Origin of the sequence: Oceanisphaera submarina (genome assembly GCF_046521305.1) — a bacterium.
GTDB lineage: Bacteria > Pseudomonadota > Gammaproteobacteria > Enterobacterales > Aeromonadaceae > Oceanimonas > Oceanimonas submarina.
Window position 1 is genome coordinate 1 of sequence record NZ_JBKGFN010000006.1, and the last position, 115,343, is coordinate 115,343.

General features: G+C 56.9%; 99 protein-coding genes, 1 tRNA gene and 1 pseudogene (1 of these 101 running past the window's edge). 44 read left to right on the forward strand and 57 right to left on the reverse strand.

The features are described from left to right. Positions 1-56: 56 nt before the first annotated feature. Positions 57-254, forward strand: a pseudogene (locus ACLEIV_RS07555) (IS5/IS1182 family transposase); the annotation flags it as partial. Positions 255-427: 173 nt separating this feature from the next. Here ACLEIV_RS07555 and ACLEIV_RS07560 read toward each other — a convergent pair. After that, positions 428-607, reverse strand: coding sequence for a hypothetical protein (locus tag ACLEIV_RS07560; protein ID WP_071473505.1), 180 nt, complete (start codon positions 605-607; stop codon positions 428-430). Positions 608-1,232: 625 nt separating this feature from the next. Between ACLEIV_RS07560 and ACLEIV_RS07565 the strand changes: the two genes are divergently transcribed. Both ACLEIV_RS07565 and ACLEIV_RS07570 read left to right on the forward strand, forming a co-directional pair. After that, positions 1,233-2,360 carry an AAA family ATPase gene (locus tag ACLEIV_RS07565; RefSeq protein WP_071472932.1) on the forward strand — a complete coding sequence of 376 codons (1,128 nt, stop codon included), beginning with the start codon at positions 1,233-1,235 and terminating at the stop codon, positions 2,358-2,360. Further along, positions 2,357-4,546 carry a S8 family peptidase gene (locus ACLEIV_RS07570; RefSeq protein ID WP_410456040.1) on the forward strand — a complete coding sequence of 730 codons (2,190 nt, stop codon included), beginning with the start codon at positions 2,357-2,359 and terminating at the stop codon, positions 4,544-4,546. The genes ACLEIV_RS07565 and ACLEIV_RS07570 overlap by 4 nt, the downstream gene beginning before the upstream one ends. Before the next feature lie 404 nt (positions 4,547-4,950). Here ACLEIV_RS07570 and ACLEIV_RS07575 read toward each other — a convergent pair whose 3' ends face one another. The 3 genes from ACLEIV_RS07575 to guaB all read right to left on the reverse strand — a co-directional run bounded on the left by ACLEIV_RS07575 (position 4,951) and on the right by guaB (position 9,579). Then, positions 4,951-6,138, reverse strand: a complete 1,188-nt coding sequence (locus tag ACLEIV_RS07575) for a tyrosine-type recombinase/integrase (protein WP_071472930.1) — start codon at positions 6,136-6,138, stop codon at positions 4,951-4,953. 307 nt (positions 6,139-6,445) lie between these two features. Then, complete coding sequence (guaA, locus tag ACLEIV_RS07580) at positions 6,446-8,023, reverse strand: glutamine-hydrolyzing GMP synthase (RefSeq protein ID WP_410456041.1); 1,578 nt, start codon at positions 8,021-8,023, stop codon at positions 6,446-6,448. Positions 8,024-8,115: 92 nt separating this feature from the next. Further along, positions 8,116-9,579: an IMP dehydrogenase gene (gene guaB, locus ACLEIV_RS07585; protein ID WP_410456042.1), complete on the reverse strand. Its 1,464-nt coding sequence runs from the start codon at positions 9,577-9,579 to the stop codon at positions 8,116-8,118. Between the two features lie 228 nt (positions 9,580-9,807). Here guaB and xseA point away from each other — a divergent pair, with 228 nt between their 5' ends. Both xseA and ACLEIV_RS07595 read left to right on the forward strand, forming a co-directional pair. Continuing rightward, entirely contained in the window at positions 9,808-11,106 is a 1,299-nt protein-coding gene (gene xseA / locus ACLEIV_RS07590) for an exodeoxyribonuclease VII large subunit (protein WP_410456198.1), read from the forward strand. A 91-nt stretch (positions 11,107-11,197) separates the two neighbouring features. Next, entirely contained in the window at positions 11,198-11,698 is a 501-nt protein-coding gene (locus ACLEIV_RS07595; RefSeq protein WP_410456043.1) for an aminoacyl-tRNA deacylase, read from the forward strand. A gap of 201 nt (positions 11,699-11,899) precedes the next feature. Here ACLEIV_RS07595 and sucD read toward each other — a convergent pair whose 3' ends face one another. The 8 genes from sucD to sdhC all read right to left on the reverse strand — a co-directional run bounded on the left by sucD (position 11,900) and on the right by sdhC (position 21,435). Beyond that, positions 11,900-12,772, reverse strand: coding sequence for a succinate--CoA ligase subunit alpha (gene sucD / locus ACLEIV_RS07600; protein WP_410456044.1), 873 nt, complete (start codon positions 12,770-12,772; stop codon positions 11,900-11,902). Positions 12,773-12,776: 4 nt separating this feature from the next. Beyond that, a complete protein-coding gene (sucC, locus tag ACLEIV_RS07605) occupies positions 12,777-13,943 on the reverse strand; it encodes an ADP-forming succinate--CoA ligase subunit beta (protein ID WP_410456045.1) in 1,167 nt (388 codons plus the stop codon). A 118-nt stretch (positions 13,944-14,061) separates the two neighbouring features. Continuing rightward, the gene (gene odhB, locus ACLEIV_RS07610; protein WP_410456046.1) at positions 14,062-15,279 is read right to left on the reverse strand and encodes a 2-oxoglutarate dehydrogenase complex dihydrolipoyllysine-residue succinyltransferase; all 1,218 of its coding nucleotides are present in this window, start codon (positions 15,277-15,279) and stop codon (positions 14,062-14,064) included. Between the two features lie 18 nt (positions 15,280-15,297). Then, positions 15,298-18,111, reverse strand: coding sequence for a 2-oxoglutarate dehydrogenase E1 component (sucA, locus tag ACLEIV_RS07615; protein WP_410456047.1), 2,814 nt, complete (start codon positions 18,109-18,111; stop codon positions 15,298-15,300). Positions 18,112-18,207: 96 nt separating this feature from the next. After that, positions 18,208-18,924, reverse strand: coding sequence for a succinate dehydrogenase iron-sulfur subunit (locus tag ACLEIV_RS07620; protein ID WP_410456048.1), 717 nt, complete (start codon positions 18,922-18,924; stop codon positions 18,208-18,210). A 15-nt stretch (positions 18,925-18,939) separates the two neighbouring features. Continuing rightward, the gene (sdhA, locus tag ACLEIV_RS07625; protein ID WP_410456049.1) at positions 18,940-20,706 is read right to left on the reverse strand and encodes a succinate dehydrogenase flavoprotein subunit; all 1,767 of its coding nucleotides are present in this window, start codon (positions 20,704-20,706) and stop codon (positions 18,940-18,942) included. A 1-nt stretch (position 20,707) separates the two neighbouring features. Next, positions 20,708-21,052, reverse strand: a complete 345-nt coding sequence (sdhD, locus tag ACLEIV_RS07630; protein ID WP_410456050.1) for a succinate dehydrogenase, hydrophobic membrane anchor protein — start codon at positions 21,050-21,052, stop codon at positions 20,708-20,710. Next, positions 21,046-21,435 carry a succinate dehydrogenase cytochrome b556 subunit gene (gene sdhC / locus ACLEIV_RS07635; protein ID WP_410456051.1) on the reverse strand — a complete coding sequence of 130 codons (390 nt, stop codon included), beginning with the start codon at positions 21,433-21,435 and terminating at the stop codon, positions 21,046-21,048. The genes sdhD and sdhC overlap by 7 nt, the downstream gene beginning before the upstream one ends. Positions 21,436-21,841: 406 nt before the next feature. Here sdhC and ACLEIV_RS07640 point away from each other — a divergent pair, with 406 nt between their 5' ends. Beyond that, a complete protein-coding gene (locus tag ACLEIV_RS07640) occupies positions 21,842-23,128 on the forward strand; it encodes a citrate synthase (RefSeq protein ID WP_410456052.1) in 1,287 nt (428 codons plus the stop codon). A gap of 431 nt (positions 23,129-23,559) precedes the next feature. On the opposite strand, the gene fbp is transcribed toward ACLEIV_RS07640, so the two are convergent. The 6 genes from fbp to ACLEIV_RS07670 all read right to left on the reverse strand — a co-directional run bounded on the left by fbp (position 23,560) and on the right by ACLEIV_RS07670 (position 30,557). Then, positions 23,560-24,579: a class 1 fructose-bisphosphatase gene (gene fbp, locus ACLEIV_RS07645; protein WP_410456053.1), complete on the reverse strand. Its 1,020-nt coding sequence runs from the start codon at positions 24,577-24,579 to the stop codon at positions 23,560-23,562. Between the two features lie 111 nt (positions 24,580-24,690). Next, positions 24,691-25,440: a 3-deoxy-manno-octulosonate cytidylyltransferase gene (gene kdsB / locus ACLEIV_RS07650; protein WP_410456054.1), complete on the reverse strand. Its 750-nt coding sequence runs from the start codon at positions 25,438-25,440 to the stop codon at positions 24,691-24,693. Then, complete coding sequence (locus ACLEIV_RS07655) at positions 25,437-25,625, reverse strand: Trm112 family protein (protein ID WP_410456055.1); 189 nt, start codon at positions 25,623-25,625, stop codon at positions 25,437-25,439. Before ACLEIV_RS07655 ends, kdsB begins: the two co-directional genes overlap by 4 nt. After that, positions 25,615-26,577 (reverse strand): tetraacyldisaccharide 4'-kinase, encoded by a 963-nt coding sequence (lpxK, locus tag ACLEIV_RS07660; protein ID WP_410456056.1) that lies wholly within the window; start codon positions 26,575-26,577, stop codon positions 25,615-25,617. The genes ACLEIV_RS07655 and lpxK overlap by 11 nt, the downstream gene beginning before the upstream one ends. Then, positions 26,577-28,328 (reverse strand): lipid A ABC transporter ATP-binding protein/permease MsbA, encoded by a 1,752-nt coding sequence (gene msbA, locus ACLEIV_RS07665; RefSeq protein WP_410456057.1) that lies wholly within the window; start codon positions 28,326-28,328, stop codon positions 26,577-26,579. The genes lpxK and msbA overlap by 1 nt, the downstream gene beginning before the upstream one ends. A 27-nt stretch (positions 28,329-28,355) precedes the next feature. Beyond that, positions 28,356-30,557 carry a DNA internalization-related competence protein ComEC/Rec2 gene (locus tag ACLEIV_RS07670; RefSeq protein ID WP_410456058.1) on the reverse strand — a complete coding sequence of 734 codons (2,202 nt, stop codon included), beginning with the start codon at positions 30,555-30,557 and terminating at the stop codon, positions 28,356-28,358. 60 nt (positions 30,558-30,617) lie between these two features. On the opposite strand from ACLEIV_RS07670, the gene ACLEIV_RS07675 reads away from it, so the two are divergent. After that, a complete protein-coding gene (locus ACLEIV_RS07675; RefSeq protein ID WP_410456059.1) occupies positions 30,618-31,130 on the forward strand; it encodes a DUF2062 domain-containing protein in 513 nt (170 codons plus the stop codon). 26 nt (positions 31,131-31,156) lie between these two features. Continuing rightward, positions 31,157-31,636, forward strand: coding sequence for a DUF2062 domain-containing protein (locus ACLEIV_RS07680; RefSeq protein ID WP_410456060.1), 480 nt, complete (start codon positions 31,157-31,159; stop codon positions 31,634-31,636). A 182-nt stretch (positions 31,637-31,818) separates the two neighbouring features. Here ACLEIV_RS07680 and lolE read toward each other — a convergent pair whose 3' ends face one another. The 3 genes from lolE to ACLEIV_RS07695 are packed head-to-tail and all read right to left on the reverse strand — an operon-like array spanning position 31,819 to position 34,947. Then, entirely contained in the window at positions 31,819-33,060 is a 1,242-nt protein-coding gene (lolE, locus tag ACLEIV_RS07685) for a lipoprotein-releasing ABC transporter permease subunit LolE (protein ID WP_410456061.1), read from the reverse strand. Further along, positions 33,060-33,743 carry a lipoprotein-releasing ABC transporter ATP-binding protein LolD gene (gene lolD, locus ACLEIV_RS07690; protein WP_410456062.1) on the reverse strand — a complete coding sequence of 228 codons (684 nt, stop codon included), beginning with the start codon at positions 33,741-33,743 and terminating at the stop codon, positions 33,060-33,062. The genes lolE and lolD overlap by 1 nt, the downstream gene beginning before the upstream one ends. After that, positions 33,736-34,947: a lipoprotein-releasing ABC transporter permease subunit gene (locus ACLEIV_RS07695; protein ID WP_410456063.1), complete on the reverse strand. Its 1,212-nt coding sequence runs from the start codon at positions 34,945-34,947 to the stop codon at positions 33,736-33,738. The genes lolD and ACLEIV_RS07695 overlap by 8 nt, the downstream gene beginning before the upstream one ends. Before the next feature lie 68 nt (positions 34,948-35,015). On the opposite strand from ACLEIV_RS07695, the gene ACLEIV_RS07700 reads away from it, so the two are divergent. The 17 genes from ACLEIV_RS07700 (at position 35,016) to ACLEIV_RS07780 (ending at position 53,367) form a co-directional block, all read left to right on the forward strand. Beyond that, positions 35,016-35,612 carry a PilZ domain-containing protein gene (locus ACLEIV_RS07700; RefSeq protein ID WP_410456064.1) on the forward strand — a complete coding sequence of 199 codons (597 nt, stop codon included), beginning with the start codon at positions 35,016-35,018 and terminating at the stop codon, positions 35,610-35,612. Continuing rightward, positions 35,609-39,046, forward strand: a complete 3,438-nt coding sequence (gene mfd, locus ACLEIV_RS07705) for a transcription-repair coupling factor (protein ID WP_410456065.1) — start codon at positions 35,609-35,611, stop codon at positions 39,044-39,046. Before ACLEIV_RS07700 ends, mfd begins: the two co-directional genes overlap by 4 nt. Before the next feature lie 120 nt (positions 39,047-39,166). Continuing rightward, on the forward strand, positions 39,167-40,618 hold the full coding sequence (locus tag ACLEIV_RS07710; protein ID WP_410456066.1) for an FAD-dependent oxidoreductase: 1,452 nt from the start codon (positions 39,167-39,169) through the stop codon (positions 40,616-40,618). A 274-nt stretch (positions 40,619-40,892) separates the two neighbouring features. Further along, positions 40,893-41,354 carry a hypothetical protein gene (locus ACLEIV_RS07715; protein ID WP_410456067.1) on the forward strand — a complete coding sequence of 154 codons (462 nt, stop codon included), beginning with the start codon at positions 40,893-40,895 and terminating at the stop codon, positions 41,352-41,354. Between the two features lie 275 nt (positions 41,355-41,629). After that, positions 41,630-42,874: a DUF3422 family protein gene (locus ACLEIV_RS07720; protein ID WP_410456068.1), complete on the forward strand. Its 1,245-nt coding sequence runs from the start codon at positions 41,630-41,632 to the stop codon at positions 42,872-42,874. Positions 42,875-43,549: 675 nt separating this feature from the next. Continuing rightward, positions 43,550-44,554: a hypothetical protein gene (locus tag ACLEIV_RS07725; protein ID WP_410456069.1), complete on the forward strand. Its 1,005-nt coding sequence runs from the start codon at positions 43,550-43,552 to the stop codon at positions 44,552-44,554. 151 nt (positions 44,555-44,705) lie between these two features. Next, on the forward strand, positions 44,706-45,599 hold the full coding sequence (locus ACLEIV_RS07730; protein ID WP_410456070.1) for a dihydrodipicolinate synthase family protein: 894 nt from the start codon (positions 44,706-44,708) through the stop codon (positions 45,597-45,599). A 231-nt stretch (positions 45,600-45,830) separates the two neighbouring features. Further along, positions 45,831-47,600 (forward strand): P-loop NTPase fold protein, encoded by a 1,770-nt coding sequence (locus tag ACLEIV_RS07735; RefSeq protein WP_410456071.1) that lies wholly within the window; start codon positions 45,831-45,833, stop codon positions 47,598-47,600. Positions 47,601-47,713: 113 nt separating this feature from the next. Beyond that, positions 47,714-48,307 carry a hypothetical protein gene (locus ACLEIV_RS07740; RefSeq protein WP_410456072.1) on the forward strand — a complete coding sequence of 198 codons (594 nt, stop codon included), beginning with the start codon at positions 47,714-47,716 and terminating at the stop codon, positions 48,305-48,307. 173 nt (positions 48,308-48,480) lie between these two features. Beyond that, positions 48,481-49,122 (forward strand): LysE family translocator, encoded by a 642-nt coding sequence (locus ACLEIV_RS07745; protein ID WP_410456073.1) that lies wholly within the window; start codon positions 48,481-48,483, stop codon positions 49,120-49,122. A gap of 319 nt (positions 49,123-49,441) precedes the next feature. Next, positions 49,442-50,113, forward strand: coding sequence for a YoaK family protein (locus ACLEIV_RS07750; protein WP_410456074.1), 672 nt, complete (start codon positions 49,442-49,444; stop codon positions 50,111-50,113). Between the two features lie 67 nt (positions 50,114-50,180). Further along, on the forward strand, positions 50,181-50,669 hold the full coding sequence (locus ACLEIV_RS07755; protein WP_410456075.1) for a 2-thiouracil desulfurase family protein: 489 nt from the start codon (positions 50,181-50,183) through the stop codon (positions 50,667-50,669). Positions 50,670-50,806: 137 nt separating this feature from the next. Next, positions 50,807-51,193 carry a tautomerase family protein gene (locus ACLEIV_RS07760; RefSeq protein WP_410456076.1) on the forward strand — a complete coding sequence of 129 codons (387 nt, stop codon included), beginning with the start codon at positions 50,807-50,809 and terminating at the stop codon, positions 51,191-51,193. 77 nt (positions 51,194-51,270) lie between these two features. After that, entirely contained in the window at positions 51,271-51,603 is a 333-nt protein-coding gene (locus ACLEIV_RS07765; protein ID WP_410456077.1) for a YnfA family protein, read from the forward strand. Positions 51,604-51,723: 120 nt separating this feature from the next. Beyond that, positions 51,724-52,086, forward strand: a complete 363-nt coding sequence (locus ACLEIV_RS07770; RefSeq protein WP_410456078.1) for an MliC family protein — start codon at positions 51,724-51,726, stop codon at positions 52,084-52,086. 343 nt (positions 52,087-52,429) lie between these two features. Then, positions 52,430-52,894 (forward strand): GNAT family N-acetyltransferase, encoded by a 465-nt coding sequence (locus ACLEIV_RS07775; protein WP_410456079.1) that lies wholly within the window; start codon positions 52,430-52,432, stop codon positions 52,892-52,894. A gap of 65 nt (positions 52,895-52,959) precedes the next feature. Further along, positions 52,960-53,367: an OsmC family protein gene (locus ACLEIV_RS07780; RefSeq protein WP_410456080.1), complete on the forward strand. Its 408-nt coding sequence runs from the start codon at positions 52,960-52,962 to the stop codon at positions 53,365-53,367. A gap of 176 nt (positions 53,368-53,543) precedes the next feature. Here ACLEIV_RS07780 and ACLEIV_RS07785 read toward each other — a convergent pair whose 3' ends face one another. Both ACLEIV_RS07785 and ACLEIV_RS07790 read right to left on the reverse strand, forming a co-directional pair. Further along, entirely contained in the window at positions 53,544-53,768 is a 225-nt protein-coding gene (locus tag ACLEIV_RS07785; RefSeq protein ID WP_410456081.1) for a DUF2798 domain-containing protein, read from the reverse strand. Between the two features lie 33 nt (positions 53,769-53,801). After that, positions 53,802-54,293, reverse strand: coding sequence for a DUF2938 domain-containing protein (locus ACLEIV_RS07790; protein ID WP_410456082.1), 492 nt, complete (start codon positions 54,291-54,293; stop codon positions 53,802-53,804). A gap of 79 nt (positions 54,294-54,372) precedes the next feature. Here ACLEIV_RS07790 and ACLEIV_RS07795 point away from each other — a divergent pair, with 79 nt between their 5' ends. Genes ACLEIV_RS07795 through ACLEIV_RS07805 form a run of 3 tightly spaced genes read left to right on the forward strand, consistent with a single transcriptional unit; the run spans position 54,373 to position 55,787 of the window. Then, positions 54,373-54,831 carry a helix-turn-helix domain-containing protein gene (locus ACLEIV_RS07795; RefSeq protein WP_410456083.1) on the forward strand — a complete coding sequence of 153 codons (459 nt, stop codon included), beginning with the start codon at positions 54,373-54,375 and terminating at the stop codon, positions 54,829-54,831. A 10-nt stretch (positions 54,832-54,841) separates the two neighbouring features. After that, positions 54,842-55,123, forward strand: a complete 282-nt coding sequence (locus ACLEIV_RS07800) for a DUF503 domain-containing protein (RefSeq protein ID WP_410456084.1) — start codon at positions 54,842-54,844, stop codon at positions 55,121-55,123. A 16-nt stretch (positions 55,124-55,139) separates the two neighbouring features. Continuing rightward, a complete protein-coding gene (locus ACLEIV_RS07805; protein WP_410456085.1) occupies positions 55,140-55,787 on the forward strand; it encodes a DsbA family oxidoreductase in 648 nt (215 codons plus the stop codon). Between the two features lie 22 nt (positions 55,788-55,809). Here the strand turns inward: ACLEIV_RS07805 and yegD are convergent, their stop codons facing one another. Continuing rightward, complete coding sequence (gene yegD, locus ACLEIV_RS07810; protein WP_410456199.1) at positions 55,810-57,183, reverse strand: molecular chaperone; 1,374 nt, start codon at positions 57,181-57,183, stop codon at positions 55,810-55,812. 205 nt (positions 57,184-57,388) lie between these two features. Here yegD and ACLEIV_RS07815 point away from each other — a divergent pair, with 205 nt between their 5' ends. After that, positions 57,389-57,811, forward strand: coding sequence for a hypothetical protein (locus ACLEIV_RS07815; protein WP_410456086.1), 423 nt, complete (start codon positions 57,389-57,391; stop codon positions 57,809-57,811). A gap of 105 nt (positions 57,812-57,916) precedes the next feature. Here ACLEIV_RS07815 and ACLEIV_RS07820 read toward each other — a convergent pair whose 3' ends face one another. From ACLEIV_RS07820 to alr, 8 genes are all read right to left on the reverse strand, one after another. After that, on the reverse strand, positions 57,917-58,276 hold the full coding sequence (locus ACLEIV_RS07820) for a hypothetical protein (RefSeq protein ID WP_410456087.1): 360 nt from the start codon (positions 58,274-58,276) through the stop codon (positions 57,917-57,919). A 187-nt stretch (positions 58,277-58,463) separates the two neighbouring features. Further along, a complete protein-coding gene (locus ACLEIV_RS07825; RefSeq protein WP_410456088.1) occupies positions 58,464-58,601 on the reverse strand; it encodes a TIGR02808 family protein in 138 nt (45 codons plus the stop codon). A gap of 32 nt (positions 58,602-58,633) precedes the next feature. Then, complete coding sequence (locus ACLEIV_RS07830; RefSeq protein ID WP_410456089.1) at positions 58,634-59,209, reverse strand: NapC/NirT family cytochrome c; 576 nt, start codon at positions 59,207-59,209, stop codon at positions 58,634-58,636. A 26-nt stretch (positions 59,210-59,235) separates the two neighbouring features. Beyond that, a complete protein-coding gene (locus tag ACLEIV_RS07835; RefSeq protein ID WP_410456090.1) occupies positions 59,236-59,718 on the reverse strand; it encodes a nitrate reductase cytochrome c-type subunit in 483 nt (160 codons plus the stop codon). 96 nt (positions 59,719-59,814) lie between these two features. Then, positions 59,815-62,307: a periplasmic nitrate reductase subunit alpha gene (napA, locus tag ACLEIV_RS07840; protein WP_410456091.1), complete on the reverse strand. Its 2,493-nt coding sequence runs from the start codon at positions 62,305-62,307 to the stop codon at positions 59,815-59,817. Further along, on the reverse strand, positions 62,304-62,615 hold the full coding sequence (locus ACLEIV_RS07845) for a chaperone NapD (RefSeq protein ID WP_410456092.1): 312 nt from the start codon (positions 62,613-62,615) through the stop codon (positions 62,304-62,306). Before ACLEIV_RS07845 ends, napA begins: the two co-directional genes overlap by 4 nt. Continuing rightward, a complete protein-coding gene (gene napF / locus ACLEIV_RS07850) occupies positions 62,602-63,114 on the reverse strand; it encodes a ferredoxin-type protein NapF (protein ID WP_410456093.1) in 513 nt (170 codons plus the stop codon). Before napF ends, ACLEIV_RS07845 begins: the two co-directional genes overlap by 14 nt. 268 nt (positions 63,115-63,382) lie before the next feature. Beyond that, on the reverse strand, positions 63,383-64,615 hold the full coding sequence (gene alr / locus ACLEIV_RS07855; RefSeq protein WP_410456094.1) for an alanine racemase: 1,233 nt from the start codon (positions 64,613-64,615) through the stop codon (positions 63,383-63,385). A 574-nt stretch (positions 64,616-65,189) separates the two neighbouring features. Between alr and ACLEIV_RS07860 the strand changes: the two genes are divergently transcribed. Further along, a complete protein-coding gene (locus ACLEIV_RS07860; RefSeq protein ID WP_410456095.1) occupies positions 65,190-66,911 on the forward strand; it encodes a GGDEF domain-containing protein in 1,722 nt (573 codons plus the stop codon). A gap of 127 nt (positions 66,912-67,038) precedes the next feature. Here the strand turns inward: ACLEIV_RS07860 and ACLEIV_RS07865 are convergent, their stop codons facing one another. From ACLEIV_RS07865 to hinT, 5 genes are all read right to left on the reverse strand, one after another. Next, on the reverse strand, positions 67,039-68,331 hold the full coding sequence (locus tag ACLEIV_RS07865) for an NAD(P)/FAD-dependent oxidoreductase (RefSeq protein WP_410456096.1): 1,293 nt from the start codon (positions 68,329-68,331) through the stop codon (positions 67,039-67,041). A 171-nt stretch (positions 68,332-68,502) separates the two neighbouring features. Continuing rightward, on the reverse strand, positions 68,503-69,519 hold the full coding sequence (nagZ, locus tag ACLEIV_RS07870; protein ID WP_410456097.1) for a beta-N-acetylhexosaminidase: 1,017 nt from the start codon (positions 69,517-69,519) through the stop codon (positions 68,503-68,505). Between the two features lie 27 nt (positions 69,520-69,546). Further along, positions 69,547-70,371 carry a choline kinase family protein gene (locus tag ACLEIV_RS07875; protein ID WP_410456098.1) on the reverse strand — a complete coding sequence of 275 codons (825 nt, stop codon included), beginning with the start codon at positions 70,369-70,371 and terminating at the stop codon, positions 69,547-69,549. After that, positions 70,361-70,969, reverse strand: a complete 609-nt coding sequence (locus ACLEIV_RS07880) for a penicillin-binding protein activator LpoB (RefSeq protein WP_410456099.1) — start codon at positions 70,967-70,969, stop codon at positions 70,361-70,363. Before ACLEIV_RS07880 ends, ACLEIV_RS07875 begins: the two co-directional genes overlap by 11 nt. An 11-nt stretch (positions 70,970-70,980) precedes the next feature. After that, positions 70,981-71,328: a purine nucleoside phosphoramidase gene (gene hinT, locus ACLEIV_RS07885; protein WP_410456100.1), complete on the reverse strand. Its 348-nt coding sequence runs from the start codon at positions 71,326-71,328 to the stop codon at positions 70,981-70,983. A 362-nt stretch (positions 71,329-71,690) separates the two neighbouring features. On the opposite strand from hinT, the gene ACLEIV_RS07890 reads away from it, so the two are divergent. Both ACLEIV_RS07890 and ACLEIV_RS07895 read left to right on the forward strand, forming a co-directional pair. Beyond that, positions 71,691-71,767: transfer RNA gene (locus tag ACLEIV_RS07890), tRNA-Pro, on the forward strand. 173 nt (positions 71,768-71,940) lie between these two features. Next, positions 71,941-72,351: a hypothetical protein gene (locus ACLEIV_RS07895; protein WP_410456101.1), complete on the forward strand. Its 411-nt coding sequence runs from the start codon at positions 71,941-71,943 to the stop codon at positions 72,349-72,351. A gap of 70 nt (positions 72,352-72,421) precedes the next feature. Here the strand turns inward: ACLEIV_RS07895 and putA are convergent, their stop codons facing one another. Further along, positions 72,422-76,042, reverse strand: a complete 3,621-nt coding sequence (gene putA / locus ACLEIV_RS07900; protein WP_410456102.1) for a bifunctional proline dehydrogenase/L-glutamate gamma-semialdehyde dehydrogenase PutA — start codon at positions 76,040-76,042, stop codon at positions 72,422-72,424. 359 nt (positions 76,043-76,401) lie between these two features. On the opposite strand from putA, the gene ACLEIV_RS07905 reads away from it, so the two are divergent. Then, positions 76,402-76,854: an Lrp/AsnC ligand binding domain-containing protein gene (locus ACLEIV_RS07905; RefSeq protein WP_410456103.1), complete on the forward strand. Its 453-nt coding sequence runs from the start codon at positions 76,402-76,404 to the stop codon at positions 76,852-76,854. Between the two features lie 77 nt (positions 76,855-76,931). On the opposite strand, the gene ACLEIV_RS07910 is transcribed toward ACLEIV_RS07905, so the two are convergent. The 3 genes from ACLEIV_RS07910 to tamA all read right to left on the reverse strand — a co-directional run bounded on the left by ACLEIV_RS07910 (position 76,932) and on the right by tamA (position 84,446). Then, positions 76,932-78,749, reverse strand: a complete 1,818-nt coding sequence (locus tag ACLEIV_RS07910) for a PglL family O-oligosaccharyltransferase (RefSeq protein WP_410456104.1) — start codon at positions 78,747-78,749, stop codon at positions 76,932-76,934. Between the two features lie 301 nt (positions 78,750-79,050). Next, the gene (gene tamB, locus ACLEIV_RS07915) at positions 79,051-82,734 is read right to left on the reverse strand and encodes an autotransporter assembly complex protein TamB (RefSeq protein ID WP_410456105.1); all 3,684 of its coding nucleotides are present in this window, start codon (positions 82,732-82,734) and stop codon (positions 79,051-79,053) included. After that, complete coding sequence (gene tamA / locus ACLEIV_RS07920) at positions 82,731-84,446, reverse strand: autotransporter assembly complex protein TamA (protein ID WP_410456106.1); 1,716 nt, start codon at positions 84,444-84,446, stop codon at positions 82,731-82,733. The genes tamB and tamA overlap by 4 nt, the downstream gene beginning before the upstream one ends. Before the next feature lie 86 nt (positions 84,447-84,532). Here tamA and mobB point away from each other — a divergent pair, with 86 nt between their 5' ends. After that, the gene (gene mobB / locus ACLEIV_RS07925) at positions 84,533-85,078 is read left to right on the forward strand and encodes a molybdopterin-guanine dinucleotide biosynthesis protein B (protein WP_410456107.1); all 546 of its coding nucleotides are present in this window, start codon (positions 84,533-84,535) and stop codon (positions 85,076-85,078) included. Here mobB and ACLEIV_RS07930 read toward each other — a convergent pair. Then, the gene (locus ACLEIV_RS07930) at positions 85,029-85,595 is read right to left on the reverse strand and encodes a peptide-methionine (S)-S-oxide reductase (RefSeq protein ID WP_410456108.1); all 567 of its coding nucleotides are present in this window, start codon (positions 85,593-85,595) and stop codon (positions 85,029-85,031) included. The two genes, mobB and ACLEIV_RS07930, sit on opposite strands and share 50 nt — an antisense overlap. 73 nt (positions 85,596-85,668) lie before the next feature. Here ACLEIV_RS07930 and ACLEIV_RS07935 point away from each other — a divergent pair, with 73 nt between their 5' ends. From ACLEIV_RS07935 to ACLEIV_RS07965, 7 genes are all read left to right on the forward strand, one after another. After that, on the forward strand, positions 85,669-86,379 hold the full coding sequence (locus tag ACLEIV_RS07935) for a DUF1499 domain-containing protein (RefSeq protein WP_410456109.1): 711 nt from the start codon (positions 85,669-85,671) through the stop codon (positions 86,377-86,379). Positions 86,380-86,621: 242 nt separating this feature from the next. After that, a complete protein-coding gene (locus ACLEIV_RS07940) occupies positions 86,622-88,355 on the forward strand; it encodes an ABC transporter transmembrane domain-containing protein (RefSeq protein WP_410456110.1) in 1,734 nt (577 codons plus the stop codon). Continuing rightward, a complete protein-coding gene (locus ACLEIV_RS07945; protein ID WP_410456111.1) occupies positions 88,345-90,159 on the forward strand; it encodes an ABC transporter transmembrane domain-containing protein in 1,815 nt (604 codons plus the stop codon). The genes ACLEIV_RS07940 and ACLEIV_RS07945 overlap by 11 nt, the downstream gene beginning before the upstream one ends. 127 nt (positions 90,160-90,286) lie before the next feature. Then, positions 90,287-93,370 carry a transglycosylase domain-containing protein gene (locus tag ACLEIV_RS07950; RefSeq protein ID WP_410456112.1) on the forward strand — a complete coding sequence of 1,028 codons (3,084 nt, stop codon included), beginning with the start codon at positions 90,287-90,289 and terminating at the stop codon, positions 93,368-93,370. 164 nt (positions 93,371-93,534) lie between these two features. Beyond that, complete coding sequence (gene cobT, locus ACLEIV_RS07955; protein WP_410456113.1) at positions 93,535-94,593, forward strand: nicotinate-nucleotide--dimethylbenzimidazole phosphoribosyltransferase; 1,059 nt, start codon at positions 93,535-93,537, stop codon at positions 94,591-94,593. After that, on the forward strand, positions 94,580-95,422 hold the full coding sequence (gene cobS / locus ACLEIV_RS07960) for an adenosylcobinamide-GDP ribazoletransferase (RefSeq protein ID WP_410456114.1): 843 nt from the start codon (positions 94,580-94,582) through the stop codon (positions 95,420-95,422). Before cobT ends, cobS begins: the two co-directional genes overlap by 14 nt. A 9-nt stretch (positions 95,423-95,431) precedes the next feature. Next, positions 95,432-96,016 (forward strand): histidine phosphatase family protein, encoded by a 585-nt coding sequence (locus tag ACLEIV_RS07965; RefSeq protein WP_410456115.1) that lies wholly within the window; start codon positions 95,432-95,434, stop codon positions 96,014-96,016. On the opposite strand, the gene ACLEIV_RS07970 is transcribed toward ACLEIV_RS07965, so the two are convergent. The 5 genes from ACLEIV_RS07970 to ACLEIV_RS07990 all read right to left on the reverse strand — a co-directional run bounded on the left by ACLEIV_RS07970 (position 95,964) and on the right by ACLEIV_RS07990 (position 100,818). Next, positions 95,964-96,365: a septal ring lytic transglycosylase RlpA family protein gene (locus ACLEIV_RS07970; RefSeq protein ID WP_410456116.1), complete on the reverse strand. Its 402-nt coding sequence runs from the start codon at positions 96,363-96,365 to the stop codon at positions 95,964-95,966. The two genes, ACLEIV_RS07965 and ACLEIV_RS07970, sit on opposite strands and share 53 nt — an antisense overlap. A gap of 21 nt (positions 96,366-96,386) precedes the next feature. Further along, positions 96,387-96,704 (reverse strand): DUF4144 family protein, encoded by a 318-nt coding sequence (locus ACLEIV_RS07975; protein WP_410456117.1) that lies wholly within the window; start codon positions 96,702-96,704, stop codon positions 96,387-96,389. 557 nt (positions 96,705-97,261) lie between these two features. After that, the gene (gene ccoG / locus ACLEIV_RS07980) at positions 97,262-98,650 is read right to left on the reverse strand and encodes a cytochrome c oxidase accessory protein CcoG (protein WP_410456118.1); all 1,389 of its coding nucleotides are present in this window, start codon (positions 98,648-98,650) and stop codon (positions 97,262-97,264) included. 170 nt (positions 98,651-98,820) lie between these two features. Then, positions 98,821-100,245: an aminotransferase-like domain-containing protein gene (locus ACLEIV_RS07985; RefSeq protein WP_410456119.1), complete on the reverse strand. Its 1,425-nt coding sequence runs from the start codon at positions 100,243-100,245 to the stop codon at positions 98,821-98,823. Between the two features lie 12 nt (positions 100,246-100,257). Continuing rightward, complete coding sequence (locus ACLEIV_RS07990; protein WP_410456120.1) at positions 100,258-100,818, reverse strand: acyl-CoA thioesterase; 561 nt, start codon at positions 100,816-100,818, stop codon at positions 100,258-100,260. A 229-nt stretch (positions 100,819-101,047) separates the two neighbouring features. On the opposite strand from ACLEIV_RS07990, the gene tyrR reads away from it, so the two are divergent. After that, a complete protein-coding gene (gene tyrR / locus ACLEIV_RS07995; RefSeq protein WP_410456121.1) occupies positions 101,048-102,598 on the forward strand; it encodes a transcriptional regulator TyrR in 1,551 nt (516 codons plus the stop codon). 7 nt (positions 102,599-102,605) lie between these two features. Here tyrR and ACLEIV_RS08000 read toward each other — a convergent pair whose 3' ends face one another. Then, positions 102,606-103,097, reverse strand: coding sequence for an SRPBCC family protein (locus ACLEIV_RS08000; RefSeq protein WP_410456122.1), 492 nt, complete (start codon positions 103,095-103,097; stop codon positions 102,606-102,608). Between the two features lie 4 nt (positions 103,098-103,101). Continuing rightward, complete coding sequence (locus tag ACLEIV_RS08005) at positions 103,102-103,731, reverse strand: LolA family protein (protein WP_410456123.1); 630 nt, start codon at positions 103,729-103,731, stop codon at positions 103,102-103,104. Between the two features lie 249 nt (positions 103,732-103,980). Here ACLEIV_RS08005 and ACLEIV_RS08010 point away from each other — a divergent pair, with 249 nt between their 5' ends. After that, complete coding sequence (locus ACLEIV_RS08010) at positions 103,981-105,915, forward strand: methyl-accepting chemotaxis protein (RefSeq protein WP_410456124.1); 1,935 nt, start codon at positions 103,981-103,983, stop codon at positions 105,913-105,915. Positions 105,916-106,407: 492 nt separating this feature from the next. Further along, entirely contained in the window at positions 106,408-106,689 is a 282-nt protein-coding gene (locus tag ACLEIV_RS08015) for a hypothetical protein (protein ID WP_410456125.1), read from the forward strand. Between the two features lie 36 nt (positions 106,690-106,725). Here ACLEIV_RS08015 and ACLEIV_RS08020 read toward each other — a convergent pair whose 3' ends face one another. The 8 genes from ACLEIV_RS08020 to glyA form a co-directional block, all read right to left on the reverse strand. Then, positions 106,726-107,124 carry a cupredoxin domain-containing protein gene (locus ACLEIV_RS08020; protein ID WP_410456126.1) on the reverse strand — a complete coding sequence of 133 codons (399 nt, stop codon included), beginning with the start codon at positions 107,122-107,124 and terminating at the stop codon, positions 106,726-106,728. 403 nt (positions 107,125-107,527) lie between these two features. Then, entirely contained in the window at positions 107,528-107,872 is a 345-nt protein-coding gene (locus tag ACLEIV_RS08025; RefSeq protein WP_104488556.1) for a cupin domain-containing protein, read from the reverse strand. Positions 107,873-107,992: 120 nt separating this feature from the next. Beyond that, positions 107,993-108,859 (reverse strand): formyltetrahydrofolate deformylase, encoded by an 867-nt coding sequence (purU, locus tag ACLEIV_RS08030; protein ID WP_410456127.1) that lies wholly within the window; start codon positions 108,857-108,859, stop codon positions 107,993-107,995. Positions 108,860-108,997: 138 nt separating this feature from the next. Continuing rightward, the gene (locus ACLEIV_RS08035) at positions 108,998-109,627 is read right to left on the reverse strand and encodes a sarcosine oxidase subunit gamma (RefSeq protein WP_410456128.1); all 630 of its coding nucleotides are present in this window, start codon (positions 109,625-109,627) and stop codon (positions 108,998-109,000) included. Beyond that, the gene (locus ACLEIV_RS08040; protein ID WP_410456129.1) at positions 109,620-112,649 is read right to left on the reverse strand and encodes a sarcosine oxidase subunit alpha family protein; all 3,030 of its coding nucleotides are present in this window, start codon (positions 112,647-112,649) and stop codon (positions 109,620-109,622) included. Before ACLEIV_RS08040 ends, ACLEIV_RS08035 begins: the two co-directional genes overlap by 8 nt. Continuing rightward, the gene (locus tag ACLEIV_RS08045; protein ID WP_410456130.1) at positions 112,646-112,933 is read right to left on the reverse strand and encodes a sarcosine oxidase subunit delta; all 288 of its coding nucleotides are present in this window, start codon (positions 112,931-112,933) and stop codon (positions 112,646-112,648) included. The genes ACLEIV_RS08040 and ACLEIV_RS08045 overlap by 4 nt, the downstream gene beginning before the upstream one ends. Before the next feature lie 10 nt (positions 112,934-112,943). Further along, positions 112,944-114,197, reverse strand: a complete 1,254-nt coding sequence (locus ACLEIV_RS08050; protein WP_410456131.1) for a sarcosine oxidase subunit beta family protein — start codon at positions 114,195-114,197, stop codon at positions 112,944-112,946. Between the two features lie 266 nt (positions 114,198-114,463). Then, positions 114,464-115,343, reverse strand: partial view of a serine hydroxymethyltransferase gene (gene glyA / locus ACLEIV_RS08055; RefSeq protein WP_410456132.1) — the 3' portion only. It continues 374 nt past the right edge of the window; the window shows 880 of its 1,254 coding nt (coding positions 375-1,254); its start codon lies beyond the right edge, outside the window; the stop codon is at positions 114,464-114,466.

Genomic DNA, 115,343 nt, shown 5'->3' on the forward strand with positions numbered 1-115,343 from the left:
TTACGGTGGTGACTGTACCACCTTAAATGGTGTCCGGGATCATTGAACCACTACACCTGTCCGAGTGGAAAACCTCGTCTGGCTATCATCAGCGGTCGCTGGCGGAAACGGCGATGTCCCGATACAAACAATTGGTGAGTCCCAAGTTGAGCTTGCGTAACTACAACGGCCAGGTCGGTGAAATCTTGGCCGGCGTGAAGGTCATGAACAAAGTCATAGGACTTGGTATGCCTGTTCGTCAGCCGGTCAGTTAAGGGCGGAAAGCCCTGTAGGGACAGGCTGTCTCGGCTCTGATTTGATCAACAACGCCGCTAAAATTTCTTAAAAAAAACAAAAATTAACATAGTAAAAATAAACAGAAATCGTACTAACTGGCACAACAAAGCAAGGTTCGGCACGCCAAGCTGCATGATTTACCGGCAGGATCTTACTCAAAAACAGCTGACATAATTTTAGCGGCTAAAATGAAGCCTTTCTTAACGAACGGACTCTGAAGCATATTGATAGGAAAAATGCGGTCCAACAACAGCAACAGGCGGCAGTTGATCCGGCTTTGTTCAATAGTGGTTTTCTGAGCTTCGAGGCTGTTCAAAAATTCATCGTTCAATGGTGTTTCCATAAGCATCAGCGTCGAGGCCGCCGCGGCGTAGATTCAACTACTGAGATAGCACTATCGAAACGGCGCTCATCTTCGGATTGCTCTTACAGGAGCTGGAATGGTTCATCAACTCCATTTTTCAGTTGATGGGGCTGCTGACCTCGCCAAGCTACAGCAGCATTAGCTTGCGAAAGGATCACTTGGCAGTTGATGCATGCCCACATTTGAGATATCAGCCTGGCGCTCGTCTGTTAACGAGCTTTTACCTACACGGATCAACCCTCTTCGATGTCAGTTGCATCAGGTCTTGGGCTATGAGGCACACACTACGAGGGAACACTGGTAGTTACTACTTAGATAAGATAGCAATGCAAAGGTGCCATTCGGTAAGAATGTCAGTATTGGGATGCAGGGCATTCGAGGAGTAGAACAATTGCTGAGCTAAAATCAGGTCACTAGGGCGATTGGAGAACCACATTAAGCAACGATCAATGGTCGCTGATAGAAATGTTGACGCATAATAGTTCAAAAAACCACCAAAAAGCAACTGGAATCGACATGTAGTAAATTAGTTGAGCAAATTGGTTCACTATATGTCAAAATGAGTTCATCAGCTTCCTTGTTGGCTCGAAAGATGAAGTACTATACTGAAATATCTAACATTGTGCGCGGTGCTCTAGCAAGTGACCGTAAGCACGTTTCTATTTATATCCAACAACTCATTGAAAAGTTGAAGGCCGATGGTGAAAACCTTGCGGTTAAAGGGCTTATTGAGCAGCTAGAAGGAAATGTACATCCGGTTACAGCGAAAGGAGCGTCAGCAAACTCTGCTTTTCAGAGGCCTATACCGGTCGAGAAAGACAACCGTTTTTCTCTAGCGGATATGTCCCATCCATCGATTATGGATTCTCAGGTTTTTCTACCAGAAGGTTCAAAAAAGATAGTTGAGTCATTCTTAGGCTATATAGATAAAAAAGAGAAGCTGATTGAGCTAAATATACCTATTAATCCAACGTTACTTTTACATGGAGCCCCAGGCACAGGTAAAAGTAAATTAGCTAACTATATTGCTGCAAAGCTAGAGCTTCCTTTAGTTACTGCACGTGCTGATGCTCTAATATCATCCTATTTGGGCTCTACATCGAAAAACATAAGAGCTCTGATTGACTATGCGCAGTCTCAGCCGTGCGTCCTTTTTCTTGACGAGTTCGACGCTATAGCCAAAGCCAGAGATGACAAGAACGAGATCGGGGAATTAAAGAGAGTTGTAGTTAGCTTGCTTCAGAACATAGATACTCTAACAGATACGATCGTTGTAGCTGCAACTAACCATGTCCACCTTTTAGACCCGGCAATTGGTAGAAGATTTCACTACAAGTTAGAACTTAGTCCACCATTAGAAAAAGAAAGATATGCAATTTTCAATTCTTTGCTTTCGAAACATGAGTTTACTGAAGAAGATTTGAAGTTATGTGTTCAAGTGTCGGATGGAATGACTGGTGCAGAGATCGAAATGGCAACATATGAGTATTTAAGATACTCCGTTATTAACGAGCTGCCAGCCTCAAAAATTAGTCTTGTGAGAACTATTTTGCTCTCATTATACCCTTGGCTAAATTTCGAAGATGATGAAGCACGCAGTATAAACATGCAAAAACTAAAAGAGTTAAATGGGGACCTTTTCACAGGGAAACTATTCTCTTTATTATGGGATATATCACCGAGCTATGTTAGTCGGCTACTCAAGGATAATAAAAAATGAGCACCCCTAAGAATCCTATAAAACATGTCCAATTTTCTACTACTGATTATTTTCAGCCGCCAGTGAACACAGGGGGGTCTTCTACTCCATTGAAGCCTGTGACAGCAGAGTTTAGATCTGAACTACTTTCATCTATTGATGCTGTATCCCACTCCTTAGAAGTTGGAACAGAAATTGGTGGTGTTAATACATGTGCAGCTGTTGTTGAGTTGGAAAAAAATGCCATAGCAAAAACACATAGACCTACGGCACTTTTCAATGATAAAACATGTCCTTTTTTTGGCGATCAAGGGTATGGTAAGTTTTTAGTGCAAGTAAATGCAGAAGGTCTTGCTGTATTACGTGACAAGATTCAGAAGGCCGCAACCAAGAGTGCAATTAAGGCACTGTCAACTATTAAAGGCATTAGCAAATACACTCCTAACCTCGATTGTATCGGAACAGATTTAGAACCAATAATTATTCGCTTGTTTCGTTATCGAGATGATAAACTCAACCTAGTTGTTGACCAAAAGTTCGAAGCGTTGCTAAATAACTATGAGGCTAAATGGGTAAAGCACCCTTCAGAATCGGTACGTCTTTATAAAGTTTTTTCTTATCCTAAATCTTTGTTAGAACTTTTACCGTTTATAAGCTCAGTACAAAGCGCTATTCGTTCGCAGAGCATAACCGTAAAGCCAATGTCTGATTCAACTGTTCAGCCAGAGCAAGCAGAACTATCAGAACCTCTGGATGATAGATTGTATCCGATAATTGGTGTGGTCGATAGTGGAGTCAGTAGTGATTGTCCTGCTATCCAGAATTGGGTTGTTGGTTCGAAATGCTATGTTCCAGAGCCTTTGAGAAACTTTTCTCACGGTACATTTGTGAGTGGCTTAGTATCGAATTCATTCCTCTTTAATCAAGATGTGCGCTTTCCACTGAGTCAATCAAAAATATTCAGTGTTGAAGTGCTTGGTGATGGTGTGGGTGATGTGTTTGAAATTATTAATGCAATGCATGAAGTGGCCCAAGAGCAGCCGCATATTAAAATTTGGAACTTGTCTCTAGGCTCATCTTCGCCTGTATCTCTTGATGAAATTTCCACAATGGCTTTAATGCTTGATGAGTTTCAAGATAAATATGATTGCTTATGTATCGTAGCAGCAGGTAATTATACTGATTCGCTCAGGAGTTGGCCTCCAATTTCAAAACTTAATGATGGTGTATCTAGTCCTGCTGATTCTGTCCGCGCGATTACAGTTGGCGCTTTAGCTCATATTGATGGACATGTACTTAATGAAGAGCCGTCACCATTTAGCCGTAAAGGACCAGTTTCGAACTACATACAGAAACCAGACTTAGTACACTTTGGCGGGAACTTACTTTCAGTAGGGGGAATGCCAATCCCATTGGGCGTAAACTCAGTTTGTCCCCTAGGCAACAAGAGAAACGATATTGGCACTAGTTTTTCAACGCCGATTATTGCCACTGTCGCTGCTAATATCTATCAGCAACTAGGTGAAAGAGCCTCCCCAAACCTTGTAAAGGCTTTATTAATTCATAATGCGAATATGAATCATGGTTATAAGCTTGATAAAGAACACAAGTTATATTATGGCTGGGGCTTACCTCAAGATATTAACAGCATTGCTGAAGTGAATGATTTTGAAACAACCCTCGCGTTTCAGGGGCACGCCCAAAAGAGTTTTGAAGTGGAAAAGTTACCGTTTCCTATTCCTGAGTGTCTCCGCACAGAAGAAGGGAAAGTGAGAGCTGAATTCTTCATAACTTTAGTATATCAACCCAAACTAGATCCAAATAGAGCATTTGAATACTGTCAGTTTGATGTGAATGTAGGTTTTGGTGAATATAAAGATGGTAGCTTCTCATCAAAGATTCCACGCCAGCAAGAAGCACATAGCTTTGAGTCGGAACTTATTAAGAATGGTGATAAATGGTCTCCAATTAAAGTCTATTATAAGAGATTTTCCAACGGCACAAACATTGAAAACTGGAGGTTAAGAGTATCCGTTCTAGACCGTGAAGGTGTCGAAGCTCAAGGGGTTCAAATCCCATTCACAATACTAATTACAATTCGTGACATTGACAAAGAAAAGCCCGTTTACAATGAAATGGCGAAGTTAATCGATGCATATAACTGGGAGGTTTCTGACCTAGTTGTCGAGCAAAGAATAAAAATTTAATACCTGTCTCATAGAGGCTAGAGATTGCATTACTAGCCTTAACTTCCCCGGTAGTTTAATGTCGAAAAGATCAGTTAGACGACTAAATTGAACGAGATTATAAACAATAATTTAGGGTGAATAATAAAAAGTATACATCTCAACACCCCGAACTTTAGAATTATTTTCCGGTGGTGTCGATTAAACTTCCTTTTTGTTCAACAAGGAAATCTGAGGGCAATAATTTACTGTGACCCATTCGTTGAATCCGATAAGATAGTTGATATTTACGAGCAAATCGATAAGCACCTAACCATCAAATCATTTCTGCTTAATCACTTGTTACAAGCAAACTCTGGATCAGAGAAAATGAGTATATTGTGACAGAAGGAAGAGAATTATCGTTCTCTTCGCTTATTAACGAGTTAAACCATCCACTCATCAAGCATATCAGCCCAGTCCTGTAGCATGGCGGTACGCTGCTCGCGATACTCTGCTTTGTTGTAAACCGCCCTTACGCCCTTCTGCTCGTGAGCCAGGCATTTCTCTATCCAGTCGGTATTGTAGCCAGCTTCGTGCAGCAGAGTGCTAGCGGTGCGGCGCAGATCGTGAGGGCCAAACTTGGCAAGGGGCTGCCCTTCTTTCTGAGCCAGCTTATAAGTCAGGTCCAGCACGCGGTTCAGGGTGGCGCTGCTCATGGGCAAGTCGGAGTCGTAGCGGGACGGCAGTATATAGTCTGAGCCACCCGAGAAGGTCTTCAGGGCAATCAGGATATCCAGGGCCTGCCTGGATAGAAACACCAAATGGGGATTTCGCCGTTTCATCCGCTCCTTAGGGATAGTCCACAGCGCTTCGCTGAAGTTAATTTCACTCCAGGTGGCATTGGTCAGCTCGCTTTTGCGTACCATGGTCAGCAGCAGCAGCTTTACCGCTGCCCGAATGGACGGTGATGTACCAATCCGCTCAATGTACTGATACATGAGTTTGATTTCTTCCGGCGACAGGGTGCGATCGCGGGGTTCAAACCTGGCAATGCTGGATGGCCTTACCGAATCGGCCGGGTTCTCTACCTTTTGCCCTCGTTCAATGGCCCAGCGGTATACCTGGAGCACAATATCACGGGTATGAACGGCAGTAGCAGGAGCTCCACGGTCTACAATGGCATCGGTCAGCGCTCGTAAGTCTTCATGGGTTATTTCGGAAAGCTTCTGATTGCCGAATTTTTTCTCCAGCTCTCTGGCATACACAGAGCGGCGCATATCCCGGGTGGAGTCCGCCATCTGGTAGCCCCGCAGCCACTTCTCTGCCCAGACACCAAAGGTTTCCGCATCTTTTACCCGTGCCTTGTTCCGAGCTTTCTCCTTGGCCGGTGATTTGCCATCGGCCACCATGCGCTTGGCCTCATTCAGGCGCTCCCGGGCTTCGGCCAGGGTAATGCCCCCTACGCCATAGCGGCCAAAGGTGATCGTCTCCTGGCGTCCATGAATGGAGTAGTTGTAGCGGAACGAGACGGTGCCGGCCGGCGTAACGGCCACATAGAGGCCATCCCGATCGTTCACCTTGTAGAGCTTCTCTCTGGGCTTGAGGTGGCGCAGCTTGGTATCGGTCAGCATGAGTCTGGTCCTTAGTCGATTTTGATACCATGCTGAAAAAGCCTTATGAATCGGCTCTTTATTTCTTTAAAAACAGTGCTTTATGTAAATTTGATACCATGTAGTCATAAGGTAAGGCAGCATGGTATTGGCTCTCACTTATGGTATCGCTCACCGATAATACCAAGTTAAATACCACGCTCAAGTCGTGCTTCCCGCTGCTAATTGTTGCCAGACAGTGCAGGCTGTAAAAACAAAAAAGCCCATGTAAACATGGGCTTAAGTGTCATTTCATGCCGGTTACTGCCAGCTGTTACCTAACGAGTGATTATTCCCACTCGATGGTGGCAGGTGGTTTACCTGAAATGTCATAAACCACACGGGAAATACCGTCGACTTCGTTGATGATGCGGTTAGACACATGACCCAGGAAATCATAAGGCAGGTGCGCCCAATGTGCGGTCATGAAGTCGACCGTTTCTACCGCACGCAACGAGACAACCCAGTCGTACTTGCGGGCATCACCCATCACGCCTACGGAACGTACCGGCAGGAAGACGGTGAAGGCCTGGCTGACCTTGTTGTACAAGTCGTGATTGTGCAGCTCTTCGATGAAGATGGCATCGGCCCGGCGCAGCAGGTCGCAATATTCCTTCTTCACTTCGCCCAGTACACGCACCCCCAGACCCGGCCCCGGGAACGGATGACGATAGAGCATGTCGTAAGGCAGACCCAGCTCCAGACCCACCCGGCGCACTTCGTCCTTGAACAGCTCTTTCAGCGGCTCGACCAGTCCCATTTCCATATCGTCCGGCAGGCCACCCACGTTGTGGTGTGACTTGATCACATGGGCCTTGCCGGTAGCGGAGCCGGCTGACTCGATAACATCCGGATAAATGGTGCCCTGAGCCAGCCATTTAACGTCCTTGATCTTGCCTGCTTCTTCGTCGAATACTTCGATGAAGACACGGCCGATGATCTTGCGTTTGGCTTCCGGGTCATTTTCGCCGGCCATGGCGGCCAGAAAACGGTGCTCGGCATTGACGTGCACTATGTTCAGGCCGAAGTGGTCACCAAACATGTCCATTACCTGCTCGGCTTCGTTCAGACGCAACAGGCCATTGTCCACAAACACACAGGTCAGCTGGGAGCCAATGGCACGGTGCAGCAGCATGGCGGTCACGGAAGAGTCAACACCACCAGACAGGCCCAACAGCACCTTGTCGCTGCCTACCTGCTCGCGGATACGGGCTACTGCATCGTCGATGATGGTCGCCGGCGTCCACAGCGCATCACAACCGCAGATAGCGCGAATGAAGTGCTCCAGCATACGCGCGCCCTGACGAGTGTGGGTCACTTCCGGGTGAAACTGCACACCGTAGAAATGACGGGTTTCGTCCGCCATGGCGGCAAAGGGACAGCTACCGGTCTGGGCAACCTTGTGGAAACCCTCGGGCAGCGCCACGACCTTGTCACCGTGACTCATCCACACGTCCAGCAAGGAATAACCATCGGCGTCTATGGCGTCTTCGATGTTGGCAAACAGCGCGCAGTCGGCAACCCGCTGTACCTGGGCGTAACCGAATTCACGCTCGTTGGAGCCGGATACGGCGCCGCCCAGCTGCTCGGCCATGGTCTGCATGCCGTAACAGATGCCAAACACCGGCACGCCGGCGTTAAACACGTATTCCGGTGCCCGTGGGCTGCCGGCTTCGGTGACCGACTCAGGTCCCCCGGACAAGATAATGCCATTCGGATTGAAGTCACGGATCTGGGCTTCGGTGACGTCCCAGGCCCACAGCTCGCAATACACGCCCAGCTCCCGAACCCGGCGGGCAATCAGCTGAGTGTACTGAGAGCCGAAATCCAGGATCAGGATCCGGTTATCATGAATATTTTTGGTCATCGTCTTCCTACTCGTTACAAAGACCGCCTGTGGGGGGCCAGACGGCAATAGAAAAACGGGGGAACCAGCCCCCCGTCTACTGCGTTTCGGGATCAACCCAACCGGTAGTTGGGTGCTTCCTTGGTAATAGTCACGTCGTGCACGTGTGATTCCTGGATGCCCGCGCCGGATATCTTAACAAATTCTGCCTTGGTGCGCAGGTCATCAATGGTTGCACTGCCGGTCAAACCCATAGCGCTGCGCAGACCGCCCATCTGCTGATGGATAATCGCCTTGAGCATGCCCTTGTAGGGTACCCGGCCTTCGATGCCTTCCGGTACCAGCTTGTCGGCGGCGTTGTCGGTCTGGAAGTAACGGTCACTTGAACCCTTGCTCATGGCGCCCAGAGAGCCCATGCCGCGGTAAGACTTGAACGAGCGGCCCTGGAACAGCTCGATTTCACCGGGAGATTCTTCGGTACCGGCAAACATGGAGCCCATCATCACGCAGTTGGCCCCGGCGGCCAGCGCCTTGGCGATATCACCGGAGAAGCGGATACCGCCATCGGCGATCACTGGAATATCCAGCGCCTTGAGCGCTTCAACCGCGTTGGCCACGGCGGTGATCTGGGGCACACCGCAACCGGTCACGATGCGAGTGGTACAGATGGAGCCAGGACCGATACCGACCTTGACCGCGCTCACTCCGGCTTCGGCCAGGGCCAGGGCGCCGGCGGCAGTGGCCACGTTACCGCCGATAATCGGCAGGTTCGGAAAGGCAGCACGGGTTTCACGAATACGCTGCAACACGCCTTCGGAATGACCGTGAGAGGAATCGATCAGCAGTACGTCGAGGCCTGCATCAACCAGTGCCTGAATTCGTTCTTCGTTGCCCGGAGCAGCACCAACGGCCGCGCCCACACGCAGACGACCACGCTCGTCTTTACAGGCGTTGGGCTTGCTTTCGGCTTTCTGGAAATCCTTGGCACTGATCATGCCGGTGAGCTGGCCCTTGGCACCGACCACCAGCACTTTTTCGATACGGTGTTGCTGCATCAGGGCTTCAACCTGGTCGCGAGACGCGCCGGCCTTGACGGTCACCAGGCGGGACTTTTCGGTCATCACCTCGTTAACCAGCTTGCTCATATCCTGTACGAAGCGCACATCACGACCGGTGATAATACCCACCAGCTCCCCTTCTGCACTCACCACGGGATAACCGGCAAAACCATTCAATTGAGTCTGTTCACGCACTTCGGCAATGGTCATGTCGGGGCGTACCGTGACCGGGTCGGACACCACACCGCTTTCGAATTTTTTGACCTTGCGCACCTGGGCTGCCTGGGCTTCAATCGACATGTTTTTGTGAATAAAGCCGATTCCCCCTTCCTGAGCGAGCGCGATCGCGAGATCGGCTTCGGTCACGGTGTCCATGGCGGCAGAAACAATGGGAATGTTAAGATGGATGTCTTTCGTCAGGCGGGTACGAAGATCCGCAGTGTTGGGCAATACGGTGGAATGAGCTGGGACCAGCAGTACATCATCAAAGGTCAGGGCGTCTTGGGCAATCCTAAGCATCGCAATATTCACCATCAGTTGGGGGGATAAATCGGTAAAAATATTGCCGATGAATTTTAGGCATCCGACCCCCTTCGGTAAAGCGATTTTTGTGATTTTGGCAAATTAGGCGCAGAATAGCCGCAAAAACGGCTTATTTTAATATAAAGATACTCATCAGGGGCCATTTTGCATCAGGATAAATTTACAGAGGTTTATACGGTCACCCGCCTTAATCGCCATGCACGAATGCTGCTGGAAGGCGAAATGGGGGCGGTTACCCTGAGTGGCGAAATATCCAACCTCGCCACCCCGGGCTCGGGGCACTGGTATTTTTCGCTGAAGGACAAGCAGTCCCAACTGCGCTGTGCCATGTTTCTCGGCAACAACCGCAGCGTCGGCTTTCGACCTAAAAACGGCGATCAGGTGCTTATCTTCGGCAAAATCACGCTCTATGAGCCGAGAGGCGATTACCAGCTGGTGGCACAAACCATGGCCCCCGCCGGTGAAGGCTTGCTCAAGCAGCAATTCGAGGCGCTCAAGCTCAGCCTGGGCGAAGAAGGCCTGTTCGACAGTGCACGCAAACGCCCACTGCCCGAGCATCCGGCCCGCATCGGCATTATCAGTTCTCCTACCGGTGCGGCATTACACGACATTCTAACCGTGCTGGCCCGCCGGGCGCCCCATTTGCAGATTATTCTCTACCCCAGCCAGGTCCAGGGCGAGCCCGCCGCCGGGCAGCTGATTTCCGCCCTGGCCACCGCCAATCGCCGCGCCGAAACCGACGTCTTGCTCCTGGCCCGTGGTGGCGGCTCGCTGGAAGACTTGTGGTGCTTCAACGACGAACGACTGGTACGCGCCATCGCCGCGTCGAAGCTACCGGTGGTCAGCGCCGTCGGTCACGAGGTGGATATCACCCTGAGCGATCTGGTGGCCGATCTGCGCGCCCCTACTCCTTCCGCCGCCGCCGAGCTGATCAGCCGGGACGGCGGGGCCCAGCAGCAACAATACCAACAGTGGCAGCAACGGCTGCGGCTGGCCCAGCAACGTTATCTGTCAAACAGCCGACGTCAGCTGGAGCGACTGGAGGCACGCCTTGGCCGCCAGCACCCCCGGCAACAGCTGCAACAACAGGCCCAACGGCTGGATCAACTGCAGGCCCGGCTGCAACGCGCCCTGCGGCAACGGCTGGAGCAGGCACTGCAGCGCCTGAGCAATGGCCGACTGCGTTTACAACACCAACACCCGGCCCAACGACTGCAGAGCCGTCAGGTACAGCTAAGCGGCCTTCAGCTACGGCTGAACAGCCAGATAAAAGCCCGCCTCGACCTCAGCGCCCATCGTCTGGCCCTGGCCGGCTCCCGGCTCAACACCATCAGCCCGCTGGCAACGCTCGCTCGTGGCTACAGCATTACCCAGCAGGGCGCACGGGTGATCACCGATGCCGGCCAGCTGCAACCGGGCGACACCATACGCACCCGTCTGGCCAGGGGGGAAGTCATCAGTCAGGTGCTGAACAGCAACTGCGAGAGTGATGGCGATGTTTGAAGCATTTAAAAATCAGGTTTTAGTGGGCGAGCTATACTATAAAGGCAGCTAAAGAAGGCGGCCGAGATGGCCTTGCCTTCGGGAGGTAGCTATGGCTATGTCAATAAAACTGAAACAGTATCTGGATCAACATAATATCCCCTTTGATACGGTACACCACAGCTATGCGGAAGGTGCGACTCAAAGCGCCATCGCCAGTCATGTTCCACTTGCACAGATGGCCAAGGCGGTCATTCTGGAGCGTGACGATGGCAAATCGGTCATGGCCGTGCTCCCCGCCGCCGACACCGTGGACTTTCAGCGTCTGAATTATCTGATTCACAGCCAGGTACAGCTGGCCAAGGAGGGCGTCCTGGCCCGGTGGTTCGATGACTGCGATCCCGGTGCCATTCCTGCCCTGGGTGAAGCCTATGCGCTGGACACCCTGGTGGACGATGACGTGCTCGGTATGGCCGACATCTACATGGAGAGCGGTGACCACAGGGATTTGATCCATATGAAAGGCGACGACTTCCGCCGTCTGGCCAGCCGCTGGCAACACGGCCAGTTCAGCGTTAAGCCCGATCCCTGGAGCCGCGTCGAACGGATGTGAAGATGGGTAAGGCGTGAGGCGATGCGGTCAAGGTCATTCCGGCCCCGAGCCGGAATCCATTCCGCAGGCGGCGGTGCATTCTCGTACTGATTGTGCACCATGCCATGGACTCCCACCTTCACGGGAGTGACGAGATACCCTGCATTAAAAAGGAGCCTTCCGGCTCCTTTTTCTTTCAACTTAAAGCTGACAGCTTTACTGTTACCAGCCGGTCACTTCGCGCAGTGCCTGACCGATATCGGCCAGAGACCGTACGGTTTTGACACCGGCGTCCTGCAGGGCGGCAAACTTCTCGTCCGCAGTGCCCTTGCCACCGGATATGATGGCGCCCGCATGGCCCATGCGTTTGCCCGGAGGCGCGGTGACACCGGCGATGTAGGACACCACCGGCTTGGTGACGTGCTCCTTGATGTAGGCGGCGGCTTCTTCTTCGGCGGTACCGCCGATTTCACCTATCATCACGATGGCTTCGGTTTCCGGATCTTTTTCGAACAAGGCAAGAATGTCGATAAAGCTGGAGCCCGGAATAGGGTCGCCACCGATGCCCACACAGCTGGACTGACCGAAACCTTCGTCTGTGGTCTGCTTGACCGCCTCGTAGGTCAGGGTGCCGGAGCGGGACACGATACCCACCTTGCCCTTCTTGTGGATGTGACCAGGCATGATGCCAATCTTGCACTCGTCGGGGGTGATCACACCGGGACAGTTGGGGCCGATCATCCGCACACCGGTTTGTTCCAGCTTTACTTTCACGTCCAGCATGTCCAGGGTCGGAACGCCTTCGGTAATGGTGACAATCAGCTCTATGCCCGCGTCGATGGCTTCCAGAATGGCATCTTTACAGAAAGCCGCCGGTACATAAATGACGGTCGCGGTAGCGCCAGTCACTTCCACCGCTTCGCGTACCGTATTGAATACCGGCAGGCCCAGGTGAGTGGTGCCCCCCTTGCCGGGCGACACGCCGCCGACCATTCTGGTGCCGTATTCGATGGCCTGTTCGGAATGAAAAGTACCCTGGCCACCGGTGAAACCCTGACAAATCACCTTGGTGTTTTTGTTGATCAGAATGCTCATGCTGTTATTTCCCCTGTGCGGCGTTGACGACCCGAACGGCGGCGTCGGTCAGGCTGGTGGCGGCGATGATGTTTAGCCCGGACTCGGCCAGTTTGGCGGTTCCGGCATCGGCATTGTTGCCTTCCAGACGCACCACCACAGGAACTTTCACGCCCACCTCCTTCACCGCACCGATAATGCCGTCGGCAATCATGTCACAACGCACTATGCCGCCGAAGATATTCACCAGCACCGCTTTTACATTGCTGTCGGAGAGAATAATCTTGAACGCTTCGGTTACCCGCTCCTTGGTGGCGCCGCCGCCTACGTCCAGGAAGTTGGCGGGTGAACCACCATGCAGATTGACAATATCCATGGTCCCCATGGCCAGGCCGGCGCCGTTGACCATGCAGCCGATATTGCCATCCAGCGCCACGTAGTTCAGCTCCCACTTGGCGGCGTGAGCTTCGCGGGCATCGTCCTGGGACGCGTCGTGCATGTCACGCAGCTTGGGCTGACGGTAGAGGGCATTGGAGTCGATGTTGATCTTGCCGTCCAGGCACAGCAAATCGCCGGCCTTGGTGATCACCAACGGGTTCACTTCCAGCAGAGCAAAATCCAGGTCCAGGAACATCTGTCCCAGCCCCAGGTAAATTTGGGTGAACTGTTTGATCTGGTTGCCCTTGAGGCCCAGTTTAAATGCCAGTTCACGGCCCTGGTATGCCTGCGGGCCTACCAGGGGATCGATGGCGGCCTTGTGGATCAGTTCGGGGGTCTCTTCGGCCACCTTCTCGATTTCCACACCACCTTCGGTGGAAGCCATAAACACCACCCGACGGGTACCCCGGTCGACCACGGCACCCAGATACAGCTCTTTGTCGATATCGGTGCAGGACTCAACCAGTATCCGGGCAACCGGCTGACCTTTGGCATCGGTCTGATAGGTCACCAGGTTCTTACCCAGCCAGTGTTCTGCGAATTCTCGTATCTCTTCTTTGGTGTTAGCCAACTTGACGCCACCGGCCTTACCTCGGCCTCCGGCGTGAACCTGACATTTCACCACCCACATACTACCGCCGATCCTGCTGGCGGCTTCCACTGCTTCCTGTGGATTGTCACATGCATAGCCTTCTGAAACGGGCAGACCGTATTCAGCAAACAATTTCTTTGCCTGATATTCATGCAAATTCATGTTGTATTTCCGTTGTTGTGTAGGGATTCAGAGTATATTTTTTTCCGTTATCTAATTGAACTTCAGGTATAAAAAAAGGCCGGGCCGAAGCCCGACCTCATTATCGGTGTATATGGGTTTAAACGTCCAGCAATAAGCGGGTCGGATCTTCCAGCAGTTCCTTGATGGACACCAGGAAACTGACCGATTCGCGTCCGTCGATGAGACGGTGATCGTAAGACAGCGCCAGATACATCATCGGCAGGATTTCGACTTTACCGTCAACGGCCATGGGGCGATCCTGGATCTTGTGCATACCCAAAATGGCGCTCTGCGGCGGGTTGATGATCGGGGTCGACATCAGAGAGCCGAATACACCACCGTTGGTAATGGTGAAGTTACCGCCGGTCATGTCGTCCACGGTCAGCTTGCCGTCACGACCCTTGATGGCCAGTTCCTTGATGCTCTTTTCGATGTCGGCCAGGCTCAGGCGATCACAGTCACGCAGCACAGGAGTTACCAGACCACGGGGGGTGGAAACGGCGATACTGACGTCGAAGTAGTTGTGATACACGATATCATCACCATCGATGGACGCGTTCACTTCCGGGAAGCGCTTGAGCGACTCTACTACGGCTTTCACGTAGAAAGACATAAAGCCCAGACGAATACCGTGACGCTTCTCGAACACTTCCTGATACTGCTTGCGCAGGCTCATGATCGGACCCATGTTGACCTCATTGAAGGTGGTCAGCATGGCAGTGGTGTTCTTGGCTTCCAGCAGGCGTTCGGCAACGCGCTTACGCAGACGGGTCATGGGCACGCGCTTCTCGGTGCGCTCACCCAGCGGTGCCACAGGAGCTTCGGCCTTGGCTGCAGCAGGCGCTGCCGCCGGCTTGTTGCCTCCTTTGATGAAAGCTTCAACATCTTCCTTGGTGATACGACCGCCCTTGCCGGAGCCGGACAGCTTGGCCACGTCGATGCCGTGTTCAGCCACCAGACGGCGAACCGCCGGGCTCAGGCTGTCATCGTCGGACTTGGCGTCGGCTTTGCTTTCTTCCTTGGCTTCACCGTTGGTGGAAGAGGCTGCCTTTTCCTTGGTCGCTTCACCGGCCACGGCACCCTTCTTGAGCCTGCCGATCAGTTGCTGACCCAGCACGGTGGCGCCCGCGTCTTCGAGAATGGCTTCCAGAATACCGGCTTCGGGTGCCGGTACTTCCAGTACCACCTTGTCGGTTTCGATGTCGACGATCACTTCGTCGCGTTCAACCCGGTCACCCGGCTGTTTGTGCCAGGTGGCGATAGTGGCATCGGCGACGGACTCTGGTAAGTCGGGAACCTTGATTTCGATGGTCATCAATATGTCCTTTGTGCGTTATGCTTTGGTCAGCGTCAGTGCGTCTTCGACCAGCGCTTTTTGTTGTTGTAAGTGAACAGAGGTGTAGCCCACCGCCGGTGATGCAGAGGCTTCGCGACCTGTATAACGCAGGTTCGCTCCCGCCGGAATCGCTGCCCGGAAGTGGTGCTGGCTGCAATACCAGGCCCCCTGGTTTTGCGGCTCTTCCTGACACCAGACGAAATCGGTCACGTGCTGGTAGTCGGCAAAAATCGCGTCAACCTCTTCCTGAGGGAACGGATACAATTGTTCGATCCGAATAATGGCCACATCCGTTTGTTCATGCTTGCGCCGTGTTTCCAGCAAATCGTAATACACCTTGCCTGAACACAGAACAACACGCTTGACGCCTTTGGGATCCAGATCATCAATTTCACCGATGGCATTCTGGAAAGTGCCGCTGGCCAGGGTTTCCAGCTCGGAAACCGCCAGCGGATGACGCAGCAGCGACTTGGGTGTCATCACCACCAGCGGGCGACGCATGGGGCGCAATACCTGACGACGCAGCATGTGGAACACCTGCGCCGGGGTCGTGGGCACACAGACCTGCATGTTGTGCTCGGCGCACAGCTGCAGATAACGCTCCAGACGCGCACTGGAGTGCTCAGGACCCTGACCTTCGTAACCGTGGGGCAGCAGCAGAGTCAGACCGCACATCCGGCCCCACTTCTGCTCACCGGAACTCAGGAACTGATCAATCACCACCTGGGCACCATTGGCGAAGTCACCGAACTGGGCTTCCCATACGGTCAGGCCGTCCGGCTCGGCGGTGGCATAACCATATTCAAAGGCCATCACCGCTTCTTCGCTCAGCACAGAGTCATAGACCTGGAACTGGCCCTGACTATCGGACAGATGACACAACGGGGTATAGGTGCTGGCATCGTTCTGGTTGTGCAGTACCGCATGACGGTGGAAGAAGGTGCCGCGGCCCGAATCCTGACCGGTGAGACGCACTTCATAGCCGTTGTCACACAGGGTGGCGTAGGCCAGCACTTCGGCAAAGCCCCAGTCGGCCAGCTTCTCGCCCTTGGCCATCAGCTTGCGATCGGCATAGATCTTGCCAACCTGACGCTGCAGGGTATGGCTCTCCGGGTACTCGGTGACCCGCTCGGCCAGCTCTTTCAGCTTGTCCAGCGAATAGGCCGAGTCGTAGTCCATGTCCCACTCGTGACCCAGGTAGGGTGACCAGTCGACGGAGTGCTTCTCCATCGGACGCCATTCCTTGACCACACACTCACCGCTGTCCAGCAAATCACGGTATTCGTTGATCATGACCGTGGTGTCTTCCGCCGAGATGGTGCCTTTGGCAATCAGCTGATCGGCGTAAATCTTGCGCGGGGTCGGGTGTTTTTTGATTTTCTGATACATCAGCGGCTGGGTCGCACTCGGCTCGTCGGCCTCGTTGTGACCGTGACGGCGGTAACAGACCAGATCGATCACCACATCACGACCAAACTCGTTACGGTAATCCAGCGCCAGCTGAGTCACCTGTACCACGGCTTCCGGATCATCCGCATTAACGTGGAAGATCGGCGCCTGCACCATCTTGGCGATATCGGTACAGTATTCGGTAGAACGGGTATCACGCGGGTTGGAGGTAGTAAAACCAACCTGGTTGTTGATAACGATCCGTACTGTGCCACCCACACCGTAACCCCGGGTCAGCGACATGTTGAAGGTTTCCGCCACCACGCCCTGACCGGCAAAGGCCGAATCGCCGTGAATGGTGATCGGCAATACCTTGCGGCCATCCGGGTTGGACAGTCTATCCATGCGCGCCCGCACAGAGCCGATGACCACCGGGTTGACAATTTCCAGATGCGAGGGGTTGAAGGCCAGCGCCAGATGCACGGAGCCACCCGGCGTCTCGAAATCGGAGCTGAAACCCATGTGGTATTTCACATCACCAGAGCTCTGGGTCTCGTACTTGCCGGCAAAGGCATCGAACAGGTCCTGAGGTCGCTTGCCCAGCACGTTGACCAGCATGTTCAACCGGCCACGGTGGGCCATGCCGATCACCACTTCACGACCACCATTCTCACCGAAACGACGGATCAGCTCCTTGGTCATGGGCACCAGGGCATCGCCCCCTTCGAGGGAGAAACGCTTGGCGCCGGGGAACTTGGCCCCCAGGTATTTTTCCAGGCCTTCGGCGGCGTTCAGGCTGTCGAGAAAACGCAGCTTGTCTTCCTGACTGAACTTGGGATCACCCACCACCGGCTCAAGCTGGCTCTGGATCCAGCGCTTCTCTCTGGTGCTGGTAATGTGCATGTACTCGGCACCGACTGGGCCGCAGTAGGTCTTCTTCAGCGCCGCCACCAGATCCTTCAGCTTCATGGTTTCCTGGCCGATGGCATAGGAGCCCACGTTGAAGGTGGCATCCAGATCGGCACCGGTCAAATTGTGGAATGCCGGGTCCAGCTCGGCCACTACCTTGCGATCCCACAGACCGAGCGGATCCAGGTTGGCATTCTGATGGCCACGAAAACGATAGGCGTTAATCAGCTGCAGAACTTTAACCTGCTTGGCGTCAGTGTGGGGATCACTGACCGGAGTGGCATAGCGGGAGGTGTCTTTAGCAAGGCGGCGGAAGTAATCTCTTACTTGTGAATGAGGTTGGTCCTGCACGTTTTCTTCTTGCACCGGCAGGCCGTTGAATACGGTCTGCCATTGCTCGGGAACGGATTCAGGATCGGCAAGATAAGCCTCATAAAGGTCTTCTACATAGGTCGCATTGGCACCGGCCAGGTAAGAAGATTCCAGCCAGGCTTGCATTACGCCATTGTGCATCTTTATCCCTTTGTAACGTCTCGACAGGGCTACTGTCGTTCTGGTCGTCGAGTCAAAGCCGTCCTTGCGGACGGCGGGTTTATCTAGCTGGGACGATTAAACTGCCCGTTTCAACAGCATGGACTTTATGTGACCAATGGCCTTGGTGGGGTTCAGGCCCTTGGGACATACATTCACGCAGTTCATGATGCCATGACAGCGGAATACGCTAAAGGCGTCATCCAGTTCGGACAGGCGCTCATCGGCCGCGGTGTCGCGGCTGTCGGCCAGCCAGCGGTAGGCGGCCAGCAAACCGGCCGGGCCGATAAACTTGTCCGGATTCCACCAGAAGGAGGGACAGGAGGTCGAGCAGCAGGCGCACAGAATGCACTCATACAGTCCATCCAGCTTGGCCCGTTCTTCCGGTGACTGCATGTGTTCCCGTGCCGGCGGTAATTTTTCATCGGCAATCAGGAAGGGTTTGACCTTTTCCCACTGGGTGTAGAACTGGCTCATGTCGATCACCAGGTCACGCACCACCGGCAGGCCGGGCAGTGGTCGAATTACCACCTTGTTATCCTTGCCCAGCAAGTCGGACAGCGGCGTAATACAGGCCAGGCCGTTCTTGCCGTTCATGTTCATGCCATCGGAGCCGCAGACGCCTTCCCGGCAGGAGCGACGGAAGGACAGGGTCGGATCCTGTTCCTTCAGGGCCAGCAGGGCATCCAGCACCATCATGTCGGAACCTTCGGCTACTTCCAGCCGATAGTCTTTCATGTAGGGCTTGGCATCGGTTTCCGGGTTGTAACGGTAAACTGAAATAGTGACTTGCATCTTTATCCCCTCCCCTTAGTAAGTCCGCGCTTTCGGCGGGAATGCGTCACGATGATTCGGCGACATATTCACGGACCGTCTGCTCATGGACTCGGTTTGCGGGCTGTACAGGGAATGACACAACCAGTTTTCGTCATCACGCTCCGGGTAATCGAAACGAGAGTGGGCACCACGGCTTTCGGTACGGAAGTTCGCGGCCACGGCGGTGGCGTAAGCGGTTTCCATCAGGTTGTCCAGCTCCAGACATTCGATACGCTGGGTATTGAAGTCGCTGCTGGTATCGTCCAGACGGGCGTTCTTCAGGCGCTCACGAATTTTCTTCAGCTCGGCCAGGCCGGATGCCATGGCATCGCCTTCGCGGAATACCGAGAAGTTGTGCTGCATGCACTCTTGCAAGTCTTTCTTGATTTGTACCGGATCTTCGCCGTCGCGGTTGTTTTCCCAACGGTTATAGCGCGCCATGGCGGCGTCTATATCGGCATCGGTCGCGTCTTTGATATCTGTCAGCTCGTTCAGGGCTTCGGTCAGATGACGACCCACGGCACGACCGAACACCACCAGATCCAGCAGCGAGTTACCGCCCAGACGGTTGGCACCGTGCACCGATACACAGGCAATCTCGCCGACGGCAAACAGACCTTTCACCGGCACATCGTTACCTTCTGCATCGATGGTCAGCGCCTGGCCCTTCACGTTGGTCGGAACACCGCCCATCATGTAGTGACAGGTAGGAATAACCGGAATCGGCTCTTTCACCGGATCCACGTGCGCGAAGGTACGGGACAGTTCACAGATGCCGGGCAGACGGGATTCGAGTACGTCCTTACCCAGGTGATCCAGCTTCAGCTTGATATGCGGACCCCAGGGGCCATCGCAGCCGCGGCCTTCACGGATCTCGATCATCATGGAACGGGCAACCACATCACGACCGGCCAGGTCTTTGGCGTTGGGCGCGTAACGCTCCATGAAGCGCTCGCCGTCCTTGTTCAGCAGGTAGCCGCCTTCACCGCGGCAACCTTCGGTCACCAGGGTACCCGCACCGGCAATACCGGTGGGGTGGAACTGCCACATTTCCATGTCCTGCACCGGTACACCGGCTCGCAGCGCCATACCCACGCCGTCACCGGTGTTGATATGGGCATTGGTGGTGGACTGGAAAATGCGACCGGCGCCGCCGGTAGCCAGAATGGTGGCCTTGGCCTTGAAGTACACCACGTCACCGGTTTCGATGTCGATGGCGGTACAGCCCACCACGTCGCCGTCCTCGTTTTTCACCAGATCCAGTGCATACCATTCGGAGAAAACGGTGGTCTTGTGCTTGACGTTCTGCTGGTAGAGGGTGTGTAGCAAGGCATGACCGGTACGGTCGGAAGCCGCGGCAGTACGCGCCGCCTGTTCACCACCGAAGGCCTTGGACTGGCCGCCGAAGGGACGCTGATAAACCTTGCCGTTGTCGAAGCGAGAAAAGGGCAGGCCCATTTTTTCCAACTCGAGGATGGCTTCCGGACCGGTCTGACACATAAACTCGATGGCGTCTTGGTCACCGATGTAATCGGAACCCTTGACGGTATCGTACATGTGCCATTCCCAGTTGTCCTCGTGGGCATTGCCCAGTGCGACCGTAATACCGCCCTGGGCGGACACGGTATGAGAACGGGTCGGAAAAACCTTGGACAGGAGCGCACAGCTCTTGCCGGACTCGGCTATTTGCAGCGCGGCACGCATGCCCGCACCACCGGCGCCGATCACCACGGCGTCGAATTCGCGAATTGTAATAGTCACCTTATACACCCCACAGTACGACAATACCGGTCAGTACATAAACCAGCAGTAACACCACTATCCCGAATTGGGCCACACCGCGCCACAAGGCCGGTTTGACATAGTCGGACAGCACCTGCCAGGCACCAATCCAGCCATGCATCAGCATGCTGAACAGCGCCAGTAGCGTAAACACCTTGGTAAAGGTCTTATCGAAGAAGCCCGTCCAGACATCAAAGGTAATGTCGTTGAAGGCGATAAAACCCACCAGGTAGAGGGTGTATAAGGTCAGAATAACGGCCGACGCGCGCATCAACATGAAGTCATGTACGCCGCTGCGACCAAAGGTTGCAGAATTGGTTACCATACCATTACCCCCGCCAGCAGTGACAATACAATAGTCACACCGAACGCCACCTTGGCGCTCTGCGCACCCGACTCCAGCTCTTCACAGTAGCCCAGGTCCATAATGAGGTGGCGAATGCCGCCCACTATGTGGTAGGCCAGCGCAGTCAGCACACCCCAGAGGATAAATCCGACGAAGAAACCGTCGAGAATATCCACGACCGCCAGAAACCCGTCTTCGGAAGAAAGCGAGTAACTCAGCAGCCACAGCAGGATGGCGAGTGCGAACAGCGTGATGACACCGGAAACCCGGTGCAGGATGGATGCGATTGCAGCGACAGGTTGGCGAATAGTCCGTAGGTCGAGGTTTACAGGTCTCTGTTTTTTAGTCACGGTCTTGCCCACTAGCTCCATGGAGCACGTTAGTTATTGTTTTAACAGATAAAGCCCGGATATATGAAATAAGGAGATAAGAGAAAATGCGCACTGAAATCCGGATGCCCGAGGGCGTTCAGAACACCAGCGATTACACTTGCAACAGACCCAAAACTGCACCATATACCCTCGCAGCTAGTATATGGGGGCGAAAAATAATTACAACGAAGGGTCTTCAGCAATTGCCAAATGTGTAAAGCCGATCGCACAACGACGTCAACCCGTGGTCAGCCGCATCCAGGAAAATTGACATTACCCCCCGCTTCTGTTTTCAATATGCCCGCACCATGGGAGGCAATAGTAGTTAGAAATTTTTTTGAACTATGTAAAAATACCTACCCGTGGACCTATTATAAGAAAGCGAAGGAGACGTGCTATGGCTGACCAAAAGGCCACTCTACACTTGCCCGGCAAGGAACCCATCGAGCTTCCAATCGCCTCGGGCACTGCCGGCTATGATGTGATCGACATCAGCTCGCTAGGCTCGAATGGATACTTTACCTACGACCCCGGTTTTATGGCCACTGCGTCCTGCCAGTCCGAAATCACCTATATCGATGGTGACAAAGGCATACTGCTGCATCGCGGCTACCCCATCGACCAGTTGGCGCAAAACGCCAATTACCTGGAAGTCTGCTACCTGCTCCTGTATGGAGAAGCGCCCACCGCCAAGCAGTTTGAGCAATTCCAGCGTAATATCATGCGTCACACCATGGTACACGAACAGCTGTCGTCCTTTTTCAAGGGCTACCGCCGTGACGCTCATCCCATGGCTATTGTCTGTGGTGTTATCGCCGGTCTGTCGGCCTTCTACCATGACCCGATGGACATCAACAATCAGGAACACCGGGAAATTGCCTCCCATCGCCTGATTGCCAAGCTGCCGACCATCGCTGCCATGGCCTACAAATATTCCATCGGTCAGCCGTTCGTTTACCCGCGGAACGAACTGAGTTATGCGGCCAACTTCCTGCAGATGATGTTTGCCGTTCCCTGTGAAGACTACAAGGTCAACCCCATTGTCGAGCGCGCCATGGACCGCATCTTTACCCTGCATGCGGATCACGAGCAGAACGCCTCCACCTCGACCGTGCGCCTGGCCGGCTCCAGTGGTGCCAACCCCTTCGCCTGTATCGCCGCCGGCATTGCATCGCTGTGGGGCCCGGCTCACGGTGGCGCCAACGAAGCCTGCCTGATGATGCTGGAAGAAATCGGCTCTGTGGATCGTATCCCCGAGTTTATCGATCGCGCCAAGGACAAGGATGATCCCTTCCGTCTGATGGGCTTCGGTCACCGGGTTTACAAGAACTTCGACCCGCGGGCCACCGTGATGCGCGACACCTGTCACGAAGTGCTGGACGATCTCAAAATCGAGGATCCGCTGCTGGACGTGGCCATGGAGCTGGAGCGTATCGCGCTGTCAGACCCCTACTTCGTCGATCGCAAGCTGTACCCGAACGTCGATTTCTATTCAGGCATCATTCTGAAGGCCATCGGTATTCCAACCTCCATGTTCACCGTGATCTTCGCCCTGGCGCGTACCGTGGGCTGGATGTCACACTGGAACGAGATGATGTCCGATCCCAAACAGAAAATCGGCCGTCCTCGCCAGCTGTACACAGGTGCACCCGAGCGCGAGTTCAAGACCCAGGTTGAAAAATAACCGTCGTTAAGCATCACAGCTAAACAGCAAAAGGCCGGCATCAAATGCCGGCCTTTTTTAATTATTGCCAAGTTAAATAACAAGCTAATCGCATTTCAACCCCAGAGGCTACAGGGTTACCTCCTCCGACACGCTGCGAGCACATTCCTGTGCCGCTCAGCAAATGCCGTCCCTGGCATTTAACGGTCATCCCTGTTGCCTCTTCCAGGAAGAGGAGCTGGCCGCTGGTGATACCACCAGACGGCTTCGTTGCCGAATGAGGGCAAAGGGTGTCTGCTTACCGACCATCCGTGCCAGAGATGGCGCGGCTGAGCCCCCAGGGAGGGGTTTACAGCGTGTCGGCGGAGTAGTGCCCTTTGCCCGACTTTCTGCTGCCACCAAAGTCAGTAAACACTGTGGCTAAAAGACCGGCTTACGGCTTTATGATCGCCTTATTCCATTTCGTGGCTGGAATACTGCGTCATCAATTCACCGGCCTTGTCGACCATCTTGCTCGAGCCCACAAAGTAGGGGGTGCGCTGATGCAGCTCGGTGGGCTTGATTTCCATGATGCGGCGGAAACCATCGGTCGCCTTGCCACCGGCCTGCTCGGCCATGAATGCCAGCGGGTTACACTCATACAGCAACCGCAGCTTGCCATTGGGGTTGCTGGTGCCGGACGGATAGATATAGATGCCGCCCTTGAGCATATTCCGATGGAAGTCGGATACCAGGGAGCCGATATAGCGAGAGCTGTAGGGGCGCTTGGTGGCTTCGTCCTTCTCCTGGCAGAATTTCAGGTACTTCTTCACCCCTTCCGGAAACTTGATGTAGTTACCTTCGTTGATGGAGTAGATGGTGCCCTGCTCGGGAATACGAATGTTCTCGTGCGACAGACAGAAGGAGCCCAAGGTCGGATCATAGGTAAAGCCGTGCACGCCATTGCCGGTGGTGTATACCAGCATGGTGGAGGAGCCGTACACCACGTAGCCGGCGGCTACCTGGTTGACGCCGGGCTGCAGAAAGTCTTCCATGCTCACCGGCTCACCGGGCTCGCTGACACGGCGGTAGATGGAAAAAATAGTGCCGATTGACACATTCACGTCGATGTTCGAGGAGCCATCCAGCGGATCCATCAGCACCACGTATTTGGCGTTGCTCTGGCGCTTGTCATCGAAGGCCACATAATGGTCTTCTTCTTCGGACGCAATACCACAGACTTCGCCCCGGGCTTCCAGTGCCGCCTTGAACATGTCGTTGGCAAACACATCCAGCTTCTGCTGTGTTTCACCCTGCACGTTTTCGCTGCCATTGCTGCCACCGATGATATCGGTGACCAGCCCGGCCCGGTTGATTTCCCGGTTAACCACCTTGGCGGCGCGGCGGATAGACGACAGCAATGAGGTCAGCTCGCCGCTGGCGCTGGGGTATTCAGCCTGATTTTTTACTATGTATTCACCCAGGGTAATCATATTATTCCTCGAACGTTTACTTGTGGCGTAAAGCCGCCATAACTGCAGGGCAATGTACCCCGTAATCTTTTTTATTGCAGAGAATTATGTACATCGGGCTCGGTCACCGCCTCAGCGGGCCGCCAGTTGCCGACGCACCTCCTCCAGATCCTCCGGGGTATCAACCCCCGGCGGCGGTATTTCACAGGCGTCACTCAGTACAATCGACTCACCATGCCAGATCACCCGTAGCTGCTCCAGTTTTTCCAACTGCTCCAGCGGGCTGACCGGCAACGCCAGGTAACGGCGAATAAAACCGGCCCGATAGGCATAGATACCGATATGGCGTCGGCAGTGGCTCAAATCCGGCGTGCCGCAGGCCGTACCGTCCCGGTCGAAGGGAATGGCGGAGCGGCTGAAATACAGCGCCCGTCCGGCCTGACTCTGTACCACCTTGACCACATTGGGGTCGGTCAGTTGATCCTCGTATTCAAGCGGGGTGGCCAGGGTCGCCATGGGCGCATCGCTGTCGGCCAGCAGACCGGCCACCTGATCCACCAATACCGGCGGCAGCAGCGGCTCGTCACCCTGCACATTCACTACGATGTCATCCGCCGCCAGCCCCAGCAGCTCGACCACTTCGGCCAGGCGTTCGGTGCCGGACTCGTGATGGGTGCCGGTCATGCAGACTTCGACGCCGCTGTGTGCCAGCGCATCGCGAATGCGGACGTCGTCGGTAGCCACCACGACCCGGGCCGCGGCGCTCTGCTGTGCCTGTTCCGCCACCCGCAGTATCATCGGCTTGCCGTGAATATCGGCCAGCGGCTTACCGGGCAGACGGGTCGAACTGAAACGGGCCGGGATCACCACAACAAAGCTCATGCGGGCAACTCGTCCAGATCCAACTTGCGGGCCCGGTTCTCCAGTAATACCGGAATGCTTTCGGTAATCGGATACGCCAGCCTGTCGAAGCGGCAAACCAGTTCGTTATGAGTACGATCCAGCTGTAACTTGCCCTTGCATACCGGGCAGGCAATGATTTCCACCAGTTTGGCGTCAATCGCCATGATCTAGCTCCTTGAGTCGAGTTAAAAGCAGTTGTTCAAATTCGGCGGGCAACTGGGCATCCACCGGCACAAACCAGACATTATCATGGCCTCCCGGCCATTTGACGGCGTCTTTTTCGGTGATCAGCAGCGGTGCCGACTGCAAGCCGGTGAGTTGCGCAGGTGTCACCGCCTTGTGATCCGCCAACGCCAACCGCTGTTTCAGTATAAAGCCCAACTGTTCCAGGGTCGCGAAAAAACGCGGGGGATGACCAATACCCGCCAGGGCATTAACCGTCTCACCCGGCTCGGGTACGGCCTGTGTACCGCCGACCGGCTGCAAGGCACCGGGTTTGAGCGTCATCAGAAATTCTCCGGTTTCGGCCGGGCCGCCGTTGTTGATAATCGCATCCACCCGCTTCAGCCGCCATAATCCCTCGCGCAGTGGGCCCATCGGCAGCAAATGACCGTTGCCGAAGCGCCGCTTGCCATCCACCACCACCAGTTCTATGTCCCGGGCCAGGGCGTAATGCTGCAGGCCGTCGTCACTGATAATGACATCGACCCCCAGGGTCGCCAGCAGCGCCGCCGCCTCCCCCCGTTTGGGGCCAACGACCACGGGGCAACCGGTGCGCCGATAGATGAGCACCGGCTCGTCACCGGCCTGCCCGGGTCCGGTGTTCGCCTTCAGCAACAGCGGATACTGCTCGGCTTTGCCGCCATAGCCACGGCTGATCACCCCCGGGGTATAGCCCTGGCGGCGCAACCATGCTACCAGCCAGACCACCAGAGGTGTCTTGCCGTTGCCGCCCACGGTCAGGTTGCCGACCACTATCACCGGCACCGGAGCCCGGTACACCGCCTTGCTCCCCCGCCGGAACAGCCAGCGACGCAGGCCGCTGATCAGCGCAAACAAACCGCTCAAAGGGGCCAGCACCCACAACCAGGTAACGGTTTTATACCAGGCCCGCATCAGCCCTCGCCGTACTGAATGCTTCTGAGCTGGGCATAAACACCCTGCCGCTCGAGCAGCTCGAGGTGAGAGCCCCGTTCCACTACCCGGCCTTCGTCGATCACCAGGATCTCGTCGGCGTTTTCGATGGTGGACAGCCGGTGAGCAATCACCAGCGCGGTTCTGTCTTTGCGCAGGGCATCCAGCGCCGCCTGAATATGGCGCTCCGACTCGGTATCCAGCGCCGAAGTCGCCTCGTCCAGGATCAACAGCGGCGCATTTCGCAGCAGGGCCCGGGCGATGGCAATACGCTGACGCTGACCACCGGACAGACTGGCGCCGTTTTCACCGATGACGGTGTCGTAACCCTGCTCCAGCTTGTTGATGAATTCATCCGCATAAGCCACCTTGGCCGCCGCTGTGATTTGCTCCCGGCTGTATTCGCCTTCGGCCGCATAGGCGATGTTGTTGGCAATGGTGTCGTTGAACAGATGAACCTGCTGGGACACCAGCGCAAACTGACGGCGCAGATCGCTCAACTTGTATTCGCGCAGCTCCACACCGTCGAGGCGGATTTCACCGCCGTCGATATCGTAGAAACGGGTCAGCAGGCTGGCGATGGTGCTCTTGCCGGAGCCGGAGCGCCCCACCAATGCTATGGTCTTACCGGGTTCAAGCCTGAAGCTGACGTCTTTCAGCGCCGCATTTTCCTTGGTGGGATAGGTAAAGCCGACCCGGTCAAATTCGATAAGGCCCTGGGCCCGCTCCAACGGGCGGGTGCCCGTGTCCTGCTCACCGTCGCTGTCGATCAGGCCGAACAGGCTTTGGCAGGCGGCGATACCGCGCTGATAGGAGGCATTGACCTGAGTCAGGCTCTTCAGCGGGCGCATCAGCATCATCATGGAGGTAACGATCACGGTAAAGGTGCCGGGGGTCAGCTGATCCTGAATGTCGTCGAAGGTGGACACATACAGGAGAATGGCCAGGGCGCTGGAGGCGATCACCTGCACCAGCGGCGTGCCGATGGAATCTGCCGCCACCATCTTCATGTTCTGCTGGCGCACCGTGTTGCTGACCCGGTGAAAACGGCCCGACTCCACCTGCTGACCGTTGAACATCAGCACTTCCTTGTGGCCCTTCAGCATCTGCTCCGTGCTGCTGGTAATGTTGCCCATGGCATCCTGCATGCCGCGACTGAGGCGCCGGAAGCGACGGCTGATCACCGCTATCATGACCCCGACTACGGGGCCGACCACGAAGAAGATCAGCGACAACTGCCAGGAGTGGTAGAACATCAGCCCCAGCAGGCCGATGACGGTGGCGCCTTCGCGCACCAGGGTCACCAGAGTCGAACTTGCCGCCGACGAGACCTGTGACGCGTCGTAGGTCACCTTGGACAGCAGATTACCGCTGTTATTGCGGTCGAAAAAGGCCACCGGCATCGTCATCAGCTTGCCGAACACCTGCTGCTGCAGCGACATCACCACATGGTTGCCGACCCAGGCCATGCAATAGCCGGACAGGAAGGTACAGACGCCGCGCAGAAACACGATGCCGATCACGAACAGCGGCATCCATTTCAGCACATTGGGATCCTGACCGGTGAGTCCCTCATCGATCAGCGGCTTGATGGAATAGACAAAGGTGGTATCGACAGCCGCATAGCCCGCCATGCCGATAATGGCGGCCACCAGACCGAGTTTGCGCTCCTTCACATAACCCAGCAACCGCTTGAGCACGGGCCAGGAAGAAGAGTGTGCATCTTGGGACATAAAGTCTCTGCCTTAAAAAACGAGCCGCTATTCTAACGACTTAGGGGGTCTCCCGCCAGTCGTCAACCAGGCATTGAGCCGATGATACCAGGGGCCGGGCCGTCGGGACTGCAGCAACTGCCAGCGGTCTCCGTCCGCGACCAGATGTACCATGCCATGCTCTCCGGTGATCAACTGGGGCACGCCTTGCTGTTTGAAGCGGGCCACCACCTCGGAAGACGGAAAACCCCAGCGGTTGGCATAACCGGCGGTATGCACCACCCAGTCGGGTGCCACCGCCCGATTGAATGCCTCGGAGGAAGAGCTGCGACTGCCGTGATGCGGACTAAGCAACAGTTCGGCTGCCACCGGCTGTCCCAAGGCCAACAGGCCCTGCTCGGCCTCGGCTTCTATATCTCCGGTCAGCAGCAGCGACAGGCTGCCATCCCCGATATGCAGTACACAGGAGTCGTTGTTGCGATGGCCGCTCGGGACGACAGGCCATAATGTCTGCAGCGTCAGTATCCCCCATTGTTCTCGTTGTCCGGCACGACAATGCTGCCCGCCCGGCCAGACACCCCGGCGATGATGCACCGGAAGGGTGGCGGCCAGATATTCCCGGTTGCCGCTGTGATCCCGGTCATCGTGGCTCACCACCAGATAATCCAGCTCGTCGATGCCCAGCCGGGTCAGCAACGGTAGTATCACCCCATCGGCCATGTTGAAGCCCGAATCGAAGCGATTACCGGTGTCATAAAGCAGCGCCCGCCGACCCTGGGTCACCAGCACCGAGAGCCCCTGCCCTACATCCAGTATCCGCACCTCCCAGCGGGGCTCGGGCCCTTGTTCCAGCACAACCGGTTTCAGTACACCGGGTTGCAGCAACAGCAAATACATGGCCAGCGCCATCAGCCAGCGCCCCCTGGGCAGCAGCAGGACAGGCGGCAGTAAAAACAACAACAGCCAAAGACCCTGGGCCCGGGCCGACAATGCCTGCCAGGGCGACAGGCTGTCATTCAAACCGTGCAGGCCGGCCATCAAGGGATCGAACAGGGCATTCAGCAACACCAGTGCCGCCATGGCAAGCCCGGGAGCCGGCAGCACCAGCAGGCAGGCCAGCAGCAACAGCGGGATCAGCAGCAGAGAAAACAGGGGGATCAACAGTATATTGACCGGCAACGACAACCAGCTGATGCCGCCAAACAGCAGGATAATCAGCGGCAGCAACAGCAGACTCAACCCCAGCTGCAATCGCCACAGGCTGCGCCCGCCCAGCCAGCCGGCACTCACCAGCAAGGCGACCACCGCCAGCACCGACAGCCAGAACCCCAGATCCAGCGCCAGCCAGGGCATGGCCGCCAGCAGCAGCGTCATGGTCAGCAATAACAGACGGCGGGCACTCCAGAAACGCCCCCAGCAAAACAGGCCCAGCCACACCAGCAACATCAGCAGCGCCCGCTGGGTGGGCACCGAAAAACCGGCCATCCAGGCATAACCCAGCGCCAGCCCTCCCGCTGCTATCGCAGCCAGAAACCGGTGGCCACTCAGGCGACCGACCAGCAGGCCCAGCCCTGCTACCAGACCGATATGCAGGCCGGAGATGGCAAACAGGTGGCTCACACCCAGGCCTCTCAGCATATCCCAGTCGTCTTGCTGCAGCCCGCTGCGATCTCCCACACTCAGGGCCAACAGCCAGCGCCGGGCCGGCAAGTCGGCGGTCAGGGTACCTATGTGTCGCGCCAGCCGGGTACGCTTCGAGGCGACGACGGCCTGATGTCCCAGGGTGCCGGTCAGATAGCCCCGGGCCGTGATCCCCTGCCCCAGCAGCCAGCGCGCACTGTTGAAGCTGCCCGGGTTAAGCAGGCTGTGGGGTGGTTGTAACCGACTGATCGACTGAATGTTATCTCCGACGGCCGGTGGTTCACTCTGTCCATACCAAGACAGCAGGACCCTCGGCCGGGGGGAAAGTGCTTGACCATTCAGGCTTTTCAGACTGACAATCAGCCTGCTTGCGCCGTTCTCCCGGTGCTGAACACTGTCTACCGTGCCGGCAACCAGCTGGCTGCGCTGGAACAGATCGGGAGCTTGCAGCCAACTCAGTTGCCAGTGGCTGTAACACAGTGCCCAGACCAACCCGAACAACAGGCAGGCCGTCGCCGGCCTTGGCCGCCAACACAAGCAGCCCAGACAGACCAGTGGCAACCACCAGTCCCAGGCGGGGAGCCAGGGCCAGATCAGGATGGTTGACATGCCAAAGCAGAAAAAGAACAGCCGCTTATCCATCCGATAAGTATTGCGGACCTGGAACAGATGCCAAAAAAGACGTTAAAACGCCTGATGCCCGACCCGGGCACCATTAAAAATAATAAGTACCTGAGCCTGCTTGGCGGCAGACTACACGACAACAACCTGTGGCATCTCAACCGACACTCGGCCGCCGGCGCCTTTGCCGTCGGCCTCTGCTGTGCCTGGCTGCCCATCCCCTTTCAGATGGTGCTGGCCGCCGTGCTGGCCATGACCTTTAGAGTCAATCTGCCCCTGTCGGCGGTGCTGGTCTGGGTCAGCAACCCGCTGACCATGCCGCCGATGTTCTATTTTGCCTATCGACTGGGTTCTTTTCTGCTCGACCGGCCCCCCCACTACAAACACTTCGAGCTGAGCCTGAGCTGGCTCAGCAGCGCCATGACCACCGCCGGCCCTCCCTTTCTGCTGGGCTGTGGTGTCATGGCCCTGGTCAGTTCGGCGACCGGCTTCATGGTGATCCACGGGCTCTGGCGCTGGACGGTGTCACGCCGCTGGAAACTGCGCAGGCGTCAGCGCTGATGTTGCGCCAATGGTTGAGAGACCGGATGCCAAGCCAGGAAACCCTGCGCCAGCATCGCATCCTGGCCCTGTTCGGCGAACGCCTGCTCGACCCCGATTACTGGTGCTGCAACCGCCATTCCGCCGCCGTAGCGGTGGCCGCCGGTCTCTTTGCCGCCTGGATGCCGCTGCCCATGCATACCCTGGTGGCCATCGGTCTGGCCGTGCTGTTTCGCGGCTACCTGCCGCTCGCCATCGCCATGGTGTGGGTCAACAACCCGCTCACCCTGGCGCCGATGTTTTACTTCGCCTACCGGCTCGGCGCCCGGCTGCTGGATAGTCCCGAACTGGCCTTCAATAGTGCGCTGGAATACGAAGCCCTGGCCATGGCGGTGCCCCTGCTGACCGGCGCCCTGCTGATGGGGCTGGGTTGCGCCCTGCTGGGCTGGATAGTCACCCGACTGGGCTGGCGCTGGAAGGTACAACTGGCGTGGAAATTACGGCGGGAAAAGCGCAGTCAGCGCTGAGACGTGAGGCATCGCTTTGGCTGGCGCCAGCCCCGCTTGCTGCCCAACCTTCGACGTTCGCTGTACTCACTCCCGCGAAAGCGGGAGTCCAGTGCTATATGTCATGGATCTCCGCCTTCGCGGAGATGACAATAAAAAAATGGGCCCGATCACGCGGCATCTACCTGACTACATCCTTCTCCTCACCCCTCACCAAGAAGCTGCCTCGGCAGCAGCTTGCCGGCGCGCCAGGCAGGATAAAGTGTGGCGATAAAAATCAGCACCAGCGCCGAACCGGTCACCAGCCACAAATCCGCCCAGTGAAACTCGGTGGGGATGAAGTCGATGAAATACACCTCCGGGTTCAGGAACTGATGCCCGGTCAAACGTTCCAGACCCGCCACCAGCTCGGACAGCCGGGTCGCCAGCAGCAGCCCCAGGGCGCCGCCAATCATCACACCGGTGACACCGTTAAGCAGGCCCTGCACCATAAAGGCGCCGCGGATCTGCCAGGGTCCCGCCCCCATGGTCTTGAGGATGGCGATGTCGCCTTTTTTCTCGTTCACCGCCATCACCAGGGTCGACACTATGTTGAAGCTGGCCACCGCCATCACCAGCAGCAGCACCACTATCATCAGGGTGCGCACCAGTTGTATGTCTCTATAGACATTGCCCTGGCTTTCCATCCAGCTGCTGACATAAAAGGGCGCCGGTAATCCCATGCCCGCATTCATGGTCAGCCGATCGGCGGCCAGCACCTGATTCACCCGCAGATGAAAGCCGGAAATGGAATCCCCCAGCTCTTTCAGCTCCTGGGCATCCTGCAGATGGGTATAGCCCAGCACGGTGTCGAGCTGACCGCCGATACTCACCACCCCCACCAGAGTAAAACTGTGTCGCCGGGGCGAGCCGAAGCCCTGGCTGCCCGGTGACGGCAACAGCAAGGACACCCGGTCGCCCACCGCCAGTTCCAGCTGCTCGGCGATGGCTTTACCGAGGATAAGCCCCCGCTCGCCGGGCAGCAGCACCTTCAGGCCGGCGCCGCCGAGGTAAGGCGTCAGCTCGGACACCCGGCCCTCAAGCTCCGGCACCACGCCCTGCAGTTGCACCGCTTTCAGCTTGTCGCCCTTGCTGAGCAACCCTTCCAGCGGCACATAGGGCGATACCGCCAGTATGCCGGGGGCGGCTTCCATGTCACTCACCATGTCGCGCCAGCCTTCGACCGGCCCCTCGACGGCCTGAAGCTGGCCGTGGGGCAGCACCGACAGGATGCGGTTTTCCAGCTCGCGCTCGAAGCCGTTCATCGCCGACAACCCCAGGATCAGCGCACCGACCCCGATGGCGATGCCCAGAATCGAGGCCACAGAAATAAAGGAAATAAAACGGTTGCGCCGCCGGGCCCGACTGAAACGCCAGCCCAGAAAGGCACTTAACGGACGAAACATCAGCCTTGCTCCTGCAGTCGGCCGTCCACCAGCCGACACTGCCGGTCGAGCCGGGCGGCCAGCGCCAGATCGTGGGTCACCACCACTAGGCCGGTGCCCAGCTCGCTCTGCAATTCGGCCAGCAGCGCAAATACCTCGGCGGCGCTGTGGGCGTCCAGGTTGCCGGTGGGCTCATCGGCGAGCACCAGCCGGGGCTTGTTGACCAGAGCCCGGGCGATGGCCACCCGCTGGCGCTCGCCGCCGGACAGGGCCGAGGGTCTGTGTTCCAGCCGGTGACCCAACCCTACCCGTGTGAGCAGGGCTTCGGCCTGCTCCTTTGCCTCTTTCACCGGCCGGCCGGCAATCAGCAAGGGCATGGCGGCGTTTTCCAGGGCACTGAATTCGCCCAGCAGATGATGAAACTGATAGACGAAGCCCAGCTTCTGGTTGCGAAAGCGAGCCTGGCTGCGGGCCGACATATGGTGCAAATCTTCCCCCTCCACCAGCACCCGGCCATGCGTCGGAGCATCCAGGCTGCCGAGCAGGTGCAGCAGTGTGCTCTTGCCCGATCCGGAACTGCCCACCACCGCCAGGCTTTCGCCGGCAGAAAGTTGAAGGCTGACGCCATCCAGTATGGTGACCGGCTGTGCCCCGTCCTGATGGGTTTTACCCAGATTCTCGACCACTAACAGGGGGTTATTCATAACGCAAAGCCTCGGCTGGATGAACCCGTGACGCCCGCCAGGCCGGATAAAGGCTGGCCAGCACGCACAGTAATAAAGTGGAAAACAACACCATGATCAGTTGCCCTGGCAACAGCAATACCGGCAGCTGGCTGCCCCCAGCGGCGGAATAAAAGTTGATGCCCAGCAGGTTGAGCACCCCGTCCAGGTTCAGACTCAGCAGCAGGCCGAACGCAAAACCCAGCACGCAGCCCAGCACCCCGCTGAAACCGCCCTGGATCATGAACACCGCCATTACCCGATAACGGCTCAGGCCCAGGGTTTGCAGCATGGCGATTTCGGCTTCCTTGTCGGTCACCACCATCACCATGGCGGAAAGAATGTTGAAGGCCGCCACCAGAATGATCAGCGCCAGCATCAGGCTCATCAGCCGTTTTTCCATCGCCACCGCCTGAAACAGCTCGCCCCGACTCTGCTGCCAGGTCTCGTATTTCAGCCCCGGAGACAGGGCCGGCAACCGGTCAAGCTCGAAGGGATCGCTCAGCCACAGGCGCAGGCCGGAGGCCTGATCCGGCGCATAGCGCAACAGACGGGCCGCATCGTCCAGCCGGGCCAACACCAGCTGCCGGTCTACGTCGTTGCCGGTGCTGAAGGTGCCCACCAGGGTAAAGAGTCGCTGGCTCGGCACCCGCCCAAGCGGCGTGAAACGGCTGCCCTCGGTGACCGTCACCCGCACCTGATCGCCGGGCACAACGCCCAGACTTCGGGCCACACCGGCGCCCATCACCAGGCCATAAGGCAGATATTCGAAATACTCCCGGGTACGCGGATCCAGCCCCTGCAGCAACCTGTCCTGGCTATTGCTCGGATCCAGGCCGTAGAGCTCGACCCCGGTAAGGTGCCCCGGACCCTGAATCATGGCCTCGGCACTGATGAAGGCCGTGCTGGCGGTCACCACCGAGTCGGGCGCAAACAGATCGCGATATTGCTCAGGATCGGCCAGTCGACGCTGGTCATTGGTGACCAAGGCATGGGGGATGACACCGAGCATCTGGTCTTTCATCTGTTGCTCGAAACCGTTCATCACCGCCGACACCAGGATCAGGGCGGCCACCCCCAGCAGAATCCCGATGGTGGAAAAGCCGGAAACAAAGGACGCAAAGCTGCGTCGCCCACGCGCCCCGGCATAGCGTAAACCCAACATCAGCGTCAGGGGTTGAAACATGGTGTAATCATCCGTTTTTTAAAGGGTTTTACGTCACCCGCAAGTTGCGGAATAATAAAGGCTTGTGAATGGCGCAACAAGAGCAGCGAATGATGGCAGACCCTTATTTCAGCATCGACTACCAGGCGCAGGTGAACCTGATCCCCCTGACTGATGGCGAAACGGTGCCCGACGCGGACGCCCTGGAGGCCGAAATACCCGCGCCGTTCAAGCTTATCAGTGAAGTGACTCGCATCGATACCAATAATGCCCGCCTGCTGCGCAATCTGGACGAGCACGCCAGCGAGCTGGTGGAGATCATCAATCAGCAGTCACGCAAAATCGATCTGGTGCTCAGCTACGTGCTGGCAGGACTGGACACCCCCGCTCAACGCCACCAGACCCTGAGCCTGGGCGGCGGCGGCTTTACCTTCTCCTCGCGACAGCCCCTGGCCGAGGCCGGCCGGGTTCGCTTCAAACTCTTTCTGCCGGAACTGTCGGTGGCGGTGTACGGTTACGGTGAAGTGCATGCCGGGGCCGAGCCGGAACAGTACCGCTGCGACTTTATTGCCCTGCGCGAACAAGACAGAGACGCCCTGATCCGCGCCAGCCTGCAGTTGCAGGCCAAACAACTCAAGGCCCGCGCCGAGCGCCGCGCCCAACAGGACGATGCATCACACCCATGATACAAATCTCCAGCCCCACACCCCGTCCCAGAGCCAGCCTGGGCCAGCTGATTGGCAGCAGCCTGGCGCTGGCCATCGCCGAACAGGTCAAACAACAGCAACAACTGGTGCTGCTGGTGGTGCCCGACACCCCCACCGCCCTGCGTCTGGAGCAGGAAGTACGCCACCTGCTGGCCGACGAGTCGCTGCCGGTGGCGCTGTTTCCCGACTGGGAAACCCTGCCCTACGATCAGTTTTCGCCTCATCAGGACATCATCTCCCAGCGGCTCGAAACCCTGTATGGCCTGCCGGCGCTCAAACGCGGCCTGCTGATTGCGCCCATCACCACCCTGATGCTGCGTACCCCGCCGCGAGACTGGCTGGAGCAGAACAGCCTGCTGCTGAACACCGGTGACAAGCTGGACCTGCACGCCCTGCGCAGCCGGCTGGAACGCGCCGGTTACCGGGCGGTGGAACAGGTACTGGAACACGGCGAATTTGCCGCCCGGGGTGCCCTGCTCGACCTGTACCCCATGGGCGCAAGCGAGCCGGTGCGCATCGACTTCTTCGATGACGAAATCGACACCTTGCGCCCCTTCGATCCCGACACCCAGCGTTCACGCGACAAGGTGAAACAGGTGCGGCTGCTGCCGGCCCGGGAATTCCCTACCGATAACGCCGCCATCGAGCGGTTTCGGGGCCAGTACCGGGAACGCTTCGCGCTGCGTAACGAGCCGGAGTCGCTTTATCATCGCGTCAGCCAGAGCCAATTTCCTCCCGGTATAGAGCATTATTTCCCGCTGTTTTTCGAACAAATCCAGACCCTGTTCGACTCGCTGCCCGAGCAACTGCTGGTGCTGGGTGCCGGCGAGCTGAACGAGGCCGCCAACATCTTCTGGCAGGATATACAGAGCCGATATGAAGATCGCCGTCACGACCAGCTGCGTCCCTTGCTGGCCCCGGACGAGCTCTACCTCAGGCCCGATGCCCTGCTGCAGCAGCTCAACAAGTGGCCCCAACTGCAACTGAGCCAGACCCCGGTGCTGGAAAAAGGCGATCGGCAGAACGCCCCCATCCAGCCCCTGCCCACCCTTGAAGTGGAACACCAGAAAACCGAGCCCCTGGCCCGGTTGCTGAGTTTCTGCGAACAGTTCGAGGGGCGCATCCTGTTCTCGGTAGAAAGTGCCGGTCGGCGCGAGGCGCTGGTCGAACTGCTGGCGGGCAGCGCCATCAAGCCCTGGCCCTGTGATAACCTGAACCATTTTCTGGCCGGTAAAGACCCGATTGGCCTGTTGATCGGCCCCCTGTCCCAGGGCTTTATTCTCGACGACAAGCTGGCGCTTGTCTGCGAAGGCGACCTGCTCGGCGGCCGGGTGATACAGCGCCGGCGGCGGGAAAAATCCGCCAGCCTGAGCCCCGATACCCTGATCCGCAACCTGGCCGAGCTGTCCATCGGTCAGCCGGTGGTGCATCTGGATCACGGCGTGGGTCGCTACACCGGGCTGCAAACCCTGGACGCGGGCGGACTCAAGTCCGAATACCTGACCCTGGAATACGCCGGCGGCGACAAGCTTTATGTACCGGTCACCGCCCTGCACCTGGTGGGCCGCTACAGCGGTGCCGACGATCCCAACCTCAACAAGCTGGGCAATGACACCTGGGCCCGGGCCAAAAGCAAGGCGGCGGAAAAAGTACGCGACGTGGCCGCCGAGCTGCTGGACGTATACGCCCGCCGGGCCGCCCAGCCGGGACAGGCCATCACGCACGACAAGGTGGCCTATCGCCAGTTTGCCGATGCCTTTCCGTTCGAGGAAACCGACGATCAGCTCACCTCCATCAACGCCGTGCTGTCGGACATGTGCCAGCCCAAGGCGATGGACCGGCTGGTGTGTGGCGACGTGGGTTTCGGCAAGACCGAAGTGGCCATGCGCGCCGCCTTTGTCGCGGTGCACGGCGGCAAGCAGGTGGCGGTGCTGGTGCCCACCACCCTGCTGGCCCAGCAGCATTACGACAACTTCCGCGATCGGTTCGCCAACTGGCCGGTGCGGGTCGAAATCATCAGCCGCTTCAAGACCGGCAAAGAGCAGGACAAGGTACTGAATGGCCTGACGGACGGCGGCATCGATATTGTGATCGGGACTCATAAACTGCTGAGCCAGGATGTGAAGTTCAAGGATCTGGGCCTGCTTATCGTGGACGAAGAGCACCGCTTTGGCGTGCGCCAGAAGGATCAGATCAAGGCGCTGCGCGCCGACGTCGACATTCTGACCCTGACCGCCACCCCCATCCCCCGCACCCTTAACATGGCCATGGGCGGCATGCGCGACCTGTCCATCATCGCCACCCCGCCGGCCAAACGGCTGGCGGTAAAAACCTTCGTGCGCGAGTCGGATCCGGCCACCATCCGCGAGGCCATTTTGCGTGAGCTCAAGCGCGGCGGTCAGGTCTATTACCTGCACAACGAGGTACAGACCATAGAAAACAGCGCCGACGCCCTGCGTACCCTGGTGCCCGAGGCCCGTATCGGCATCGCCCACGGCCAGATGCGCGAGCGAGAGCTGGAACGGGTGATGTCCGACTTCTATCATCAGCGTTTCAACGTGCTGCTGTGCTCCACCATCATAGAAACCGGCATAGACGTGCCCAGCGCCAACACCATCATCATGGACAGGGCCGACAAGCTGGGTCTGGCCCAACTGCACCAGCTACGCGGCCGGGTGGGTCGCTCTCACCATCAGGCCTATGCCTATCTGCTGACGCCGCACCCCAAGCGCATGACCACGGACGCCAAGAAACGGCTGGAAGCCATTGCCGCACTGGAAGATCTGGGCGCCGGCTTTGCGCTGGCCACCCACGATCTGGAAATTCGCGGTGCCGGCGAGCTGCTGGGCGACGAACAGAGCGGCCAGATCACCGCCATCGGTTTCAGCCTCTATATGGAAATGCTGGAGCAGGCGGTGAAGGCACTGCAGTCGGGCAAGGAGCCGGCGCTGGATCAGCTGCTGCGCTCGCAGACCGAAATAGAGCTGCGCCTGCCCGCGCTGCTGCCGGACGACTACATTCCCGACGTGAACATGCGGCTGTCCATGTACAAGCGCATCGCCACCGCCGAAAACGAGACCGCCCTGCGCGAATTGCAGGTGGAGCTGATTGACCGCTTCGGCCTGCTGCCGGAGCCGGGCAAGAACCTGGTGGCATTGGCCGGGCTCAAGCTCAAGGCCAGCCCGCTTGGCATCGACAAGATCGACGCCGGCCCCAACGGCGGCAGCATCGGTTTTGCGCAAGATGCCAGGGTAGACCCCATGTATCTGGTGAGCCTGTTGCAGAGCCAGCCGCGTATCTACAAAATGGAGGGGCCGACCAAGTTGCGCTTTGCCATTCCCAGTGCTGATGCCAAGAGCCGACTGGCACTGATCGGCGACATGCTGACCGAGCTGCATGCCCATCAGGCCTAGCCCGGCGTGAGCATTGCATCATGATTTACCCCCACGGAAGGGATAAGATAGCGGCGCAGCCGGCCCCGGGCCATTCTGCTGCGCCATGCCATGAACCACCAGCATCCTGACCGAGAAAAAATGAACGCGAAACTTTGCCATACCCCCGCCCAGCGCCCGCTTAAGGTCGGCATTCTGGGCGGCGGTATCGCCGGTGCTACCGTGGCGTTGCGACTGGCAGACATGGGCATTCAGACCCTGCTTATCGAGGCCAGCAGCGGCCTGGTAAACGGTCCGCCCATCTGCCACCTGCACGCGGGCGGCAACCTGTATCGGGAAATCAGCGACGACCAGTGCCTGACTCTGCTGCGCCAGTCCATTGCCTCGGTGCGTGCCTACCCCAACAGCATCAACCGCCGTCCCACCGTCATCGCCACCCCGATCACCGACTCGGGTGATGCCGAGGCATTATTGCCCCGGCTGAAACAGGTGACGCAGGAATATCAACGGCTGGTGGACGAAGACCCGGCCAACAAGGTACTGGGCGAGCCGGACCAGTATTATCGCTGCTACAGCCGCGAGCAGTTCGAGGCGCTGGCCACCCGCCCCATGCCGGCGCATGCCCGGTGCCAGGACGACTGGCTGATCCCCCTGGCCCACCATCTGGATCCGGAGACGTTGAAGTTTCCGCTTATTCTGGTGCAGGAATACGGCTGGAGCCTGTTTCGCATGGCGGCCACCGCCACCCTGGCGCTGAACACCGCCTCCCATTGCGAGCTGCATTTTCATACCCGCGCCACCAGACTGGAACAATGGCCGGACGGCTGGACCATTCACGGCACTCATCAGGATGGACAGGAACAACCGTTCAAGGTGGACTTTCTGGTCAATGCCTGCGGCTTTCGCACCGGCCTGGTGGACGACATGGCCGGTTATCGCCGCCAGCGGCTGGTGGAATACAAGGCCGCCTACGTGGCCCGCTGGCAGACGAGCGGCGACTGGCCGGAGGTGATTTTTCACGGCCGGCGCGGTACACCCGACGGCATGGCACAGCTGACCCCCTATCCGAACGGCGTGTTTCAGCTGCACGGCATGACCGACGGCATCACCCTGTTCAAGGACGGGCTGGCCGCCAGCTGCGACATTAGCGCCCAGCCTCGGCTGCCACAGCCCTATGTGGCCCAGCTGGACAACGGCTGGCAAACGCCGGACATAGAGGCCCGCACCCGGGAGGCCATCGCCCACCTGGCCCGCCTGTTGCCCGCCTTTGGCAAGGCACGGGTCGGTGGTAAGCCGCTGTTCGGCGCCCAGCAGATCCCGGGGAGCGACCCTTCATTACGGGCGGCGGACGTCTCCTTCGAAGGCAATCACTATGCGCGGGTAGAAATCGTGAAGGCCAGTTCGGCGCTGACCGCCGCCGACCGCATTGTCGGCAGACTGGCGGAACTGGGCTGGCTGGAGATGGACGAATTGCCCCTGTCGCCGAGCCTAGCACTCACCGAAGATCAGAACGCCGCCGAAGTAGAGCAGGAAGCCATACGCCTGGCCCGCGAACGCGGATACCCGGACGAACTGGCATTGACCATGGGCTGACACTCAGTAGCCGCTTTAGCTGGCGGATCGGACAAAGGGCCCGCTCCGCCGACGCGCCGTCACCCCCTCGCTGGGGGCTCAGCCTCGCCATCAAAGACGGTTTCGTCGCCGCCACTTCAGTTGGCGGATCAAGCCACTGCGTAATGACGCTACCTCCGCTAAAAAACCACAGCAGACTGACGGCTGGCCTGAGTCACATCTTGTTCAAATGGAACTATCAGCATAAAAAGAAAAATGAAATACTCATTACCACCAATAACAATAGGGATAAATCATGAAGCGTATCATCAAACCGTTTGCCATTTCTGCCGCCCTGTTGGCAGCCAGCAACGCCAACGCCATTCCCAATATCTGGGTATCAGAGTTTGCACAGGGCTTTCTCGTCAACAGTATTCAGAATGAAAAGGGTGATACCTTCACCATCAACTGCGACATCGGCTACAGCGAGAATGGAGAGTTAACCAAGGTCAGCTTCAACCATGCCAGCGGCAAGGATCTCTCCCCCAGTGATAGCAATACACTGGAACTACTGATCGATGGCAATGCTTACTGGATTCCCGAAAACCTTGGCTGGCGCAACGGTGACAACGCCTGGTATTCATTCCGGGAAGCCATTCAGGCCGCCGAGCAGTTTGATGTGTATGTAAACCAGAAGAAGATCTCGAGTTTTTCTCCTTCGTCCCAGAGTACGAAAAAAGTGTTGGGCGATCTGAGCGACTGTGAATTTCGTTACTGAATCAATGATCGGCTCAGCGAGCAACTACAACCATCATCAAGCTGGGCGGGTGTAATAGCGGCCATTTAACCCTTATACCTCCCCCAGGGGAGAACGCCGGCCTTTTCAAAGCACGGTATAGCTCGCTTCTGGACTTGCCGCTCACTGAGTTATCCCTGCAACAACAGGCCGCCCCCTCCCCTTATCCTGCAGTCTCAACCGAAGATAACGAATGGCACGCCGGAAAAATCTGGTAAATTAGCCGGATCATGACTGACAGACATAAAGGAGAGTCAATGCGCAGTCACCCGTTGCGTGAGCAGATCATCGCAGAGGTTCATGCCCGACCGTTTCAGAAACTACAGGCTCCGCTGGGAGTGCGGCATATTGCGGTAGTGTATGACGGTGCCCCGCTGGAGGAAGTACGGCAAAGCCTGTTCCGGCTCGGCAATATGCTGGGGCTGAAGGAGACCACCGGCAAGTCGCGGTTCTGGCAGGGCGAAAATGCTGATCTGGCACTGCGCTTTGAAGCTCACCACGAATTTTACACCCTGACGCTGACCGCACTGAACACGCAGGAGCTGCCGCAGTTGCCGGACGAATGGCTGGCGTCCGTGCCGGGCAGCTTTCTCTGCGGTGCCGAGATCCTGTTCCGCGCCCATCAGGCCAATGCCGATGAAGATGCCTGGCTGCATCGTCACTTCGGTGACTACCAGGTCAACAGCTCCATGGTGATGTCTGGTGTCGGCCAGATGTGGACCGACTTTTACCCCCGTGAAGACAGTGGCCTGGTACGGGTGCTGGTAGAAGACCGCGGCCTGCAACTGCAGCAGGCCGGACGTTTGCTGCAGCGAATCTGCGAAATAGAGACCTACCGCCATGTTGCGCTGCTGGCGCTGCCACTGGCGAACGAGGTGGTGCCGGAAATCAACCAGCTTGAAGCCGAGCTGGTCGATCTCTCGACCCGGGTCGCGCTCGAAGAGCCCTCCGTGCTGCTGCATCAACTGATGAATCTCGCGGAGCGGCTGGAAGCGCTGTCGGCAAAAACCTCCAACCGCTTCTCGGCAGCCGACGCCTACTTCGCCCTAGTGAACAAGCGGATTGGCGAGCTGCGCGAGACTCGCATAGAAGGCCGCCAAACCGTAGAGCAGTTTATGGATCGCCGACTGGACCCCGCCACCCGCACCTGCCGCACCGCCGGCCTGCGCATAGAGCAGCTCTCTCGCCGGCTGGCCCGTACCACCCAGCTGGTGCGATCCCAGGTGGATTTGTCGGTCGAGCAACAGAACCGCGACATGCTCTCCAGCCTCAGTAAACGCGCGGGCGAACAGCTGCGGCTGCAGGCCAAGCTGGAAAGCTTCTCCATTATCGTGGTGACCTATTACGCCTTTGACCTGATTGACCGCACGCTGCGCAACCTGATCGAAAATGAAGAGCACCGCCACCTGATGGAAGCGGGTCTGAGCCTATCGGTGCCCTTTATTGCACTGGTACTCTGGCTATACATCCGCCGCCTGCTGCGCGGCGTAGGTGAAGACTGACAACCTGAACCACACAGGCCCCACTTCGACGGGGCCTGACCCACACCCGACTCCCCCTCACCCATAGCCGCCGTCCCTGTGAAGGCAGAGCTACACTGCCCATGCATACCGCCATGCAACCTCACGAAACCGTCAGTCATGCCGCTCCACCCGCCGCCGCCAAATGCTCGTGAAACGCCCACAAAACCATCACCCAACCGTTTTGCAGCGCATATTTCCACTTTTGCAATTGCCCTCCCCCACCCCAGCGGCCAAAATAGACCCGCTTGAAAACTGTGGGGACAGGACATGGCGACCTGAAACGCTCGGGCGGTAGCGTGGCTGAATATCACCATCACCCCTACCAACCAGGCCATCCAGACGGCCTTTTATATACAGTATATTTGGACTGCGCCTTCGGCTGTGCGCAGAATCATCAAAAGCGGTGCCTGTTTATCATCAACTGAAAAAGTAAAATACCCGTGATTCAGCCAGTTAAAAAACAACCGAAGTTGATACTATGCAACACCAGAACAAATATGAGCATGCGTGTTTTTCTGCAACATGTCTGTCCAGTAAATATCTTAACTAATTGATAAAATAGAACTATTATAACTTTTCCCCAGTGCTGCATATGGGCGTATATATGCATGCGCAGTGTTATAATGTTAGCCTTCCCCTCAACTTATGGTGAAAATGCAAAACCTATATTTATCGCTAAACGGAATTCCAACAGAAGCCCCAGAACAATCGGCGGATCTGTACTTTGTTCGCGACCCTCAAGGGGCTTGGTACCCAAATCAAGGAAGCCGTCTTTACGAAATAGACGCCGCTTGCGTTCGCCTTCATGATGCGTTCGCCAAACGAGTTTTCGGTAGCTTGCATAGCTTTTATAATTTCCTAAGAGTTGCGCCCGAGTTTTTGTCGACGGCAGGGATGAATTCGGAAGCTGCTGTTTCGAAGGATTTATTCAACCAGTTATTGGGGAAATTTCCGCCAGGATTTCCTGTAAATAAAGCGCTTTATCTCTTTGACTGTCGAAAGCTTGTTAGCGGTGTCCAGGAGTGCAGCAAGGAAGTAATGCAGCTTCAAGGAGAGTTTTATCAGGCATTAAATTTAGAGGAACTGTTTTTTCCAAAGATTAAAGAGGACGATGGGGTTAGGTACGTAACCTCACCGGTTGTAACAAAGATATATGCGTTACTTGGGTTTACTTACATCAGAATGAATAGTCTCCTTGACTATGTGACAAAACTCGCCATCGAAATTGATAATTTGAAAACACAGTTTGATTCCTACCCTCGTTTGGCATCAAAGAATTCGCTCTATAGCGACCGCAAAAAAGTTTCGCTAAATAATCAGGCAGGTACTCTGTTTGAGAAATGCTCACTTCTTACAGAAGTTGAAACCGTTCGAAACCACTTAATACATAACGGTCTTATGGATGATATGCCCAAGGTATATCGGGTAATATCAAATGGTGAGTGCGTAGAAAAATTTCTTCTCTTTCCTGACCAAGATGAGGAGGGGCGCTTTGATTCATTCAAAAATCGGAATTTGTTCTACGGTAACGAAAATAAGATCAACCTTCGTCTACCAAGTGTTACAGTAGAGTTTCAGGAGCGGCTGCTATTTACTCTAGAGCTGCTAGTCGAAAAAGTAAATAATATTGAGTGCGGGACAGGTGCAAAAGAAGGCTAACAAGCGCATGTTGTCGGACTGGTTTTCCGCTACGCTCCAAACCAGCCGCAAATGCGGGCGTTAGCCATCACTTTCACATTCTGGGCTCGATGCGCTCGTCCTTGTTGACGGCGTTATATATTTACCTTTCAACCATATCGGAGTATCTAGTATGTTTTCAGGCTTGAGTGCATTCCCTCTAACCCCGATGAATGAGCGTGGTTTGGATGAGGGGGCGTTTGTTCGGTTAATTGAGCGACTCGTCACTGCCAGCGTTGATTCTATCGGCGTGTTAGGCTCCACCGGAAATTATGCTTATCTTACCAAGACAGAGCGTGCGCGTGTGTTAAAGCTGGCGGTAGAGCATGCTGGCAACATTCCTGTGATTGCAGGTATTGCTGCACTGCGTACACGCGATGTACTTACGCTAGCTGAAAATGCAGAAGCAGCCGGTGTTTCTGGAGTATTGATGGCACCAATGTCATATCAGAAACTGCTCCCAGAAGAAGTGTTCGGACTTTATGAAACAGTAACGCGGGCACTTTCGCTACCGCTTTGTGTTTACGATAATCCCGGTACGACACAGTTTGTGTTCAGTGATGAGCTTCATGCCCGGATAGCGCACCTTCCACACGTTGCATCCATCAAGATCCCCGCCGTGTCAGGTGATCCTGTTGAGGCAAGATTAAGAATTGAGCGGCTTCGCGCACATATCCCTGCGCATATCACTATTGGTATCAGCGGAGATGGCAGTGCCGCGCACGGCTTAAATGCTGGCTGTGATGCATGGTATTCAGTGATCGGAGGCGTATTTCCCAGCACTGCACTTGAGATCACTCGCGCAGCACAAGCTGGGAACACGCAAGAAGCACTACGTTTGTCGCAGCGATTGCAACCGCTGTGGGAGTTGTTCGCTGAGTATGGTGGCAGCTTGCGTGTTATTGCGTCTGCGGCGGAATTGCGGGGACTGGTCGAACAGCCTTGTTTACCACTGCCACTCAACGCATTGAGTGGTGAGGGCCGTTCGCGACTCAAGATATTAATTGATGAACTAAATTTATCTTGAAGACCATAAGACTCTACAGCTGCAGGGATAGTGGCAGAATATTTTCGCAAGATTAACAGTTCACGTATGTGGCTAAGTCATGCGCCTGATGTCAAAAGTTCCGTCCCAAGGGCAATAACCATACGAACAAATGACTAACAAGGCCAATCACAAACGCCAGCAAGCTGGCTGGACTCGCTACGCTCGCCTGTGTTGGCGGCGTTAACTAGCACGGTCAATATCGAGGTTACTGTGAAGCAAGCCGATCAAATAATAGAGCTATTGCAAGACACTTCATTTCCGCAGGTTGTATTGCTTGATGGCGCATGGGGAAGCGGTAAAACCCATTTTATAAAGCACCATTTAAAATCAAAGATTGAAGAACAATTTCGTCAAAAAATTTATTTTTTTTCTCTTTATGGTATTTCTAGTATTGATGACTTTAGAGATAAAATCATCTCATTATCATTAACTGACAAAGAAGAAGCCTCTGTATTTGCAAAATATTTTTCTAAAGCCATTGATGGTGCAGCAATAAACTTCGGGGAAAGAGGAGTTGGTGCTGTGTTAAGCGGAGCTGCAGGGGCATACAAATATAAATTGTATGGTGAACTTGATGATTGTGTATTAATCCTAGATGACTTGGAACGAGTTGCTGATGAAAAGCTAATTAAGAATATTTTAGGTGAGAGTTTAAGCCTAGCAGAGTCGAAAAATATAAAAGTAGTTGTTGTTGCAAATGAAGATAAACTTAACTGTAAAAATGATATTGAAAAAGTATTTGCAGATAAATATAAATTTAACTTTACACATGAGGAAGTCGCTTCAATCCTTAAAGAAGAATATACAACTCTTAGTGACCAATTAGCTAACGAACTTCTTCTAAACATTACATCTATAGACTCGAAAAACATTAGAGTCCTAAAAAGAGCTCTATCAAAATTTACTCGTATTCAACAAGAAGTATCTCAAATAGAAAATGTTGTTCTTGATCAAGCACTATCAAGAATTTTAGGGGATATAGTAAGAATTTGCTGTGCAAAGTTTGAGCACTCTTTTTCTAAAGAAAAAATCATTGACGCTATCGATTCAAGAGTTATTCGTCAAATGAAGAAAAATAAAGGAAAAGAAGACAATGAAGAAACTAGTGATTATGAAAAATTGGATGCAATATTTGCTGGTAGCTTCTATGGCTCGAATGAAAAGTTAATAAATTACTGCTGTTATGGGCTTTATGAATTCACAAATTTAAAAGTAGAACTAAATTTGCCAATAAAGCAGACACTCCTTGATGCCATGAAGTCTCCTTGGGTGCAAAATCAATTACCTGAAAGTGAGTTTCAAGAAGGAGTGTTATTACTAGAAAAATTCATATCATCAGAAACTGATGTAGATATTTATGAATGGTTCAGTATTTGTGATACATATATCTATATGCTTACTAACAAAGTTATCGACTCAAAACAGTACACGAAAACTAGTTTGTTAGAATTATGTGGGGACGTTGATGTTAATAGGTTTAAGATCACAACTGCAGAAGATGAGTTTGAGTATAGGTATCGAATTAACTTTTATGATGACGAAGTAAGTAAAAAATTCTACTTGAAGAAAGCTGATCTAGATGCTCTAAAAACAGATAATAAAAATTCGGAATTCTCTCAAAACTTTCAATTATCGTGGGCTAATGTAAAGGATGATGTTTACCAAAATTTGATGCATACACCTATTTTTCACAATCTGAGTGTAGAGACAGTAGAAGCAGCTCTTCGTTCTTGGTCTAATGAAGATGTTTTTCAGTTCGTTAGATTCGTCAAGGAGAGGTATCGTTTCAATAACATTGAAGATTTTTTTAAATCAGAATTAGAAGCTTTAAAAACAGTATATTTAATGGTTGATAATTTACAAAAAGAGTTAGGTGTAGGGCTAAAAGTTGCTAGTTTAGTTGAGCTTCATGATAGCTTACTTGAAGCACACTCTAGAATGGAAAAACATATATCTGCGAAAGAGAAAAGTGCTAGTTAACAAGTTGCTTAAACGGACAAAAAACAGCTGGCTTTTGCTCGTTCCTCGCTAATTTTAGCCAGCTATTTTATTGCCGCTTAGCAAGGCGTTAACTGTATAAATTCGGAGCACTGATGGAAGCTGGAAATTGGATCTCATTATTCATGGCATTGATAGCGACAGCTTCTGCCACAATCACTTACGTTGTTTACAGGTCGGCAACTGATCCAGAAGTAATTGTTTATGCAGATGTGGATAGGAAGAGGCCATCGATTGTTAATCTTATTATTAAAAATATTGGCAAAGGCCCTGCACTAGATATTTCATTTCACCCAAGCAAGCCTTTACCTGCTGAGGCGTTCAGCATAGAGGTGCCCAAAGACATGCCAAAGCCAATGGTTTCTGGGCCCATTGTCACTGGTGTTCCTTATCTGGCTCCTGGCCAAGAGCTGGTCTTAACTTGGGGGCAATTTGGTGGCCTTAAAAAGTATATGGGTGATTCAAGTATCACCGTAACTTCAAGATGCTGCCGCCAAAGAACGCTCAGGCCTCGCCCTTCCTATATTGAGTCCATAAGCAAATTGGATATTACTCAGTTTGAGCGCTCGGACGTCAGTGATCACAATTGGGGGGCTAAGTTGGTGAAAACTTTGGAGGCTACCAACAAAGAATTAAGTGCAATCAAAGATAATCTTAAAAGCAGTAGTGGTAGTGGTAGCTACAGTTAACAAACCGCAGCAATCGCTCCCGTTGGTCGCTGGGACAGCCAAAGCTCCGCACCTTTTGGGCATAGCTGCGCTATTTTATGCTCAAAAGGCAAAAGGCAAAAGGCAAAAGGCGCTCCACTTTGTCTGCCCCTGTGCGGGGCGTTATACGTTTATTTAAAATATCGAGGTGATGTATGGGAATAGAATTAATGTCTTATCTTCCTGAAATAATTTTAGTGAGTGTTATTGCCGTTTTTATGTCCATAAGTCCGGGCGCAGACTTTGTTATGGTTACTAGAAATAGTATTTTTCATAACCGTAAGGCTGGTCTGTATTCGGCACTGGGAGTGAGTTTAGCCATTTGGGTTCATGTGGCCTATTCGATCGCTGGACTGGCTATAGTTATATCAAACTCCGTCGTGTTGTTTTCGATCATTAAGTATTTTGGTGCCGCATATTTAATTTATATTGGTTGGAAAACCTTGAGATCGGGAACAGACATTGATATATCTGAAACGAAAGATAAAAAAACACTTTCAAATTTTTCGGCTTTCAAAGTAGGATTTATAACCAATGTTTTAAATCCAAAAACAACACTGTTTTTCTTGAGTATTTTCACGCAAGTTGTTAACCCTGAGACTCCGATTATTTTACAGCTTATCTACGGTGCAATTATCTCACTTGCACACCTTGTATGGTTTAGTTCTGTAGCTGTTTTTTTAACTCACCCGGCATTATTAAAACGTTTTAACGACTATAAAACTACGATTGAAAGGATGGTCGGAGCTGTGTTAATTGGTTTTGGTTTGAAGGTGGCATCTACTAGCAACAGCTAACAAAGAAATTAAAAGTCGCCCACAAAAAACGTGGGCTGAACTCGCTAACGCTTGCCTTTTATTGCAAGCGTTATAAAAAGGAATTTGGTGATATTTTAAAGGATTGCAGTCTATTCTGGGTTAATTACAACAATCTGGATCTTCGTTGGTGTTTATGCAGCGAGTAGATTTCTGGCTAAGTGTCTTTTCGTGAGTGTTGGCGTAATTGTAAACTAACAAGACTCTAAAAAATAACAGTCGGTCTTTTCTTCTTCGCCGCCTATTTTAACCAATAATTATCAGCCCCTTAGTGGGACATTAACTGCTAACGAGGAAAGCCGTGATTAGACAATTTCCACGATGGGTAGAAATAGGAGGTTTCTGGCTAGCCTTGATAGCCGGTTCTGTAAACGCAATCGGTGTGTTGGGTTTCAAGCACCAAGCTGTTTCTCATTTAACTGGCACATCTACCTTGGCTAGCCTTGCAGTCGTCAATCTGGATATCACCGAAACAGGCCATCTTTTACTCATTATCTTGTGCTTTGTGCTCGGTGCTGCGCTTAGCGGGGCCATTATTGATAATGCAGTTCTACACTTGGGCCGCAGGTATAGTGTTGCCCTTGTCATTGAGGCCGCATTCCTGCTGCTTGCCATGGGCGTACTAAGCCATGGCTCTAACACCGGCCATTACCTTGCATCAGCTGCTTGCGGCCTGCAAAACGGTATGGTCAGCACATACAGCGGTGCTATCGTCAGAACCACTCATGTATCTGGTATGTTTACTGATCTTGGCACCATGCTTGGGGCACGTCTTCGTGGACACAAATTAGATACCCGCAAAGTCCTGCTCTTTGTCTTACTTATTACAGGTTTTATTCTGGGTGGCTGTATAGGTGCCATCGGCTTTCAATATCTCCAATTTACCGCTTTAGCCCTGCCGGCCTTTGGGGCGTTCGCATTAGCAATGGTGTACTGGGTTTACAGATACTGGGGCAATGGCATTAACCGCTAACCATTCATTCAAGACAGCCCCCTGCTGGGAGAGATGTTAACTATTTTTCGCACTTAAGGAGATATAAGTGGAAAAAGTACTAGTCAGTTCTTGCTTGGTTGGTAACAAAGTTCGATATAATGCCAGTTGTTTATCCGTACCGACGCCGGATTTGGACTGGCTCATTTCAAATGTAGAACTAGTGGTTTTCTGTCCGGAAGTATTTTCTGGTTTACCAACGCCAAGAGCTCCGGCTGAAATTATAAAAGGAAATGGCATTAACGTGATCCAGGGCCTTGCCCAAGTAATAGGAAACGATGGCATCAATGTCACTGAGCAGTTTCTTGCCGGAGCACAACAAGCATTAAAAATATGCCAAGAACACGAAATAAAATATGCAGTACTCGCCGAAAATAGTCCATCATGTGGTAGTTCAAAAATTTACGACGGTACTTTTAGCGGAATAAATGTGGATGGTTCAGGGGTAACAGCCTCACTCTTAGAGCGTGAAGGTATTAAAGTTTTCAGCCAGCATACAATAGCAAGCCTTAAGGAGAAACTGACACTACATGGTTAGCAAAGCCTCAAGAATGTATTTGGCACGTGTGACATGTTAAATTCGCCTTGGGTTCTATCTTCAAGGTATCTTTCGGAATCTTTTGTATTGATCACCGCCCCCCTAAACGCGACATCATACGTAACCAAGGAATCGAGATGATCGTTATTTTTGGAATTAAAGAAAATCTCAACCCTATAAAGGCGCAACTTTCCGATGTTATTCATAGCTGCATGGAATCAGTTTTAAGTATACCAGAAGATAAACGGGCACATCGCTTTGTACCAATGAACAAAGAGGACTTCTATTATCCTGGCGGTCGTAGTGACGCTTACACCGTCATTGAAATAAATATGATGATTGGCCGTAAAATTGAAATCCAGAAAAATTTAATTAAATTACTTTTCAAAGAAATAGAGAATAAACTTGCAATTCCTCCGGTAGATATCGAAATTATCATCAAAGAGCAGGCACCGTATCAATGGGGATTTCGTGGTATGACCGGCGATGAAGTTAATGACCTCAAGTATAAAATTAACGTATAAGAGGGCACAGCAAAGCCGCCAAGCTTGCTACATAATTGTGCCAAACGTTATGTGCAACCAAATAGAGGAACCATCTTTTGCCCGAATTGAAAATAGTAGGTCTTTTTTTAATTACTGCCTTAGCAGAAATTATAGGTTGTTACCTGCCTTATCTTTGGCTACGTGAAGGAAAATCGGTTTGGCTACTCGTGCCGGCTGCTATTAGTCTTGCTGTATTTGCTTGGCTACTGTCGCTGCACCCAACAGCGGCAGGCAGGGTTTATGCTGCTTATGGTGGTGTCTATATTTTTATGGCCATTTTGTGGTTGTGGGCTGTAGATGGTATTCGTCCAACAACATGGGACTTTGTAGGTTCTGGCGTGGCACTCTTGGGCATGGCAATTATAATGTTCGCCCCACGCAGCACATAACAAGGCGCAGCCATCTGACTCCGAAAACCTTGTCATTTTTTCTGCATCCGCAGCAAAGCCGCCAAGTTTGCTACACAGTTGTGCCGGGCGTGATACCACATACCAACAATGGAGGCTCATATGAAAGTTCGCGTTCCCTTGATATTCACTTCAATCCTGCTCCTTTCTGCCTGTGCAAGCTCCCCACAGGAGAAAGTGGCCCCCCATACGCCTGTGGCGGCGTCGGCCTTCGTGCATCACTATCGGTGCGAGAGCGGCGAAACGATTTCTACCACCTACTCCTCCACCGGCTCGGCTACGGTCCAATACAAGGGGAGTCACTACAAGATGCAAATCGCAGTTTCCGGCAGTGGGTCACGTTATGTTGGTGGCGGGTTGGAATGGTGGACAAAGGGTTCTGGCCCCGGATCTGAGGGCAGCCTGTTCCATCACATGGCTGATGGCACTTCTGGTAAAAGCATCGAGCGGTGCACAGGATCCTGAGTAGGGTCTCATGGCCGCCAGCAAACCGGTTTTCTGGTTGGCATCGGCATACCGGGTTTTGTTTGCACGCCACAGGTCCCTCGCGGCTGGAGTAAACCGCGAACTCGGCCCAGCCAGTACCAGCCGTAGCAAGCCACTTCACGGAATCAGATATTACGATAGCCGGCGCCGGGGCCAGTACAGGCGTGCTCCCGGGCAGGATGTTTGCCTGCTCACGCAAAAACCGGTTGTGACTGCGAGGCGACTTGTCAGCTTACCGGAGTTGGTTGGATTTCGTTTCGCTCCACTGTATAACCAACCATTTCAGCCCGCTTAACACGGCCTGGTGAGTGGTAAAAATAACATGATAAAAATCAGAAGATATGAAGAAACAGATGCCCATGAGTTGTTGGCACTCTTTTACCACACAGTTCGCAATGTGAACATTAGGGACTATTCCCAAGCACAAGTCGAAGTCTGGGCTCCCGACAATTTGGATATCGATATTTGGAAACGAAAGATGCGTTCTATTTCGCCATTTATCGCCGAGATTGAGGGTGATATTGTTGGTTATATCGACCTTCAAGAAAGCGGATTAATTGACCATTTCTTTTGTCATTACAAATACCAGAGTCAAGGTATTGGCCGCAGTTTAATGGAACACGTCTTTAACATTGGTAAATCAAGGGGCATCACAAGATTCCACTCGGAGGTGAGTATTACAGCTCGCCCTTGTTACGAAAGATTAGGTTTTCAGGTAGTCAAAGAGCAAATAGTTGACATCCGTGGTGAGAAAATGCGGAACTACATAATGGAAAAATTCAGCTAACGAGTTGTTCGTTAGTGATTATCCAGACGTCGGTGTAATAAAAATATATAACCAAGTGAGAAATCATGAGTATCAATGTAAAATGGAACGGTGACTTGCGATTTAAAGTAACAACAGAGAGTGGTTTCGACTTTAATGTCGACTCCATGAATAAAAAGGCACCGTGTCCGACCGAAATTCTGTTATCAGCATTAGGCTCATGTAGTGCAACCGACGCGGTGTTGATACTTCAAGATAAAGGTGTTGAGGTCAAGAGTTTAGAAAATAATGTCACCTTTACCTTAACGGACAGCGAACCTGGGTTATATAAATCAGCCAACCTTCATTTTGTTGTTGAAGGCGACCGGGTTACAAAATCCGGTGTGTTATCAGCGGCTCAAGAAGCCGTTGCAAAACATTGTCATGTTTGTCTTATGCTAAGCCCCACCATAGAAATAACTTGTTCTGCAGAAGTTCGTGAGATTTGCATTTAACGAATCATTCAAACGTGATTCGGTACGCGTGGCATTCTAGTTTACGTTGCGTCTGGTGTTTAAAACGAAATACCGCAGCTTTTGTATGGTGTGCCTCACGGCTTGAGGCGGTGTTGGACCGCCGCCTGTCTGATTTGCGGCGGTCATGGAAGTCCGTAAAAAAACCAGCTTCGGCGTTAAGCAGTCAGTCGTCCAACTATTCGTCGTACCCATGGGGCTACAATCGCAACCGTAGGAAAGGCGATTGGCCAGGTCGTTATACAGCTTTTGACCCACTGTACAGCAAACCCGGAGTGAATCCCTTGTGAGATGGCAAGAACGAAGGCGGATACGATGCTGACCATGATGGCCGAGAGCAGACCGCTGAATAGGATTGGGGCAAAGCGAGCCGGAATACGCATTTTATTCTCCTGTGTATGGTTGCAAGCTGAGTTTTATATTGAGTAAAAGAGTTGTATTGCCCTGCCTGATGCATACAGGCCGAGACCAAAGACTGCATGTGTAATAAGACTCTGCAGTCTGGCAGAGGCCGGGTGTTGTGTTCTGGAGGCGGCAATGCCTGCCCCCATACCTGGCTGCATTAGCAAGAAGGGGGCGGCAACGGTGCCGATACCAACCGCGAGTGCAGGACTAATCGTTGGGTTGTGCACCCAGGACTCGCCCCAGATACCAATTAACAAGGCAGCGAAGCCAATACCTGTCAGGTAGTGGGCTGTCCACCCTATGATGTGTTCTCCGCGTATGGAAGAAGATATCGCAATAGAGTCATGGCGAAATTGCCCGTGTGTCATGTGAGCTAGCCAGCGTCCTACCATCCCATAATTTGGGAGTGGGATACCGAGCAGTGGTTTTCGCACTATTCCCCACAGGTCCATCACGGCAGTCGCTCCAATACCGGTGAATAATATAAAAAGTAGATTGCTCATCGTTACCTCCCTTGCTTGTTTTGATTTTGAACCAGTGCTAGCTTACAACCTCAAGTCAACTTGAGGTCAAGGGGTGTTTATGGATATCGCTGAAGTAGCCAAACGTTCTGGTGTGCCGGCCTCCAAGTTACGTTTCTATGAAGAAAAAGGGCTAATCAACTCTGTTGGCAGGCAGGGGCTGCGGCGGCTTTTCAACAACGACATATTGGAACGGCTGGCGTTGATTGCACTCGGGCGTGCAGCGGGGTTTTCACTGGATGAAATTGCCCGCATGCTCGGGTCTAAGGGAAACCCGGATATCGACAGAGACTTGCTGGTGAGTAAGGCAGATGAACTGGACAGGACCATTCAAAAACTGATCGCGATGCGCGATGGTCTGCGACATGCCGCCGTTTGTTCTGCGCCAAATCATATGGAATGTCCGAAATTTCGTCGTCTGCTCGGGTTAGCGGCACATGGCGCGATCAGTAGTGACGGCACGGGAAAGCTGCCAAAAAAGCGGAGCTCTAACAAGGCATTGCGCCGGACAAGCCGGTAAGAAGAACGACATGCATATCGCTATTCTGACCATGACTTTTTCTCTGCCGGGATCTGGCTCTCTGAAAGAAAAACGCCGGCGTATGGGCGGCATGCACGAACGGTTCGGGCGCAACCCGGCGGTGGCGGTCTGTGAGAGTGGAGAACACAACAAGCATGATGCCGGCGAATGGTCGTTTGTAGTGGCGGCGGCCTCGAGACGCGAGATCGAATCCCTGTGCAGCCAGATAGAAGACAAGATACAACGCACCGTAGAAGGACGCGTGATCAAGGTAACCCGCGAGCTCCTCTAATCAAACAGGATCCACTATGAACAAGATACAGATAGATATCGTTTCCGATATCGCCTGCCCCTGGTGTGCTATCGGTTATGCCCGACTGGAGCGGGCCATGGCGCAGCTGGCACCAGCGTATGAATTCAGGATCCAGTGGCATGCCTTTGAATTGAACCCCGACCACACAGGTCAAGGTGAGCCCATCTTGCCGGCTCTGGCCAAAAAGTACGGCCGAAGCGAGCAAGAAATGCGGGAAAATCAGAGTAACATGCTGACGATTGCCACCGAGCTTGGCCTCAACTTCGAAAAAATTCAGGAGCGACTGACCTGCAATACCTTCGATGCCCACCGTTTGGTGAAGTGGGCAGGAGAACAAGGCCAGCAGACCGCCATGAAACAAGCCCTGTTCGACGCGTATTTTGGCAAGGCGATGGATGTCTCCGATCACACTGTGCTATTAGGTTGCGTTACAGCACTGGGGCTGGACCCAGTAAAAGCCAAACGGATACTGGACTCGGATCAGTACACTGCAATGGTGCGAGAAGAGGAAGCCACTTACCAGCAGGCAGGCGTGACTTCCGTGCCGGCATTCATTATCAACAGCAAGTACCTCATTTCTGGCGCTCAAGAGCCCGATGCCCTGGTGCAGGTACTGCAGGAGATTGGCGCCGGAGCTGCTTGAACTTACCTGACAGCGGCATGGCTTAACGCTGCCCGCCGGGCCCATAAATCTTGTTCGCCCAGCGGGTCAGGCCGGCGGTGACGCTGCCGAAATGGTCACCGATAACGATGGGCGTATGCTGAAACTGCTGCTGCAAGAATTGATTCAGTACCGGTGATTTGGCGGTGCCGCCGGTAACAAATACCACATCCGGCTGACAATTGGCCTGAGTAATGGCATCGGTCATGAGCGCGGCGATGGCACTCAGTTCACGGTGGCAGGCCCTGGCAAAACCGTCTCTGTCCAGAGTTATGGTCAAGCCCTTATCTATATCGGACAAGTCGATCAGCTGCTCGGTACAGTCCGTCAGGGCAATTTTGCTTTGCTCTGCGGCATTTACCACACGATAGCTGAGTTTGTTTTTTTGCACCGTTAACAGGCGAGACAACAGCTCTGGCTGTTCTGCATCACGGACAAGCTGTTCCAGAAACCGGCCATTGGCGGCACTGTAAAATTCGGTTTGATTATGAATATTGTTAATGGAGACTGCCTGAGAGTAACTATTGGCTGGCACCGGTTTGCCGGTTTTCAACATGCTGTCCAGGCCAAAGCCGGGCATAATACCTTTTAACGCGAAGGTAATGTCAAAATCATTACCACCAACACGCTCGCCACTGTGGCTTAACAAGTCACCGCTTCTGTCTTGTGAGGCCGCCTGCCCGGGGCCCATCAGCAGCATGGAGCAATCGGTGGTACCACCGCCGATATCGACTACCAGCACCCTGGTTTCTTTAGTCAGGCTGGCTTCATATTCAAAGCCTGCGGCAACGGGCTCGAATTGAAATTCAACATCCTTGAAGCCGACGCGCTTTGCGGCATTGGTCAATATCTCCAATGCTTGCCGATTGCTTTCTTCGCCACGCAACCCCTGAAAGTTGACCGGGCGTCCGATTACCGTTTGGCTGATATTTTTGCCAAGCGCCGCTTCGGTGAGCCTTTTTACATTGCTCATCATGGCCGCAACAATGTCTTCAAACAATTCGACTTGCTGGGGCATCAGACCACTGGCACCCAAAAATGATTTAGGTGACTTTATGTAGTAACCTTCATCGGGCTCTTGCAGGTAATTATTCAACGCCTGCTGGCCAAATGACAATTCGGTTGGGTAACCATCCAATGCCAGCTCTTTTAACTCCAGCTGCCCTTTTTGCAGTTGTCTTTGCCGCTGTAGCTGAAAGTTTTTTTGTTCTGCCAATGGCAAGTGTTTATGCAACCAGTTGACAATGACATCTCGACTCGGAGCATACAAGGTTGACGATATATATCGGCCATGATCACCCAGGGTTAAAATTTTCGGGTCATTTTCTTCCATAACGCCGACAGCACAATTTGATGTGCCGTAGTCAAATCCGATCATCTTGACATCCAAAAGCAAAAAGGCCGCGCATAATACAGATACTTTTGATTCAAGGCAAGAAATTTCAGTTTTTATGGTAACAGTATTATCTCGAAAGAATTGGCTTTTTATTATTTCCCTCTTGATATCAAACAGAAAACCGGCAACATCGCCCTTTATGCTTCCTTTAGGTCCACACACAACTCCAACAGGAGAACACCTATAAATGTATAAAGTATTACCGCTGTTTTTTTTGGCTGCACTGACTGGATGCACAAACTCTGTGAGTGATGAGGCTAAATACCTGTACCCTGACAGAGCGGATGATTACAGCACAATACAGCTGTTTGACCTGGCCAGGGAATTTGTGATCAACAAAGATTACCGGTGTGAGCCGTCATCTGTTGCCAGCTACTTGCAGTGTACCAAATACACTCGACAGTGGGATCTTCACACCACTAAAGTCATCATGAAGATAGTTCGGGATCATGATGACGGGAGCAGTATCTTAATCTTCGCCTCCCGGTGGGATGAGGGATTGATTCCCGGCGAGTTTATATCCAACACGTTTCACAGCGAAGATCTCGCTGAGCTGTGTCGGTTTTTTGAAGGAAAAGGCATTGCGACCTGCAAAAACAGCTCGTCATAACCGGCTGTTCTCGGCTCGGTCGACCGAAACAAGCCATCAACCAGGCACCAAACCAAAAAAAGCAGGAAGGTCACCCTCCCCGCTTCTGGTCATGGCAAGCCGCCGTTATCTGGTTTCGTAATCGACGCTGAATTCAATAATCTCGTTATGTTCCAACTCGATATCGATTTCAATACTCTCCTGTTCTTTGACGAACACCAGCTCTACGTCATCGGCATCTGATCGGTCCCGGCGGAGTTCAAAGCCCATTCTGGTATAAAAGGCTTTCGCCTCTTCACTGAGCTCGACCAGGCTGCTGCCTGACACATCGGCTTCCAGCTCAAAGCCGCCACGTCGTTTTTGCTCGGCTTCAATAACCTTGGCGTTTTCCGGCACAAAAATAATATCGGGAACGGGGTCTTGAGCAGCATGTGCTGTGATTGAAAAAACGGCGGTGGTAAGCACTAACATGATGTTGGTTTTCATGGTTTCTCCGGTTTTGTTTGAGCCTGAGGTTCATGCAGGAGGAAGGCTTTTCGCCTTCCATCTGATATTACCCCATTCCCTGCCCTGTTGCGTTAAGTGACGGGCCCACACCAGGTCTGCAGCCAACAAAAGCGGAAAGGTCGCCTTCCCCCGCGTTTTTGCTTGCAGCCGGTTATCTCAGGCAATATTAATCAATTTGCTTGTCTTTACTTACAGACAGGATGCCAATGCACACGGCAGCAACGGCAATAAACCCTGCCAATATAATGAAGGGTATCGCGGCGTAGCCGAGTATATGCCACATTACGTATTCTAAAGTCCCCATTCGCTTCCCCTCTTGTTTCCGGTTCCCGGTGTTTATTGCCAGCCAGCAACATCTCTCATGTCCGGCAGTTTATGGGCAATCCCCTTATGGCAGTCCACACAGGTTTTATCACCGGCTGCCAGAGCGGTGGAGTGTTGCCTTACGGCACGCGGGCCCTGCTCCGAGAAGTCCATATAATCGAATTGATGACAGTTACGGCACTCTTGCGAGTTGTTTTCCTTCATCCGTTGCCACTCGCGATGCGCCAGATGCCCACGACGTTCCTTGAACTTTTCGTCCGTATCTATGGTACCAATAAAGTGAAAGGCCAATTCTTTGGATGCCTGCACCTTGCGCACTATCTTGTCGGTCCAGTTATGGGGAACGTGGCAGTCCGAACAGATGGCCCGTACCCCCGAGCGGTTAGAGTAGTGAATGGTTTCACGGATCTCTTTCACGATGGGAGCATGACACCCGGAGCAGAACTGCTCCGTATTGGTGGCTTCCATTCCGGTGTTGAATGCCCCCCAGAACAGCAAACCACCGATAAACCCCATCAGCAAGACAACCCCTGCCGCCGCCTTGCTGGGGGTGGATAAACGCTTCCAGAATCTTTTTAATAATTTCATGGCTCTCGCTCTCAAGTCGCGTTTTATTACCGCAATGAATCGACGCTCTGAAAGATGTTATCAACCAGAGGTTTTGCGTCTGCTTGTGGCACGTGACATTGCAAGCAGAAGTAGCGACGCGGCGATACATCCGACAGTACCTGTTCCTGACGATTCACATAGTGAGTGACGCTGATTTTGGTGGCGCCCATTTCCTTGGCGTTTTTCCAGCTATGACAGGAAAGACACTTGTTGGCGTTTAAGGACACTTCATAGTTACGGATGGTATGAGGCACCAGGGGTGGCTGATACACATAGTTACTGTCTAATTGGTGATCTTTGGGGAAGCGCTTGAAGTCGTCCGCAGGGCGAGTGGTTTCAATTTCGCTCATGCCACGTAAAGAGCCCACCCCACCGATGCCGCCCGGATTGCCGGCAGCCTGGGTGTAGATATCGTTTGCATCTTCTGCTTGTACTGCACCGCACAGCAGCGCACTTGTCGCGACCAATGCCATGATGATTTTTTTCATAACCTGCTCCGATTCTTTTGTGATCACCCAATACCACAGTCATGCATTGGGTGATGGTCGGTTTAGCTGCTTGAGCTATCCCACTTTGAGATAACGTTACACGCTCGCGACCCTGGTTATCTTCACCGGACATTTTTTGTAGTCAGTCTGTTTGGAGAGCGGATCGGTGGCATCCAGAATCAACTTGTTGACCAGAATGCGCGCATCAAAGAAGGGGACGAAGACCAGGCCTTGCGGCGGGCGGTTACGACCACGGGTTTCAACACGGGCACGCACTTCACCGCGCGGTGACTGAATGAGCACTTCATCACCACGGCGCAGGTTGCGTGCCTGGGCATCATCCGGGTGGATATAGCAATGGGCATCCGGTATCGCCTTGTAAAGCTCGGGCACCCGGCGGGTCATGGTGCCGGTATGCCAGTGTTCCAGCACCCGGCCCGTACATAACCACAAGTCGTATTCATCATTGGGCACTTCTGGTGGTGCTTCATAAGGCGCCGAAATGATCAGGGCCTTGCCATCGGGCTGACCGTAGAAGTCCCGGCCTTCACGTTTGGCATAGGGGTCGTATTCGGGGTTGAAACGCCACAGGGTTTCCTTGCCATCCACCACCGGCCATCGCAAACCACGTACCTTATGATAAACATCGTAGGGGGCCAGGTCGTGGCCGTGGCCGCGACCAAACTCGGCATATTCTTCAAACAGGCCTTTTTGTACGTAGAAACCGGCATCCCCGGCATCGTCGTTCAGTTCCTGTGCTTCGGACAGCGGGTATTTATCCACCTTGCCGTTGCGGAACAGGATGTCATACAGGGTCTTGCCACTAAGCTCCGGCGCCTTGGCCATCAAGGCTTCATCCCACACTTCTTCTATTTTGAAGCGCTTGGCGAATTCCATGATTTGCCAGAGATCGGATCTTGCTCCTTCCACCGGCGACACCTGCTGGTACCACACCTGGGTGCGGCGCTCGGCATTACCATAGGCCCCCTCTTTTTCTACCCACATGGCGGTGGGCAGGATCAAATCCGCGGCCTGGGCGGTTACGGTTGGGTAGGGATCTGAACACACAATGAAGTTGTCTGGGTTGCGGTAACCCGGCAGGCGTTCTTCGTTGATGTTGGGACCCGCTTGCATGTTGTTGTTACACATGACCCAGTAGGCATTCAGTACGCCGTCTTTGAGCATGCGGTCTTGCTGCACCGCATGAAAGCCCGGTTTTGGCGGTATGGTGCCCTCCGGTAGTTTCCAGATTTTTTCTGCAATTTTACGGTGTTCGGGGTTGGCGACCAGCAAGTCCGCAGGCAGGCGATGTGAGAAGGTACCCACTTCACGGGCCGTACCACAAGCCGACGGCTGACCCGTTAACGAGAAGGGGCTGTTACCCGGCTCCGAGATTTTACCGGTGAGCAGGTGCAGGTTGTACACCAGGCTTTGCATCCAGACGCCACGGGTATGCTGGTTCATGCCCATGGTCCACAACGACATGACCTTGGTGTCGGGATCCGCGTATTGTTTGGCCAGCGCAATCAGGTCTTCCGCCAGCACCCCGGACATTTCGGCCGCTTTTTCTACCGTGTAGGGCGCGACCGAGGCTTTATATTCCTCAAACGAAATGTCGGCCATATCGCCCGAGTTGGGGTTCTTCGCTTTAACTTGTAAGGGGTCATCATCACGCAGGCCATAACCAATGTCGGTCTGCGCTTGCTTGAAATGGGTGTGCTTATCAACAAAATCCCAGTTAACCGCATCGTTTTCAATGATGTAGTTGGCAATAAAGTTGGCAATGGCCAGGTCTGACTGCGGGTGAAAGATCATGCCGCGGTCTGCCAGCTCAAAGCTGCGGTGATAATAGGTTGAAAGCACGTTCACTTTTACATGAGAGTAACTCAAGCGACGATCGGTGATGCGAGTCCAGAGTACCGGGTGCATTTCGGCCATGTTGGAGCCCCACAGCACGAAGGCGTCGGCATGCTCGAAGTCGTCATAACAGCCCATGGGCTCATCGATGCCAAAGGTACGCATAAAGCCAACCACGGCAGAAGCCATGCAATGACGGGCGTTGGGATCCAGGTTGTTGGAACGGAAACCCGCCTTCATCAATTTGGAGGCCGCGTACCCCTCCATTACGGTCCACTGGCCCGAGCCAAACATGCCCACACTGGTGGGGCCTTTTTCTTTGAGGGCTTTTTTGAACTTCTCCGCCATCACATCAAACGCCTGCTCCCATGATACCGGGGCGAAGTCGCCGTCTTTATCAAACCGGCCATTCTTCATGCGCAGCAGTGGCGTGGTTAAACGGTCTTTTCCGTACATAATTTTCGACAGAAAATACCCTTTAATGCAGTTCAGCCCCTTGTTGACGGGCGCTTCGGGGTCGCCCTGGGTGGCAACGACGCGGCCTTTCTGAGTGCCGACCAATACCGAACACCCAGTGCCACAAAAGCGACAAGGTGCCTTGTCCCATTTAATGGCGGTTTCATCCGAGCTGACGATCAGGTTGGTGGCAGAAACGGGGAGACTGATCCCGGCCACTGCCGCGGCAGAAGCGGCTGCATTTGCTTTTACAAACGCACGTCTGGTCATTTTCATACATCGCCCTCAAGCTTCGAATCCAAAATTCCATTATTCGAGACAGTGATGTCATCATCGAGATCATTCTCGATTTGATGAAACACCAATGCGGTACTTAATACATGATCGAGTTGGTTTATCGCATCTATAGTGTCGGTGATATAACCCTGGTTTCGGGTTTCTATCACCACCACCAGCTTTCCTGTTTCGCTTTCACCATAAATTTCCGCGCCGGCAAAGGACTCTATCTGTAGTTTGATGGTGCTCAAGTGTCGGGGCACCACGTGCACAACCAGACTTGAGATATGAACTTCATTCAGTGACATTCGCGTCCCCTAACAACGTATTCCTGATGGTGATGGCCGAGGCTGGACACACCGACACACAAGCACCACAGCCAGTGCAACCGGCTATGTTTATTTGGGGTTGGGCCACCGCCCCCACTGCCAGTTTGAAGCTAATGGCAAAGGGTTCGCAGCTGTCACCACAGCTCCGACAATCAATGTTCTGTTTAGCCAGGCAGCTTGCTTCAATCACCGCCCGGGCGTGCCAGGCCGGTTCGGCTTTTGGCAGAAATAACGGTTCTGGGCAGGCCTCGGCACATTGATAACAAAAGGTACATTCGCCGTGCTCAAAATCAACACGGGGAAAGCCGCCGTCGGAGGGGCGGATGATCCCGGTAGGGCATTGCTTTATACAGGCACCACATTGGGTACATAAGTCGGTAAATTGCGCTTCTTTAATCCATGGCAGCGCGGGTTTATCTGTGATCTTTCGATGAATAAACAATTGGCGTCTTGAAAGATTAATCGGAGCATGCGACATACCCAGCCACCCTGTCGAAATTGGTAGATTGAACATTATAAAATAGTTGAAAACGACGCCTTTACTAACCCTGATTCATTGTAGTTTTAATAACTACGAGAGGATAGGCGCAAAAAAGCATTTGAGATATACCTTTGATTTGGATCAAATAATCCATCAATAAAAGCGACGGATTTACGTGGCTGGAAAACGAAAAAGCGGGAAGGTCGCCCTTCCCGCTTCCGGCTTAAGCGTGCCGCTTAAGCCATATCCTGTAACTGGTGTGAATTCAGTTGGTGCGCTTGAGGATCTTGGGGTTGGAGTTGCCCCACACGGTGTACAGGTCGGCCAGCAGGGCGCCGTTGGCGTCTTCCAGCTCGCCCTGAGTCACTTCGGCGTCACCCTGTTTGCCGAACAGCACCACTTCGTCGCCGGGCTTGACGCCCGGAATGTCGGTCACGTCGATCATGGTGGTGTTCATCGACACCTTGCCGACTACCGGTGCTCTGTGTCCGTTCACCACCACATAGGCCTTGTTGGTAAACACCCGACGGTAGCCGTCTGAGTAGCCCATCGGCAGGTTGGCCAGCAGCGAGTCACGCTTCAGAGCATAGGTGCCGTCGTAACCCACCAGGTTACCGGCCGGGTAGTTGTTGACCGAGGCTACCCGGGTCTTGAACGACATGACCTTCTTGTATTCGGTATAGGAAGGCAGGGTGTCGCCATAGATAATACCGCCCGGGCGCACCATGTCGAGGCGGGCTTCCGGCACTTCCAGGGTGGTGAAGGAGTTGGCGGTGTGCAGGGTCAGCTTGCTGCGATCCAGCTTGCCGTCCTCAATCAGCCACCGAGACTGCTCGTTGAATTTGGCCAGCCCGGCCCGCACGAAGTCGGCTTCTTCATACTGAAAATGGGTCATGATGCCGACCAGTTCCAGGTTATCCAGCGCCAGCAGATCGCGCGCTTCCTGCTTGCCTTCTTCTGTGGCGACTTCCAGTCCGTTGCGGCTCATGCCGCCGGCGTTCAACCCCAGGTGATAGCGCAGGGTCTTGCCCGCGACAGCCGCTATTTCTGCCGCTTCGCGCGCGGCGTCGACATCACCGAACAGCTCTTCCATCTCGTATTGCAGACCGTCGCTCACCTCCGCCGGGCTGGCGCTGCGTACCCGCATGATACGGCCTTCATAGCCGCTCTCGCGCACCACCCGCGCCTCTTCATTGCTGGTAATGCCCACACAGGGAATCTTGGCAGCCATCACCGACGGCATCAGATTGGCGATGCCGTGACCATAGGCGTCGGCTTTCATGATGGCGCAAATCTGGGATTTACCGTCGAGCAGGGCTTTCAGGGTACTGATGTTGTGTTCGAACGCCGCCTGATCGATTTCCACCCAGGCATTGGCGGTGTTGTACTGGCTGCTGCCGGTATCCAGGCCGGTCACCGGCAGTTCGGGCGCGGCCTGTACGGAAGTAGACAAACAGGCGGCCAGGGCCACGGCCAGTACGGTCGGTTTAAAAGTCATCTCGTGCTCCTTGAATGGGTGGCCATCTGCTCCATGGGCCGTTAGACCCGCCGGAAACCCTTTCCGGCCTGCAGACAGCGGACTCACTATACAAGGAAAAAATCAAAACTTAATAGCCTGATTAACTAAAAATTAACACCAATACTCTATTTATAAACAAAAACACAGTTATAAATACTATTTAAATACAGGTAAACCGATCAGTTATGCACACCCTGCCTTAAGGTCCAATCTGAACCCTTGGACATATCTTTCAAATAAAGCCCCAACTACTGCCAGTTGATGTGCGCATGACGACATATCTCTCCCAACCAGGAGCAGCAAGTGAAAAGCAATCAGTGCATATTTATGCGAACCCGAAGGCAGCGTTGACCAGGAGCTCTTGAACAAAAACGACGAAAACCTCCCAATCCAAAGCGAAAAGGTTGTGCCACTGGCCGAACCAGGCGACTCATCTCCCTGTCTGAATCGAGGTTTCACCTGGTTATTGTTGCCTTTCGTCCGCTATATACTGAAAATCACACGGTTGCTGACAATTTTGTCATGACAGTGTCTTTCTGGAATTATTCCAAATATGCATATTGGAACAATCGTCATTCGAGTGTCGGTGTTGTTGCTGGTGAGTCTCGCTGCCCTCTCCTCTCATGCAGAGGTGGATGCTGGTCTTCATCTGAATAAAGCCGTGCATCGGTTGGCAGATCATCAACGCTGGTATCCACTGGATGCATCGCTGACTCGGGCCCCGTTCCCGGAACTACAACAACGGTTGTCCACCGCAACAGCCGCCGTCGACAGCCTTATCGGCCGGTCCGGAACCTTTGTTACACGAATACCGATCAACAACACCCGGCGACAAACCTGGTTTGTGGTGCCCGGCACCAACTTTATCGATACGGGGCTGGCCTACTGGCAGCCCGATGAAGGATCACCGCGCATGCTGGCGGAGTTTTCTCAGCTGAAAGCCGGTACCACCCCCCGGTTGATGCACAACCAGGCACTACCGCTGTCGCTCGAAGAACACGAGTCGGGCCAGTTGTGGGTGCTGGTTCAGGCGCAGCATTTTCCCACTAGGGTTCCGCTCACCTTTTATTCCAGACAGGCATTTTACCAGCACCAGTTTCGCTCGAACACGGCGACTGTGGGCGCCATTGCCATCATGCTGACCCTGGCGGTGCTGGCACTGGCCATTTATGTGCGTACCCGCCAGCCACTGTCACTAACCTACGCCGGCTATGTGGGCTTGCATGCGCTGGGGTGGGCGGCGGCGGCAGGCGCCATCAACGGCTTTGCCGCCAACACAGGGCTGAATTTGACCTATGCCGGCATGCATCTGTTTCCATTTGCTATTGCCTGCGCCAGTCTCTTTGCCTGCGGCCTGTTCAACTGTACCGGGCAGCATCCCGGACTGGCCCGGGTATTGAAGTGGCTGGCCATTATAGTGACCCTGCTGGGCATGGTGATGCTGTGGCTGCCGTTTCAGGTCACCTTTTATCTGTCTCATCTTGTTGCGCTGGTGTGGGTGCCGCTAAGCCTCTGGATCGGCGTGACCATGCTGTCCAGAGAAGACTTCAGGGCCAAGTACTATCTGGTCGGCAACCTGTTCTATAGCGCCTCACTGGTGTACTACGTGATTTCCCATTCCAGCCTGGTGTCCGGCCTGGCCTATCCGGAGCTGGCGGTGGTGACGGCCCTCGCCGTCGACTGCGTGTGTATCCTGTTTTCACTGGCGGAATGGCTGAAAATCAAGCAAAACGACTTTAACCGGGCCTTTTACGAAGCCAGAATCGATCCGCTGACTCAGGTAGGAAACCGGTTGTTGATGCAGGAGCGGCTCTCTTGTTTATCCGGCACCTACATCATCATGTTTATCGACTTTGACGGCATGAAGGCGATTAACGATTCAATGGGGCACGATGCCGGCGATCACTTCCTGTCGGAAGCATCCCGATTGATGCGCAAGCAGGTCAGTCAGTCCGACGAGATATTCCGAACCGGTGGCGATGAATTTGTCTGGCTGGTTCAGGGCATAACAACACGTCAGTTACCCGGGAGCCGTCGGCGGCTTGAAAGCACCATCTCGAATATCGAAACCGCGCTGCACGCCAACTGGCCTATGTCCGGCATCAGTTTCGGGCTGGTCACCAGTCAAGACGGCGGTGATGCCTCGGAGTGCCTGGCCATGGCCGACCGCAAGATGTACCGGCACAAAGCCACCAAACAAGGCCATCGAAACCGGGACGTCAACATTACGCCGCCTGCACCGCATGAGTACGGCGCCCAGCCTCTGGGGGAATGAGTGAACCTCCACCGCAGATCAGGAGAGGCAGGATGACCGACCGTACGCTAATGTGTCCGACACCACCAATAAAAAAGCGGGAAGGCTCCCCTTCCCGCTTTCGACTACCGCTGAGCATGGCCGGTATTTAGTGCAGTTTCAGGCGTGGCCGCAGGAAGCGGTTGATACGCCCCACCAGCATCATCAGGCCGGTACGAGTGTAGCCGTGCAGTGCCACCTGATGCATTCGATACAAAGACACATACACGGTGCGGGCAATGCGCCCTTCTACCATCATGGAGCCACGCATCAGATTGCCCATCAGCGAGCCAACGGTGGAATAACGGCTCAGGCTCACCAGGGAACCGTGATCTTTGTAGACGTAAGTCTTTAACGACTTGTTGTCGAGCCAGGCCAGTACATTGCTGTAGACCAGGCTCGCCATCTGGTGGGCAGACTGGGCGCGCGGCGGCACCGGCTTGCCGTTTTCCTGCAGGCAGTGGGCGCAGTCGCCGATGACAAAAATCCGATCGTCGCGGCTGGTCTGCAGGGTCGGTTTGACCGTCAGCTGATTGATGCGATTGGTTTCCAGCCCGGCGATGTCTTGCAGGAAGTTCGGCGCCTTGATGCCCGCCGCCCATACCATCAGGGTGGCCGGGATCAGCTCGTCATCCTTGGTTTTCAGGCCGTCTGCCGTGGCTTCCACCACCATGGTATTGGTGCGTACATCCACCCCCAGCTCGCGCAGCTCTTTGTGCGCCATGCCGGAAATGCGTTCGGGCAGCGCCGGCAGGATGCGCGGGCCCGCTTCCACCAGGGTCAGGCGCAGGCAATCACGGCTGAGCTTCTTGAAGCCATAGGCGCTGAGATGCTCTACCGCATTGTACAGCTCGGCAGACAACTCCACCCCGGTGGCACCGGCGCCGACGATGGCGATATTCACCTTGTCGCCGACGGCTTCACTTTCTCCGTATTGCAGGAAGCGGTTCATCAGTTCGTCATGAAAACGCTCGGCCTGCTGCGGGCTGTCCAGAAAGATGCAGTGATCACGCACGCCCTGGGTGCCGAAGTCGTTGGAGACCGAGCCGATGGCCAGCACCAGAATGTCGTACGGCAGGGTGCGCTCGCTCAGCATCGGCTGGCCGTTATCGTCCAGCATCGGTGCCAGGGTGATGGTCCTCGCGTCCCGGTCGATGTGAGTGAGGCTGCCCATCTGAAAAACAAAACCGTGGTTATGGGCATGGGAACGATAGCTCAGGCCGTCGATACCGGGATCCATGGCACCGGTGGCCACCTCGTGCAGCAGCGGTTTCCACAGGTGGGTCCGGTTACGGTCTACCAGTGTCACTTCCGCCTTGCCCTTGCGGCCCAGCTTGCGGCCCAGCTTGGTCGCCAGCTCAAGTCCGCCGGCGCCACCGCCGACCACGATAATCTTTGTCATGTATGACCCCTGATAATGTAATAAAAAAACCTGCGGCTATGGCGAATATATGTCGCGGCCATAGCCGAAGATTTTCGTAACGGCCTCCGCCGGGGAAGGCCATATTTTAAAAGCAGGCACCGAAAGTACAACTTTATTTTCACATGAAATTAACCATCGTCACCCGATGGCTCACCCTTCGAGCCGGCGCAGCCGTTCGCTCGCCTCGCGCCAGCGACGGCTGCCATACAGATGGCTGGCCAGTGCCCCGTCTCGCTTGCCCTGGGCTGACAGGTCGCGCTTGCGCAAAGAAGACAGGTCCCGCTGTATGTCGTGGGGCAGCGCGTCGATGATCTGGACCGCCCCGGCTCTGTGATTGCAGGCCAGCAGTAAATCGCAGCCCGCCTCCAGGGCCCTGTGGGCACGGTCGGCATAGCCGCCCGCCACGGCGGCGCCTTCCATGGTCAGATCGTCGCTGAAAATCAGCCCCTTGAAGCCGAGTTGCCGACGTAACACCTGTTTCAGCCAGAAAGACGAAAAACCGGCCGGGTGCGGATCCACCGCCGAATAAATGACATGGGCCGGCATCATGCCCTGCACCAGGCCGGCGGCAATCAGAGCACGAAACGGCACCATGTCCGCCTGCTCTATCTCGGCATAGTCGCGGGAGTCGACCGGGCTTTCCTTGTGGGAGTCGGCGCGCACACTACCATGACCGGGAAAATGCTTGGCCACCGCCGCCATGCCGGCGCTGTGCATGCCCTTGATGTAAGCACCGGCATGCTCGATGACCGGTTCGGGATCTGAGCCGAAGCTACGATCGCCAATCACCTCGCTGCCCCGCTCCAGATCGAGCACGGGCGCAAAGCTCAGGTCGATATCATGCGCCAGCAGCTCCGCCGCCATCATCCAACCGGCGTCTTCCAGCAGGGTGAGTTTTTCCGGGCTGTTCAGCGCCGCCAGTGTGCCCGGTGCCGGCAACGGAAAGAAGCCGTCGCGAAAACGCTGCACCCGGCCTCCTTCGTGATCTACCGTCAGCAGCAGGCCGGGGTTGACCGCGCGAATGGCCTTGACCAGGGCGCTCAGCTGCGCCCGATCGTGATAGTTACGACGGAAAAAGATGACCCCGCCCACCGTCGGGTGTGCCAGCAGCTCGCGCTCTTCGGCGTCCAGCTCGCAACCCTGCACATCAAGAATAAAGGGGCCCATAATTACTCCATTACCGCCCGTTGGCGGTCAGTTCGGTTCGATAGATGTTAGGGTCTGTGTCAGCCGTCCCAGTGCCCGTCGTTGCAGCTCGAGATAACGCGGGGCCGGGTCACGTCGATACTGCAGCGCCGCCCACAGGGCAGTCAGCCATTGTACCCAGGGGCGACGCACCTGAAAACGACACCAGTCGAGGGTGCCGCCGGCATCTCGATAGGCCGCCAGCAGCGCCTGCTCCTGTTCGGAGTTCAGCTCGAAACTGTCGGCAATCACCGCCAGCTCAAAGGCCGCGTCGCCACGGGCCGCATATTCCCAGTCCAGCAGCCAGGGCCGTTCGCCCATCAGGTTGGCAGCATTGAGATCGTGGTGACAGAACACGGGCGTAAAGGCCGGATTCAGCAAGGGCGAGCTGAAACGGGATGCAAACACCGCCAGCTCGGGCGCCAGCGGCATCAGTTGCCGCTGATAATGGTGCGCCTGGGCCGCCAGATCCAGCAACGGCAGCTTGACGGGGATCTTGTGCAGCCGGGCGACCCGGCTCATCAGCAGGGGCAGATCCGGCTCTCGCCCACACCAGTCGGGCTCAGCCAGCCAGTCCAGGATCAGCAGACCCTGTGCAGGCCGGGAAAAACGAATGACGGGAGCAAGCCCCGCCTCGGCCGCGGCGCTGTGGGCCCGCAGTTCAAGGGTTCTGTCTATGCCCAGCAGGGCCGGATTATCGCAGCCCAGCCTGAGCCAGTACGCCCCCCGAGCCGTATCGAGCCGCCAGCAACGATTGGTGTACCCGCCAGTCAGTGGCGTCAACTGCCCCTGCCACTGCCGGGGCAACGAGGCCAGCAGCCGATCAGCGTTCACTCACACTGTCGGACCAGAGCACTTCACCACTGCTCAGCTCCATCAGTTGCCCCTGCAGCTTGGTGCCCCCGCCGTTGCGGGTCAGGGTGGTGGACAGCAGATAATCGGCGCCACTCTGTTTGCCCAGTCGTACCAGCGCCGCCATGTCGGCCCGGCCACCCTGATAGGCCAGTTGCTGGCGCAGGCTGCTTACCCTGGCGCCGTCGGCAAAGGTCAGGCTGTCACTCAGGTCGGCACGCAGACGCTCGGTCAGGCCCCGGGTATCTACCGGGCTGCCGACCTGATTGCTGATATCGTCCAGCAGCACGGTACTCTGCACTTCATGGACGGCGGCGCTGTTTTTCAGGCGGGCCGCCAGCCCGTCGACCAGCCGTTCCAGATTAGCGCTGCGCACCTCCGGCAGCGGCGCCACCGGGGCCGAGGGCATTTCAATGACCGGCGGCTGCAGCACCGGGGCCGGTTGCTGCGGGGTCGGTTGTACCGGCGCCGGACCGACAGGCCTGACCGGTGCAGGACGGGATGAATAGGGGTTGGGCATGGTACAGGCGCCAAGAACCAGGCCGGCGGCCAGCAATAATGTTAAGCGAAAGGGATTCATGATCTTCCTTATTAAGCCAGCATGGGGCCCAACGGACGGCCGCCCAGCAGATGCATGTGAATATGGTAAACTTCCTGACCACCATGGCTATTACAGTTCATGATCAGACGATAACCGTCTTCACTCAGTCCCGCCTCGGCCGCCAGCTTGCGGGCCACGGTAAACAAGCGGCCCAGAGCCTGCTCGTGTTCGGCTTCTACCTCGTTCACGGTAGGGATCAGCACATTGGGGACGATAAGAATGTGGGTCGGCGCCTTGGGCGAAATATCACGAAAGGCCGTGACCAGCTCGTCCTGATACAGGATATCGGCGGGAATTTCCTTGCGGATGATTTTGCTGAAAATGGTTTCTGCTGCCATTGCTGCTCTCCTTGAAATAAGTCGCCGGGCCGCGCCAGTCTGCTACAGTCCAGGATTCGCTATTATAGCCTTGTTGCTCCTCAAGGGAATGACGTCATGATGAATAAACTATTGATTAAAAACGCAACCCCGGTCAATGGCTCCCCCCGCCGACATGACGTTGCCCTGCAGTCAACGCCTGCCGCTCACCCACCAAAAACACCGGCTTTAATACCCGATGCAGTGCCTGGTGTCGTGCTATGTCGCGCTAATCGTGCAGATAAACGGCAAACGCACCCGGCAGCCCCGGTTCGGTATTGACAGCATAGGGAACATTACCTAGTATCCGTACCCGTCGCTTACCGAGGTAAGTATGACGATGTCGGCGTGTAGCGCAGCTTGGTAGCGCACTAGCATGGGGTGTTAGGGGTCGGAGGTTCGAATCCTCTCACGCCGACCAGATTGCCCTTTAAAAAACCCACCTTTCGGTGGGTTTTTTATTGCCTGCGATTTTGTTGTCCTGCATCACCTTCCCCCCAGCGCCAGCCTCTGTCACTGCCTCGTCAAATCGGATTCAAGCAGTACCATTATCGGATACACTGTCCGAGTGTTTTACCGCCTCGGAGAACTGCCATGAAAACATTAAAACGAAAGACGCTGGCACTGGTGCTGGCCGGTACACTCACTACCCAGCTGGCTGGCTGCGGCACCGTCTTCTATCCGGAGCGGAAAGGTCAAATCAGCGGCCGTATCGACCCCGTGGTGGCCATCGCCAACGGCGTGGGGCTGTTGTTCTTTATCGTCCCCGGCGTCATCGCCTTTGCGGTCGACTTCGCTACCGGCGCCATCTACCTGCCCGGCGGCGGCCGCACCGAATTACAGCCCAACGCCACCCCCGACAGCCTGAACGACAGCCTCTATGCCAGCACCGGCCAGCGCATCGACTGGCAGCAGGACAGGGTACTGGTCGAGCAACTGGACAATGGTCAACAACTGCATCAGCTGCTGGCATCACATTCTGTCGCCAAGCACCAGGTCCCATAGCGGAGCAGCAGGCGATAAAAAACGGCCGGGTCCCGTTGCCAGGACCCGGCCGTTGTCGTTTTTACTGCGCTTACTCTGAGGCGGCGATCAGGCTGGCATTACCACCGGCGGCGGTAGTATCAACACAGAGATGACGTTCAATCACGAAGCGCTCGGGGGCATCCTGCCCGGTCAGCAGGGGCAACAGGGCGCCGTCGCGTCGAGACAGGGCAACGCGATATTTACGCAGCATCGCCTCGTCTGCATGACTTACCACCGCTTCGAAACCACTCACGGTTTCCAGGGCGGCAGGCTGCAACAGGCCATCCAGCCCCTGCACGGGTATCGCCGCCGCTTGTGCGGCGGCCAGCGCCGCCTTGGCACCCGGCGCCACCACGACGACCGCATTCCCCTGGGACAGTGCTATGCCTGCCTGCACCAGCGCCGATTCCAGATCGGGCCCCAGACAAAGCACAACACCACGGGGGCAGCACGAAAGCCGGTTGAGCTCTCCGGTCGGTCCCGGCATCTCTTCCGGAGCCGCATCCAGGGCGGCGGGCACGGTGCCGAACACCGGCTGCAGCCGCTGCGCACGGTCCCGGGCCACCGACCATTCCTGACCGTTCAGCCCCTTGATTACCGCCTGCAGCTGGTCCGCCGTCACCGAGTCGGCAACGGAGGCCCCCATCACCCGAGCCGTTTCGGGCTTCATGAAGCGGCGCACATACTGGGGGCCACCCGCTTTGGGGCCGGTACCCGAGAGTCCCTCGCCGCCAAAGGGCTGCGAACCCACGATGGCACCGATCTGGTTACGGTTGACATAGATATTGCCGACCTTGACCCGGTTGACGATACGCTCCACCCGCTTGTCGACTCGGGTGTGCAGACCGAAGGTCAGGCCGAAGCCCTTGGCATTGATCTGGTCTACCACCTGATCGATATCTTTCGCCTCGAAGGTGGCCACGTGCAGCACGGGTCCGAAGATCTCTTCTTCCAGCTCATGAATGCCGTCGAGCCTGATCACCGTCGGCGCCACGAAGAGCCCTTCTGCGGGAATGGGCAACTGCTTGAGTACGCGCCCCCGGGCGGCAAACTTCTCGCAATGGGCCTCGATACCCCGCTTGGCATTCTGATCGATCACCGGACCCACATCGGTGGACAACTGCCAGGGATCACCGACGCGCAACTCATCCATGGCGCCGAACAGCATCTCCAGCAGATGATCGGCGATGTCCTTCTGGACATAGAGCATGCGCAGGGCAGAACAGCGCTGTCCGGCACTCTGGAACGAGGAAGCCAGTACATCGCGTATCACCTGCTCCGGCAGCGCCGTCGAATCCACGATCATGGCGTTCAGACCGCCGGTCTCGGCAACCAGGGGCGCGTCAGGGGCTATGGACTCGGCCATCACCTTGTTGATGCGCTGGGCGGTGGCGGTCGAGCCGGTAAAACAGACACCATTGATGCGCGGATCGGAAGTCAGCGCAGCACCAACGGTGCTGCCGCTGCCCGGTAACAGCTGAATCGCCTCCCGGGGGATCCCGGCCTGGTGCATCAGCTCGACGGCACGGGTCGCGATCAGCGCGGTCTGGCCGGCCGGCTTGGCGATAACGGCATTACCGGCCGCCAGTCCTGCCAGTACCTGACCGGCGAAGATGGCCAGCGGAAAGTTCCAGGGCGAGATACAGGCGATGACCCCCCGGCCCGCACCGAACTCCCGGTTACGAAGGGCTTCGTTCGGGTAGTAACGGGCAAAGTCGACGGCTTCGCGGATCTCGGAGACGCCATCCAGCAGGCTCTTGCCTGCCTCCCGGGTGGCCAGCGTGAACAGCTCGGCTGCATGCTCTTCGAACAAGTCGGCCACGCGACCGATACGCGCGCTCCGCTCCTCGACCGGCAGCGCGGACCAGAGCCGGAAACCCGACTGGGCGGCGTCGATGGCCGCCTCTATATCCTCGCGAGAAGCCTGGGTGACATGACCCACCAGATCCGAAGGCTTCGCCGGATTGCGCACTTCTTCCACGTCTCCGCCCCGGCTTTCCCGGGCCAGTACCGGTCCCCCGGTCCACTGGCAGCGCTTGAAGCGATCACGCTCCGCTTCAATCGCCATCATTTCTACCGGATCGGTGATATCCCAGCCCTTGGCGTTGCGGCGTTCGGCGCCATAGAGATCGGCAGGACGCAGAATCGCCTTGCTGGACAGTGCATCGCCCATCGCCTCGACCGCATCGAACGGGTCGCGGGCAATATCCTCCGGCTTGATACGGGTATCGACAATCTGATTGACGAAGGAACTGTTGGCGCCGTTTTCAAGCAGACGCCGTACCAGGTAGGCCAGCAGATCCTGATGGGCACCCACCGGTGCGTAGATACGGCAACGGGTGCCCTGTTTGGTCAGCACCGCATCGTGCAGCGATTCGCCCATACCGTGCAAACGCTGGAATTCGAAACAGTTCCGGTCCTGGGCCAGCTCGAGGATGGCCGATACCGAATGGGCATTGTGGGTCGCGAACTGGGGATAGATACGATCGGTCATGCCCAGCAGCTTCCTGGCGCAGGCCATGTAGGACACATCGCTGTTGACCTTGCGGGTGAATACCGGAAAGTCCTCCAGCCCCATCACCTGGGCACGCTTGATTTCCGCATCCCAGTAAGCGCCCTTCACCAGCCGGACCATGATGCGACGATCCAGCTTGCAGGACAGTGCATAGAGCCAGTCGAGCACATGTGCGGCACGCTTGCCGAACGCCTGCACCACGACGCCGAAACCGTCCCAGCCCGCCAATTCGGGATCGGACAGCACCGCTTCAATCACGTCCAGGGACAGATCCAGGCGATCCGCTTCTTCCGCATCGATGTTGAAGCCCATGTTGGCGGCCTTGGCCTGCCTGGCCAGCTCCAGGGCTCGGGGCACCAGCTCGTTCATGACCCGATCTTGCTGACCGAATTCGTAACGGGCGTGCAGCGCGGACAGCTTGACCGAAATACCGGGGTTGTTGCGGATCTCGGCATGCACACAGCTCGGTGCCAGCTCTGCGATCGCCTTTGAATAGGCGCTGTGATAGCGCTGCGCATCGGCATCGGTGCGAGCGGCCTCGCCCAGCATGTCGTAAGAATAGGTATAACCGCGTGACTCGTAGGTCTTGGCACGCTTGACTGCTTCCCCGATGTTGCGACCCAGCACGAACTGGCGTCCCATCTCTTTCATGGCCTGGGCAACGGCGGCGCGTACCACCGGCTCGCCCAGACGCTTGACCATGCCACGCAGTGTGGTCGCCAGCCCCTGAGGCTCGACCGGAGCAAGTAGCTTGCCGGTGATCAGCAGTGCCCAGGTGGAGCTGTTAATCAGCGACGAGCTGGACTGTCCCCGGTGCTCTCCCCAGTTGCCGGACGCCACCTTGTCTTCGATCAGCGCGTCAATGGTGGTCTTGTCCGGCACCCGTAGCAGGGCTTCGGCCAGACACATCAGGGCCACGCCCTCCTTGGTGGTCAGGCCGTACTGGGCCAGGAATTTTTCCATCATGGTCGGTGTGGAGTGGGCACGCACATTGCGCACCAGCTCGGCGGCTCGCGCCGAAATACGCGCGCGGTCATCGGAGGAGATATGAGCATTCGCAACCAGTGCTTTGACAACCCCTGCCTCGTCTGCCAGATAGTGACTACGAATATTCTCCCGGCAAACGGCCATCGACGATGCTGCTGTATTGTTCATCCGACCTTTCCTTCTGTGTGTGGTTGCAATCTTGTGTTCGCCATTCTATCCACAAACCACGAGTCACATTTCCCATACAACAGGGATGAACATATCTTTTTGACTTTATATTGATGGTTGTTTTTACTTTTAGACCACAAAATAGTTAAATAAAGGGAAATTGACCTAATGCCTCACCCGGCGGGTCTTCAGCGTCGTATCGGCCTGAAAAACGGTCCCCGGAAATGGGTGCCGACCATCAGGCCCCGACGTCCGCCGGCGATTCGAAAGGGACGATTTCACCAATAAAAAAACCGATGCAGACCATGGGTACGCATTAACCGAAACAATGGGAACAAACACCGAAGGTGACGAGAAAGATGGAACATCTGGATAGAGCAGATCGGCAGATCATCAAGGAACTTCAGGGCAATGCCCGGATGACGGTGACCGAACTGGCCTCTCGGGTAGGCTTGTCGAAAACGCCGTGCCAGCTGAGGATACGCCGGCTCGAGGAGCAGGGCTATATTACCGGCTATACGATACTGGTCGACCAGAACAAACTCGGCCTCTGTCATATTGCCTTTGTCCAGGTCACCCTCAACGACACCAGCAGCAAGGCCCTTACTGCCTTTAACACCGCCGTCCTGAAAGTCGGGGAAATAGAGCAGTGCCACATGATAGCCGGCGGTTTCGACTACCTGCTTAAGGTGCGCACCAAAGACATGGTTTCCTATCGTACTGTGCTGGGAGAAAAGCTGTCCAGCCTGCCGCACGTAGTGCAAACCAGTACCTTCGTGGTCATGGAAAGTGTGAAGGATTTCGGACTCTAGGGTCCCGTTACTGTCAATACATGCCGTGGCCCGGCAGGATAAGACGACATCATGCACGGCACCGGGGCACCTCTGTGTCAATAGGCGCCGCCGATGGCCGGGCGCAGGTGTTCGTACAGGGGAATGGCCTTGTTCAGCTCGGCCACCGAGGCTCCCGGCGCCAGCGTGGCCAGATTCTCCCGAGCCTGCAGGATGCGGTGACTGCGCAACAGCTGCACATTGGGATAGAGCCGCCGGGCTTCACCCAGCAGCTGTTGAGCTTCCTCTTCCTGCCCCGCCGTTGCCAGCGCCAGATAGGCGTTGTAATAAACCCCCGCCCGGGGCGTGTGGGTCAAAAAACGCCGGGCCCAGCTCACATAATCCAGTAACTGTTCTCTGTCTTGCGCCAGCAGGGCCCGGCCAAGCTGCCAGTGATGGCGATAAAACGCCACCCTGTCATACCAGATCAAGGGATTCACCACCGCCTGCAATTGTGCCTCGGTACGGTCTTCATTCTGCTCGTAACGGGTCAGCTGCTGGCCCGCATAGAGGCCGGTGGCCATGAACAGCATCAGCCCCAGGCCCCAGGCCCGTGCCGGCCAGCGGCTCCAGGCCTGCGGTGCCGCCAGCAGACGACGCTGGCCGTATTCCGCATCCATGACATAAAGCAGCACCAGTATCATGAACCAGTGCGGCAACGAGTGATAAAACGGAAACTCGGTCTGACTGTGGATGAAAATGGGGGCCAGTATCCCGACCCAGGCCAGGCTCTGGGCAAAGGGCAGCCGGTACAGCAACTGCAACACCAGGCCGGTCATCAGTACCAACCCCAGCAGCGGTACCACACCGCCTTCTATGGCCCAGAGCAGAAACTCGTTATGGGGATGCCCCATCTCGGTAAACAGCGGCGGCGCCCCCGGGGTCAGCTCGCGCCAGTCGGCATAGGTGCTATAAAACGCCGACTCGAAACTGCCGTAGCCAAACCCGAGCCAGGGTTTGTCCAGCCACATGCGCAGGCCGTGGGCATAGATGTCGAAACGGCCGTCGGCCTGGGTATAGATGCTCAGGCTGCGCTTGCTCATGTCGAAGGCGTCCAGCCCGACCACTCCCAGCACGATACCGAGCGGGATCAGCAGCAGGCTGGCCAGCAGCCGCTTGGAGCGGGTCTTGATCAGGGTTTGCCAGATCAGCGGCTGCAGTAACAGCAGCCCCAGCAGCAAGCCAAGCTGACCGGCCCTGGATTGCAGCAGCACCACCAGCATGCCACCGGCCCCCAGCACCGCAGAAAACCACACCGACTTCAGCACAAAGCCGCGCCAGGGTGACTTGGCTTCATTCAGCCAGAGGTACACCGCCAGCACCATGCCGGTGGCCACAAAGCTGGCCATCACATTACGATGCTGAAAAATACCGTAGGGCGAGCGCACTTCGGTGTTGTAGCCAAACCGGTTGTCCGGCTCCAGCACGAAGAACTGGGCAAGACCGAGCAGGATCTCCACACTGACCGCCGCCAGCAGGCAATACAGCAGGTAGCGGCGGGCCCGGCCGTTGAAGCGGCATTGCTGCAGCGCCAGATAAAACAGCAGGCCGCCGCACAGGCCCAGCATGCGCGGCAGGGCCTGGCCGGCCACGGAATTGTTATGTACATAGAAAAACGGCAGCCACAGCAGGCAGCTCGCCGCCACCAGCCCCAGCCAGAAGCGGCTGGTCAACAGACGCCGACGGTGCCAGTGCCAGAGCCCCAGCGTGGTCATCAGACCGATAAAAAACCAGCCGATCACATTGAATGGCAACTGCAAGCCAATGCCGAACAGGTGGGGTAAATAAAGGTGCATCGCCAGCAGGGCGTAAAACGCCATGCTGGCCAACATGGTTTTGGCCAGCCGTTCCTGTTGCAGCAAAGGCGAAGACATCATAATGGAGCTTACTCTCGCAGGCCGGGCAGTATCACAAGGCTCTACTTTACCCAAGGCCGGCCCAAAAAGCATGGGCGGCAAGGTGCCGGCCCGGCAGATTCTGCCACAGCGAACCAATCACATACCCGCATGCCCTCCCTCGTCATTTCCGCCCAGGCGGGAATCCAGGACTTGCGGCGGAGAACGGTCAGACTGAGAGTCGCCCGCAAAGGCATTGGCCCCCCGCCTTCGCGGGGTGACGATAAAGGCAAACCAGCCCCGGAATCCACATCCGTTCTAGGATACTGTTTAACAGGGGCCGTCAGAATTCGAAACGATAGAAGATATCAATCGCCTGACTCAGGCCACTGGTCGCCTGCAGATAGAGCCGGGGCAACAGCTCGTAACGCAGCCGCAGCTCGCCGATGGACGAGAAGACCCCGACGCCATAGCCAATCTGCAGTCCCGGCAACACATAGGCGCTGATATTCACCTCGGTCGTGTCACCGCTGCCACCGGTATCCAGCGACACGTCCTGCAGCCCCAGCGCCTCGCCCACGTTGGTTACCAGGCCGCCGATTTTTCCGACCCCGGCGTCCAGCAGCATCGACTGCACCAGGACGTTACCGTCGGCGTCACCACCGCCTTCCAGGCCACGTCCGCGCAGCAGGTAAGACAACTGCTCCACCTGCGGCATGACGGGATCCGAGAACACTTCCACCTTGGGCTGAGCCGCGCTTCCCGAGACCCGTACCCCGGCGGTAATGCTGCTGTCGGACATGCTGGACGGGTTACGAATCGCCTCCACCCTCAGGTTGGGCTGATCCAGCGGACCATTGAACAGAATGCTGCCATCCCGGATCAGCAGGTGCTGGCCGTAGGCACGAAACTTGCCGTCAATCAGCCGGATCTCGCCGTTGGCACGCATGCTGCGTCTGGGCCGCTGCACGATGCGCAGCTGACCTTCCAGCCGGGTATCAAGACCAAAGGCCTCCAGACGTACATCTTCGGTCAACCGTACATTGATACGAATATCCAGCGGTAGCTTGGGGCCGTTTTCGGGAATGATGCCCGAGGGCTGCACTATAACCACGTCTGCCGAACGGGACACCGCACTTTCCGGCAGTTCCTTGACCTCTATTCGGGCCCAGGGGATCAGGATCTCGCCCCGCACCGTGGCCTGCTCGCCCAGACCGATTTGCAGATCCGGGCTGACCCGCACCCGCCCCATGCCCGGATAGCCGGCCTCCAGCTCTGTGCCCTTGAGGCGAATTTCGCCGCTCACCGGCAACTGCCGCCAGTCCAGCTCACCACTGATATTCAACGGCCCATCGCCTACCCTGAGCTGGCCGTTGATGGTGGCATTGGTGCCTCTGATATCCAGCCGGGTACCGAAGTCGCGCACCTTGACCGTATCGGAATAGGTGTCCACCTCGCCGCCGGTCAGGCTGATGTCGCCAAACAGCAAGGGCGCCTGCAGGGTGCCGTCCAGTCGCGCCTTGCCGGCCAGAGTCCCCTGCAAGCGAGCAACTTCCGGCAGCAACGGCGCCAGCCAGTCGAGTTTGAGCTGCTCGATGCTCAGGTTGCCACTGAGCGCACGGCGTCCCTTGAGATCCGCCACATTGGCATCCAGCGCCAACCGGCCCAGACTGGCCGAACGAAAGGCCAGCGACGACTGTAGCCGGTTGTTTACCATCTCGCTGGTGAGTGACAGTGTCTGATAGCCGAGTCGGGTATCGCCGCTGACAAAGGTGCCCGGCGTGGTACTGATGTTGGCGTTAAGCGTGGGCGCGCCGTCCTTCCAGCGCAGATCCACCCGGCCACCCAGTATGGCCTCCCAGGCAAAGTCTCTGGGAAAGAACGGCTCCAGTCGGGCCAGGTTGAGATCACGGATACTCACCCCACCCCGGCCCTCTTTGGCGCTGGCGGTGAGGGCATCGAAACACAAGGACGCCTCGCCCGAGCGCCAGCAGTGGGGCTCGGCCCGAAAACGCGGAGCCTGCCACGACATGGCCACTTCCTGCTGCAGGGCCCAACGTTCGAACGGGGTATCCAGCACCGCCCGGTTCAGCCGGCCGCGCCAACCGTCCTTGTTCAGGCTGCCGTCGAGACGCAGATCGGCCGCCAGAGGATCACCCTCCACATTCAGCTCGAGCCGGTGCGCCGCCTCATCCCCCCTGGCGGTAAGCAGCAGCTCCTTGAAAGTCAGGTCACCGGCCTGAATGCGATGTATATTCAGCCGAATATCGCCGCTCATCTTTTCGCCCAGGGTAGCCTTGGCCTGCAGCTTGATGTCGCGTGCTTCGTTATCGTTGAAGCCGGCCCGGCCACCGGCGAGGCTGGCCTCGACTTGCGGCGCGGCCAGCTCGCCCCGCACCCGGATGTCACCGGCCAGATCGCCGAACAGACCGGGGGCATATACCGCCAGCTCCGGTGCCTTCAGCACGCCGTCCAACTGCCAGCTGTCGGTGATGCGGCCATTGACCGTCAACTGATTGTTACCGTTGATCAGCCGGAGCTGATTGATGTTGCCTTGCAACGCCTGATCCAGCACCACCTCGCCCTTGAACAGCAACGGGTAATCCCGCAACTGGCCGTGAATATCGGGCCTGGCATTCAATTCCCACTGCGTGCCATCCAGCACGAAACGGGTGTCCAGCTCGCCGTTGAGCCGACCGTCCAACCCGGCCACGAAGGCACCGGGGTCGACCTCGCTCAGTGCCAGCAGCCCTTGCCAGTCGATACCCCCGGTCCAGCTCAGGGCGCCGGTTACCTTCGCCTCGCCCTGAGGCAACGTCAGGGTCAGCGGGTTCAGGCGGGCACCTTCCAGGTCCCCCTTCGCCGCCAGCTTGATGCCTATCGGCGGCAGATCCGGTCCCAAGCCTTCGGCATTCAGGGTCAGCTGATAGTCTTCCAGCCTGCCCTTCAGCCGGAACTTGCCCTGCTCCAGCCGCCATTGGGGATCGGTCAGCGGCCAGCCCAGCCGTTGCCAGTTCAGCGATATATCGAACGGCAGTTCGGGGTTCAGCGGTTGCGCCGTCAGGGCGGCACTGGCTTCCACCACCCCGTCCAGGGTCAGCTTGCCCCTGAGCTGTTGCAGGCTGTCGGACAGGGTCAGGTCCAGGGTCTGGCCTTCCAGTTGTCCGTCCAGCAGCGGTTTATGCAGGATGCCGTTCAATGCCAGTTCGAGCGGATAATCACCGCTCAGGGTGATGTTGCCGCCGAGGCTCACCTTGGCCAGCTCGTGGTCGAGCTCGGCGGTCAGAATGTTCAGCTCGCTGTCCTGTCCTTCCAGCTCCAGTATCAGGGCATGCAGGGCCCGGGTCTGTCCGCCCTGAATCAAGCGGCTGTCGGTCAGGCTGAAGCCTTGCAGCTTGATAGGGAAAGGCAGCACCACCTCCGGCAGGGTCAGTGGCGACCTGCCGGCAACGGCGGTTTTGTCACCTGCGGGGGCGGCCTCATCATTCGGCTCCAGCGTCAGGGTCAGCCCCTGCATGTTGGGGCCCGTAAGCACCATGCCATCGGCATCCCAGTGCGCCGCCAGTTGCAGGCTCTGCCAGGCGATAGTCTGCCCCGGCAAGGATATTTTTACCCGGTCGGCACGAATGTCATCCAGATCGATACGCAGCGGCGGCGTTATCTGTCCCAGCGGCTCGGTCGACGTATCCTCTTTGGCTAGCGGCAGAGTCCTGATGGTGACCTCTATGTCTTCGGCCACCAGCTGCCGCAGCCAGAAGCGGCGATCGAGCAGCTTGCCCAGTTGCCAGTCGATGGTGACCTGCCGGGCCGTAAAGGCCAGCGAGTCCTGCTCGTAGCTCAGCTCGTCAAACTGCCAGCCCCGGCCGAGCTGGCCAGACACCATGGTGCCGTCAAGCCCCGGAACCTGCTGTTTCGCCAGGCCCCACAGCCACTGGTTACCCACCTGGGTAAACAGCAGGCTGAACAACAGCATCAGCAGCAAACACAGGGTCACCACCAGGCCGGTGAAGATACGCGTAACACTCATAGTTCAGGCCCCAGGGTAAAATGTATCCGCATCGGAACTTGCTCCTCCGATACGCCAAATGCCAGATCGATACGCACCGCGCCCACCGGCGTCAGCCAGCGCACCCCGACGCCGGTCCCCACCTTCCAATCTTCGGTGTAATCATTGGTGGCGGTACCGGTATCGAGGAAGGTGGCGACACGCCACTTTTCCGCCACCTTGTAGTCGTATTCCAGACTCAGGGCGGTGGCGTATTTGGCCCCCAGCCGATCACCGTTTTCGTCTATCGGGCTGATGTCCTGATAACCGAAGCCGCGTACCGTCATGTCACCACCGGTAAAGAAACGCAACGACGGCGGCAGCTTCTGCACATCCTCCACCCACACGGCGCCCTGCTCGGCCCGGGCGATCAGCCGTTGCTTCTCGGCAACGGTCCTCAACCATTTGCTACGTCCCCACAGGCGGATGAAGCGGGTGTCCGAACCCCACCAGGGTTCGGACAACTCCAGGGTGACCAGCTGGGCATCCCCCCAAATCGGGTCCAGGCCTCCGCGCACCCGGGTACGGTTGTAAGACACACCGGGGATCAACAGAAAACTGGTATCTTCCTGCTGACCCTGGGTATAGGTTTCGTATTCGGAGCGAATAAACACATCCCGGGTCCAGTCATCGGTGTCTTTGTCCCAGCGATGGATTGAGGCCACCAGACGATCACTCTTGGTGTCGTCCTGATCCAGCATCTGATAACCGCCCTGAACGGTGTAATAATTGTTGAGCGGATTGCCGCGGGGGATCTTGTAGATAACGCTGATGTCCTGCTTGGGCGCCGATATCTTGACGCTGGTCTTCAGGCTATGCCCCAGGCTGTTGATCCAGGGTTTGTCCCAGCTGGTCGAGACCCTGGGTCCTTCATCGGTCGAGAAGCCCGCGCCTACTTCAACTTCGTTGTCGGCCTTGGCGCGCAGCACCACCGCCAGCGGAATCCGGTAGTTTTCATCGGCCTCGCTCACCATCGGCAAGACTCCGACCTGACGAAAGTAGCCGGAAGCGGACAGATCGCGACTCAGCTCGGCCAGGCGAATGGCCTGATAAGGATCGCCGGGCTTCACCTTCACCAGCGGCGTCAGCACCCGATCCACGGACCGGTCGGCGTCCACCCTCAATTCACCAAACAGGTAACGGGGGCCTGAGTCGAAAGTCAGTACCACATCGGCGGCTTTGTCCTGGGGGTACACCAGTACCTGGCTGCGTTCATAGCTGGCATCGAAGTAGCCGCGCGCCAGGGCCAGGCTGAGCAGGCTCGCCTTGGTCTTTTCATACTTGTCGTGACGAAAGACATCGCCTTCCTTCAGTGACAGCTTGTTGACCAGCTGTTCAAACTGCGGGTCCGACGCCGAGTCACCCTGCAGCAGCAGATCCAGGGTACGAATACGCACGGGTTCACCGGCAGTCACCCGTACCTCGACCCGATCCGGCTTGTCCTGGTCGGCGGTGATGTCAATGGTCGGGTTATAGTAACCCAGTGACTGCAGGCTGTTGATCACCGCCGTTTCTATGTCTTGGCGAAAACGGGGCAGTTGCTCGGCGTCGATGGCGGGCAACTGATCCAGATACACCTGGGTATTGCTTTTCAGCTTGCCCTTCAGCCCCTGCAACTCGAGGCTGACGTCCTCGGCCCTGACATTCTGGCTGAGCAACAGCAGAACCAAGGCTCCCCATATTCCTTTGCTCATGGCGTAACCCGTCTATTTTGTGTTTGTGTATTATATCGACTCGACATGGCAAACTGAGCCTCTGTCGAAACCTTTCCGGGTGCCCTATGTCCCCATCTCATCATTCCTGTGCTCTGCTCGGTTTTGCCGGCTTCAGTGGCAGCGGTAAAACCACGCTGCTGCGGCAACTGGTCGGCCTGCTTACCCGGCGCCAATTGCGTATCGGCATCATCAAACATACTCATCACGATGTGGAGCAGGACCAACCGGGCAAAGACAGCTTCGAGCTGCGTCACGCCGGTGCCCGTCAGTGCCTGCTGGCCGGGCCTCATCGTAGCATTCTCACCTGGGAAAACACCAAGCCGGAAGAACCTGATTTGAACGAATCTCTGTCACGGCTCAGCCTGGACCGGCTCGATCTGGTACTGGTGGAAGGCTTTCGCACGGCCCCCATCGCCAAGATTGAGGTGCACAGGCCCGCCTGTGACAAACCCCTGCTGTGCCTGCACGATCCCCATATTCTGGCGGTGGCCACCGACGTCCCGGACCTGGTCGCCCCGGTACCGCTGCTGGATTTGAATAACCCCGCCGCCATCGCCGAGATTATTGTTCACTGGTGGCAAGCGGGGCGCCTGCCAGTGCCTGCAGACTGAATCGTTCGCCGGCCGGATAACCGCATACCCGGCGATAGCCGCCATAAAGCAGCGGATGCCGCCGACTGTATTGCTGATGCCGGGCCGGGGCCGGCACAAAGCTCCCTACCGGCAGTATCCGCACTTCAACATCACGGCCCTGCTCCAGCGCCAGCCTGGCCCGGCTTTGCTGGGCCCACTTTTGCTGCAGAGAGCTCTGTACATAAAGCGCCGGGCTGAATTCGGGCCCCCTGTCGCAAAACTGGCCATCACCGTCAAACGCATCCACCGCCGCCCAGTACAGGGTCAGCAGCTCACCATAACTCAGGGACTGGGGATCATACTCCACCCGTACCACCTGTCGGCGCAGGTGGCGGCTGCCACTTTTCATCCAGCCCGTTTCGGTACCCAGCACCCCGGCTTGCTCCGCAAAGAGCCTTTCCATCACCCAAAAGCTGCCCCCGGCAAATACCGCCTGGGCCGCCTGAGCCGGTAGCGCTACTAACAGCAGCAACATCATCAGGGTTTGTCTGACCACCCGCTTACTCCTTTACAAGCCGCCTTGGCTTACCCATAGTCTATCGATGTGTATGCTAACCGATTGAAACCATATGGAAACATTTTTCAGTTGCCGCTGGTTACTGGTCTCCCTGAGCTGTTTACTGCTGCCGCTGCTCGGCATAGTCGGTGTGGCCGGCACCCGCTGGCACTGGTGGCCCTACACCCTGGGGTTGATACTGGTGGCGGCGGCATTGGGGCTGGCCCTGGTGCTGCTGCCCCTGGCACTGTGGCACCGGCAGTGGCTGGCCGCCCTGCCACCGGTTCTGCTGTTAATGCTGGTGTTCCCCTTTCTTCTCCGTGGTCTGACCCTGCCGGCCATTCACGACATCAGCACCGACACCACAGAGCCACCGACGCTCACCGCCGCCGCCCGCCTGCGCGGTGCCGGTGATCATTCCACCGACTACGAAGGTGAGGCGCTGGCCCGGCAGCAGGCGGCCACCTGGCCGACCCTGGCGCCCCTGGTGCTGCCCTACCCGCCCGCGCAGGTTCACCGCCGGGTACAGGCCCTGATAACACAACGGGGCTGGACCCTGACCGCAAACGGTGAACGGCAGCTGGAAGCCGTGGCCGTCAGCCGCCTGTTCGGCTTTCGCGACGACGTGGCCATTCGCCTGAGGCCCGTCGAAAACGAGCCCGGAGCCCATACCGGTGTCTATACCAGAGTCGATATGCGCTCCGCCTCCCGGGTCGGTAAAAGCGACCTGGGTGCCAACGCCGAACGCATCCGCACCTTTCTGGCCGATCTGGAGCAACAGTAAGGCTTGCGGTACCAGAGAGGCAACACCGAGTGGCCCGCAGACGGCGCCAACAGGCAACGCGGGAGCATCAAGGAGGACAAAGGGATCTGCTTCACCGACCAGCACATGACAAGGATGTCATGTGCTGAGCGTCACAGGGAGGTGCTTGAGCGGGTCGGAGAAGCGGGCCCTTTGTCCGGGATTGATATGATAATCAAACAGATCAAATGTTTAATGGGATGGATATAACCTCGAGATAAAAGATGCAACTATTCGGGCAACTGGCCTGGTTTTTCAAGGCCCACTGGCGTACCTACAGCCTGGCGCTGCTCATGCTGGCCACGGTGACGGTGATGAACATGACCATTCCCTACCTGATCGGCAAAACGGTCGATCAACTGGTCGCCTCACCCGACGGCGAGGCCGAGGGTCGCCTGCTGCTGTTGATCCTGGGGCTGGGTCTGGCCGTGTATATTCTGCGCCTGGGCTGGCGGCGCCTGCTGTTCGGCACCTCCTACCGGCTGGGCAACCTGCTGCGACGACGCTTCTTCGAGCGGCTCACCCGCCAGGGTCAGGCCTTTTACAGCAGCCACAACACCGGTGATCTGATGGCCCGTGCCACCAACGACATCGACGCCATCGAAATCGCCGCCGGTGAAGGTGTGCTGTCCGGATTCGACGGCCTGCTGACCCTGTTGCTGGTGTTGATCATCATGTTCGGATTTATCGACTGGCGGCTGGCTCTGGTGGCCCTGCTGCCTTTTCCGCTGATGGGGCTGGCGTTTTACCGGATTTCCAACCGTATCCACCATCATTTCAAGGGCGCACTGGAACAGTTTTCCGTGCTCAACGACAAGGCCCAGGAAGCCATCGCCGGCATCCGGCTGGTCAAATCCATGGGTCGGGAGCCCATCGAAAGCCGTCAGTTTGGCACCATTGCCGAGGCGGCCGCAGATCGCAATTATCAGGTAGCCCGGGCCGAGGCCCTCTACGAGCCGGTGGTATTTTTGTCCATGTCTGCCGCCCTGTTGCTGACCCTGGGCTTTGGCGCCGGACTTATCTGGCACGAGCAGCTCAGCGTGGGGCAGCTCACCAGTTTCACCCTGTATCTGGCCCAGCTGATCTGGCCGATGTTCGCCTTCGGTTGGCTGCTCAATATCGTCGAACGCGGCAATGCGGCCCTGATCCGGGTCGAGGCACTGCTGGCCATTCCCGACAGCGTTCCCGATCTCGGTACCCGCGAGCCGCAAGGTGCGGTTCTTCGGGTCGAGGCGCTGAGTTTCAGCTACTCCGACAGCCGGCAGCCGGCGCTGCAACAGCTATCGCTGACCCTGACCCCGGGCCAGGTGCTGGGCATCGCCGGCCCGACCGGTGCCGGCAAGAGCACCCTGCTGCAGTTGCTGATGCGCTACTGGGAGGCCGACAGCGGACACATCACCCTGGGCACTGTGCCCCTGGCCGAGTGTCGGTTGGACACCCTGCGCCGCCAGTTTGCCTATGTACCCCAGGATGCCTTTCTGTTCAGCGCCGGCATTGCCGATAATATTGCCTTCGGCCGGCCCGGAGCCTGCCGGGAAGACATCATAGCGGCGGCCCGCCAGGCCTGTGTACATGAAGACATACTGCGTCTGCCCGGCGGTTATGACGCCCAGGTGGGAGAAAGGGGCATGAGCCTGTCCGGCGGCCAGCGTCAGCGGCTGGCCATCGCCCGGGCCCTGATAAGTCAGGCCCCGATCCTGATCCTGGACGATGCGCTGTCGGCGGTGGACGTGCATACCGAACAACGCATACTGCAGCAGTTGCGCCGCCGTCGGGGCCAGAGCTGCATCATCGTCAGCCACCGGCTGTCGGCGCTGAAACATGCGGATAGTACCCTGGTGCTGCAGCATGGCCACACGCAGCAGTCGGGCCGCCACGACGAACTGATTAACCAGGACGGCTGGTACAGCCGGATGTGGACCTATCAACAACTGGAGGCCCGCCTCGATGACGACTGAAGAAGCGCAGACAGCACCGCCCCCGACCGATCATTCCCGGCGTCGGGGCAAGGGCACCTTCGGCCTGCTGCTGACCTATGTCTACCGGGACAAGCCGCTGCTGATCAGGGTACTGCTGCTGTTGCTGCTGGCCACCGTCGCCGACGTGACGGGCCCGCTGCTGGCCAAGGTGTTTATCGACGACTATTTGCTGGCCGGGCACCTGCCGGTGTGGCCTGTGGCCGGGCTGGCCCTCGGTTATATCCTTACCCAGCTGGCCGCCGCCTGGTTTCGCTACCGGCAGACACTGCGCTTTACCGACATGGCGCTGGCCGCGGTGCTGGATATTCGCAAGCGGGTGTTTGCCCATGTGCAGCAACTGCCGATGGCCTTTTTCGACAAGGCCATGACCGGGCAGCTGGTGAGCCGGATCACCAACGACACCGAGGCCATCAAGGATCTCTATGTGCAGTTTTTGTCGGTGGTGCTGACCAATGTGGTGCTGCTGGTGGGCATTATCACTGCCATGGCGTTACTGAACGTGCAACTGATGCTGGTGGCGCTGCTGCTGATCCCGACTGTGGTCGGGGTGATTTACCTGTATCAGAAGCTGAGCGGCGCGGCGGTGGCCGACAGCCGTCAGCTGCGCTCCGACATCAACGGCACCCTCGGCGAGTCCATTTCCGGCATGGCGGTCCTGCAGGCCTGTGGCCTGCAGCAGGATTCCGCCGAACGCTTCGAGCGCCTCAACCGGCACTATTACCGGGCCCGCATGCGCACCATCAACATAGGAGCCGCCCTGCTGCGACCCGCCATCGATCTGCTGAGCGTGCTGGTGTTGCTCGGCATCCTCAAGGTGTTCGGCTGGCAACAGGTCAACGGCGTGGCGGAAGTCGGTGTCCTCTATGCCTTTCTCAACTTCATGGGTCGCTTTACCGAGCCGCTGGCCGAAATTACCCAGCGTTTCAACCTCTACCAGCAGGCCATGGTGGCGGGGGATCGGGTGCATCAGTTGATGCAGCAACCCCGGCAACACTACGGCAAGACCAGCGACACCATTCACCGGGGCGCCCTGTCCTTTAATCGAGTCGACTTCGGCTACCGCCCCGACCAGCCGGTGTTCGAGCAGTTGAGCCTGGATATTCCCGCCGGCGCCTTTATCGGCGTGGTGGGTCATACCGGCAGCGGCAAGAGCACCCTGCTGAATCTGTTGCTCAACTTCTATCCGGTCGATGCGGGCGACATCTGCATCGACGGTCGACCTCTTACCGGCTACAGCCAGGATGCGCTGCGTCAGGGCATAGGGCTTATTCCGCAGGAGCCCTTTATTCTGGCAGGCAGCATTTATGACAATATCGACATGGGCCGCACGCTGCCCCGGGAGCAGATAGCAACCGCCGCCCGACAGGCTCACTTGCTGGAAACGATTAACGGACTGGAGCTGGGGTTTGACACCCTCCTCGGCGAGCGTGGCAGCCGTCTCTCTACCGGCCAGCGCCAGCAACTGGTGATCGCCCGGGCCCTGGCCGCCGCCCCTCGCATTCTGCTGCTGGACGAGGCCACCGCCAACGTCGACAGCGAAACCGAGCAGGTGGTGCAACGAGCGCTGCAGGCCTTGCACGGCAAGGTGACACTGATCGTGGTGGCACACCGTTTATCCACCATCAAAGAGGCCGATCGTATTCTGGTGATGGCTCATGGCGATCTGGTGGAGTCCGGCAGTCACCGCCAGCTGATGACCCTGCCCGAGGGCCGTTATCGGGCCATGTACCGGCTGCAGCAACAGGCCCGTCGGGTGGAACTTGCCGAGCAACACGACTGGTAGCACAGATAGATTCATTCAGCACCCAACACACAAATAATTGTGCGCTGTCGACACCCGGACCCTGCCGCCAAGCTACGCTTTTACTACAAGAAGCCCTGATACCAAACATGGCGACAAGGGGTCCTTTATGGATACGGCACCGCAAATTGAACACGCTTCCCTTCACGATGCCCAGCAGTCACCACGGCTGGTTCGGCGGCGCTGGCGTTGGTTATTGTGGTTTCTGGTATTGCTGTTGCTGGTGGTATCCGGCGTGTTGCTGACCTATGAAATGCGTACCTCCAAACTGCAGGCACGGGAAATCACCCGCTATGCCCGGACCCTGACCTATTCCCTGGAACCCGGGCCCAGCTCGGCCATCCGCTATCCCGCTCTGGGGCCCTTCGATCAGCGGCTCGGCTACACCCGGCTGCCGGCTCTGCTCGCCCGGTTGCAACAGCAGCAATTTATTATCGCACAACAGGTGCAGCTTTCACCGGCATTGCAGCAATACAGCCACCATGGCTTGTTTCTGCCCTATCAGGAGAAAACCCAGGCCGGGCTCTTTATCGGCGATTGCCGTAATGACCCTGTCTACGACTACCGCTATCCACAACGTCATTATCCGGACTTTGCCGGCATAGCCCCGCTGGTGGTCGGCACCCTGCTGTTTATCGAACACCGGGAACTGCTTAGCCAGACACAACCGCAAGTCAACCCGGCGGTAGACTGGCCACGCTTTATCAAGGCGGCGCTGTCACAACTGGGGCGGGCACTGGAGATACAGGATGACTCGGCCGGCGGCAGCACCCTCGCCACCCAGATAGAAAAATACCGTCACTCACCGGGGGGCCGGACGCCATCGGCCAGCGAAAAGCTGCGCCAGATGATCTCCGCCAGCGTGCGCGCCTATCAACAGGGGCCAGAGACCCTGGCCGCCCGCCAGGGCATTGCCCTGGCCTATCTCAACTCTGTGCCCCTGGCCGCCGCCCCCGGCCACGGTGAAATTCACGGCCTGGGTGACGGCCTCTGGATCTGGTTCGGGGCAGAGCTGGAGCGGGTCAACCGCCTGCTGGACACCACCGAGCCGCCGACCGGCTCGCTCGCCGAGCAGGGAATGGCCCTGCGCCAGGTGATGGCACTGATGATAGCCCAGCGTCGACCTTCCTATTACCTGTACCGGGGGCGGGACGATTTGCACTCCCTGACCGACAGCTATCTGCGGCTACAGGCCGCGGCCGGCATGATAAGCCCGCCCCTGCGCGATGCGGCGTTGGCCCAGCGGCTGGTGTTTCGTCATTTCAGGGAAAGCCCCGTCACCCAGTTTGTTGAAAACAACAAGACACTGCAGGTGACCCGCGGTCGCCTGGCCAACCTGCTGGGCACCTCCTTCTATGAACTGGACCGACTGGACATGTCTGCCCGCACCACCCTCAACGCCGATCTGCAGCAACAGGTAACCACTTATCTGCAGCAACTGGCCGAACCCGAGGTGGCCAAAGACATAGGCCTTTATGGTGAGCGGCTGCTGTCGCCGGAAAAAACCGCCGAGGTACGCTACAGCTTTACCCTGTTCGAGCGCGGCGACGAAGGCTTTTATGTGCGGGTGCAAACCGACAACACACTGCAGCCATTCGATATCAACGAAGGCAGCAAGCTGGAGCTGGGCTCCACCGCCAAGCTGCGGGTCATGGCCACCTATCTGGAAATTATCGCCGAGCTGCACCAGCGTTACGCCGGCTTGTCGCCCCAGAAACTGCGCGCGCTCGATCCCGAGCCGAAGGATCTGCTCAGCCGCTGGGCCATCGACTATCTGCTGCGCCACCCGGATCACGCCCTGCCCGCCATGCTGAATACCGCGCTGGAACGGCGCTATTCCGCCGGCACAGGTGAACGCTTCTTTACCGGTGGCGGCCTGCACAGCTTCAACAATTTTCGCCGTCAGGACAACGGTCGCAATCCGACTCTGCTCGAAGCCTTGCGCGAGTCCATTAACCTGCCCTTTATCCGGCTGATGCGCGACATAGTGCGTTACAGCCTGTATCAGAGCGAAAACCGCGCCCAGTTGCTGGCCGATGACAAGGATCCCCGGCGTCAGGAATATCTGAGTCGCTTCGCCGACCGGGAAGGCAGGGTCTTTCTGTTGCGTTTCTGGCGCAAGTATCAGGGTAAAACCACAGAGCAACGCCTCGACAGCTTCTTCGACGGCCTGCGTCCCACCCCGGTGCGGCTGGCGGCGGTGCACCGCTACCTGCTGCCCGATGCCACTCCGCAGGAGTTTGCCGCCTTTTTACACCGGCGGCTGCCTGCGGAGCGGCTGACCGACAAGCGGCTCGATGAGTTGTATCACCGTTATGGCCCCGGCGCCTACAGCCTGCCGGATCAGGGTTACATCGCCCGGGTGCATCCGCTGGAGCTGTGGTTGCTCGGTTATTTGCAGCACATGCCCGACGCCGGGTTTGCCGACGCCGCCGACGCCAGCAAGGAAGAGCGTCAGGAAGTATACGGTTGGCTGTTCAAGACGCGCCATCGCAGTGCCCGCGACAGCCGGATCCGCACCATGCTGGAAGTCGAGGCCTTTAGCGATATTCACCAACGCTGGCAGCGACTGGGGTTTCCGTTCGATCATCTGGTGCCGTCACTGGCCACCGCCATCGGCAGTTCGGGAGACAAACCCGCCGCCCTGGCGGAGCTGGTGGGCATTATTCTGAACGAAGGCGTGCGCCTGCCCACGGTGCGCATGGACCAGCTGCAGTTTGCCGTCGACACCCCCTATGAAACCCATCTGGTTCGCCAGCCACAGCAGGCACAAAGGGTGATGGCCAAAGAAGTGGCCATGGTGCTGCGCGGCGCCCTGTCACAGGTGGTGGACGGCGGCACGGCACGCCGTCTGCAGGGCAGCTTTACCCTGCCGGACGGCAGCCCGCTGACCCTGGGCGGCAAGACAGGCACCGGTGACAACCGCATCGAAACCGTGAGCCGCTACGGTCGGGTAATCAAATCTCAGGCCCGCAACCGCACCGCCACCTTCGTGTTTTTTCTCGGCGAGCGGCACTTCGGCACCCTCACCGCCTATGTACCGGGGCAGGAGTCGGACAAGTTCAACTTTACCTCGGCGCTGCCGGTCCAGGTGCTCAAGGGCATGGAGCCGATATTGCGCCCCTACCTGCAACCGGGCAGCCAGAGCGGCTGCCGGGAACGGCCGCTGTTGGCCGTCAGCGAACAGCGGTAATTCTATCGGTGGAGCAGACTCTTTGTCCGACATGGGTACTGAGATGAAATAAATCATTTGTTGAGGACGGGTATCCTAGCTGACGGCCGTCTTTCCATCATTACCTCCTTCGGTGTATTTTTGGTAGCATACGGAACCACCACTGTGAACGGACCCGTATCGCCATGTCTCAGCCTCTGCTTCTGCCCACCATTCCCGACTGTGCCGATCCGGCGCTGACACGACAGCTGCAGCAGGTTATCGATCAAAAAACCAAGCCCCTCGGCGCCCTGGGCCGGCTCGAAACCCTCGCCTTGCAGTTGGGGCTGATCCAGGGCTGTGCCAATCCGGTGATAACGCAACCGCAGATCCGGGTCTTTGCCGCCGATCACGGCCTGACCCGCCACGGCACCTCCGCCTATCCCAGCGCCGTGACCGCCCAGATGGTGCACAACTTTCTGCAGGGCGGCGCCGCCATCAACGTCTTTGCCCGCCAGCACAACATAGGCCTGCAGGTAGTGGATGCCGGCGTGGATGCCGAATTTACCTATCATCCGGCCCTGCTCGATTGCAAGGTACGCCGGGGCAGCCGGGATGCCCTGTCCGAGGCCGCCATGACCGATGCCGAGTGCCGGGAGGCGCTTGAACAGGGCATGGCGCTGGCGGAGCAGCTGCCCGGCAACCTGTTCATCGTGGGTGAAATGGGCATCGGCAATACCTCAGCCGCCAGCCTGCTGCTGGCTCGGTTGGGTAACATACCGCTTGCCGGCTGCGTCGGCCGGGGCACGGGTCTGGACGATGACGGCCTGCGCCACAAGCAGCAAGTGCTGGCGCAGGTGTTGCAGCGCCATCATGATGCCAGAACACCGCTGGCCGCCCTGACGGCGTTGGGCGGGCTGGAAATCGCCATGATGGTCGGCGCCCTGATCCAGGCCGCCAGCCAGCGCCGTATTCTGCTGATGGACGGTTTTATCGCCGGGGTCGCCCTGCTGGTGGCCGAACAACTGGCGCCGGGCGTACGTCAGTACGCGGTGTTTGCCCATCACTCCGCCGAGCCCGGCCATGAGCATCTGTTGCGCCTGCTGAACGCCGAACCGTTGCTCAACATGAAGATGCGGCTGGGGGAAGGCAGTGGCGCCGTGCTGGCCTATCCGCTGTTGCAGTCGGCCTGCGCCTTTCTCAACGAGATGGCCAGTTTCACCGATGCCGGTATCAGTGAGAGCAATGACGATGCCGCAGAATAAGGCGCCCGAGAAAACCGGCTGCCAATCCGGTCTGAGCCGGCTGCTGCACCACGAAGCGCGATTGCTGCTGGTGGCCACCCAGTTTCTCACCCGACTGCCGGTGCCCCGGCTCAATGATTATCAGCCCGACTGGCTACACCAGAGCAGCCGTCACTTTCCGGCGGTCGGCCTGCTGGTCGGGCTGCTGTGCGCCGGTGTGTTCTGGCTGGCCAGCCTGCTGTTCAGTCCCCTGGTGGCGGCGGTAGCCAGCACCGCCTTCGGCATCAGGATGACCGGCGCCTTTCACGAAGACGGTCTGGCCGATACCTGCGATGGCCTGGGCGGCGGCCTCACCAAAGAGCGGGCGTTGACCATCATGAAAGACTCGCGCCTGGGCACCTTTGGTACCCTGGGGCTGGTGCTCGCCCTTCTGCTGAAAGTCAGCCTGCTGGCGGCCATGCCCCTTCCGCTGGCACTGGCCGCCCTGGTGGTGGGCCACAGCGGCTCGCGACTGATGTGCATCTGCCTGATTGCCCTGCTGCCGTACGGCGGCGAGATAGCACACGCCAAAGCCAAACCCATGGCCCAGCAGCTGACCCCGGCCCAAGGCATGATGGGCACCGGCTGGGTGCTGCTGTCACTGTTGCCTGTCTGGCTCTGGCTGCCCGGAGCGGGTGTCGAGATAGCCCCCTGGCACTGGCTATGGCCGTTGGGTCTGGCGCTGGTGGCCACCGACTACATGCGCCGGCTGATGAAGCGCCGCCTCGGCGGCTACACCGGCGATGGCCTTGGCGCCACCCAGCAACTGAGCGAACTGGCAATTTATGCGGGCCTGGCCGCGCTCTTGTAAGGACACCCCATGACGCTTTATATCTGGCGCCATCCCACGCCGCTGAATGCCACCGGACTCTGCCTGGGGCAAACCGATGTAGAAGTGGATAAACGCAAGCTCCGCCGCCTGGCCAACCAGATCCAGCGCTTCGCCCGGCGCAACAGGCTGGAAAAAGTGATATGGGTCAGCCCGCTGCAGCGCTCGCTGGGCGTAGGAAAAATACTGGCTCAACGGGGCTTTCGTTGTGAAGTGACTCCCGCGCTGGCAGAAGTGGATTTCGGTCACTGGGACGGTCGCCCCTGGCAGCAGATTCCCAGGGCCGAGATGGATCTGTGGTGTGAACAATTTGCCGATTATGCCCCCAGCGGCGGCGAAAATCTGCGTCAGCTCTTTGCCCGGGTGGCACTGTGGCTCGCGGCCCTGCCCGACACGCCCCGGCTGGCGGTCGGGCATGCGGGCTGGATCAACGCCGCCCGGCTGCTGGTGGCAGGCCGAAGCGTACCCACGGCAGCCGGCGACTGGCCCCGCCCCGTGGCGTATCGGGCGCTAATCCGGTTGACTATTCCAACCGTTCTACCCGCACCGGTACCACCCCCGCCCGAATCATGTTGAGCTCGCGGGCCGCCTGGGCGGACAGGTCGATAATGCGCCCCTTGGCATAGGGCCCCCGGTCGTTGATACGCACTATCACCGACTTTTGGTTGTTGAGGTTGGTGACCCGCACCCGGGTGCCGAATGGCAGGGTTCGATGAGCCGCGGTCAGCGCATGCTGATTGAAACGTTCGCCACTGGCGGTTTTTCGACCATGATGGCGGGCCCCGTAATAAGACGCCATGCCTTGTACTCCAGCAACCGGAGTGGTCTGGGTTGAAGCGGGTGATGCTGGCAAAAAATCGGTGCTGCAGGACTGCGCCAGCAGCAGTAGCGGCAGCCACCACAGCCAGCGTAAGGGGAATGTCATCGAGTAAGCCTCTTGTATCGACTATTGCTGCTCCAGCCAGGCCACCAGCGCTATGGCCTCGGCCATGGTGCGCACTACCAGTTTGCTGGTGCAGCAGATACCCAGGCTGGCGGCATAGTCTCTAAGCCCGGCATTGAGCTCAAACAACGATACTAACCGCAGCTGATGCTGCCAGTACAGGGCCTCGCCTGTTTGCTGCGACAGAAGATGCGGATAACCCTGACTGTCGAGCAGCCGATCACCGACCCGTGGCCTGTGCTCGGCCACCTCATCCAGGTTCGCCACCCAGGCATAGCCCTGCCCCTCGGCAAACTCGATGATGGCCGGCCAATGGATCATTTTTACTCCTTTTTTCAATATGATAAGTACATATTTCCTTGGCTTCGCCAGTATGGGTATCGTCGAAAAAGTATCCTTGAATCACCGTATCATACCAATTTGAATAAACATCTGATCATTTTAAACCCGAGATCAGAGGCAACACAGCCGCCTTCCACGACACGCCATAAACTCATCCCTGAGGGCTCGGGAAATGCCGTCCATGGCATTTCACGGTCGTGGTAGTCGATCTCTGTTGCCTCTTCTCAAGCACCGAGTTATCTGTAGACGATGTCAACAGGCAACTCCTTGGCATCAGGGAGGATAAAGGGATCTGCTCCGCCGACCCTCCGCGCCAAGGATGGCGCGGCGGAGCCCCCAAGGATGGGTTTACGGCGTGTCGGCGGAGCGGGCCCTTTGTCCGACCTTTGCAGAGCAATCAAATAGATCAGTTATTTACTCTGTTTGGTATCATACCGTTATCTCAGCGTGTCGGCCTGATGGACTCCCGCCTGCGCGGGAGTGACGGGGTTGGGCCTCGTGAACGACAAGTCTGGTTCGCAGAAATGCCAATTCCGTTAGCGCCCCGGGCTGAAAAACTGGCTCTCGGCGCCGACTTCCGTCTCGTCGTTACCGGCGACGAAGCGGAGCGGATGCATGCTGCCGGACAACAGGTAAGGATCCGCCGCCAGGCTGATGGGCAGGTTGACGATTTCCCCGGCCGGCACCCAAACCTCGTCGGCTCCCAGCCAGAGAGGACGGGTCAGCCCTTCCACCCGTACCCGATAGCGCTGAGGTTGCTGGGTCCGGTTCGACAGCTTGAGCGTATAGGTATTTTCCACCCAACCTTCCGGCGTTTCCCGAAACAGCTGGTTGCGATCCCGCTGCACATCCAGCGCCATCGGCACCCGGCTGGCGGCGGCATAGACCAGCGCCACCAGCATCAGCAACAGCATAACGCCATAACCGAGCAGTTTGGGCCGACAGAGCCGGGTCTTGCCCCCGGCCAACTGACGCTCGCTGGCATAGCGGATAAGGCCGGTGGCATAGCCCATCTGGTTCATGGTCTGATCACAGGCATCGGCACAGGCACCGCAGTTGATGCACTCGTACTGCAGACCATCCCGAATATCGATGCCGGTGGGACACACCTGCACGCACAGCTGACAGTCGATGCAGTCTCCCAGCTTCAGCGCCTTTACATCGGCCTTGCGCGAACGGGGTCCACGATGCTCTCCACGGGCGGCATCGTAAGCGATGCTGTAGGTATCCTGATCGAACATCGCCGACTGAAAGCGGGAATAAGGGCACATGTGGGTACACATGATGGCCCGCATCCAGCCTGCGTTGAGATAGGTGCACAGGGCAAAGAATCCCACCCAGAAGGTGGGCAACAGACCGGCAGACCACTGCAGCAAGCCGTTGCCCAGCTCGGCGGCCGGCACGAAATAGGCAATGAAGGTAAAACCGCTAAGCAGGGAAATCAGCAACCAGATCAGATGCTTGCCCCCCTTGCGCGCCACCTTGTTCAGGCTCCAGGGTGCCTTGTTCAGCTGGCGGCGTTTGTTGGCGCTGCCTTCCAGTTTTTCTTCTGCCCAGATAAACCAGAAGGTCCACACCGTTTGCGGGCAGAGATAGCCGCACCATACCCTCCCCAGAAAGACGGTGATAAAGAACAGACCAAAGGCGGCCACCATGAGCAACAGCGCCAGCAGGGTCAGATCCTGGGGCCAGATGGTGATACCGAACAGGTGAAAGCGCTGCTGTTCCAGATCCAGCAGCAGGGCCTGCTGGCCGTTCCAGCTCAACCAGGGGCCGGCCAGAAACAGCAGCATCAGCACCCAGCCGGTCGACTGGCGCAACCGCTGCCAGCGTCCGCGCTGGGCTCGCACATAGACATGACCCTGGCTGATGGGCCGGGGATCGGTACAGACCTTGACGTCAATCCGGGAAGCGTGGTTTTCCATAGGGCTCACATTGCTTGTTATGAGAAAGGCAGGCCGATGCCGGCCGGCACCGCCTGTTACGACCGGCGCAGTAAAACACGGGCCGTCGCCCCACAACATGCACAGTTGCCACCGAATAAAGCATAACAGTGGCAACTGGCGAGATAACCCCTATAACAGTATCGACAGGATCAGGCTGATAACCCCTCGGTGAGCAGCTCGTCGATCAGCCCGGCCAGCCGCCAGACGGCCGCCTCGCTGCGCGGATCCCAGGGTAGCGAGGCATTGAGCCGAAAACAGTGCCGGTACTGCTCGTCGGCGGCAAACATGCGTCCGGGCGCTATGGTGATGCCCTCTTCCAGCGCCCGCCAGTACAAACGGGTGGCACAGCAGTGCACCGGCAGCTCCAGCCACAGAAAATAACTGCCTTCGGCGTAATAGACCCGCACCACATCGGGAAAGGCCCGCTGAATGGCCCGATGAAAGATGTGCTTGCGTTGCTCCAGGGTGCGCCGCAGGGTGTGCAGATGCTTGTCATACCGCTGGGTGGACAGGTAGTCGGCCAGAGCCAGCTGCATGGGAGCACTGGTAGAGAGGGTGCTCATCAGCTGCAGCCGCTGAATGGCCTCGGCCTGCAGCCCCGCCGCCACCCAGCCGATGCGAAAGCCGGTGGCCAGGGTTTTGGAGAAAGAGCCGCAGTGCAGTACCCGCCCTTCCCTGTCCCAGGCCTTGACCGGCAAGGGCGGCTCCAGGCCTGCATACAGCTCGCCGTAGACATCGTCCTCGACGAGACTGACTCCATGCTCGGCCAGCAGCGCCAGCAATCGCTGCTTGTTGGCCGTCGGCATGCTGCCGCCCAACGGATTCTGGCAATGGCTCATCAACCAGCAGGCCTTGATCGGATATTGCCGCAGGGCCTGGGCCAGGGCATCGAGATCCATGCCCTGCTGTGGATCCGTGGCCACCGCTACCGCCTTGAGCTGAAACCGCTCTATGGCCTGCAGGGCGCCGTAAAAAGCCGGCGACTCCACCACCACCCAGTCTCCGGGCCGGGTCAGGGCTTGCAAGCTGAGATTGAGCGCCTCCAGGGCGCCCGAGGTGATGACGATTTCGTCGGGCGAAATATCCATGCCCCGGGCGGCGTAGCGCTGGGCGATGCTGCGCCGCAAATCGGCGCAGCCCGGCGGCAGCGTCACGCCGGTACCTTCGGCGTGCATCTGCCGGGCGACCCGGCTCAGGGAGCGGGACAACTGATGCCTGGGGAACAGCGAAGCGTCGGGAAAGGCGGAGCCCAGGGCCACACAATCGGGATCATTGCCGGCCTGCAGCACGCTGAAGATAAAGGCGTTGATGTCCACCGTTTCCGCCGGCAGAAGCGGCGGTGGTGCTTGATAACCGGTCGCCTCCCGGGTGGGGGCGACAAAATAGCCAGACTGGGGCCGGGAGCGGATCCAGCCCTGGCTGTCGAGCAACTGGTAGGCGCTGAGCACCGTCATCAGGCTCAGCCCCGAGCGCCGCACCGTGTCACGCAGCGAGGGCAGCTTGTCACCCTCCTGCCAGACACCGGTGCGGATCTGCTCACGCAGCTGCTGTGCCAGCTGCTCGTATCGGGTCATGTTACGGGCGGCTTAGCCCTTCGGCACCAGGCAGTTTTCGCCTTCCAATTCGCTGAAGGCCTGACCCAGTTCCAGGGAACGGCGAATATCGGTGATTTCCTGCTGGTGGGCTCGGCGCAGTTTCTTGCGCAGCTTGCCCATCACGAAACGGCGGATCTCTTCTTCGTCTTCCAGCTGCAAACCGGCCACCTGGCAGGGCTTGCGGGTTTCCTCATTCAGCGCCACCATGGTGAAATAAGAGGTATTGGTGTGCTTGACGATGCCCTGTTTGAAGTCTTCCGACACCACCTTGATGCCCACTTCCATCGAGCTTTTACCCACATAGTTGACTGACGCATACAGGGTCAGCAAATCGCCCACTTCGACCGGGTTGACGAAGTCCACCGAGTCTACCGAGGCGGTCACACAATACCCTTTGGCATGGGTGGCCGCGCAGGTATAGGCAATTTTATCCATCAGCGACAGGATAATACCGCCGTGAACCTTGCCGCCGAAATTGGCATAAGAAGGCACCATCAGTTCCTTGAGGATCACCTGCGACGACTTGACCGTTCTATAAACCGCTTCGCTCATTACTTCACCTGAATATCGTTTGTGCTGAAATAGTCTGAATTTATATCATTCCGGCGCCGGGCCGGATGAAGGGGGCTAAGGATGTATGAGGCATCCCCCGCCGTAAACCATTCCATAGCATAAAATGCCGACTTTTTTTAAGTTTGCGGCACAGGTCATCCGGTGGAGGCTCGTATCGACACCGGGTGTAAGGTATTATTTACACCCCGAAAAGGTTCAAGACATTATCATGCGCTTAAAAGTCACCTGTGAAGACCGCCTGGGCCTGACCCGGGAGCTGCTCGACATCCTGGTAGAGCACCAGATTGACCTGCGCGGTATCGAAATCGATATCAGCGGCATCATCTATATCAACTTCCCTACTCTCGACTTTGCTGCCCTGCAACATCTGATGCCGGCCATTCGTCGCATTCCCGGGGTATTCGATGTCAAAACCATCACCTGCATGCCCTCGGAGCAGGAGCATAACGCCATTATGGCGCTGCTCAAGGCGCTGCCCGATACGGTGGTGGCGGTAGACACCGGCGGCCAGATCACCCTGGCCAACGATGCCGCCTGCGCCCTGCTCGACCAGAGCCCGCAGCAACTGTTGCAGCAACCCCTGGGCCCGCTGCTGAAAGGCGTGCATGTCGGCCGCTGGCTGGAGCAGGCCTCGCCTCAGCCGCTGAGTGAAAAAGTCACCCTGGACGGCGAACCCTATCTGGCCGACTTTCTGCCCATCTGGGTCACCGAAGAGGCCGGCGACCAGAGCCTGGCCGGCGCCGTGGTGGTGTTCAAGTCTGCCTATCGTATCGGCCAGCACTTCAAGGTGATGCGCAGCCGCGACAGCGGCCACTTCGACGGTTTTATCGCCCAGAGCCCGGCCATGGAAAAACTGCTCCGCGAAGCCCGCCGGCTCGCCACCCTGGACGCCCCCCTGCTGATCCAGGGCGAAACCGGCACCGGAAAAGAGCTGCTGGCCCGCGCCTGCCACCATGCCAGCCTGCGCGGTGAAGGCCCCTTCATACTGCTCAACTGCGCCGCCATTCCCGACGAAGCCGCCGAAAACGAGCTGTTCGGCTACGCCGCCGGCGCCTTCGGCAACAACACCCGGGGCAAACGCGGGGTGCTGGATCAGGCCAACGGCGGTACCCTGTTGCTGGACGAGATCGGCGAGATGTCGGCGCTGATGCAGATGAAACTGCTGCGCGTGCTGCAGGACGGTGTCTTCCGCCGCCTTGGCGACGAGCAGGAAGTAAAGGTGGATATCCGGGTCATTTGCACCACCCAGCAGGATCTCGCGACTCTGGTGCGGGGCGGCCAGTTCCGCCAGGATCTGTTCTATCGGCTCAACGTACTCAACCTGCGTATTCCGCCCCTGCGCGAACGGCAAAAAGACATACTGCCCCTTGCCCAGCACTTCTGCATTCGCTTCGCCGCCGAGCTGGAACGACCCCGCCCCCGACTGTCGCGTGCCTTGAGCGAGTATCTGCAGCATTATCCCTGGCCGGGCAACGTGCGCCAGCTGCACCACAGCCTGTACCGGGCCATCAGCCTGCTGGAAGGTGACGAACTGAGCCTGACCGAACTGGCGCTGCCGGAACAAAACAGCCTGCAGGGACTGGATACCCTGTGTGAAGGATCGCTGGAAGACGCGGTAAAAGGCTTCGAACGTATTTTGCTGGAGCGGCTCTATCCGGAGTATCCCTCCACCCGGCAGTTGGCGAAACGGCTCAACATTTCTCACACCGCCATCGCCAACAAGCTCAAGGACTACGGCATCGGCAAGCACAAGAAATAACGCCCGCTCAGCACCGGCTGCCGTCGAGCAGCCGGGCCTGCAACCAGCGGGACAACCCCAGGGCGCCGTTGTGCATCATGGCATTATGGCTCCAGACAAACAGCGGCCGGGCCAGAGGCGCGGCCAGGTTCATCCAGGGTTGGGTGGTACGCACCCGCCACCGGTAACGCACCCGGGTAATACCCGCCGCCTCGGTCAGCTGCCAGCAACCCCAGCCTTCCACATCACCGCTGGCCTGCCCCACTATCAGCCAGGGGACATACAGGCGGGTGACCCGGATATCGAAACACAACGGATAGCCCAGCCGGCTCTGCCAGTAATAACGATACACCCGGCCTGTGACCTGCCCGTGGCTCTGCTCGCCATCCGAATCCAGCGCTTCGACCCCCTGCAGCCCCGGCCACCAATGCGGCCAGTGCAACGGCTGACCGATGGCTTTGTATACCTCTTCCATCGGGGCCGCCAGATGCCAACAGGTCATGAAGTCGTAGTTCGCCATGGCGTTACTCGGGGAAAAAGAAATGGTCGGGAAACACGGGATCGAGCTCAATCTGCTCCAGCCAGACGGTTTCGAGCCGGTTGCCCCGGCTATCGCTGCTGACCACCTTGAGCGGAAACCACGACTCCCGATCGAGCCACAGCTCGTAACGCGCTGCCTCACCCGGCCCGTCCGGCCCCAACACCACCAGATGCCGGGCCGCCCGACCCGAGATGTGCGCCTCGTTTTGCACCGGAGTCTGGCCCGTTTTCTGCATCTGCAATACCTTTCGCAACAGCACCCCCACGTCGGATTTGTCTACCCGGTGGCCACGGGGGCTGGTCACCAGCGGGTGATCGGGGCTCAGATTAACGGAAGGCCAGCTCAGGCCGAAGGGCCAGAGCCGGACCTGCTGGCGGTAGGGGCTGTAAACCAGCACGGCTCCCGCATAGGGAGACAACACGTCCATACGCACCAGGCCGGGCTTGCGATAGGCATAAAGCAGATGCTGATTACCGTCCGGCCCTTCGCTGCGCAGCTGTAGCCGGTAGCCATCGAGCCGCTCAAACCGTGCCAGTGCCTCCTTGAGCGGTTCCGGATTCAGCGGCTCCGTACTCGTCAGCGTCAACGCCATCAGCAACCACAATCCACTCATCAACCCGCTCCCGGACACAAATCCTGTTTTCAGCATAGCAAGGGCACCCGGCCAGGAGCACCGATGGCATCGAGCCTAAAGAGCGAGAAAAGTTGACCTTCCATTCAGCAACAAGACCCGTCTATAATAAATATCTTCACATGAAGTAAATTGTGATGCCGGTGACGCGCTTCAAACAGCCAGACACAAAAGGGTGGAAAACCTTTGATCGCATCAGCTCGTAACAGTAACACCAGCCTTGGATCCGTCATGAACAAGTTTAAATTACGTACCCTCTGCATCGCCTTTGTCGCCCTGTCACTGGCCTTGTTGACACTGGTATCCACCCTGATCAACATCAATCAGTTTTCCGGTCTTTATTACGGTCAGACCGAAAAAGAATATTTGCCCAACAGCGTGGGGCTTATCGCAGAACAGGTAAGAGCCGAACTGATGCCCGCCATTATTCTGTCGGAAGACATGTCCAAAAACAGCATCTTGCATGACTGGATGCGCGCGAATGAAACCGCCTCCCCACAGCATCAACAAGTGATACGCTATTTGAAACAACAACGGGAAAATACCGGCGCCTCCACCCTGTTCTGGATATCCGGTCTGACCAACACCTATTACACCGACGCCGGCTTCTTCAAGAACATATCCAGTACCAACCCCCGGGATAACTGGTATTACAACTTCATCAACAGCAGTTCTCAGCACGAGTTTTCCATCGATTCGGACGAACGGACCGGCAATCTGACCCTATTTGTAAACTCCTTGATAGAGATAGATGGCAAACGCGTCGGTGCCGCCGGCCTGGGTTATGACATTTCTGCCATTGTCGACTTGATTTCCAACTACAGGCTGGGCCAGAACGGCTTCATGTTTCTGGTTGACCAGAAAGGGATGATTACCGTGCATCCCGATCTGGCACTGACCGAGAAAAACATCACCGAGGTGAGTCAATATCAAGCGGTCAGCCGGCTGCTGAAAAGGCATCAATCCGGCTTTACCTTTGAAAAAACCGAGTTTCAGGGTGAAGAGGTCTATCTGGCGGTACAGGACATACGCGACACCGGCCTGCAACTGGTGGCGGTGTTGCCTTCCAAGGAGATCAGCAGCGAGATCAACAGCGTTATCTCCTTTTCCGTTATCGCCAGCATCATACTGACGGCCATCTTTATTGCACTGACCGTTCTGTTTGCCAACTCCCTGAGCAATTCCATTCGCCGGGTCGGCGACGACCTGCTGAGCATGTCCGGTAATGGCGGTGACCTCACTACACGACTGGACGACAGCCACGACAACGAGCTGGGCCATCTGGCCAAGGGCTTTAACGCCATCATCGGCAAAATTCGCGAATTGGTAGCGGAAATTCAGCACACCGAAACCGCGATGAAAACCGGAATAGAGCAGCTGGCACAACTGGCCAACGACACCTTCAGATCCACCGAAATACAGCGTGGTCAGACCGATCAGGTGGCCACGGCGATCACCGAAATGGGCCAGACCATTACCGAGGTATCGGGCATTGCCCATCGAACGGCGCAAGATACCGAGAGCGCGGTACAGGACACCCACAGCACCAACGACAACATGGCGCTGACCTCGCAGACCATGCAGCAGCTGAACACGGTAATGAGCGACATTGAGCACACCATCGTCGACTTTGCCAGTCAGGCGGCGGCCATCAATTCGGTGGTCGAGGTGATTAACGCCATTTCGGAACAGACCAATCTGCTGGCCCTGAACGCCGCCATTGAAGCCGCCCGCGCCGGTGAACAAGGGCGTGGTTTTGCGGTGGTGGCCGACGAGGTGCGCAACCTGGCCAAGCGCACCCAGGAGTCGACGCTGGAAATTCGCGATCAAATCGCGCAATTGCAGCAAACCGCCCAGCAGTCTACCAAGGCGATACAGCAGGGTACCGCCAGCAGCCGGCAGGTGGCGGACAACACAGGACAGTCGGTCGCCGCCCTGATGAACATCAAACAGAAGTTTGAGGCTATCAGCTCCGGCAACCATCAGGTGGCCGCCGCCACCGAAGAGCAAGGTGCCGTGGCCGAGCACATCAACGAGTCCGCGCATTTGATCTCCGACAGTGCCGCCAGCATTCACCATAATGCCGAAGAGCAGCTTGAGGCGATAAGCGCACTGCAAGAGCGAGCCGAACACCTGCGCAGCCTGGTCACCCAATTCAAGGTGTAACAACCGGCACCCAATCCGTCCCTAATATACCGGCGATCGCCGGTATATTTTGATGGCCGTTCAAGTGGGTAGAGAGATGGGATACGCATTTTTCCAAAGAGCAGTATCATCGGTCATTTCCATTGGTCACCTTGTTTGAAAATGACACCTCACCTCTGGCCCTAGTTAAAGGAAATGGTGAGTGGTTTCCGTATTTCGTATTGCTCCCCTATCGACTCCAGCATATCCGCAAAGGCGTTCAGGCCGTACAGAGTGCAAGGCCAGTTACGCCGACTCGCTACGAGCACATCCATCTGTTTATGGCGTATCGAGCGAGGTACCCTGTTGCCTCTGTTCCGTGACTCCCATCAGCAGAGGAGCCTTGCCTTCCCCCCATGGTTGACGTTCAATGAACAAACATAGAGGGAGTCTGCCGCTCACAGGCAACGGCATGATCAGCCCAACCCTCGAGTTTTTGATTCATTCTGGCTTCAGTGCTGAAAAGGATTTTGTATGAATGTAGATAAAGCTAAAAAACGAATCGCAAAACAGGTCAAGAAGGGCTTTAAAGGATATCCGCTGATTACCCTGGAGTATTTTGGTAAGAGTGCTGATTGTGCAACGGAAGTCGCTATTCGGTTCACCCAGGAAGAAGGTGCGGAAGTTCAGGAAGAACGGTTTGCCAGTGAAACGGATGTCAGGGAAAACGAGGTAATTCAATCTGCCTTGATTAAAATCATCGATCGAGCCAATGCCAGCTCGGTGATGGAAATCGACGGTGTGTCGATTATTTAACTCTGTCGTTCATGCAGTGGAGTCAGCCCATACCATTCACTCCACCACTTCCAGCACGCCAGCCATGCCACGCTCCTGATGGCTGCGAAAGAACATGAGTTTTTCCTTGCAGTAGAAGGGAGTCCGGCCCGTAGCCCGGGGAGTAAAGCGGATAATGCTGGTGGTCCCCAGCCTTTCGTTCACATCTATGCCCATGCGTGGAGACCAGATCACCAGGCTATGAGGTATGACTCCCGCCTCTGTATCTACCTCCAGCACCACCGGAACACCGACCTTGACGATGATATGCTCGGGCTGAAAAAAATAGCTGCCGGCCACGATTTTCACCCGCTGCAGGCCATTGTCGTCAAGCTGGGCCCGAACAGACACCGCCTGCCCCACTACCGGTGCCAGACTCATCAACAGAGCCAGTATTTTTATCCATCGGCGATTCATTCATCCTCCTGCCGGGCCCATACCGCAGCTTTCAGCATAGTTCGCTCAAATACCGAGTTTCAATGACCCCGTCCAGACTGGTTGCTGCACCAGCGGTCGAATAAATTCGCCCCTACAATCGGTGCCTGTGATGCCCAGCTTCGCTGGGCCTGCCGACTGAAGTGGCAGCTACCGGGCAGCATTAACAGGCGATGCCAGAGCATCAAGGAGGGTAAAGGGATCTGCTCCGCCGACCCTCCGCGCCAGGGAGGGCGCGGCGGAGCCCCCATGGATGGGTTTACGGCGAGTCGACGAAGCTGGCCCTTGGCCCGGAATGTAACGGTCAGTAAAAACAAAATCGGCCTGCGCAGTGCGCAGGCCGATGGTCATTTATCGGGTGAGGCTGTTATTACAGCCGTCGGCCTTAGGCAAATACGAAGTACTTGCGAACGGTTTCCACTACTTCCCAGGTTCCCTGGAAGCCGGGCTCGACCACGAAGATGTCGCCGGCTTTCAGGTGAATGGGCTCACCGCCTTCGGGGGTAAGAATGCAGTAGCCTTCACGGAAATCGCAATATTCCCACTTGGTGTAGTTTACCGCCCACTTACCGGGAGTACACATCCAGGTGCCCATCAGCTTGCTGCCGTCTTCCGACTTGTAAGCGTTCAGGTTAACGGTGTGCGGGTCGCCGGACAGCTTTTCCCACTGAGTGGCATCCAGTAATACTTCAGGCTGGGTATCGCGCAGAACCGTGATCTTGTTAGACATGATATCTCCTTGTCATGACTTTCTTTTACGTGAACAGACTTGTCGAACAAGCCTGTTTGCTATGCAGGGGGCACACCACAACTGCGGCTCGCCCCCTGCCGGGAAAACATCGAACGAGGTTCAGCTGCCCAGTACCACCGTCTTGCCCTGGTACATGAACACCCGTTTTTCGATGTGATACTGAATGGCTTTGGCCAGGGTGATGCATTCCACATCGCGCCCCTTGGCAACCAGGTCTTCCGGGTAATGACTGTGATCGACCGTCTGAATGCCCTGGGTAATAATGGGGCCTTCGTCCAGCTCGTTGTTGATGTAATGGGCCGTCGCCCCCACCAGCTTCACCCCCTTGGCATAGGCCTGGTGATAGGGCTGAGCGCCCTTGAAGCCGGGCAGCAACGAATGGTGAATATTGATGGCCCACCCTGCCAGCTGATTACACAGCTCTGGACTCAGCACCTGCATGTAACGCGCCAGCACCACCAGATCCGCCTTCGACTCCTGCACTATCTGCCAGATCTTGGCCTCTTGCTCGGCCTTGGTCTCGGCAGTCACCGGCAGGTGGTAATAGGGAATATGATGCCAGTCGGCCAATCGCTGCAGATCCGGATGATTGGAAATAATCGCCGGGATTTCGATGGCCAGCTGACCGGTGCGATAGCGGTACAGCAAATCGTTGAGGCAGTGATCGAACTTCGACACCATGATCACCACATTGGGTTTGCGGCTGCGCTCGGTCAGCTCCCACTGCATGCCGAATTCGGCCGCCCGGGGCGAAAAACCATCGCGAAACGCCGCTTCATCAAAGTCCCCGTTTTCGGGCTTTCGAAACTCGGCACGAATAAAAAAGTGGCCTGCTCGGGCATCATCAAAGGTCTGCATGTCCGCCACGTAGCAGCTCTGTTCACGCAGGTAGCCGGTCACCGCGTCCACGGTGCCCAGACGACTGGCACAGCTGGCGGTCAGGATCAGAGTATCGTGTTGTGTCATGCGACAGCCTCCTTGTTGGGCCCGTTTGTCATTCCCGTGTGTTCAACATAGTGTGTTTCAAGAGAGTTGGCGGCCTCCGCATTGGCGGTGGTCGAATCAATTCGACCCTGCGCATTCCACAAAGGCCGCTCGGTTCCCTTACTTCTCGATCACCAGGCCGTATTCGCGGCTGGCGTCCTGCAGCCACATCCACAGATAGTCCGAGAAGCTGCGACGAACAACCAGCTCGAAACTGTCGGCACCGGTGCGGCGCAGCAATACGGCGCTCTTGGCGAAGGTAGTACCCACGCATTTGCCGGTCGGCAGGTTGGAGATATGCACGTCGTAATGACAAGACTTGCGGATCACCAGCTCGGCCTTGGGACCGGACAGCACCAGCACCGTCTGACCGCCGCTCACGTCCACCAGAGAGTAGTGACCGGTGAGATGCTCGCGCAGCTGGGCTTCCAGCTGCCCTTCCCGGCCGCCTTCGGTGATGATCAGCCACTCGTCCGGCGCCAGCCACTGCACCAGCACCTGGCCGTTTTCGACCGAGCTGCACGGGGTGGTGGGCAACGCCACATCCAGTACCTTCTCTACGGTTTTGGCGAACAGCTCGTTATTTACGTTGCCGCGCAAAACCAGGTGGCCCAGCAGTGCCTTCTCGCGCAACACCACTTCGCCCTGCTGCTGTTTTTTGGCCAGCGCGTCCAGGTTGGCGTGATACAGCGGGGATTCCACCCGCACCTCGGTCTGGGTTTCGGCCAGTTTGGCGGTGTTGTTAGACATGCTGACGCTCTCCTTTGGGATCATAGAAAATCGGGCTGGTAATCTCGGCTTCCAGCACCCGGCCATCGGCCAGCGGGCAGTACACGGTTTCGCCCATGCGGCTCAGGCCGCCTTTCACCACGCCCATGGCGATGTTGTGGCCCAGGCTGGCACTGTAGTAGCTGGACGACACATGGCCGACCATGGGTACCGGCACCGGATGGTTCGGATCCAGCACGATTTGCGCGCCTTCCGGAATCACGGTTTTCGGCTCCTTGCACTTCAGGCCCACCAGCTGCTTGCGATCGGTGCGTGCGGTGTCGGAACGACTCCAGGAGCGCTGGCCGATGAAGGGGAACGGCTTGGTTTTACCCACACACCAGTCCATGCCCAGGTCGAAGGGGGTCACGGAGCCATCTGTGTCCTGCCCGACGATGATGAAGCCCTTCTCTGCCCGCAGCACGTGCATGGTTTCGGTGCCGTACGGCGTAATATTGAACTCGGCACCCGCTTCCATGACCGCTTCCCACGTATGCAGGCCGTAGTTCGCCTGTACGTTGATCTCGAAGCTCAACTCGCCGGTGAAGGAGATACGGAAGATCCGCGCCTTCACTCCGGCTACCGTCGCATCGCGCCAGCCCATGAAGGGGAAGGCATCGGCAGACAGGTCCACGTCTTCGCAGATCTTTTCCAACACCTTGCGGCTGTTGGGGCCGGTGACCGTCATGGTTGACCAGTGGTCGGTTACCGAAGAGAAATACACCTCCAGCTCCGGCCATTCGGTCTGGTGCCACAACTCCAGCCACTGCAGTACGCCTGCGGCGCCCCCCGTGGTGGTGGTCATCACGAAATGGTTGTCGTTGATACAGGCGGTCACGCCATCATCAAACACCATGCCGTCTTCTTTACACATCAGGCCGTAGCGGCAGTTACCGGGGCTGAGCTTGGCCCAGGCGTTGGTGTAGATGCGCTGCAAAAACTCGCGGGCATCGGCACCCTGAATATCGATTTTGCCCAGGGTAGAAGCATCCAGTATGCCCACGCTGTTGCGCACCGCCAGACATTCACGGTTCACCGCCTGGTGCATATCTTCCCCGTTCTTGGGGAAGAACCAGGGACGCTTCCACTGACCCACATCTTCAAACTCGGCACCGTGCTTCACGTGCCAGGCATGCATGGCGGTAAAGCGCGCCGGATCGAACAGGTGGTGTGCGTCGCGACCGGCCAGGGCCCCCATGGTGACCGGGGTGTAGTTGGGACGGAACACGGTAGTGCCGGTCTCGGGAATGGTCTTGCCCATGGCTCGGGCAGCGATGGCCATGCCGTTGATGTTGCCAAGCTTGCCCTGATCGGTACCAAAGCCCATGGCGGTGTAGCGCTTGATGTGCTCGATGGACTCGAAACCCTCGCGCACGGCCAGCTCGATACCGGCGGCGGTGACGTCGTTCTGGTAATCCACAAACTGCTTGGGCGCACGGCTCACCGGCTTGTTGTGGGGCACCAAAAACAGGGCCTGGGCCGCATCTTCCTGCGGATCTTCGGTCTTGATCTCGGCATCCTTAACCTGGGCGGAAATGTCACCGTAACCGGTGGCATCGGCGGCCGCACGGCCCGCGGTCAGACCCTCGGCCAGCACCGCAGACAAGGCGTAGGTGCCCTGAATGCCACCGGCCAGCAGCTGCTTTTGTACCGATTCGCCGGGTACAAAGCCGATGATGTCGTCGTTCCATACCGGACGCGAGCCGGTATGGGCGGTCAGGTGCACCACAGGGCTCCAGCCACCGGAGCTGGCGATGATGTCACAGGCAAGCTGTTCGGCCGCACCGGTCACCTGGCTGCCGTCGCTGGACAGGGCCGCAACCCTGGCGCCGGTCACCCGCTTCTTGCCAACGGCTTCAATCAGGCCATGGCCGGTATAAATCTTGACGCCGCGCGCCTTCAGCGCCCGATGACGGGCACCTTCGGGACGATGACGGCTGTCGACGACCGCGGTCACCTTGCGGCCGGCATCCAGCCAGTCCAACGCGGCCTGATAGCCGTAATCGTTACAGGTCATCAGTACCAGGTTGTTGCCCGGGGCCACGCCGTAGCGGTTGACGTAGGTAGAGAGTGCACTGGCCACCAGGCAGCCGGGCAGATCGTTGTTGCCGAACACCAGCGGGCGTTCGTGAGCACCGGTCGCCAGCACCACACGCCTGGCTCGAATGCGGTGCAGACGCTGACGGGTCTTGCCGGAAACGCGCTCACCCAGGTGATCGGTACGGCGCTCCAGCACGGTGACAAAGTTATGATCGTAATAACCGGCGGCGGTGCTGCGTGGCAGCAGGGTGACGTCGGGCAGGCCCTGCAACTCTTTAACCGCGTCCGCAACCCACTGTACCGGCGCCTGGCCGTTGATGGGCTGGGTGCCGTGCAGCAGATGACCGCCGAATTCGTTCTGTTCGTCCACCAGTATTACCCGGGCGCCACGACGACCCGCAGCCAGTGCCGCCGCCAGACCGGCCGCACCACCGCCCACTACCAGCACGTCACAGTGATGGTTGAGCTTGTCGTAGGTATCCGGATCCTTGTCTTTCGGCACCCGGCCCAGGCCGGCGGCCTTGCGGATCAGATGTTCGTACTTCGGCCACATGGACTGGGGATACATGAAGGTCTTGTAGTAAAAGCCGGGGGGCATCATGCTGCCGCCGAGCTTGCCCATCACGCCCATGATGTCTTTATCCACATTCGGCCAGCCGTTGGTGCTGGCGGCGGTGAGGCCGTCGTACAGCTCGCCCTGGGTGCCGCGAATGTTGGGGATCATGGTGGCTTCGGAACTGCCCACCTGCAGGATGCAGTTCGGCTCTTCGGCGCCGGCGGCCATGATGCCGCGCGGACGGGAATACTTGAACGAACGGCCGACCACGTCGACCCCGTTGGCCAGCAATGCCGAGGCGATGGTGTCGCCTGACAAGCCCTGATAGGTCTTGCCGTTAAAAATGAAGCTGAGCGGTTTGCTGTGGTCTACCCGCCCCTTGCCCTGAAGACGATGTTTCTGGCTCATGACTGGCCTCCTTGCTGGGGCTGCTCGCCCACCTTGTAGGTTTCCTGAATTTCATAGGTCACGGTGTGCCGGGTCACATTGAAGAACTTGCGACAACCGGCGGCGTGATACCACATCTCGTGGTGCAGACCGCGCGGGTTCTTGCGCATAAACAGGTACTGGGCCCATTCTTCGTCGCTCAGCGCATTGGGGTCCGCCGGGCGGGCAATGTGTGCCTCGCCGCCGTAGTGAAACTCGTCTTCTTCCCGGTGTTCGCCGCAATGCGGACAATAAATATTTAACATGTCACTCTCCTCAGTGGGCTACGCCGGCTGCGCCGTGTTCGTCAATCAGATGGCCGCTGGTAAAACGGTCGACATTGAACGCCTTGGCCAGGGGATGAGGCTCATCCTTGGCGATGGTGTGGGCGAAGACGTTACCCGAGCCCGGGGTGGCCTTGAAGCCGCCGGTGCCCCAGCCGCAGTTGAAATACAAGCCCTTGATGTGGGTCTTGGAAATAATCGGGCAGGCATCCGGACAGGTGTCGACGATACCGCCCCAGGTACGGTTGAGACGAACCCGGCTGAAGATGGGGAACATTTCCACAATCGCCGCCATGGTTTCTTCCACCACAGGGAAAGAGCCGCGCTGACCGTAACCCAGGTAGCTGTCGATACCGGCGCCGATAACCAGGTCACCCTTGTCGGACTGGGAGATATAGCCGTGCACGTGGTTGGACATGACAACGGTATCGAGGATCGGCTTGACCGGCTCGGACACCATGGCCTGCAGCGGATGGGACTCCAGCGGCAGTTTCATGCCGACCATGTTAGCCATCACACCCGAGTTACCGGCCGTCACGCAGGCCACCTTGGGCGCAGAAATAAAGCCGCGGGTGGTTTCCACCCCGGTCACGGCGCCGTTTTCGCGGCGGATGCCGGTCACTTCGGTCTGCTGGATCAGGTGTACCCCCATGGCGTCGGCGGCACGGGCAAAGCCCCAGGCCACGGCGTCGTGACGGGCGGTGCCGCCGCGCGGCTGCCAGGAGGCACCCAGTACCGGATAACGGGCGTTGGTGGAGCAGTCCAGAATCGGAACCAGATCCTGTACCTGCTTGGCATTGAGCACTTCGCCGTCGATGCCGTTCAGGCGGTTGGCGTTTACCCGCCGCTCGATATCGCGCATGTCCTGCAGGGTGTGGCCCAGGTTGAGTACACCGCGCTGACTGAACATCAGGTTGTAGTTCAGATCCTGCGCCAGGCCTTCCCACAGCTTCATGGAATGTTCATACAGGTGAGCCGCTTCGTCCCACAGATAGTTGGAACGCACGATAGTGGTGTTACGGGCGGTGTTGCCGCCACCCAGGTAACCCTTTTCGATCACCGCCACGTTGGTAATACCGTGCTCTTTGGCCAGATAGTAGGCCGTGGCCAGACCGTGGCCACCGCCGCCAACGATAATAACGTCGTAACCTTCCGGCTTGGGCGTGGGGTTGTGCCACACGCGCTGCCAGTTTTCGTGGTGGGTCAGGGCATGCTTGAGGAGCCCGAATCCTGAATACTTTTTCATAGTCTCACCTGTCAGTTTGAATTCTGTAGCCGGTGCGTGCGCCGATTGAAGCACCCTCACGCCGACTCGCCGCAAGTCTTGCCACTCGTGGTTTCAGACAGCTACGAACATTCACTGGATGTTCGGTCTGACTGAAACACTCGTCCCGGCGAGGCACCTCGCCCCCTCGGGGCTCGGACATGCCATCCCTGGCATGTCACGGTCGGCTTAGAGGACTGCTCCAATCGGCTATCAGGCCACGGAGCAACCTGCCTTTAATCAATAAATTAGCGATATACCGGGAAGTAGCTGCACAGGCTGGCGACCTGATCCTTCACCGAAATAATCACTTCCGGGTCGTCCATATGATCCAGAATGTCGCAGATCCAGCCGGCCAGCTGACGGCAGTGCTCTACCTTGAAGCCGCGGGTGGTTACCGCCGGGGTGCCGATACGCAGGCCCGAGGTCACGAAGGGCGACTGGGGATCGTTGGGCACGGCGTTCTTGTTGACGGTGATGTTGGCATCACCCAGTACCCGGTCTGCATCCTTGCCGGTAATGCCCTTGGCGGACAGGTCGAGCAGAAACAGGTGGTTATCGGTGCCGTTGGATACCACATCGAAACCACGGCTCTGAAACACGTCCACCATGGCGCGGGCGTTTTCCACTACGGCTTTCTGATACTCGGTAAATTCCGGCTTCAGCGCTTCGGCAAAGGCCACGGCCTTGCCGGCGATGGCGTGCATCTGCGGGCCCCCCTGACCACCGGGGAACACGGCGGCATTGAGTTTTTTCTCCAGATCCGGATTGCCCTTGGCCAGGATCAGGCCGCCACGAGGGCCGCGCAGTGTCTTGTGCGTGGTGGTGGTGACCACATGGGCATGAGGTACCGGGTTGGGATACTGGCCGGCAGCGACCAGACCGGCCACGTGAGCCATGTCGACAAACAGGAAGGCGCCCACCTTGTCGGCGATGGCGCGGAAGCGGGCCCAGTCCAACACCTTGGAATAGGCGGAGAAACCGGCAACGATCATCTTCGGCTCGTGCTCCAGCGCAAGCTGCTCAACCTGGTCGTAATCCACTTCGCCGGTAGCCTCGTTCAGGCCGTACTGCACCGCGTGGTAGATTTTGCCGGAAAAGCTGACCTTGGCACCATGAGTCAAATGG

What these genes read in the sequence shown, in the direction of transcription:
- ACLEIV_RS07565 (WP_071472932.1), top strand. Translation starts at nt 1,233, where the DNA reads ATGAAGTACTATACTGAAATATCTAACATTGTGCGCGGTGCTCTAGCA.
- ACLEIV_RS07570 (WP_410456040.1), top strand. Translation starts at nt 2,357, where the DNA reads ATGAGCACCCCTAAGAATCCTATAAAACATGTCCAATTTTCTACTACT.
- ACLEIV_RS07575 (WP_071472930.1), bottom strand. Translation starts at nt 6,138, where the DNA reads ATGCTGACCGATACCAAGCTGCGCCACCTCAAGCCCAGAGAGAAGCTC.
- guaA (WP_410456041.1), bottom strand. Translation starts at nt 8,023, where the DNA reads ATGACCAAAAATATTCATGATAACCGGATCCTGATCCTGGATTTCGGC.
- guaB (WP_410456042.1), bottom strand. Translation starts at nt 9,579, where the DNA reads ATGCTTAGGATTGCCCAAGACGCCCTGACCTTTGATGATGTACTGCTG.
- xseA (WP_410456198.1), top strand. Translation starts at nt 9,808, where the DNA reads ATGCTGCTGGAAGGCGAAATGGGGGCGGTTACCCTGAGTGGCGAAATA.
- ACLEIV_RS07595 (WP_410456043.1), top strand. Translation starts at nt 11,198, where the DNA reads ATGGCTATGTCAATAAAACTGAAACAGTATCTGGATCAACATAATATC.
- sucD (WP_410456044.1), bottom strand. Translation starts at nt 12,772, where the DNA reads ATGAGCATTCTGATCAACAAAAACACCAAGGTGATTTGTCAGGGTTTC.
- sucC (WP_410456045.1), bottom strand. Translation starts at nt 13,943, where the DNA reads ATGAATTTGCATGAATATCAGGCAAAGAAATTGTTTGCTGAATACGGT.
- odhB (WP_410456046.1), bottom strand. Translation starts at nt 15,279, where the DNA reads ATGACCATCGAAATCAAGGTTCCCGACTTACCAGAGTCCGTCGCCGAT.
- sucA (WP_410456047.1), bottom strand. Translation starts at nt 18,111, where the DNA reads ATGCACAATGGCGTAATGCAAGCCTGGCTGGAATCTTCTTACCTGGCC.
- ACLEIV_RS07620 (WP_410456048.1), bottom strand. Translation starts at nt 18,924, where the DNA reads ATGCAAGTCACTATTTCAGTTTACCGTTACAACCCGGAAACCGATGCC.
- sdhD (WP_410456050.1), bottom strand. Translation starts at nt 21,052, where the DNA reads ATGGTAACCAATTCTGCAACCTTTGGTCGCAGCGGCGTACATGACTTC.
- ACLEIV_RS07640 (WP_410456052.1), top strand. Translation starts at nt 21,842, where the DNA reads ATGGCTGACCAAAAGGCCACTCTACACTTGCCCGGCAAGGAACCCATC.
- fbp (WP_410456053.1), bottom strand. Translation starts at nt 24,579, where the DNA reads ATGATTACCCTGGGTGAATACATAGTAAAAAATCAGGCTGAATACCCC.
- kdsB (WP_410456054.1), bottom strand. Translation starts at nt 25,440, where the DNA reads ATGAGCTTTGTTGTGGTGATCCCGGCCCGTTTCAGTTCGACCCGTCTG.
- ACLEIV_RS07655 (WP_410456055.1), bottom strand. Translation starts at nt 25,625, where the DNA reads ATGGCGATTGACGCCAAACTGGTGGAAATCATTGCCTGCCCGGTATGC.
- lpxK (WP_410456056.1), bottom strand. Translation starts at nt 26,577, where the DNA reads ATGCGGGCCTGGTATAAAACCGTTACCTGGTTGTGGGTGCTGGCCCCT.
- msbA (WP_410456057.1), bottom strand. Translation starts at nt 28,328, where the DNA reads ATGTCCCAAGATGCACACTCTTCTTCCTGGCCCGTGCTCAAGCGGTTG.
- ACLEIV_RS07670 (WP_410456058.1), bottom strand. Translation starts at nt 30,557, where the DNA reads ATGTCAACCATCCTGATCTGGCCCTGGCTCCCCGCCTGGGACTGGTGG.
- ACLEIV_RS07675 (WP_410456059.1), top strand. Translation starts at nt 30,618, where the DNA reads ATGCCAAAAAAGACGTTAAAACGCCTGATGCCCGACCCGGGCACCATT.
- ACLEIV_RS07680 (WP_410456060.1), top strand. Translation starts at nt 31,157, where the DNA reads ATGCCAAGCCAGGAAACCCTGCGCCAGCATCGCATCCTGGCCCTGTTC.
- lolE (WP_410456061.1), bottom strand. Translation starts at nt 33,060, where the DNA reads ATGTTTCGTCCGTTAAGTGCCTTTCTGGGCTGGCGTTTCAGTCGGGCC.
- lolD (WP_410456062.1), bottom strand. Translation starts at nt 33,743, where the DNA reads ATGAATAACCCCCTGTTAGTGGTCGAGAATCTGGGTAAAACCCATCAG.
- ACLEIV_RS07695 (WP_410456063.1), bottom strand. Translation starts at nt 34,947, where the DNA reads ATGTTTCAACCCCTGACGCTGATGTTGGGTTTACGCTATGCCGGGGCG.
- ACLEIV_RS07700 (WP_410456064.1), top strand. Translation starts at nt 35,016, where the DNA reads ATGGCGCAACAAGAGCAGCGAATGATGGCAGACCCTTATTTCAGCATC.
- mfd (WP_410456065.1), top strand. Translation starts at nt 35,609, where the DNA reads ATGATACAAATCTCCAGCCCCACACCCCGTCCCAGAGCCAGCCTGGGC.
- ACLEIV_RS07710 (WP_410456066.1), top strand. Translation starts at nt 39,167, where the DNA reads ATGAACGCGAAACTTTGCCATACCCCCGCCCAGCGCCCGCTTAAGGTC.
- ACLEIV_RS07715 (WP_410456067.1), top strand. Translation starts at nt 40,893, where the DNA reads ATGAAGCGTATCATCAAACCGTTTGCCATTTCTGCCGCCCTGTTGGCA.
- ACLEIV_RS07720 (WP_410456068.1), top strand. Translation starts at nt 41,630, where the DNA reads ATGCGCAGTCACCCGTTGCGTGAGCAGATCATCGCAGAGGTTCATGCC.
- ACLEIV_RS07725 (WP_410456069.1), top strand. Translation starts at nt 43,550, where the DNA reads ATGCAAAACCTATATTTATCGCTAAACGGAATTCCAACAGAAGCCCCA.
- ACLEIV_RS07730 (WP_410456070.1), top strand. Translation starts at nt 44,706, where the DNA reads ATGTTTTCAGGCTTGAGTGCATTCCCTCTAACCCCGATGAATGAGCGT.
- ACLEIV_RS07740 (WP_410456072.1), top strand. Translation starts at nt 47,714, where the DNA reads ATGGAAGCTGGAAATTGGATCTCATTATTCATGGCATTGATAGCGACA.
- ACLEIV_RS07745 (WP_410456073.1), top strand. Translation starts at nt 48,481, where the DNA reads ATGGGAATAGAATTAATGTCTTATCTTCCTGAAATAATTTTAGTGAGT.
- ACLEIV_RS07760 (WP_410456076.1), top strand. Translation starts at nt 50,807, where the DNA reads ATGATCGTTATTTTTGGAATTAAAGAAAATCTCAACCCTATAAAGGCG.
- ACLEIV_RS07770 (WP_410456078.1), top strand. Translation starts at nt 51,724, where the DNA reads ATGAAAGTTCGCGTTCCCTTGATATTCACTTCAATCCTGCTCCTTTCT.
- ACLEIV_RS07775 (WP_410456079.1), top strand. Translation starts at nt 52,430, where the DNA reads ATGATAAAAATCAGAAGATATGAAGAAACAGATGCCCATGAGTTGTTG.
- ACLEIV_RS07780 (WP_410456080.1), top strand. Translation starts at nt 52,960, where the DNA reads ATGAGTATCAATGTAAAATGGAACGGTGACTTGCGATTTAAAGTAACA.
- ACLEIV_RS07785 (WP_410456081.1), bottom strand. Translation starts at nt 53,768, where the DNA reads ATGCGTATTCCGGCTCGCTTTGCCCCAATCCTATTCAGCGGTCTGCTC.
- ACLEIV_RS07790 (WP_410456082.1), bottom strand. Translation starts at nt 54,293, where the DNA reads ATGAGCAATCTACTTTTTATATTATTCACCGGTATTGGAGCGACTGCC.
- ACLEIV_RS07795 (WP_410456083.1), top strand. Translation starts at nt 54,373, where the DNA reads ATGGATATCGCTGAAGTAGCCAAACGTTCTGGTGTGCCGGCCTCCAAG.
- ACLEIV_RS07800 (WP_410456084.1), top strand. Translation starts at nt 54,842, where the DNA reads ATGCATATCGCTATTCTGACCATGACTTTTTCTCTGCCGGGATCTGGC.
- ACLEIV_RS07805 (WP_410456085.1), top strand. Translation starts at nt 55,140, where the DNA reads ATGAACAAGATACAGATAGATATCGTTTCCGATATCGCCTGCCCCTGG.
- yegD (WP_410456199.1), bottom strand. Translation starts at nt 57,183, where the DNA reads ATGATCGGATTTGACTACGGCACATCAAATTGTGCTGTCGGCGTTATG.
- ACLEIV_RS07815 (WP_410456086.1), top strand. Translation starts at nt 57,389, where the DNA reads ATGTATAAAGTATTACCGCTGTTTTTTTTGGCTGCACTGACTGGATGC.
- ACLEIV_RS07820 (WP_410456087.1), bottom strand. Translation starts at nt 58,276, where the DNA reads ATGAAAACCAACATCATGTTAGTGCTTACCACCGCCGTTTTTTCAATC.
- ACLEIV_RS07825 (WP_410456088.1), bottom strand. Translation starts at nt 58,601, where the DNA reads ATGGGGACTTTAGAATACGTAATGTGGCATATACTCGGCTACGCCGCG.
- ACLEIV_RS07830 (WP_410456089.1), bottom strand. Translation starts at nt 59,209, where the DNA reads ATGAAATTATTAAAAAGATTCTGGAAGCGTTTATCCACCCCCAGCAAG.
- ACLEIV_RS07835 (WP_410456090.1), bottom strand. Translation starts at nt 59,718, where the DNA reads ATGAAAAAAATCATCATGGCATTGGTCGCGACAAGTGCGCTGCTGTGC.
- napA (WP_410456091.1), bottom strand. Translation starts at nt 62,307, where the DNA reads ATGAAAATGACCAGACGTGCGTTTGTAAAAGCAAATGCAGCCGCTTCT.
- ACLEIV_RS07845 (WP_410456092.1), bottom strand. Translation starts at nt 62,615, where the DNA reads ATGTCACTGAATGAAGTTCATATCTCAAGTCTGGTTGTGCACGTGGTG.
- napF (WP_410456093.1), bottom strand. Translation starts at nt 63,114, where the DNA reads ATGTCGCATGCTCCGATTAATCTTTCAAGACGCCAATTGTTTATTCAT.
- alr (WP_410456094.1), bottom strand. Translation starts at nt 64,615, where the DNA reads ATGACTTTTAAACCGACCGTACTGGCCGTGGCCCTGGCCGCCTGTTTG.
- ACLEIV_RS07860 (WP_410456095.1), top strand. Translation starts at nt 65,190, where the DNA reads ATGCATATTGGAACAATCGTCATTCGAGTGTCGGTGTTGTTGCTGGTG.
- ACLEIV_RS07865 (WP_410456096.1), bottom strand. Translation starts at nt 68,331, where the DNA reads ATGACAAAGATTATCGTGGTCGGCGGTGGCGCCGGCGGACTTGAGCTG.
- nagZ (WP_410456097.1), bottom strand. Translation starts at nt 69,519, where the DNA reads ATGGGCCCCTTTATTCTTGATGTGCAGGGTTGCGAGCTGGACGCCGAA.
- ACLEIV_RS07880 (WP_410456099.1), bottom strand. Translation starts at nt 70,969, where the DNA reads ATGAATCCCTTTCGCTTAACATTATTGCTGGCCGCCGGCCTGGTTCTT.
- hinT (WP_410456100.1), bottom strand. Translation starts at nt 71,328, where the DNA reads ATGGCAGCAGAAACCATTTTCAGCAAAATCATCCGCAAGGAAATTCCC.
- ACLEIV_RS07895 (WP_410456101.1), top strand. Translation starts at nt 71,941, where the DNA reads ATGAAAACATTAAAACGAAAGACGCTGGCACTGGTGCTGGCCGGTACA.
- putA (WP_410456102.1), bottom strand. Translation starts at nt 76,042, where the DNA reads ATGAACAATACAGCAGCATCGTCGATGGCCGTTTGCCGGGAGAATATT.
- ACLEIV_RS07905 (WP_410456103.1), top strand. Translation starts at nt 76,402, where the DNA reads ATGGAACATCTGGATAGAGCAGATCGGCAGATCATCAAGGAACTTCAG.
- ACLEIV_RS07910 (WP_410456104.1), bottom strand. Translation starts at nt 78,749, where the DNA reads ATGATGTCTTCGCCTTTGCTGCAACAGGAACGGCTGGCCAAAACCATG.
- tamB (WP_410456105.1), bottom strand. Translation starts at nt 82,734, where the DNA reads ATGAGTGTTACGCGTATCTTCACCGGCCTGGTGGTGACCCTGTGTTTG.
- tamA (WP_410456106.1), bottom strand. Translation starts at nt 84,446, where the DNA reads ATGAGCAAAGGAATATGGGGAGCCTTGGTTCTGCTGTTGCTCAGCCAG.
- mobB (WP_410456107.1), top strand. Translation starts at nt 84,533, where the DNA reads ATGTCCCCATCTCATCATTCCTGTGCTCTGCTCGGTTTTGCCGGCTTC.
- ACLEIV_RS07935 (WP_410456109.1), top strand. Translation starts at nt 85,669, where the DNA reads ATGGAAACATTTTTCAGTTGCCGCTGGTTACTGGTCTCCCTGAGCTGT.
- ACLEIV_RS07940 (WP_410456110.1), top strand. Translation starts at nt 86,622, where the DNA reads ATGCAACTATTCGGGCAACTGGCCTGGTTTTTCAAGGCCCACTGGCGT.
- ACLEIV_RS07945 (WP_410456111.1), top strand. Translation starts at nt 88,345, where the DNA reads ATGACGACTGAAGAAGCGCAGACAGCACCGCCCCCGACCGATCATTCC.
- ACLEIV_RS07950 (WP_410456112.1), top strand. Translation starts at nt 90,287, where the DNA reads ATGGATACGGCACCGCAAATTGAACACGCTTCCCTTCACGATGCCCAG.
- cobT (WP_410456113.1), top strand. Translation starts at nt 93,535, where the DNA reads ATGTCTCAGCCTCTGCTTCTGCCCACCATTCCCGACTGTGCCGATCCG.
- cobS (WP_410456114.1), top strand. Translation starts at nt 94,580, where the DNA reads ATGCCGCAGAATAAGGCGCCCGAGAAAACCGGCTGCCAATCCGGTCTG.
- ACLEIV_RS07965 (WP_410456115.1), top strand. Translation starts at nt 95,432, where the DNA reads ATGACGCTTTATATCTGGCGCCATCCCACGCCGCTGAATGCCACCGGA.
- ACLEIV_RS07970 (WP_410456116.1), bottom strand. Translation starts at nt 96,365, where the DNA reads ATGACATTCCCCTTACGCTGGCTGTGGTGGCTGCCGCTACTGCTGCTG.
- ACLEIV_RS07975 (WP_410456117.1), bottom strand. Translation starts at nt 96,704, where the DNA reads ATGATCCATTGGCCGGCCATCATCGAGTTTGCCGAGGGGCAGGGCTAT.
- ccoG (WP_410456118.1), bottom strand. Translation starts at nt 98,650, where the DNA reads ATGGAAAACCACGCTTCCCGGATTGACGTCAAGGTCTGTACCGATCCC.
- ACLEIV_RS07985 (WP_410456119.1), bottom strand. Translation starts at nt 100,245, where the DNA reads ATGACCCGATACGAGCAGCTGGCACAGCAGCTGCGTGAGCAGATCCGC.
- ACLEIV_RS07990 (WP_410456120.1), bottom strand. Translation starts at nt 100,818, where the DNA reads ATGAGCGAAGCGGTTTATAGAACGGTCAAGTCGTCGCAGGTGATCCTC.
- tyrR (WP_410456121.1), top strand. Translation starts at nt 101,048, where the DNA reads ATGCGCTTAAAAGTCACCTGTGAAGACCGCCTGGGCCTGACCCGGGAG.
- ACLEIV_RS08000 (WP_410456122.1), bottom strand. Translation starts at nt 103,097, where the DNA reads ATGGCGAACTACGACTTCATGACCTGTTGGCATCTGGCGGCCCCGATG.
- ACLEIV_RS08005 (WP_410456123.1), bottom strand. Translation starts at nt 103,731, where the DNA reads ATGAGTGGATTGTGGTTGCTGATGGCGTTGACGCTGACGAGTACGGAG.
- ACLEIV_RS08010 (WP_410456124.1), top strand. Translation starts at nt 103,981, where the DNA reads ATGAACAAGTTTAAATTACGTACCCTCTGCATCGCCTTTGTCGCCCTG.
- ACLEIV_RS08015 (WP_410456125.1), top strand. Translation starts at nt 106,408, where the DNA reads ATGAATGTAGATAAAGCTAAAAAACGAATCGCAAAACAGGTCAAGAAG.
- ACLEIV_RS08020 (WP_410456126.1), bottom strand. Translation starts at nt 107,124, where the DNA reads ATGAATCGCCGATGGATAAAAATACTGGCTCTGTTGATGAGTCTGGCA.
- ACLEIV_RS08025 (WP_104488556.1), bottom strand. Translation starts at nt 107,872, where the DNA reads ATGTCTAACAAGATCACGGTTCTGCGCGATACCCAGCCTGAAGTATTA.
- purU (WP_410456127.1), bottom strand. Translation starts at nt 108,859, where the DNA reads ATGACACAACACGATACTCTGATCCTGACCGCCAGCTGTGCCAGTCGT.
- ACLEIV_RS08035 (WP_410456128.1), bottom strand. Translation starts at nt 109,627, where the DNA reads ATGTCTAACAACACCGCCAAACTGGCCGAAACCCAGACCGAGGTGCGG.
- ACLEIV_RS08040 (WP_410456129.1), bottom strand. Translation starts at nt 112,649, where the DNA reads ATGAGCCAGAAACATCGTCTTCAGGGCAAGGGGCGGGTAGACCACAGC.
- ACLEIV_RS08045 (WP_410456130.1), bottom strand. Translation starts at nt 112,933, where the DNA reads ATGTTAAATATTTATTGTCCGCATTGCGGCGAACACCGGGAAGAAGAC.
- ACLEIV_RS08050 (WP_410456131.1), bottom strand. Translation starts at nt 114,197, where the DNA reads ATGAAAAAGTATTCAGGATTCGGGCTCCTCAAGCATGCCCTGACCCAC.